The organism is Variovorax sp. ISS6, assembly GCF_056523145.1.
Window position 1 is genome coordinate 5684984 of the sequence record NZ_JAWRZC010000001.1, and the last position, 108603, is coordinate 5793586.

General features: G+C 70.1%; 110 protein-coding genes (2 of these 110 only partly in view). 59 read left to right on the forward strand and 51 right to left on the reverse strand.

Annotation, left to right across the window (positions count from 1 at the left end; all coding sequences use genetic code 11):
• The 3 genes from AC1HIL_RS26255 to AC1HIL_RS26265 all read right to left on the reverse strand — a co-directional run.
• Nucleotides 1–2427, reverse strand: the 5' portion of a protein-coding gene (locus tag AC1HIL_RS26255; RefSeq protein ID WP_261212460.1) for an efflux RND transporter permease subunit. 888 nt of this gene lie to the left of the window's left edge; the window shows 2427 of its 3315 coding nt (coding positions 1–2427); the start codon lies at nt 2425–2427; its stop codon lies off the left edge, out of view.
• A 703-nt stretch (nt 2428–3130) separates the two neighbouring features.
• Nucleotides 3131–6259 (reverse strand): efflux RND transporter permease subunit, encoded by a 3129-nt coding sequence (locus tag AC1HIL_RS26260; protein WP_479670390.1) that lies wholly within the window; start codon nt 6257–6259, stop codon nt 3131–3133.
• Nucleotides 6260–6328: 69 nt separating this feature from the next.
• A complete protein-coding gene (locus AC1HIL_RS26265) occupies nt 6329–8020 on the reverse strand; it encodes an efflux RND transporter periplasmic adaptor subunit (protein WP_479670391.1) in 1692 nt (563 codons plus the stop codon).
• A 327-nt stretch (nt 8021–8347) separates the two neighbouring features.
• On the opposite strand from AC1HIL_RS26265, the gene AC1HIL_RS26270 reads away from it, so the two are divergent.
• From AC1HIL_RS26270 to AC1HIL_RS26290, 5 genes are read left to right on the forward strand one after another with little or no spacing between them, the layout of a single operon-like run.
• Nucleotides 8348–8869: a DUF6622 family protein gene (locus AC1HIL_RS26270; RefSeq protein ID WP_479670392.1), complete on the forward strand. Its 522-nt coding sequence runs from the start codon at nt 8348–8350 to the stop codon at nt 8867–8869.
• 45 nt (nt 8870–8914) lie between these two features.
• On the forward strand, nt 8915–9862 hold the full coding sequence (locus AC1HIL_RS26275; protein WP_479670393.1) for a sterol desaturase family protein: 948 nt from the start codon (nt 8915–8917) through the stop codon (nt 9860–9862).
• Entirely contained in the window at nt 9859–10152 is a 294-nt protein-coding gene (locus AC1HIL_RS26280; protein WP_057592849.1) for a 2TM domain-containing protein, read from the forward strand. The genes AC1HIL_RS26275 and AC1HIL_RS26280 overlap by 4 nt, the downstream gene beginning before the upstream one ends.
• The gene (locus AC1HIL_RS26285; protein ID WP_261217393.1) at nt 10149–11267 is read left to right on the forward strand and encodes a sensor histidine kinase; all 1119 of its coding nucleotides are present in this window, start codon (nt 10149–10151) and stop codon (nt 11265–11267) included. Before AC1HIL_RS26280 ends, AC1HIL_RS26285 begins: the two co-directional genes overlap by 4 nt.
• Nucleotides 11264–12109 carry a LytR/AlgR family response regulator transcription factor gene (locus AC1HIL_RS26290; protein ID WP_057592851.1) on the forward strand — a complete coding sequence of 282 codons (846 nt, stop codon included), beginning with the start codon at nt 11264–11266 and terminating at the stop codon, nt 12107–12109. Before AC1HIL_RS26285 ends, AC1HIL_RS26290 begins: the two co-directional genes overlap by 4 nt.
• Nucleotides 12110–12191: 82 nt before the next feature.
• Here AC1HIL_RS26290 and AC1HIL_RS26295 read toward each other — a convergent pair whose 3' ends face one another.
• A complete protein-coding gene (locus tag AC1HIL_RS26295) occupies nt 12192–12533 on the reverse strand; it encodes a hypothetical protein (protein WP_261217399.1) in 342 nt (113 codons plus the stop codon).
• 137 nt (nt 12534–12670) lie between these two features.
• Here AC1HIL_RS26295 and AC1HIL_RS26300 point away from each other — a divergent pair, with 137 nt between their 5' ends.
• The 3 genes from AC1HIL_RS26300 to AC1HIL_RS26310 all read left to right on the forward strand — a co-directional run bounded on the left by AC1HIL_RS26300 (nt 12671) and on the right by AC1HIL_RS26310 (nt 17385).
• A complete protein-coding gene (locus AC1HIL_RS26300; protein WP_479670394.1) occupies nt 12671–14485 on the forward strand; it encodes a glutamine--tRNA ligase/YqeY domain fusion protein in 1815 nt (604 codons plus the stop codon).
• A gap of 102 nt (nt 14486–14587) precedes the next feature.
• Nucleotides 14588–15487: a M23 family metallopeptidase gene (locus tag AC1HIL_RS26305; protein ID WP_261217404.1), complete on the forward strand. Its 900-nt coding sequence runs from the start codon at nt 14588–14590 to the stop codon at nt 15485–15487.
• Between the two features lie 149 nt (nt 15488–15636).
• The gene (locus AC1HIL_RS26310) at nt 15637–17385 is read left to right on the forward strand and encodes an ORC-CDC6 family AAA ATPase (RefSeq protein WP_479670395.1); all 1749 of its coding nucleotides are present in this window, start codon (nt 15637–15639) and stop codon (nt 17383–17385) included.
• A gap of 12 nt (nt 17386–17397) precedes the next feature.
• Here the strand turns inward: AC1HIL_RS26310 and AC1HIL_RS26315 are convergent, their stop codons facing one another.
• Both AC1HIL_RS26315 and AC1HIL_RS26320 read right to left on the reverse strand, forming a co-directional pair.
• A complete protein-coding gene (locus AC1HIL_RS26315; protein WP_208512177.1) occupies nt 17398–18333 on the reverse strand; it encodes a M14 family metallopeptidase in 936 nt (311 codons plus the stop codon).
• A gap of 125 nt (nt 18334–18458) precedes the next feature.
• The gene (locus AC1HIL_RS26320; protein WP_479670396.1) at nt 18459–19523 is read right to left on the reverse strand and encodes a GNAT family N-acetyltransferase; all 1065 of its coding nucleotides are present in this window, start codon (nt 19521–19523) and stop codon (nt 18459–18461) included.
• Nucleotides 19524–19667: 144 nt separating this feature from the next.
• Between AC1HIL_RS26320 and AC1HIL_RS26325 the strand changes: the two genes are divergently transcribed.
• A complete protein-coding gene (locus tag AC1HIL_RS26325; RefSeq protein WP_413762861.1) occupies nt 19668–20009 on the forward strand; it encodes a hypothetical protein in 342 nt (113 codons plus the stop codon).
• Nucleotides 20010–20030: 21 nt separating this feature from the next.
• Here the strand turns inward: AC1HIL_RS26325 and AC1HIL_RS26330 are convergent, their stop codons facing one another.
• Together AC1HIL_RS26330 and AC1HIL_RS26335 are read right to left on the reverse strand one after the other, a co-directional pair.
• Complete coding sequence (locus AC1HIL_RS26330; RefSeq protein ID WP_422096431.1) at nt 20031–21233, reverse strand: ammonium transporter; 1203 nt, start codon at nt 21231–21233, stop codon at nt 20031–20033.
• A 204-nt stretch (nt 21234–21437) separates the two neighbouring features.
• Nucleotides 21438–22379, reverse strand: a complete 942-nt coding sequence (locus tag AC1HIL_RS26335; RefSeq protein WP_479670397.1) for a LytTR family DNA-binding domain-containing protein — start codon at nt 22377–22379, stop codon at nt 21438–21440.
• A gap of 185 nt (nt 22380–22564) precedes the next feature.
• On the opposite strand from AC1HIL_RS26335, the gene AC1HIL_RS26340 reads away from it, so the two are divergent.
• Nucleotides 22565–23773: an acyltransferase family protein gene (locus tag AC1HIL_RS26340; RefSeq protein WP_479670398.1), complete on the forward strand. Its 1209-nt coding sequence runs from the start codon at nt 22565–22567 to the stop codon at nt 23771–23773.
• 5 nt (nt 23774–23778) lie between these two features.
• On the opposite strand, the gene AC1HIL_RS26345 is transcribed toward AC1HIL_RS26340, so the two are convergent.
• Together AC1HIL_RS26345 and ylqF are read right to left on the reverse strand one after the other, a co-directional pair.
• Nucleotides 23779–24189 carry a PaaI family thioesterase gene (locus AC1HIL_RS26345; RefSeq protein ID WP_261217414.1) on the reverse strand — a complete coding sequence of 137 codons (411 nt, stop codon included), beginning with the start codon at nt 24187–24189 and terminating at the stop codon, nt 23779–23781.
• Nucleotides 24190–24366: 177 nt separating this feature from the next.
• Entirely contained in the window at nt 24367–25341 is a 975-nt protein-coding gene (ylqF, locus tag AC1HIL_RS26350; RefSeq protein WP_057595660.1) for a ribosome biogenesis GTPase YlqF, read from the reverse strand.
• Nucleotides 25342–25609: 268 nt separating this feature from the next.
• Between ylqF and AC1HIL_RS26355 the strand changes: the two genes are divergently transcribed.
• The 3 genes from AC1HIL_RS26355 to AC1HIL_RS26365 all read left to right on the forward strand — a co-directional run bounded on the left by AC1HIL_RS26355 (nt 25610) and on the right by AC1HIL_RS26365 (nt 28670).
• Nucleotides 25610–26038: a CBS domain-containing protein gene (locus AC1HIL_RS26355; RefSeq protein WP_057595659.1), complete on the forward strand. Its 429-nt coding sequence runs from the start codon at nt 25610–25612 to the stop codon at nt 26036–26038.
• A gap of 139 nt (nt 26039–26177) precedes the next feature.
• Complete coding sequence (locus AC1HIL_RS26360) at nt 26178–28163, forward strand: O-linked N-acetylglucosamine transferase, SPINDLY family protein (protein WP_479670399.1); 1986 nt, start codon at nt 26178–26180, stop codon at nt 28161–28163.
• A 141-nt stretch (nt 28164–28304) separates the two neighbouring features.
• The gene (locus tag AC1HIL_RS26365; protein ID WP_057595657.1) at nt 28305–28670 is read left to right on the forward strand and encodes an HPF/RaiA family ribosome-associated protein; all 366 of its coding nucleotides are present in this window, start codon (nt 28305–28307) and stop codon (nt 28668–28670) included.
• Nucleotides 28671–28676: 6 nt separating this feature from the next.
• On the opposite strand, the gene AC1HIL_RS26370 is transcribed toward AC1HIL_RS26365, so the two are convergent.
• The 7 genes from AC1HIL_RS26370 to AC1HIL_RS26400 form a co-directional block, all read right to left on the reverse strand.
• Entirely contained in the window at nt 28677–29177 is a 501-nt protein-coding gene (locus AC1HIL_RS26370; protein ID WP_479670400.1) for a MerR family transcriptional regulator, read from the reverse strand.
• The gene (locus AC1HIL_RS26375) at nt 29164–29604 is read right to left on the reverse strand and encodes a nuclear transport factor 2 family protein (RefSeq protein ID WP_479670401.1); all 441 of its coding nucleotides are present in this window, start codon (nt 29602–29604) and stop codon (nt 29164–29166) included. Before AC1HIL_RS26375 ends, AC1HIL_RS26370 begins: the two co-directional genes overlap by 14 nt.
• 108 nt (nt 29605–29712) lie before the next feature.
• Nucleotides 29713–30636, reverse strand: coding sequence for an SDR family NAD(P)-dependent oxidoreductase (locus AC1HIL_RS26380; RefSeq protein WP_203202048.1), 924 nt, complete (start codon nt 30634–30636; stop codon nt 29713–29715).
• A gap of 110 nt (nt 30637–30746) precedes the next feature.
• Nucleotides 30747–31133 carry a response regulator gene (locus AC1HIL_RS26385; RefSeq protein ID WP_261217431.1) on the reverse strand — a complete coding sequence of 129 codons (387 nt, stop codon included), beginning with the start codon at nt 31131–31133 and terminating at the stop codon, nt 30747–30749.
• Between the two features lie 199 nt (nt 31134–31332).
• Nucleotides 31333–32892 carry a glutamate--cysteine ligase gene (gene gshA, locus AC1HIL_RS26390; protein WP_413762854.1) on the reverse strand — a complete coding sequence of 520 codons (1560 nt, stop codon included), beginning with the start codon at nt 32890–32892 and terminating at the stop codon, nt 31333–31335.
• A 141-nt stretch (nt 32893–33033) separates the two neighbouring features.
• Nucleotides 33034–33381, reverse strand: a complete 348-nt coding sequence (locus AC1HIL_RS26395) for a putative quinol monooxygenase (RefSeq protein ID WP_261217435.1) — start codon at nt 33379–33381, stop codon at nt 33034–33036.
• Nucleotides 33382–33425: 44 nt separating this feature from the next.
• Nucleotides 33426–34091, reverse strand: a complete 666-nt coding sequence (locus AC1HIL_RS26400) for an alpha/beta hydrolase (protein WP_479670402.1) — start codon at nt 34089–34091, stop codon at nt 33426–33428.
• A 194-nt stretch (nt 34092–34285) separates the two neighbouring features.
• On the opposite strand from AC1HIL_RS26400, the gene AC1HIL_RS26405 reads away from it, so the two are divergent.
• Nucleotides 34286–34594, forward strand: a complete 309-nt coding sequence (locus tag AC1HIL_RS26405) for a hypothetical protein (RefSeq protein ID WP_261217440.1) — start codon at nt 34286–34288, stop codon at nt 34592–34594.
• A 7-nt stretch (nt 34595–34601) separates the two neighbouring features.
• Here AC1HIL_RS26405 and AC1HIL_RS26410 read toward each other — a convergent pair whose 3' ends face one another.
• The 5 genes from AC1HIL_RS26410 to AC1HIL_RS26430 all read right to left on the reverse strand — a co-directional run bounded on the left by AC1HIL_RS26410 (nt 34602) and on the right by AC1HIL_RS26430 (nt 40123).
• Nucleotides 34602–35588, reverse strand: coding sequence for a Bug family tripartite tricarboxylate transporter substrate binding protein (locus AC1HIL_RS26410; RefSeq protein WP_479670403.1), 987 nt, complete (start codon nt 35586–35588; stop codon nt 34602–34604).
• Nucleotides 35589–35701: 113 nt separating this feature from the next.
• Entirely contained in the window at nt 35702–36862 is a 1161-nt protein-coding gene (locus AC1HIL_RS26415) for an FAD-dependent oxidoreductase (RefSeq protein WP_479670404.1), read from the reverse strand.
• Complete coding sequence (locus AC1HIL_RS26420) at nt 36859–38034, reverse strand: amino acid aminotransferase (protein ID WP_479670405.1); 1176 nt, start codon at nt 38032–38034, stop codon at nt 36859–36861. Before AC1HIL_RS26420 ends, AC1HIL_RS26415 begins: the two co-directional genes overlap by 4 nt.
• 33 nt (nt 38035–38067) lie before the next feature.
• Nucleotides 38068–39018: a tryptophan 2,3-dioxygenase gene (locus tag AC1HIL_RS26425; RefSeq protein WP_479670406.1), complete on the reverse strand. Its 951-nt coding sequence runs from the start codon at nt 39016–39018 to the stop codon at nt 38068–38070.
• A 136-nt stretch (nt 39019–39154) separates the two neighbouring features.
• On the reverse strand, nt 39155–40123 hold the full coding sequence (locus AC1HIL_RS26430) for an AraC family transcriptional regulator (protein WP_479670407.1): 969 nt from the start codon (nt 40121–40123) through the stop codon (nt 39155–39157).
• A gap of 152 nt (nt 40124–40275) precedes the next feature.
• Here AC1HIL_RS26430 and AC1HIL_RS26435 point away from each other — a divergent pair, with 152 nt between their 5' ends.
• Nucleotides 40276–40830, forward strand: a complete 555-nt coding sequence (locus tag AC1HIL_RS26435; RefSeq protein ID WP_256222257.1) for a Fur family transcriptional regulator — start codon at nt 40276–40278, stop codon at nt 40828–40830.
• Here the strand turns inward: AC1HIL_RS26435 and zigA are convergent.
• Nucleotides 40754–41947 (reverse strand): zinc metallochaperone GTPase ZigA, encoded by a 1194-nt coding sequence (gene zigA / locus AC1HIL_RS26440; protein WP_479670408.1) that lies wholly within the window; start codon nt 41945–41947, stop codon nt 40754–40756. The two genes, AC1HIL_RS26435 and zigA, sit on opposite strands and share 77 nt — an antisense overlap.
• A gap of 142 nt (nt 41948–42089) precedes the next feature.
• On the opposite strand from zigA, the gene AC1HIL_RS26445 reads away from it, so the two are divergent.
• The 5 genes from AC1HIL_RS26445 to AC1HIL_RS26465 all read left to right on the forward strand — a co-directional run bounded on the left by AC1HIL_RS26445 (nt 42090) and on the right by AC1HIL_RS26465 (nt 46716).
• Entirely contained in the window at nt 42090–42719 is a 630-nt protein-coding gene (locus tag AC1HIL_RS26445) for a glutathione S-transferase (protein WP_479670409.1), read from the forward strand.
• Complete coding sequence (locus AC1HIL_RS26450) at nt 42716–43639, forward strand: LysR family transcriptional regulator (protein ID WP_057595642.1); 924 nt, start codon at nt 42716–42718, stop codon at nt 43637–43639. Before AC1HIL_RS26445 ends, AC1HIL_RS26450 begins: the two co-directional genes overlap by 4 nt.
• Nucleotides 43640–43706: 67 nt before the next feature.
• The gene (locus AC1HIL_RS26455; RefSeq protein ID WP_479670410.1) at nt 43707–44687 is read left to right on the forward strand and encodes a tripartite tricarboxylate transporter substrate binding protein; all 981 of its coding nucleotides are present in this window, start codon (nt 43707–43709) and stop codon (nt 44685–44687) included.
• A 35-nt stretch (nt 44688–44722) separates the two neighbouring features.
• Nucleotides 44723–45940, forward strand: a complete 1218-nt coding sequence (locus AC1HIL_RS26460) for a CaiB/BaiF CoA transferase family protein (protein ID WP_057595640.1) — start codon at nt 44723–44725, stop codon at nt 45938–45940.
• On the forward strand, nt 45937–46716 hold the full coding sequence (locus AC1HIL_RS26465) for an enoyl-CoA hydratase/isomerase family protein (protein ID WP_479670411.1): 780 nt from the start codon (nt 45937–45939) through the stop codon (nt 46714–46716). Before AC1HIL_RS26460 ends, AC1HIL_RS26465 begins: the two co-directional genes overlap by 4 nt.
• Here the strand turns inward: AC1HIL_RS26465 and AC1HIL_RS26470 are convergent, their stop codons facing one another.
• Nucleotides 46717–47619 (reverse strand): LysR family transcriptional regulator, encoded by a 903-nt coding sequence (locus tag AC1HIL_RS26470; RefSeq protein ID WP_261217476.1) that lies wholly within the window; start codon nt 47617–47619, stop codon nt 46717–46719. It lies immediately after the preceding gene.
• Between the two features lie 152 nt (nt 47620–47771).
• On the opposite strand from AC1HIL_RS26470, the gene AC1HIL_RS26475 reads away from it, so the two are divergent.
• Both AC1HIL_RS26475 and AC1HIL_RS26480 read left to right on the forward strand, forming a co-directional pair.
• Nucleotides 47772–49082 (forward strand): MFS transporter, encoded by a 1311-nt coding sequence (locus AC1HIL_RS26475; RefSeq protein WP_057595637.1) that lies wholly within the window; start codon nt 47772–47774, stop codon nt 49080–49082.
• A 38-nt stretch (nt 49083–49120) separates the two neighbouring features.
• Nucleotides 49121–50230 carry a M14 family metallopeptidase gene (locus AC1HIL_RS26480; protein ID WP_479670412.1) on the forward strand — a complete coding sequence of 370 codons (1110 nt, stop codon included), beginning with the start codon at nt 49121–49123 and terminating at the stop codon, nt 50228–50230.
• Nucleotides 50231–50242: 12 nt separating this feature from the next.
• Here the strand turns inward: AC1HIL_RS26480 and AC1HIL_RS26485 are convergent, their stop codons facing one another.
• From AC1HIL_RS26485 to AC1HIL_RS26495, 3 genes are all read right to left on the reverse strand, one after another.
• Entirely contained in the window at nt 50243–51040 is a 798-nt protein-coding gene (locus AC1HIL_RS26485) for an enoyl-CoA hydratase/isomerase family protein (protein ID WP_479670413.1), read from the reverse strand.
• A gap of 49 nt (nt 51041–51089) precedes the next feature.
• Nucleotides 51090–51515 (reverse strand): hypothetical protein, encoded by a 426-nt coding sequence (locus AC1HIL_RS26490; protein WP_057597819.1) that lies wholly within the window; start codon nt 51513–51515, stop codon nt 51090–51092.
• Between the two features lie 71 nt (nt 51516–51586).
• Nucleotides 51587–51859 carry a DUF2164 domain-containing protein gene (locus tag AC1HIL_RS26495; protein ID WP_413762839.1) on the reverse strand — a complete coding sequence of 91 codons (273 nt, stop codon included), beginning with the start codon at nt 51857–51859 and terminating at the stop codon, nt 51587–51589.
• Nucleotides 51860–51976: 117 nt separating this feature from the next.
• Here AC1HIL_RS26495 and AC1HIL_RS26500 point away from each other — a divergent pair, with 117 nt between their 5' ends.
• A complete protein-coding gene (locus AC1HIL_RS26500) occupies nt 51977–52195 on the forward strand; it encodes a hypothetical protein (RefSeq protein WP_057597821.1) in 219 nt (72 codons plus the stop codon).
• Nucleotides 52196–52207: 12 nt separating this feature from the next.
• Here AC1HIL_RS26500 and AC1HIL_RS26505 read toward each other — a convergent pair whose 3' ends face one another.
• The 3 genes from AC1HIL_RS26505 to AC1HIL_RS26515 all read right to left on the reverse strand — a co-directional run bounded on the left by AC1HIL_RS26505 (nt 52208) and on the right by AC1HIL_RS26515 (nt 54451).
• On the reverse strand, nt 52208–53104 hold the full coding sequence (locus AC1HIL_RS26505; protein WP_479670414.1) for a DUF808 domain-containing protein: 897 nt from the start codon (nt 53102–53104) through the stop codon (nt 52208–52210).
• 143 nt (nt 53105–53247) lie between these two features.
• On the reverse strand, nt 53248–53931 hold the full coding sequence (locus AC1HIL_RS26510; RefSeq protein WP_057597823.1) for a PepSY-associated TM helix domain-containing protein: 684 nt from the start codon (nt 53929–53931) through the stop codon (nt 53248–53250).
• A 1-nt stretch (nt 53932) separates the two neighbouring features.
• A complete protein-coding gene (locus AC1HIL_RS26515; protein WP_057597824.1) occupies nt 53933–54451 on the reverse strand; it encodes a GNAT family N-acetyltransferase in 519 nt (172 codons plus the stop codon).
• Between the two features lie 87 nt (nt 54452–54538).
• Between AC1HIL_RS26515 and AC1HIL_RS26520 the strand changes: the two genes are divergently transcribed.
• The 3 genes from AC1HIL_RS26520 to AC1HIL_RS26530 are packed head-to-tail and all read left to right on the forward strand — an operon-like array spanning nt 54539 to nt 55276.
• Nucleotides 54539–54688 carry a hypothetical protein gene (locus tag AC1HIL_RS26520; RefSeq protein WP_261217866.1) on the forward strand — a complete coding sequence of 50 codons (150 nt, stop codon included), beginning with the start codon at nt 54539–54541 and terminating at the stop codon, nt 54686–54688.
• 10 nt (nt 54689–54698) lie between these two features.
• Nucleotides 54699–54989, forward strand: coding sequence for a VF530 family protein (locus AC1HIL_RS26525; RefSeq protein ID WP_413762836.1), 291 nt, complete (start codon nt 54699–54701; stop codon nt 54987–54989).
• The gene (locus AC1HIL_RS26530; protein ID WP_296740244.1) at nt 54986–55276 is read left to right on the forward strand and encodes a 2Fe-2S iron-sulfur cluster-binding protein; all 291 of its coding nucleotides are present in this window, start codon (nt 54986–54988) and stop codon (nt 55274–55276) included. Before AC1HIL_RS26525 ends, AC1HIL_RS26530 begins: the two co-directional genes overlap by 4 nt.
• A 1-nt stretch (nt 55277) precedes the next feature.
• Here AC1HIL_RS26530 and AC1HIL_RS26535 read toward each other — a convergent pair whose 3' ends face one another.
• Nucleotides 55278–56585: an MFS transporter gene (locus AC1HIL_RS26535; protein ID WP_479670415.1), complete on the reverse strand. Its 1308-nt coding sequence runs from the start codon at nt 56583–56585 to the stop codon at nt 55278–55280.
• A gap of 76 nt (nt 56586–56661) precedes the next feature.
• Between AC1HIL_RS26535 and AC1HIL_RS26540 the strand changes: the two genes are divergently transcribed.
• Nucleotides 56662–57354: an RluA family pseudouridine synthase gene (locus tag AC1HIL_RS26540; protein ID WP_479670416.1), complete on the forward strand. Its 693-nt coding sequence runs from the start codon at nt 56662–56664 to the stop codon at nt 57352–57354.
• A gap of 45 nt (nt 57355–57399) precedes the next feature.
• Here the strand turns inward: AC1HIL_RS26540 and AC1HIL_RS26545 are convergent, their stop codons facing one another.
• The 6 genes from AC1HIL_RS26545 to egtB form a co-directional block, all read right to left on the reverse strand.
• Nucleotides 57400–57840: a universal stress protein gene (locus AC1HIL_RS26545; protein WP_057597897.1), complete on the reverse strand. Its 441-nt coding sequence runs from the start codon at nt 57838–57840 to the stop codon at nt 57400–57402.
• Nucleotides 57841–58036: 196 nt separating this feature from the next.
• Entirely contained in the window at nt 58037–58780 is a 744-nt protein-coding gene (locus AC1HIL_RS26550; RefSeq protein ID WP_296789287.1) for a 2OG-Fe dioxygenase family protein, read from the reverse strand.
• Nucleotides 58777–59061: a DUF427 domain-containing protein gene (locus AC1HIL_RS26555; RefSeq protein WP_261217855.1), complete on the reverse strand. Its 285-nt coding sequence runs from the start codon at nt 59059–59061 to the stop codon at nt 58777–58779. Before AC1HIL_RS26555 ends, AC1HIL_RS26550 begins: the two co-directional genes overlap by 4 nt.
• Before the next feature lie 677 nt (nt 59062–59738).
• Complete coding sequence (locus AC1HIL_RS26560) at nt 59739–60890, reverse strand: IS481 family transposase (RefSeq protein ID WP_479670417.1); 1152 nt, start codon at nt 60888–60890, stop codon at nt 59739–59741.
• A 166-nt stretch (nt 60891–61056) separates the two neighbouring features.
• The gene (gene egtD / locus AC1HIL_RS26565) at nt 61057–61953 is read right to left on the reverse strand and encodes an L-histidine N(alpha)-methyltransferase (protein ID WP_261217884.1); all 897 of its coding nucleotides are present in this window, start codon (nt 61951–61953) and stop codon (nt 61057–61059) included.
• A gap of 146 nt (nt 61954–62099) precedes the next feature.
• Entirely contained in the window at nt 62100–63353 is a 1254-nt protein-coding gene (gene egtB / locus AC1HIL_RS26570) for an ergothioneine biosynthesis protein EgtB (RefSeq protein WP_057596495.1), read from the reverse strand.
• A gap of 173 nt (nt 63354–63526) precedes the next feature.
• Here egtB and AC1HIL_RS26575 point away from each other — a divergent pair, with 173 nt between their 5' ends.
• Both AC1HIL_RS26575 and AC1HIL_RS26580 read left to right on the forward strand, forming a co-directional pair.
• Nucleotides 63527–64873, forward strand: coding sequence for an NAD(P)/FAD-dependent oxidoreductase (locus AC1HIL_RS26575; RefSeq protein WP_479670418.1), 1347 nt, complete (start codon nt 63527–63529; stop codon nt 64871–64873).
• Nucleotides 64874–64898: 25 nt separating this feature from the next.
• The gene (locus tag AC1HIL_RS26580; protein ID WP_057596493.1) at nt 64899–65150 is read left to right on the forward strand and encodes a hypothetical protein; all 252 of its coding nucleotides are present in this window, start codon (nt 64899–64901) and stop codon (nt 65148–65150) included.
• 30 nt (nt 65151–65180) lie between these two features.
• Here AC1HIL_RS26580 and AC1HIL_RS26585 read toward each other — a convergent pair whose 3' ends face one another.
• The 3 genes from AC1HIL_RS26585 to AC1HIL_RS26595 form a co-directional block, all read right to left on the reverse strand.
• Nucleotides 65181–67103: a PhoX family protein gene (locus AC1HIL_RS26585; protein ID WP_261217848.1), complete on the reverse strand. Its 1923-nt coding sequence runs from the start codon at nt 67101–67103 to the stop codon at nt 65181–65183.
• Between the two features lie 98 nt (nt 67104–67201).
• On the reverse strand, nt 67202–67729 hold the full coding sequence (locus AC1HIL_RS26590; RefSeq protein ID WP_261217846.1) for a thermonuclease family protein: 528 nt from the start codon (nt 67727–67729) through the stop codon (nt 67202–67204).
• Nucleotides 67730–67866: 137 nt separating this feature from the next.
• Nucleotides 67867–69564, reverse strand: coding sequence for a long-chain fatty acid--CoA ligase (locus tag AC1HIL_RS26595; RefSeq protein ID WP_172705684.1), 1698 nt, complete (start codon nt 69562–69564; stop codon nt 67867–67869).
• A gap of 287 nt (nt 69565–69851) precedes the next feature.
• Between AC1HIL_RS26595 and AC1HIL_RS26600 the strand changes: the two genes are divergently transcribed.
• Both AC1HIL_RS26600 and AC1HIL_RS26605 read left to right on the forward strand, forming a co-directional pair.
• Nucleotides 69852–70292: an OsmC family protein gene (locus tag AC1HIL_RS26600; RefSeq protein WP_479670419.1), complete on the forward strand. Its 441-nt coding sequence runs from the start codon at nt 69852–69854 to the stop codon at nt 70290–70292.
• Nucleotides 70293–70339: 47 nt separating this feature from the next.
• The gene (locus AC1HIL_RS26605; RefSeq protein ID WP_057596489.1) at nt 70340–71305 is read left to right on the forward strand and encodes a Bug family tripartite tricarboxylate transporter substrate binding protein; all 966 of its coding nucleotides are present in this window, start codon (nt 70340–70342) and stop codon (nt 71303–71305) included.
• A 24-nt stretch (nt 71306–71329) separates the two neighbouring features.
• Here the strand turns inward: AC1HIL_RS26605 and AC1HIL_RS26610 are convergent, their stop codons facing one another.
• Nucleotides 71330–72034, reverse strand: coding sequence for a Crp/Fnr family transcriptional regulator (locus AC1HIL_RS26610; protein WP_479670420.1), 705 nt, complete (start codon nt 72032–72034; stop codon nt 71330–71332).
• Nucleotides 72035–72173: 139 nt separating this feature from the next.
• Between AC1HIL_RS26610 and AC1HIL_RS26615 the strand changes: the two genes are divergently transcribed.
• The 8 genes from AC1HIL_RS26615 to AC1HIL_RS26650 all read left to right on the forward strand — a co-directional run bounded on the left by AC1HIL_RS26615 (nt 72174) and on the right by AC1HIL_RS26650 (nt 78319).
• Nucleotides 72174–72680: an ester cyclase gene (locus AC1HIL_RS26615; RefSeq protein ID WP_479670421.1), complete on the forward strand. Its 507-nt coding sequence runs from the start codon at nt 72174–72176 to the stop codon at nt 72678–72680.
• A 295-nt stretch (nt 72681–72975) separates the two neighbouring features.
• Nucleotides 72976–74025 (forward strand): MBL fold metallo-hydrolase, encoded by a 1050-nt coding sequence (locus AC1HIL_RS26620; RefSeq protein WP_479670422.1) that lies wholly within the window; start codon nt 72976–72978, stop codon nt 74023–74025.
• A 91-nt stretch (nt 74026–74116) separates the two neighbouring features.
• Nucleotides 74117–74893: a GntR family transcriptional regulator gene (locus tag AC1HIL_RS26625; RefSeq protein WP_479670423.1), complete on the forward strand. Its 777-nt coding sequence runs from the start codon at nt 74117–74119 to the stop codon at nt 74891–74893.
• Entirely contained in the window at nt 74890–75690 is an 801-nt protein-coding gene (locus tag AC1HIL_RS26630) for a transporter substrate-binding domain-containing protein (RefSeq protein WP_479670424.1), read from the forward strand. Before AC1HIL_RS26625 ends, AC1HIL_RS26630 begins: the two co-directional genes overlap by 4 nt.
• 15 nt (nt 75691–75705) lie before the next feature.
• Complete coding sequence (locus AC1HIL_RS26635; RefSeq protein WP_479670425.1) at nt 75706–76368, forward strand: amino acid ABC transporter permease; 663 nt, start codon at nt 75706–75708, stop codon at nt 76366–76368.
• A gap of 7 nt (nt 76369–76375) precedes the next feature.
• Nucleotides 76376–77029, forward strand: coding sequence for an amino acid ABC transporter permease (locus tag AC1HIL_RS26640; protein WP_413762824.1), 654 nt, complete (start codon nt 76376–76378; stop codon nt 77027–77029).
• Complete coding sequence (locus AC1HIL_RS26645; RefSeq protein WP_057596481.1) at nt 77013–77795, forward strand: amino acid ABC transporter ATP-binding protein; 783 nt, start codon at nt 77013–77015, stop codon at nt 77793–77795. Before AC1HIL_RS26640 ends, AC1HIL_RS26645 begins: the two co-directional genes overlap by 17 nt.
• A gap of 38 nt (nt 77796–77833) precedes the next feature.
• Nucleotides 77834–78319 carry an N-acetyltransferase family protein gene (locus tag AC1HIL_RS26650; RefSeq protein ID WP_479670426.1) on the forward strand — a complete coding sequence of 162 codons (486 nt, stop codon included), beginning with the start codon at nt 77834–77836 and terminating at the stop codon, nt 78317–78319.
• Nucleotides 78320–78322: 3 nt separating this feature from the next.
• Here AC1HIL_RS26650 and AC1HIL_RS26655 read toward each other — a convergent pair whose 3' ends face one another.
• Genes AC1HIL_RS26655 through AC1HIL_RS26665 form a run of 3 tightly spaced genes read right to left on the reverse strand, consistent with a single transcriptional unit; the run spans nt 78323 to nt 81315 of the window.
• Nucleotides 78323–79546, reverse strand: coding sequence for a CaiB/BaiF CoA transferase family protein (locus AC1HIL_RS26655; RefSeq protein ID WP_479670427.1), 1224 nt, complete (start codon nt 79544–79546; stop codon nt 78323–78325).
• A gap of 14 nt (nt 79547–79560) precedes the next feature.
• Nucleotides 79561–80352, reverse strand: coding sequence for an enoyl-CoA hydratase/isomerase family protein (locus AC1HIL_RS26660; RefSeq protein ID WP_261214503.1), 792 nt, complete (start codon nt 80350–80352; stop codon nt 79561–79563).
• 48 nt (nt 80353–80400) lie between these two features.
• A complete protein-coding gene (locus AC1HIL_RS26665; RefSeq protein WP_479670428.1) occupies nt 80401–81315 on the reverse strand; it encodes a tripartite tricarboxylate transporter substrate-binding protein in 915 nt (304 codons plus the stop codon).
• A 128-nt stretch (nt 81316–81443) separates the two neighbouring features.
• On the opposite strand from AC1HIL_RS26665, the gene AC1HIL_RS26670 reads away from it, so the two are divergent.
• The 10 genes from AC1HIL_RS26670 to AC1HIL_RS26715 all read left to right on the forward strand — a co-directional run bounded on the left by AC1HIL_RS26670 (nt 81444) and on the right by AC1HIL_RS26715 (nt 88827).
• Nucleotides 81444–82130, forward strand: coding sequence for a GntR family transcriptional regulator (locus AC1HIL_RS26670; protein WP_057596476.1), 687 nt, complete (start codon nt 81444–81446; stop codon nt 82128–82130).
• A gap of 97 nt (nt 82131–82227) precedes the next feature.
• Nucleotides 82228–82794: a DUF1439 domain-containing protein gene (locus AC1HIL_RS26675; protein WP_479670429.1), complete on the forward strand. Its 567-nt coding sequence runs from the start codon at nt 82228–82230 to the stop codon at nt 82792–82794.
• On the forward strand, nt 82791–83813 hold the full coding sequence (locus AC1HIL_RS26680) for a glycerophosphodiester phosphodiesterase (RefSeq protein WP_413762817.1): 1023 nt from the start codon (nt 82791–82793) through the stop codon (nt 83811–83813). Before AC1HIL_RS26675 ends, AC1HIL_RS26680 begins: the two co-directional genes overlap by 4 nt.
• A 26-nt stretch (nt 83814–83839) precedes the next feature.
• A complete protein-coding gene (locus AC1HIL_RS26685) occupies nt 83840–84091 on the forward strand; it encodes a hypothetical protein (protein ID WP_371268778.1) in 252 nt (83 codons plus the stop codon).
• A gap of 26 nt (nt 84092–84117) precedes the next feature.
• Nucleotides 84118–84537, forward strand: coding sequence for a hypothetical protein (locus tag AC1HIL_RS26690; protein ID WP_479670430.1), 420 nt, complete (start codon nt 84118–84120; stop codon nt 84535–84537).
• Nucleotides 84538–84614: 77 nt separating this feature from the next.
• A complete protein-coding gene (locus AC1HIL_RS26695) occupies nt 84615–86096 on the forward strand; it encodes a TolC family protein (protein WP_479670431.1) in 1482 nt (493 codons plus the stop codon).
• A gap of 1 nt (nt 86097) precedes the next feature.
• Nucleotides 86098–87483: a multicopper oxidase family protein gene (locus AC1HIL_RS26700; RefSeq protein WP_479670432.1), complete on the forward strand. Its 1386-nt coding sequence runs from the start codon at nt 86098–86100 to the stop codon at nt 87481–87483.
• A 37-nt stretch (nt 87484–87520) separates the two neighbouring features.
• Nucleotides 87521–88027, forward strand: a complete 507-nt coding sequence (locus AC1HIL_RS26705; RefSeq protein WP_479670433.1) for a cupredoxin domain-containing protein — start codon at nt 87521–87523, stop codon at nt 88025–88027.
• A gap of 24 nt (nt 88028–88051) precedes the next feature.
• Nucleotides 88052–88501 (forward strand): DUF411 domain-containing protein, encoded by a 450-nt coding sequence (locus tag AC1HIL_RS26710; RefSeq protein WP_057597374.1) that lies wholly within the window; start codon nt 88052–88054, stop codon nt 88499–88501.
• A gap of 35 nt (nt 88502–88536) precedes the next feature.
• A complete protein-coding gene (locus AC1HIL_RS26715) occupies nt 88537–88827 on the forward strand; it encodes a copper-binding protein (RefSeq protein WP_057597373.1) in 291 nt (96 codons plus the stop codon).
• Here AC1HIL_RS26715 and AC1HIL_RS26720 read toward each other — a convergent pair.
• Complete coding sequence (locus tag AC1HIL_RS26720) at nt 88824–90122, reverse strand: NAD(P)/FAD-dependent oxidoreductase (protein WP_479670434.1); 1299 nt, start codon at nt 90120–90122, stop codon at nt 88824–88826. The two genes, AC1HIL_RS26715 and AC1HIL_RS26720, sit on opposite strands and share 4 nt — an antisense overlap.
• Before the next feature lie 47 nt (nt 90123–90169).
• On the opposite strand from AC1HIL_RS26720, the gene AC1HIL_RS26725 reads away from it, so the two are divergent.
• From AC1HIL_RS26725 to AC1HIL_RS26745, 5 genes are read left to right on the forward strand one after another with little or no spacing between them, the layout of a single operon-like run.
• Nucleotides 90170–91204, forward strand: a complete 1035-nt coding sequence (locus AC1HIL_RS26725) for a P1 family peptidase (protein WP_057597371.1) — start codon at nt 90170–90172, stop codon at nt 91202–91204.
• 18 nt (nt 91205–91222) lie between these two features.
• Nucleotides 91223–92737, forward strand: coding sequence for a TAXI family TRAP transporter solute-binding subunit (locus AC1HIL_RS26730; RefSeq protein WP_261214472.1), 1515 nt, complete (start codon nt 91223–91225; stop codon nt 92735–92737).
• 49 nt (nt 92738–92786) lie between these two features.
• Entirely contained in the window at nt 92787–94535 is a 1749-nt protein-coding gene (gene pabB / locus AC1HIL_RS26735; RefSeq protein WP_479670435.1) for an aminodeoxychorismate synthase component I, read from the forward strand.
• 60 nt (nt 94536–94595) lie between these two features.
• Nucleotides 94596–95102: a MerR family transcriptional regulator gene (locus AC1HIL_RS26740; RefSeq protein WP_413762809.1), complete on the forward strand. Its 507-nt coding sequence runs from the start codon at nt 94596–94598 to the stop codon at nt 95100–95102.
• On the forward strand, nt 95011–95472 hold the full coding sequence (locus tag AC1HIL_RS26745; protein ID WP_057597367.1) for a carboxymuconolactone decarboxylase family protein: 462 nt from the start codon (nt 95011–95013) through the stop codon (nt 95470–95472). The genes AC1HIL_RS26740 and AC1HIL_RS26745 overlap by 92 nt, the downstream gene beginning before the upstream one ends.
• A gap of 15 nt (nt 95473–95487) precedes the next feature.
• Here the strand turns inward: AC1HIL_RS26745 and ettA are convergent, their stop codons facing one another.
• Complete coding sequence (gene ettA / locus AC1HIL_RS26750) at nt 95488–97149, reverse strand: energy-dependent translational throttle protein EttA (RefSeq protein WP_057597366.1); 1662 nt, start codon at nt 97147–97149, stop codon at nt 95488–95490.
• Nucleotides 97150–97503: 354 nt separating this feature from the next.
• Between ettA and AC1HIL_RS26755 the strand changes: the two genes are divergently transcribed.
• Nucleotides 97504–99276 carry a DEAD/DEAH box helicase gene (locus AC1HIL_RS26755; RefSeq protein ID WP_479670436.1) on the forward strand — a complete coding sequence of 591 codons (1773 nt, stop codon included), beginning with the start codon at nt 97504–97506 and terminating at the stop codon, nt 99274–99276.
• 89 nt (nt 99277–99365) lie between these two features.
• Nucleotides 99366–100397 (forward strand): endonuclease/exonuclease/phosphatase family protein, encoded by a 1032-nt coding sequence (locus AC1HIL_RS26760; RefSeq protein ID WP_479670437.1) that lies wholly within the window; start codon nt 99366–99368, stop codon nt 100395–100397.
• On the opposite strand, the gene AC1HIL_RS26765 is transcribed toward AC1HIL_RS26760, so the two are convergent.
• The 5 genes from AC1HIL_RS26765 to AC1HIL_RS26785 form a co-directional block, all read right to left on the reverse strand.
• Nucleotides 100312–101607 carry a mandelate racemase/muconate lactonizing enzyme family protein gene (locus AC1HIL_RS26765; RefSeq protein ID WP_479672785.1) on the reverse strand — a complete coding sequence of 432 codons (1296 nt, stop codon included), beginning with the start codon at nt 101605–101607 and terminating at the stop codon, nt 100312–100314. The genes AC1HIL_RS26760 and AC1HIL_RS26765 overlap by 86 nt on opposite strands.
• 65 nt (nt 101608–101672) lie before the next feature.
• Nucleotides 101673–102680 (reverse strand): TRAP transporter substrate-binding protein, encoded by a 1008-nt coding sequence (locus tag AC1HIL_RS26770; protein ID WP_479670439.1) that lies wholly within the window; start codon nt 102678–102680, stop codon nt 101673–101675.
• Between the two features lie 61 nt (nt 102681–102741).
• Nucleotides 102742–104043: a TRAP transporter large permease gene (locus tag AC1HIL_RS26775; protein WP_057595632.1), complete on the reverse strand. Its 1302-nt coding sequence runs from the start codon at nt 104041–104043 to the stop codon at nt 102742–102744.
• Nucleotides 104040–104600 (reverse strand): TRAP transporter small permease, encoded by a 561-nt coding sequence (locus AC1HIL_RS26780; RefSeq protein ID WP_057595631.1) that lies wholly within the window; start codon nt 104598–104600, stop codon nt 104040–104042. The genes AC1HIL_RS26775 and AC1HIL_RS26780 overlap by 4 nt, the downstream gene beginning before the upstream one ends.
• Before the next feature lie 85 nt (nt 104601–104685).
• Nucleotides 104686–105435 carry a FadR/GntR family transcriptional regulator gene (locus tag AC1HIL_RS26785; RefSeq protein ID WP_057595630.1) on the reverse strand — a complete coding sequence of 250 codons (750 nt, stop codon included), beginning with the start codon at nt 105433–105435 and terminating at the stop codon, nt 104686–104688.
• Between the two features lie 171 nt (nt 105436–105606).
• Between AC1HIL_RS26785 and AC1HIL_RS26790 the strand changes: the two genes are divergently transcribed.
• The 3 genes in view from AC1HIL_RS26790 to AC1HIL_RS26800 are tightly spaced (at most 8 nt apart) and all read left to right on the forward strand, a layout consistent with a single transcriptional unit that may run on beyond the window.
• Nucleotides 105607–107346 carry an IlvD/Edd family dehydratase gene (locus tag AC1HIL_RS26790; protein ID WP_057595629.1) on the forward strand — a complete coding sequence of 580 codons (1740 nt, stop codon included), beginning with the start codon at nt 105607–105609 and terminating at the stop codon, nt 107344–107346.
• An 8-nt stretch (nt 107347–107354) separates the two neighbouring features.
• Nucleotides 107355–108266 carry a 2-dehydro-3-deoxygalactonokinase gene (locus tag AC1HIL_RS26795; RefSeq protein WP_479670440.1) on the forward strand — a complete coding sequence of 304 codons (912 nt, stop codon included), beginning with the start codon at nt 107355–107357 and terminating at the stop codon, nt 108264–108266.
• Nucleotides 108263–108603, forward strand: the 5' portion of a protein-coding gene (locus AC1HIL_RS26800) for a 2-dehydro-3-deoxy-6-phosphogalactonate aldolase (protein ID WP_479670441.1). It continues 301 nt past the right edge of the window; 341 of the gene's 642 nt are visible here — the first part of the coding sequence; it begins with the start codon at nt 108263–108265; its stop codon lies beyond the right edge, outside the window. The genes AC1HIL_RS26795 and AC1HIL_RS26800 overlap by 4 nt, the downstream gene beginning before the upstream one ends.

A 108603-nucleotide genomic window follows, 5' to 3' on the forward strand; every position in this document is an offset into this window, starting at 1 on the left:
CGTGGCCGTGTTGGTGGTGGCCACCGAGGTCGACTGGTTGGTCGTGCCGTTGGCCGCCACCTGCGTGGTCACGGTCTGGCCCGCCACCACCGAGGTGCGCGTGGCCGGCACGTAGATGTCGCGCAGCGCGTTCGGGCTGCGCGTGTAGCGCGGCGCCCATTCCATCACCACGTGGTACTGGTTGAGCTCGGTGTAGATGGTCGCCACCTGGCGCTGGCCGAAGGCGTTGTAGAGCGCGTTGTCCACCGCCTGAGAGGTCAGGCCGAGCCGGCGCGCGCTGTCGGGGTCGACCTCGGCCACCGTTTCCACGCCGTTCTGGTCCTGGTCGGTGTCGATGTCCGTGAGGTTCGGCTGCAGCCGCAGCTCGTCGGCCAGCTTGCCGGCCCAGGTGCGCAGGTCGGCCAGGTTGTCGCTCTTGAGCGTGTACTGGTAGGTGGAGTTGCTCGAGCGCCCGCCCGAGCGCACGTCCTGCACCGTGTTGAGGAACACGCGCAGGCCGGTCACCTGGTTGAGCTGCGGCCGCAGCCGCGCGATCACGGCCATCCCGCTCTCCGTGCGCTGGTCCACGGGCTTGAGGTTGACGAACATGAAGCCGCCGCCCGCGCGCGAGCCGCCGATGAAGCCCGTGACCGTGTCGACCGCCGGGTCGCGCCGGATGATGTCGACCACCTCGCGCAGCTTGGCCGCGAGCGCCTGCGAGGAGATGCTCTGGTCGGCGCGCAGGCCGCCGTTGAGCTGGCCGCTGTCCTGCTGCGGGAAGAAGCCCTTGGGCGCCGCGCTGAACAGGTAGACGTTGAGCCCGATCACCGCCAGCAGGATCAGCGTCACCAGCGCCTTGCTGTCGAGCGCCCAGTCGAGGCTGACCTCGTAGCGCTTGAGCACCCATTCGTAGCTGCGCTCCGACCAGCGCGCGAGCCGGCCGCGCGGCTTGCTCTTCTCGGCCTCGCCGCCGCGCTTGAGCAGCCAGGCGCACATCATCGGCGTGGTGGTCAGCGAGATGACCAGCGAGATCATCACCGCCGCCGACAGCGTGACCGCGAACTCGCGGAACAGCCGCCCGACCTGGCCGCCCATGAACAGCAGCGGGATGAACACCGCCACCAGCGACACGCTGATCGACAGCACCGTGAAGCCCACCTCCTTGGCGCCGAGCAGCGCGGCCTTCATGCGCGTCATGCCGGCCTCGATGTGGCGGCTGGTGTTCTCGAGCACCACGATCGCGTCGTCGACCACGAAGCCCGTGGCCACCGTGAGCGCCATCAGGCTCAGGTTGTTGAGGCTGAAGCCCAGCAGGTACATCACGCCGAAGGTGCCGAGCAGCGCGACCACCGTGGCCACGGCGGGCACCACCGTGGCGCGCGCGCTGCGCAGGAACAGGCTGACCACCAGCACCACCAGCAGCACCGAGGCCACCAGCGTGAACTCGACCTCGTGCAGCGAGGCACGGATCGAGCTGGTGCTGTCGGAGGCCACGCGCAGCTCGACGTCGGGCGGCAGCTGAGACTGCAGTTCGGGCAGCAGCGCGCGCACGCCGTCGACCGTCTCGATGATGTTGGCCGAGGGCTGGCGCGTGATCAGCACGATCACCGCCGGCTCGCCGTTGAACAGGCCCAGCGTGCGCGTGTCCTCGACGCCGTCGTAGACCTCGGCCACATCGGCCAGCCGCACCGCCGCGCCGTTGCGCCAGGCCACCAGCATGGTGGCGTAGTCGCTCGCGCGCAGCGCCGGCGTCTGGGTATAGACCTGCAGCTTGCGCCCTTCGCCCTGCACCATGCCCTTGGGCCGGTTGGCGTTCGAGGCCTGGATCGCGGCACGCACGTCCTCGGTGCTGATGCCGTAGCGGTTGAGCGCGAACGGCAGCAGCTCGATGCGCACGGCCGGCAGCGAGCCGCCGCCGATCTCCACGTCGCCCACGCCGTCGACCTGCGACAGCCGCTGGCTCACGATGTTCGACACGGCGTCGTAGATCTGGCCCGGGGTCTTGGTCTTGGAGGTCAGCGCCAGGATGATGACCGGCGACGAGGCGGGGTTGGCCTTGCGGTAGGTCGGGTTGCTGCGCAGGGTGGCGGGCAGGTCGACACGGCTCGCGTTGATCGCGGCCTGCACCTCGCGCGCGGCGCCGTCGATGTTGCGGCTGAGGTCGAACTGCAAGGTGACGCGGGTGGAGCCGACCGAGCTGGTCGAGGTCATCTCGTTGACGCCGGCGATGGTACCCAAATGGCGTTCGAGGGGCGTGGCGACGCTCGTGGCCATGGTCTCGGGGCTGGCGCCCGGGATGGAGGCGCGGACCGAGATGACGGGGTAGTCGACTTGCGGTAGCGGGGAGACCGGGAGGACGAAGAAGGCTGCGATGCCTGCCAGGGCCACGCCTATGGTCAGGAGGACTGTGCCTATGGGGCGGCGGACGAAGGGGCGGGAGAGGTTCATCTCTTGCCTCCTTCTTTGATTCCCTGCTTGGGCGTGTTGGCTTGCTGCCGGTCTGCCTCTTGCAGAGGGCGTAGGCCGGGTCTCGCCCCGGCGGGCGACTCACTTTCTTTGTCTCGCCAAAGAAAGTAAGCAAAGAAAGGCGACCCCACTGTCTGCGACCCTGCGCTTCGCTCCGGGCAACCTGCGGTGCTCGCGTTTCGCGGGGTCTCGCAGAACTCGCTTCGCTCAAACAACTGCGAGCCCTGATCCGCGAAACGCTGCGCTCCTCGGCGCAGCCAGAGGGGATGAGAGTCAACGCGCCATGGCGCGTCCTTGTGTGGGGTGTAGGAACGGGCAGGCCCTGGATCTTTCACCACGGCCGAGCGAAGCGAAGGCCCGAAGGGCATGCCGGGCCGAGCGCAGCGATGGCCCGGATCGCTCCCCTCTGGCTGTGCCGAGGAGCGCAGGGGAAAGCGGGATAAGGGCCGCAGCTGTCTGAGCGGAGCGCAGCGCAGCGAGTTCTGCGGACCCCCGCTTTCCCCGAGCATCGCAGGTTGCCCGTAGCGAAGCGGAGGGACACAGACAGTGGGGTCGCCTTTTCTTTGGTTACTTTCTTTTGGCGAGACAAAAGAAAGTGACTCGCCTGCCGGGGCGAAATCCCGGCCAACGGCGCCCACAGGGAAAGCAACCGAAGAACACACAGCAGCCTGACGAGAAAGAAGCCTCAAACCGCCTCCTCCTCAACCACCCCCGACCGCCGCGCCCCACCCAACCGATCAAACGCCAAATAAATAACAGGCGTAGTGAACAAAGTCAGCAACTGACTAACGATCAACCCCCCAAAAATAGCCAACCCCAAAGGACGCCGCAACTCAGCGCCATCCCCAAAGCTGAACATCAAAGGCACGGCAGCAAACAAGGCAGCCAGCGTAGTCATCAAGATTGGCCGAAACCGCAACAACGCTGCCTGATGAATCGCTTCCCGGGGCGACTTGCCCTCCGTGCGCTCCGCATCGATCGCGAAGTCGATCATCATGATCGCGTTCTTCTTCACGATCCCGATCAGCAGGATGATCCCGATGATCCCGATCACCCCCAGGTCGTTGCCCGTCACCATCAACGCCAGCAGCGCCCCCACCCCAGCGGATGGCAAGGTCGACAGAATCGTCAGCGGATGCACGTAGCTCTCGTACAGCACCCCCAGCACGATGTACACGCACACCACCGCCGCCAGGATCAGCCACAGCTGGTTCGACAACGACTTCTCGTAAGCCCCCGAAGCCCCGAGGAAGGTCATCGTGATGCTCTTCGGCAACCCGATCTCCTTCGCCGTCGCGCGGATCGTGTCGACCGCCGACCCCAGCGCCACCCCCGGCGCGGTATCGAAGTTCAGCGTGCTCGCCGGGTACTGCGCCACGTGCGTGATCTGCAGCGGCGCCTGCTGCTCGCTGATGTCCGCGATGGCCGACAGCGGCGTCGCGCTGCCCGAGCCGGCGATCAGGCTCAGCTGCCCCAGCGTCTGCGGCGTGTTCACCATGCCGGGCTGCGCCTCGAGGATCACGCGGTACTGGTTGGTCTCGGTGAAGATCGTCGAGACGATGCGCTGGCCGAAGGCGCTGTAGAGCGCGTCGTCGACCGTGCTCGCGGTGATCGACAGCCGCGCCGCGGTGTCGCGGTTCACGTTGACGAAGGCCGCCAGCCCCTGCGCGCCCGCATCGCTGCTGACGTTGCGCACCTTGTCGCCATGCTCGGCCTGCAGCTTCGCCACCAGCTGCTGCATCCAGCCGGTGATGGCGGCGCTGTCCACGCCCTCGAGTGAGGCGCGGTACTGCGTGGGGCCGGTCTCGGCGTCGATGGTCAGGTCCTGCGTGGGCTGCAGGTAGAGCGTCACGCCGGCCACGCCGCGCACGCGCTCGCGCAGGCGGTCCATCACCGCCTGCTGGTTGTCGTGGCCGCGGCGCAGGTTGATCAGCATGCTGCCGGTGTGCAGCATGGTGTTGTTGGCGGCGTCGACGCCGACGAAGGAACTGAGGTTCTCGACGTCGGGGTCGGCCAGCACGGCGCGCGCGGCCTGCTGCTGCAGCTGCGACATGCGGTCGAACGAGACGTCCTGCGCGGCCTCGATGCGCGCCTGCAGCTGGCCCGTGTCCTGGGTCGGGAACAGGCCCTTGGGAATCGAGAGGTAGAGCGCCACGGTCAGCAGCAGCGTGAGCAGCGCGACCAGCAGCGTGAGCGCCTGGTGGTCGATGACCCAGTGCAGCGAGCGGTCGTAGCGCGTCATCACGCCGTCGAAGAAACGCTGCGCGCGCGCGGCGATGCCGTGGTTGGCGGGATCCTTCTTCGCTTCGTGCCTGAGCCAGCGCGCCGACATCATCGGCACCAGCGTGAGCGACACCACGGCCGAGATCAGGATCGTGATCGCCAGGGTGACCGCGAACTCGCGGAACAGCCGGCCGACCACGTCGCCCATGAACAAGAGCGGGATCAGCACCGCGATCAGCGACACCGTCAGCGAGATGATGGTGAAGCCGATCTGGGTGGCGCCCTTGAACGCGGCCTGCAGCGGCTTCTCGCCCTCCTCGATGTAGCGCGCGATGTTCTCGATCATCACGATCGCGTCGTCCACCACGAAGCCGGTGGCGATGGTCAGCGCCATCAGGCTCAGGTTGTTGAGGCTGTAGCCCAGCAGGTACATCAGGCCGAAGGTGCCGATCAGCGAGATCGGCACCGCGATGCTGGCGATGACGGTGGCGCGCAGGCTGCCGAGGAAGGCGAAGATCACCAGCACCACCAGCACGACGGCGAGCACCAGCTCCATCTGCACGTGCTCGACCGAGGCGCGGATGCCGGCCGTGCGGTCGCTCAGCACCTCGACCTTCAGGCCCGCGGGCATGCCCGCCTGCAGCTCGGGCAGTTGCGCCTTGATGGCGTTGACGGTGGCGATCACGTTGGCGCCGGGCTGGCGCTGCACGTTGAGGATGATCGCGGGCGTGAGCGTGCCCTCGGCATCGCCGTTCGTCTTGGTGCCGGCCCAGGCGCCGAGCTGGTTGTTCTCGGCGCTGTTGACCACGCGCGCCACGTCGACCATGCGGATCGGCGCGCCGTTCTTGTACGAGACGATCAGGTTCTTGTAGTCGTCGACCGTGAGCAGTTGGTCGTTCGAGTTGATGGTGTAGGCGCGCTTGGGGCCGTCGAAGCTGCCCTTGGCGCCATTGGAGTTGGCCGCGCTGATCGCGGTGCGCAGCGCGTCGAGGCCGATGCCGTTGGCCGCCAGTGCCTGGGTGTTGGCCTGGATGCGCACCGCGGGCCGCTGGCCGCCGCTGAGCGACACCAGCCCCACGCCCGAGACCTGGCTGATCTTCTGCGCCAGTCGCGTGTTGACGAGGTTCTGCACCTCGGTCAGCGGCAGGGTGTCGGAGGTGATCGCCAGCGTGAGCACCGGCGCGTCGGCCGGGTTGACCTTGGCGTAGACCGGCGGCGCCGGCAGGTCGGCCGGCAGCAGCGAGCCGCCGGCGTTGATCGCGGCCTGCACTTCTTGCTCGGCGACGTCGAGCGTCTGGCCCAGCGTGAACTGCAGCGTGATGATCGACACGCCCGCCGCGCTGGTGGAGCTCATGCGGTCGAGCCCCGACATCTGGCCGAACTGGCGTTCGAGCGGCGCGGTGACGGTGTTGCTCATCACCTCGGGGCTGGCGCCCGGGTAGAGCGTCTGGACCTGGATCGTCGGGTAGTCGACCTGCGGCAGCGCCGACAGCGGCAGGAAGCGGAACGCCACCAGGCCGGCCAGCACGATGGCGACCATCAGCAGCGAGGTCGCCACCGGCCGCAGGATGAACGGGCGTGAAGGGCTCATGGATTCAATTCGTCGTCGAGGGCGCTGCGGGCGGCGCGGCGGGAGATGCCGAGGCGGAGGGCCGGTGCGTCATTGGCCTTGCGGCGCCTGGCGGCGGCCCTCGCCCTGGCCGCCCTGGCCCTGGCGCTCGGCCATGCGCTGCCAGCGCTCGAGCGCGGCCGGGTCGCCGCGGTCGAGCTGCTCGAGGAAGCGCTTGCGGCGCTCGAGCTGCTCGGGGTCGTCCTTGGCCGCGTCGAGCATGCGCTGGCGCTGCTCGGCGGTGGGGAGCTTGGGGGCCGCGGCGGTCGGTGCGCCGGCGGGTGCGGCCGGCTGGGCGCCGGTGGTGGGTGCGGCCGCGGGGGCCGTTGCCGGTGCCGCCGCTGGCGCAGCGGGTGCCGTGCCCGGCGCGGGCGCGGCGGACGACGCGGCGCCGCCGGCCGGGGCCTGTCCACCTTGCCCGCCCTGCGCGCCGTCGCGCTGGCGCCGTCCGCCACGGTGCTGGCCATTGGCGGCGGCACCGGGCGCGACCGCGGGCCGGTCGGCCTGGGTCTGCACGCGCGCGCCGTCCTTCAGGCGGTCGCCACCCTCGGTCACGACCACCTCGCCGGCATTCAGGCCGGCGGTCACGGCGATGTTGTCGACGCTCGATTCGCCACGCGTCACCACGCGCTGCGACACCGTGTTGTCGGCGTTCAGCACATAGACATAGTCGCCGTTCGGGCCGTTGCGCATCGCCGTCACCGGCACCACCACGGCGCTGGTCACGGTGCGCAGCAGCAGGCGCAGGTTGACGAACTGGTTCGGGAACAGCGCGCCGTCGGCATTGGCGAAGCGCGCCTTGGCCTTGACGGTGCCGGTCTGGGTGTCGACCAGGTTGTCGAGCGTGGAGAAACTGCCGGTGGCGAGCTGCTTGACGCGCGCGCGGTCGAAGGCGGTGGCGGGCAGCCTGGCGCCGGCGGCCAGTCGCTGCTGGACCTCGGGCACGCGGTCCTGCGGCACCGAGAACACCACGTCGATCGGCGCCATCTGGGTGATGACGGCCACGCCGCCGCTGGTGCCGGTCGAGACGTAGTTGCCCACATCCACCGGCCGCAGGCCGATGCGGCCGCCGACCGGCGCCGCGATGCGGGTCCAGGCCAGGTTCAGCCGCGCGCTGTTCTCGTTGGCGCGGTCGATCGCGACCGTGCCCTCGAGCTGCTTGACCAGCGCGCTCTGGGTGTCGACGTCCTGGCGCGCGATCGAGTCCTGGCCCAGCAGGGTCTGGTAGCGCTGCAGGGTGACGCGCGCCGCGGCGAGCTGCGCCTCGTCGCGCTGGCGCGCGCCGGTGGCCTGGGCCAGCGCGTTCTGGTAGGGCTGCGGGTCGATGGTGGCGAGCACGTCGCCCTTCTTGACCATCTGCCCTTCCTGGAACAGCACCTGCGTGAGCACGCCCGAGACCTGCGGCTGCACCGTGACGTTGGCCAGCGGCGTGACGGTGCCGAGCGCCTCGAGCTGGATCGGGATGTCGGCCTGCCGCGCGGTCGCGATGCCGACGGTGCTGGAGGCGGCACCGCCGCCTCGCCCGCCTCCGGGCCGCCCGCCCGGGCCACCCGGCCCGCCAGGCCCGGCGCCGGGACCGGCCGCCGGCGTCTTCGAGCGCTGCACCAGGTACCAGGCGCCACCGCCCAGCGCCACGAGCAGGATCAGCGCGATCAGGCTGCCGAACCAGCGGCGGCGACGGACCTGGGGATGCGTGGGCGACACGGTGGCCGGCAGGGGTTCGGGAGGCGTTTGGGGATCCATGGGAGAGAGAAGAGAGCCTGATCGGGTGCGGCCTAGAGTACAGCGCCAAAAGGTGTATGCAGAGTTTGCTGTGCCGTAAACGGGCGGTAAAGCTCGCGGACCCCCCGCTTGCCGCAGGACGGCGTGCCGTTCCGGCGTCGCTCGAAGCCGCGCGCATTTCGCGCCGCCGGCAGGCACTTCGCGCCGCCGGCCCCGCATTTCATCGCAACACCGTGGCAGTCCCGCGAGCGGGCCGGCACAGTCCGCTCCGACGCCACCGGGCCTCCATCCTTTCTCCCGAACCCTTCGTCCGCCTTTCAACCCTTCAACCGATCCAGGAGTCTTTCCATGCTGATCCAGATCCTCCTCCATACGCCCAAGTGGGTGTTCGCCGTCTTCGCGCTGCTGGTCTGGTTCGGCAGCAAGCAGCTGCTGTCGGGCAGCGTGGGCCTGACGCGCATCACGCTGATGCCGATCGCGATGGGCGCGCTGTCGCTGATGGGCGTGGCCTCGGCCTTCGGCGATTCGCTCGGCGCCCTGCTCGGCTGGGCCGCCGCCGCGGCCGTGATGATCGCGCTGGTGCTGCGGCGCCCGCTGCCCGCGAGCACCCGCTACGACGCCGCCGCGCGCCGCTTCCACCTGGCCGGCAGCGCGGTGCCGCTGGCGCTGATGATGGGCATCTTCTTCACCAAGTACGTGGTGGGCGTGGCGCTGGCCATGCACCCCGAGCTGCGCCACGACAGCGTCTTCGCGGTCGCGATCCCCGTGCTCTACGGCGCCTTCAGCGGCGTCTTCGCGGCCCGCGCCCTGCGCCTGTGGAAGCTGGCGATCGCCACCGACGCCATGGCCAGCCGGGCCGGCGCCGCCTAAGATCGCCGCCGTCCATTCCCTCCCCATCCGCCTGCAGGAAGCGCCATGTCCGTCCTCGTGCTGATCCTCAAGATCTCGGTGTCCGTGGTGCTGATCGCCTCGCTGGCCGAAGCGCTCGTGCTCTCGTGGCGCAACGGCTGGCGCGGCTACGACTGGAAGGCGGCCGGCATCTCGGTGTTCGACTTCCTGGTGCGCGAGTACCCGCTGCGCTGGCTGCTGCCGCTGGCCTTCTGGGTCGGCGCCATGGACTGGCTCTACGCGCACCGCCTCATCACCCTGCCGATGGACCACTGGACCGGCTGGGCCGCCTGCTTCATCGGCCAGGAGTTCTGCTACTACTGGTACCACCGCGCCGCGCACCGGGTGCGCTGGTTCTGGTGCACCCATGCGATCCACCATTCGCCCAACGAGCTCAACCTGTCGGCCGCCTACCGCTTCGGCTGGACCGGCAAGCTCACCGGCACGCTGGCCTTCTTCATGCTGGCGCCGCTGCTGGGCATGCCGCCGCGCGTGGTGCTGATCATGCTGACCCTGAACCTGCTCTACCAGTTCTGGATCCACGCCGCCTGGATCCCGAAGCTCGGGCCGCTCGAATGGGTGCTCAACACGCCCTCGGCGCACCGGGTGCACCATGCCTCGAACCTCGAGTACCTGGACGGCAACTACGGCGGCGTGCTGATCGTGTTCGACCGCCTGTTCGGCACCTACATCCCCGAACGCGCCGACCTGCCCTGCCGCTACGGCCTCGTGAAGCCGATCACCTCGTACAACCTGCTCGAGATCGAGTTCGGCCAATGGCGCGCGCTGTTCGAGGACCTGGCCTCGGCCCGCTCGGTGCGCGCCTTCGTCGGCTACCTCGTGAAGCCGCCGGGCTGGAACCCCGACGGGCCCGGCGAGACCACCGAGGAGCTGCGCCGGCGCGCGGCCGTGCAAGCCCCGGCGCCCGTCCCCGCCCCCGATTTCATTCCCGTCCAGATCAAGGAGCCGTCATGAACATGTCCTCGTCCCCCTCTCCCGCGGAGCTCGAGAAGCGCGCCCGCCGCCGCGCCGGCGCCAAGATGGGCTGGTACATCCATGCCTTCGTCTACGTGCTGGTCAACCTCGGGCTGGTCGTGCTGTCGGCCTCGAAGGGCCACACCTGGGCCGTCTATCCGCTGATGGGCTGGGGCCTGGGGCTGCTGGTGCACGGCGCCGTGATCTGGTTCATCGCGCCGGGCGGCGACTTCTACGAGCGCCTGGTCGAACGCGAGCGCCGCGCGCTGGCCGCCGGGGAGCGCCGTTGAGCCAGGCCCCTGCCGCCGCCCGCCCCAGGTTCGGCACCGAGAACCTGCGCGACCTGCTGCGGCACGGGCTGATCACCGCCGTCTTCTGCTGCCTGATCGCGGCCGCGCTCAGCATCTCGAGCGGCCGCAGCTGGGTCAACCACATGGTCTATTCGATGTCGATCGGCCTGATCAGCTGGCTGTGCATCGACGGCGGCCGGCTGCTGATGAGCGGCCACCGCGAAGTGCTCTGGCCGCATGGCCCGCAGAGCATCGCGCTGATCGGCTTCGGCGTGACCGCCGGCTTCCTGCTCGGCAACCTGATCGGCGACGCCTGGAGCGGCGCCCCCTTGCTCGACTTCCTCGACTACCGCGGCCACAAGCTGGCGACCACGCTCACCATCACGCTGGTCGCCACCGCCGGCGCCTGCTTCTTCTTCTACAGCCTCGGCAAGAGCAAGCACCTGCAGGGCCAGATCGAAAAAGCCAGGCGCGATGCGACCGAGGCACGGCTCAAGCTGCTCGAAACCCAGCTCGAGCCGCACATGCTGTTCAACACGCTGGCCAACCTGCGGGTGCTGATCACGCTCGATCCGCCGCGCGCCGTGGCCATGCTCGACCGGCTCAACAGCTACCTGCGCGTCACCCTCAGCGGCTCGCGCACGCTCGCGCACCCGCTGGGGGCCGAGTTCGACCGGCTGGCCGACTACCTCGAGCTGATGTCGGTGCGCATGGGCGAGCGGTTGCGCTACACGCTCGAGCTGCCGGCCGAGCTGCGCGAGGTGCCGGTGCCGCCGCTGCTGCTGCAGCCGCTGGTGGAGAACAGCATCCGCCACGGCCTCGAGCCCAAGGTCGAGGGCGGCGAGATCGCGGTGCGCGCGCGCCGCGAGGGCGAGCTGCTGGTGATCGAACTCAGCGACACCGGCGTCGGGCTCGATGCCGCGTCGCCGTCGACGTCGCGGGACGGCGGCGGCTTCGGCCTCGAACAGGTGCGCGAACGGCTGACCACGGTCTATGGGCCGCGCGCCGCCCTGACGCTCGCGCCCGGCGAGCACACGGGCACCCGCGCCACCTTGCGCTTTCCGCTGCAGGCTTCCTCCACCGGCGATGCGCCGGCCGCTTCCCCCACGCCATGAACACTGCCACCTCCCCCACCGCGCTGATCGCCGAGGACGAACCGCTGCTCGCGCAGGCGCTGAAGGCCGAACTGGCCGCCGCCTGGCCCGAGCTGAAGATCGCCGCCATCGCGGGCGACGGCCGCAGCGCCGTGCGCGAGGCGCTGCGGCTGCTGCCGCAGGTGCTGTTCTTCGACATCCGCATGCCGGGCCTCGACGGCCTGGGCGCCGCCACCGAGCTGGCCGATGCCTGGCCCGCGGACGAGGCACCGATGCCGCAGCTGGTCTTCGTGACCGCCTACGACGAGTACGCGGCCCGCGCCTTCGAAGCCCAGGCGATCGACTATGTGCTGAAGCCGGTGCAGCCCGATCGGTTGCGCAAGACGGTGGCGCGGCTCAAGCAGGCGCTGGCCGCGCGGCCGACGGCCGAAGCGCCGCCCGACGAGGCGTTGGACCGCACGCTCGCGCGCTGGCGCGAGGTGCTGGCGGCGGCGGGTGGCGCCGGCGCGCCGCTGCCCGAACCCTCGGCCGCGCCGCTGCGCATGATCGCCGCCAGCGATGCCGGCGGCAGCACCGTGCGCATGGTGCCGATCGACGAGGTGCTGTATTTCGAGGCCGCCGACAAGTACCTGCGGGTGCTGACCGCGGACCATGAATACCTGATCCGCACGCCGCTCAAGCAGTTGCTGCCGCAGCTCGATGCGCAGACCTTCTGGCAGGTGCACCGCGCGGTCGTCGTGCGCGCCTCGGCCATCGAGGCGGTGCACCGCGACGAGGCCGGCAAGCTCGCCCTCGACCTGCGCGGGCGGCCCGAGCGGATTCCGGTCAGCAGGCTCTACGCCCATCTTTTTCGCGCCATGTGAAATCCGGGCCGGTGCGTCGCCCAAAGAAAAAGCCGGCTCCGAGGAACCGGCTTTTTCATTTGCTCACGTCTACGGTGGCATTTCAGCGCCAGTGGCCATGGCCGCGGTAGTAACCGCGACCGTAGTAGCGCGGGCCGTAGTAGGCCGGCGGCGCGTAGTACACCGGGGCCGGACGGTAGTAGACCGGCGGCGGGCGGTAGTACACCGGCGGGGGCGGCGCGTAGTAGACCGGGGCCGGCGGCGCGTAGACCGGCGCCGGGTAATAGGCCGGGGCGCCCACGCCCACCGACACGCCGGGAACGCCGACGCCGATGGACCAGCTCACGTCGCCGCGAGCGCTGGCCGAGGTGGCCGCGAACAGGGCACCGGCGGCGACGACGCCTGCGGCGGCCCACTTGAAGAAGGTAGAACGGGTGACGCTCATGATGTTGGACTCCTTGTAGGGTGGGCATTCGCTGCCCATGTACGTATTGAACGCGCCAAATGCAAAGTGGTTGCCCGCCACATTGTGAAGAGCGTTGCCAAAGGTAACCTGAAGAGTCCCCTAATTAGAATGCGTCGATGACCTCCCCGACCGACAAAGACGTCGCAAAAACACCCGCCGCACCCAGCAATTTCCTGCGCCACGTGATCGAAAACGACCTCGCCCAGGGCGCCTACGCCGGCCGCCGCTGGGGCGGGGCCCCGGGCGATGCCGAGCACCACGCCCATGGCATGAGCGATCCGGCCCGGGTCCGCCTGCGCTTTCCGCCCGAGCCCAACGGCTACCTGCACATCGGCCACGCCAAGAGCATCTGGCTGAATTTCGAGCTCGCGCGCGAGTACGGCGGCGTCTGCCACCTGCGCTTCGACGACACCAACCCCGAGAAGGAAGAGCAGGAGTACGTCGACTCGATCCGCGACGCCGTGGAATGGCTCGGCTACGAGACCTACCTGGCCGACCGCCCCAGCGCGCCCGGCGTGATGCAGCCGCACGAGTACTTCGCGAGCGACTACTTCGACTTCATGTACCGCGCGGCCGAGTACCTGATCGGCGCCGGCCTGGCCTACGTCGACGAGCAGTCGGCCGACGAGGTGCGCGCCAACCGCGGCGACTTCGGCAAGCCCGGCACCGACAGCCCGTACCGCAGCCGCAGCCCCGAGGAGAACCTGGCGCGCTTTCGCGAGATGCGCGACGGCCAGCTCGCCGACGGCGCCGCCACCCTGCGCGCCAAGATCGACATGGCGAGCCCCAACATCAACATGCGCGACCCGGCGCTCTACCGCATCCGCCGGGCCACGCACCACAACACCGGCGACAAGTGGTGCATCTACCCGATGTACACCTACGCGCACCCGATCGAGGACGCGCTCGAGCAGATCACCCACAGCATCTGCACGCTCGAGTTCGAGGACCAGCGCCCGTTCTACGACTGGCTGCTCGACCGCCTCGCCGAGGGCGGCCTGATCGCCAGCCCGCATCCGCGCCAGTACGAATTCGCGCGCCTCAACGTGACGCACGTGCTCACCAGCAAGCGCAAGCTGCGCCAGCTGGTGGAGGAAAAGCACGTCGACGGCTGGGACGACCCGCGCATGCCCACGCTGGCCGGCCTGCGCCGCCGCGGCTACACGCCCGAGGCGTTGCGCCTGTTCTGCGAACGCAGCGGCACCACCAAGTCGGGCGGCTGGATCGACTACGCCGCGCTCGAGGCCGCGCTGCGCGACACCCTCGACCCCGTGGCGCCGCGCGCGATGGCCGTGCTCGACCCGGTCAAGCTGGTGATCACCAACTGGGGCGAACTCATGGGCGGCGACGCTTCGCTCGACGACTGCTCGGCGCCGATCCATCCGCACCATCCCGAACTCGGCAAGCGCGCCTTCAAGCTGGGCCGCGAGGTCTGGATCGAGCGCACCGACTACGAGGACGTCCAGCCCAAGGGCTTCTTCCGCCTGTTCCCCGGCAACAAGGTACGGCTCAAGTACGGCCACGTCATCGAGTGCACCGGCGCCACGCGCGATGCCGAGGGCAAGCTCATCGAGGTGCAGGCGAAGCTGGTGCCCGACACCAAGAGCGGCACCCCGGGCGCCGACGCGATCAAGGTCAAGGGCAACATCACCTGGGTGGCCGTGGCCGACGCGGTGCAAGCCGAGGTGCGGCTCTACGAGCGGCTGTTCGCCGAAGCCAACCCGGGCGGCGGCGAGCTGCTCGAGGAGCTCAACCGCCACAGCCTCGAGGTCTGCGCGGCCTATGTCGAGCCTTCGCTCGCCGACGCAAAGCCCGAGGCGGCGTTCCAGTTCGAGCGCCACGGCTACTTCGTGCTCGACGCCAAGGCGGCCGCCGCCGGGCAGCGCGTGTTCAACCGCGCGGCGGGCATGCGCGACAGCTGGGGCAAGTAGGCCCCGGCGCTCTCGCCGCATCACGAACCGGGGCCGCGTGCCCCGGTTTTTCATGGTGCTTTCCGACAACCGGGCGCGGGCCATGCCGCCACAATGCGGCCCATGTCACGCATCCTTCACGCTCCGCTCTCCACCCGCCGCACGCTCCTGATCGGCACCGCCGCCCTGCTCGCCCTGCCCGCCACGGCGGCGACCAAGAAGGCCGGTGGCGCCAAGCCCCAGCCCCCCGAAGTCTGGCCCCGCGCCTCCCAGGTCCCGGGCGGCATCGCGCGCCTCTCGCTCGGCCCCGCGGCCGCGCGCCCGCTGGCCACCACTGGCGGCGACGGCAACCAGCCCGTGCTGGTACTCGGCGACGCCATCGAATGGACCGCCCTCGTCGGCATTCCGCTCGCGGCCGAACCCGGCGAGGCCAGCATCTCGGTGCAGGCCCGCCCCGATGCCGCGCCGCGCCAGCTCGGCTACAGCATCGCGCCCAAGCAGTACCGCGAGCAACGCCTGAACGTGGCGCCGCGCACCGTCGACCTCTCGCCCGAGGACCAGGCGCGCTACGAGCGCGAGCGCGACCACCTCGCCACCGTGACCGCCACCCGCACCGAACTGCGCCCCGATGCCGCGCTGCAGATGCGCGTGCCGGTGCCCGGCCGCCGCTCCAGCTCCTTCGGCCTGCGCCGCGTCTTCAACGGCCAGTCGCGCAATCCCCACAGCGGCATGGACATCGCGGCCGGCACCGGCACCCCGGTGCTCGCGCCGCTGCCGGGCAAGGTCATCGACACCGGCGACTACTTCTTCAATGGCGGCACCGTCTGGCTCGACCACGGCGGCGGCCTGCTGACCATGTACTGCCACCTGAGCCGTGTCGACGTGAAGGTCGGCGACGTGCTCCAGACCGGCGACAAGCTCGCCGCGGTCGGCGCCACCGGTCGCGTGACCGGCCCGCACCTGCACTGGTCGGTGATGCTCAACCGCGCGATGGTCGATCCGGCGCTGTTCATTTCCGCCTGAACGTTGCGCCGGCACCTCGCCGGCGGTCCGGGCCGGGGCGCCTCTGTTGGCAAGGCGCTCGACGCAAGTAACAATTCGTTTTCAGACCGCGCGCCGGGAGGCCCCATCTCGGGGACGCGCGCCGGTCCGTTTCACTTGCACCAGCCCTCATGCAGAAGAACACGACCAGCGCGCCCCGGACCGGCAATGCCATGCCCATCAGCGACGTCCAGATCCAGAAGGCCGTCGCGACGCTCTCGAACGCGCTGCGCGCCGAGAACATCCAGGACCAGAGCTACCTCGGCCTGTACGTGGGCGAGGACGCGCTGCACGACATCCACAACCTCAACAATCAGGTCATCTATGGCCGGCGTGGCTCGGGCAAGACCCATCTGCTGAAGGCGCTGCAGGAGAAGATCAACAACGACTTCGCGGCCTCGCGCCGGATCGCGGTCTACATCGATGCGCGGACCATCCTGCCGCATGCCGAGGCCGACGGCCTGAGCTGGGAGCAGTACGCGGTCATCCTGTTCAAGAACATCATCCGCAGCCTGGTGAATGCGTTCTCGAGCAACCTGCGCGCCATCCACGGCCGGGACGACATCATCCCGCTGCGCCGCGATCCGCTCGACGCCGAAGCCGAGCGCCAGCTGCAGCAGCGGCTCGAGGCCATCCAGCGCGAGCTCGACGGCAGCTCTCTCAACAAGCTCAAGGAAACGGCCCTCGCCGTCGAGTCGATCGCGCAGGCCGGCGCCTCGCTCAAGCTCTCGAAGGCGCCCGAGCTGCAGGCCTCGGGCAGCCTGCAGACCAAGTCGCAGGAGTCGAGGCTCAAGGACCAGTTCATCAGCGTCTTCGACATCGCGAACCTGCTGCAGGAGCTGAGCGAGGAACTGCAACTGAACCGCGTCTTCTGCCTGATCGACGAATGGTCCGAGATCCCGAACTCGGCCCAGAAGCACTTGGCCGAACTGGTCAAGAAGTCCTTCATCGCGAGCCGCTTCAGCTTCAAGATCGCCGCGATCCCGAACCGCACCGACCTCGGCCACAAGACCGACGAGAAGTTCTACGGCCTGGAGGACGGCGGCGACATCTTCGGCTACCAGCTCGACAACCGCTACGTGTTCGAGATCGACAAGGCCAAGACCCGCAACTTCTTCAACCAGCTGCTGTGCAAGCACCTCGAGCAGCACAGCCCCAGCCTCTCGGACGAACTGCTGCTGCCCTCGCGCAAGAACAACGACGCCTTCATCAACGCCTTCCTCACCAACAAGGCGCTGGGCGAACTGCTGATCGCGAGCGCGGGCATCCCGCGCGACTTCATCAACCTCTTCATCCACTCGTACGCGCAGTTCAAGAGCTCGGGCTCCAAGCACATCTCGATCAAGAACGTGCGCGCCGCCACCTCGGGCTGGTACGAGACCGACAAGAAGAAGCAGGTCGACGAGCACTCGGTCGAGAAGAACCTGCTCGAGAAGATCGTGCAGGAGATCGTGGTCGGCAAGAACTCGAGCCACTTCATGATCAGCGAGAAGTACTCGGCCAATCCGCACATCCTTGGGCTGGTGGATTTCCGCGTGCTGCACCTGCGCAAGAAGGGCTACTCGCACAAGGACATGGCGGGCGAGACCTTCAACGTCTACTCGATCGACTACGGCTGCTACAACCACCTGAACATCACGCGCACCGCGCTCGACAACAACACGCTCGAGAACCTCAAGGTGCGCGACGACATCCGCGACATCCGCCGCATCCACCTGAGCGACGCCTTCTTCCAGAAATTCCAGCTCGCGGTCGGCGAGGCCTTCATGTGCGAGCACTGCAAGAAGCCTGTCGACACCACGCACGCGGCCTTCGTGAAGCAGTCGCTGTGCAACCACTGCTTCGAGAAGATTCCGGCGCGCAGTGCGCTGGCGGCCTGAGCGGCGCCCGTCTCAGATCGGCTGGGTCAGGTAGAGCGCCTCGCGCCCCACGATCACGCGCTGCGCGGGCATGAACACGGTGCAGTCGTCGACCGGCGCGCGGATCTCGTCGGGGCCGTTGGTGGCGATCAGCTCGCCCTTGGCGAAGGTCTCGAAGCCGATCAGCGGGCGCACGAAGGCGAAGTCCTCGCTCTGGATCACGTGCGTCTGCAGCAGCTTGAAGCGGCGCTGCGGCTCGGGCGCGGGGGCGGCCGGGTCCTTGTCGACCAGGCCGAAGTAGGCGAGGAAGTCGTAGGTGACGGCGGTGGCGAGGTCGGAGGCGGAGCGCAGGAAATGCTGGCCGCACTCGACCACCATCGCCACGCCCTTCCCGTCGGGCCCGCCATGGCTGCCGTACTGGATCAGCGGCGTGCCCGAGCCCAGGCCGTCGGGCATCACGAGGTGCACGGGCGGCCGGCCGATGGCCATCGCCACCTTGGCATTGCGCTCGAAGGACGGATAGACCCAGAACGGCACCACCGGCTGGCTGGTGGAATGGATGTCGAGGATGTGATCGGCCGCATCGACCACGGGTCGCAGGATGCGCGCGCGGCGCAGCTCGGGGCTGTCCTCGCTGCCATCGAGCCACTCGGGCGACCAGATGCGGTTGAGGTTGTGGACGATCTGGCGGCTGTCGTAGGGCGCGGCCTCGGTGAAGGACTCGTAGGCGTCGATGTTCGCGAAGCTCACGGTGAGCGTGCCGATCTTCGGCCGCACGCCGTGGTCGAGCAGGTGCGTGGCGGCCGTCATGCCGCAGATCTCGTTGCCGTGGGTCAGGGCATTGATCAGCACGTGCGGGCCGGGCTTGCCCGACTCGAAGCGGTGCACGTAGTCGACGCCGACATTGCCCTGGCGGTAGGCGGAGAGATCGCGCGGGAGGACTTCGAGGGCGGGTGGGGATTGGGTCATGGTGGGTGTGGCGGCTCGTGCGGGATCGGGGTCGCGCGAGTTTGCTACAGGCGGCGCGTTCTTGCTGGGCACCAGTTCCGGCCCGATACGCTTCAAATTTGAAGCGCATCGGCGCAATTTGCGCTTCAGGCGGCCGATTCCCCGCGCCGCGCCAGGCACTCAGCCAGCGCCTCCACCCCCAGCTGATAGATCCCCTGCCGCCGATGCACCTCGAACCCCAGTCGGCGGTTGATCGCGAGGATCGGCGCGTTGGCCTCGGCGTTGTAGGTCACGACGATGCGCAGTTCGGGATGCAGCGCGCGCACGCTGTCGAGCATCGCGGCCTTCACCGCCTTGGCCAGCGAGCGGCCGCGCCAGGCGCGCGCCACGCCCGTCAGGCGCTGGTGCAGGCGCTCGGGGGTGCGCGGGTCCCAGTGCGCTTCGCACATCGCGGCCAGCGTGCCGTCGGCATCGACCAGCAGCACCAGGTGGTGCTCGCCGCCGCTGCGGTCGAGTTCGCGGTACCAGTTGGCATAACCGTCGAGCTCGTAGCGCGCGGGCGGTAGCTCGAGTTCGCCGAGCGGCATGTCGTTGAACAGGTCCGAGAACGGCGCCAGCAGCTGCGCCAGGCGCTCCATTGGCGTGCGGCCGGGATGGATTTCGAAGCGCAGCGCACCGCCGGCCGTGCCCTGCGCCTTCCAGCGCGCGAGCTCGTCCGCGTCGAGGCCATCGATGCGCATGCGGTTCTCGACCACGCGATGCTTGAGGACCGCGCCCGAGGCTTCGAGGAAGGCATGGCCCGGCGGGTAGAAGGTGTTCATCGTGGCGACGGTCTTGCCGTGCTCGCGCATGAAGGCCAGCAGCGGCACGAGCAGCCGGCTGCCGATGCCGCGGCGCCGGTGCGCGCCCAACACGCCGAGCCAGGCCTCCGCGTGCAACGCGAAGGGCTCGCTGTTCGGTGCATCGGGCCGGCGCCGCCAGAGAATGATGTTGCCGACCAGTTCGTCGCCCTCGCGCGCGACGAAGCGCTCGGCCTCGAAGAAGGGCATGCGGCGCCGCGCGTCGTGCTCGAAGTCGGCATCGGCGGCCTGCGGCTCGCCGGGGTGCAGCTCCTCGTCGCGGATGCGCCGGTATCTGTGGAAGCGCGCCCATTCGGACGCGTCGTCCGCATGGACATCGAAGCGCCGGATCTCGATCGTGTCGTTCGCCATCTCCCGTCCTCCGTGTTCTTGCCGGGGGCGCGATTGTGCCGAAGCGCGGTCGCGTGGCGCGCGCGGGCGAACGCATCTTTGGCTTGGCCGAAGGTTGGCGCTTCGACAATGGCGTTTCCGCCACCTTCGACGAAGAGTTCGCACATGCCCTTCCCGCCGCTGTCCCGCCTGGCCCTGGCCGCCGCGGCCCTGCTCGCACTCGCGGGCGCCGCCGCGCAGGAAACGAAGACCGACCCCGTCTACACGCGCGCGCGCCTGATGTCCTCGCACGAGGAGCCCGGCGGCAAGCTGTACCTGCACCTGAAGATCCCGCCGCGCTCGAAGATCCCGTTCACCACCCAGACCTTCAGGCTGGCCGACCGCAGGCTCGCGGCCGACATCGCCGACGGCACGCCGGTCGAATTCCTCTCGCGCCGGCTCGACGGCGAGAACACGGTGGTGGCGATCCGCGCGGTGGCCGAGTGCCCGCGCTTCCAGAAGTGCTGAGCCGCCCCCACCGCGAACCGTTCACCAGTTGACTTCGCGCTCCGGCGTCGCCGAGATGTGGTGGATCGAGAGGTCGGCGCCGTCGAATTCCTCTTCCTGCGACAGCCGCAGCCCGACGGTCTTCTTGAGCACGCCGTAGACCACGGCGCCGCCGAGCAGCGCCCAGACCACGCCCATGACGGTGCCGATGAGTTGCGCGCCGAGGTTCACGCCACCGATGCCGCCCAGCGCCTGGGTGCCGAAGATGCCGGCCGCGATGCCGCCCCAGGTGCCGCACAGGCCGTGCAGCGGCCAGACGCCGAGCACGTCGTCGATCTTCCACTTGTTCTGCGTCAGCGTGAACATCGCGACGAAGATGGCACCGGCCACGCCGCCCACCACCAGCGCGCCGATCGGGTGCATCAGGTCGGAGCCCGCGCACACCGCCACCAGGCCGGCCAGCGGGCCGTTGTAGACGAAGCCGGGGTCGTTCCTGCCCATGGCCAGCGCCACCAGCGTGCCGCCGACCATCGCCATCACGGAGTTGACCGCGACCAGGCCCGAGATCTTGTCGATGGTCTGCGCACTCATCACGTTGAAGCCGAACCAGCCCACGCACAGCACCCAGGCGCCGAGCGCGAGGAACGGGATGTTCGACGGCGGATGCGCGGCCAGCGAGCCGTCGCCGCGGTAGCGGTTGCGCCGCGCGCCCAGCAGCAGCACCGCCGGCAGCGCGAGCCAGCCGCCCACGGCATGCACCACCACGGAGCCCGCGAAGTCGTGGAATTCATGGCCCGTGACCGAGGCGATCCAGTCCTGGATGCCGAAGTGCTTGTTCCAGGCGATGCCCTCGAAGAAGGGATAGACGAAGCCGACGATGACCGCGGTGGCGATCAGCTGCGGCCAGAATTTGGCGCGCTCGGCGATGCCGCCCGAGATGATGGCCGGGATGGCGGCCGCGAAGGTCAGCAGGAAGAAGAACTTCATCAAGTCGTAGCCGCTCCTGGCCGACAGCTCGGTGGCGCTGACGAAGAAATGGGTGCCGTAGGCCACGCCGTAGCCGACGAGGAAGTAGACGATGGTCGAGACCGAGAAGTCGACCAGGATCTTCACGAGCGCATTGACCTGGTTCTTCTTGCGGACCGTGCCGAGTTCGAGAAAAGCGAACCCCGCATGCATGGCCAACACCATGATCGCGCCTAGAAGGATGAACAGCGCGTCTGCGCCCTGTTTGAGTGCGTCCATTGGAGCTTCTTGCTGGTTTTTGGATTGATTTGGTGCGCCGCACCTGAATTCAGCAGGACGGCGGGCCAATGAAGCAAAAATGGCGCCTGCAAGCCCGTCAGTGGTGCGTAACGGGCCGAGATGGGGCTCAACGAACCCGGTGGGCAGGCACGACGCACCGGAACGGATGCCGCCTGACGGTGCATGGCGGCACCCCGCGGCGATTCAGGAGGCCGTCGCGTCGCGCAGGGCCTCGCGGTAGCGCCGGCTGCACGGCACGGTGCTGCCGTCGTGCATGTGCAGCCGGGCATCGCCGCCGTCGAGCGGCTCGATCTCGCGCAGCCGCGAAAGATTGACCGCATGGCTGCGGTGCACGCGCACGAACAGCGCCGGGTCGAGCTGGGTCAGGAAGTCGGTCAGGGTGGCGCGCAGCAGGTAGTCGTGGCCATTGACGTGCAGGCCGACGTAGTTGCCCTCGGCCTGCAGCCAGTCGATGTCGCCGGCGGCGATCAGGAATTCGCGCCGCAGCTTGCGCACCAGGAAGCGCTCGGGGCGCACGGGCGCCGGGGGCGGTGAGGGTTCGGCGGGCGGCGGCGCGGGCGCGGCATCCGCCGGCTGCGGCGACGCTTCCGGTGCCTCGTCCGGCGCGTCGAGCACCCGCGCCTCGCCCTGCCAGCGCAGCATGAACATCCGGTAGGCCCAGATCCCGAACACGATCGAGACGTAGGCGCGCACGTCCTTCAGGTATTCGTAGCCCCACTGCGCGGCCCAGCCGCCGAAGGCGTAGTGCTCGCCGGCTACTGCATAGGCCAGCGAACGCAGCGCGAACATCGCCATCACGTGGACCCCGCTGAACACCACGCTGGCCGCCAGGTGCCATGCCAGGTAGCGCGCCAGCCTGCCGGGCGCCAGCGAGGCCAGCGGCGAGAGCCGGCGCTCCAGCGCCACGATGGCCGGCACCAGCAGCAGCAGGACCAGGTGGCTCGAGCCCTCCCAGACCACGATCTCCCAGGTCTCGCGCGGCACGGCGCGCGAGCGCGCGTCGACCATCGCCACCATGGTGTTGAACAGCGCCTGCAGCGCCATCACGACGATCCAGAAGCCGACCTCGACATAGCGGCGGATCGGCTCGTAGCGGTGGTAGAGGTCTTTGCGCGGGCCGGCCATGGCCGGCGATTGTCGCGATCCGCGTGGCGAATGGGGCGACAGGGGCGGCCCCGGGGGCGGTTTTCTCCCCTGGTTTCGTCCCAGCGGGCTCACCGCTCGTCACAAAGTGCCGGCGATCCGTCCCCGGGGCGCGCCGCGGCGGCATCGCGCCTCGACCATGGCCGCCTTTGCAGTCAGGAGCCCCCATGCCCGCCACCCCACCGCCCGCCGTCGAGCGCCGGCACGACATCGACGCCCTGCGCGCCCTCGCCTTCCTGCTCGTCATCGTCTACCACGTGGCGATGTACTACGTGGCCGACTGGCCCTGGCACCTCAAGAGCCCGCATGCGGCCGAGTGGCTGCAGTGGCCGATGCGGCTGCTGAACCTGTGGCGCATGGACCTGGTGTTCCTGATCTCGGGCGTCTCGCTGGCCTTCCTGAGCCGCCACCAGGGCACGGCGGCGCTGCTGCGCGGCCGCGGGCTGCGTCTGATGCTGCCGCTGGCCTTCGGCATGGCGGTGGTCGTGCCGTACCAGGCCTATGCCGAGGGCGTCGCCAACGGCCTGGTGGCGCCGGGCTTCGGCGCCTTCCTCGCGCGCTACCTGCCGATGAGCCAGCCCTGGCCGAAAGGCGCCTTCGCGGGCGCCGAGTTCGGTATCACCTGGAACCACCTCTGGTACCTGCCGTACCTGTTCGTCTACACGGCCGCGGTGGCGCTCACGCTGCCGCTGTGGCGCTCGGCCGCGGGCCAGGCGCTGCGCCGGGCCTTCAACGGGCTGCGCGGCGGCTGGCTGCTGCTGGTGCCGGCGCTGCCGCTCGCGGCCTTCACGCTGCTGCTGGCGCCGCACTATCCGCCGACCCACGACCTGGTGCGCGACCCCTTCCTGCACAGCATCTACTTCACCGTCTTCCTCTACGGCTACTGGATGGGCGCGGACAGCGGCATCTGGCACGAGCTCGAGCGGCTGCGCCGCGTGTCGCTGGCGCTGGCCGTGGCGGTGGTCGCCGCCTACATCGCGGCGCGCACGCTGGGGGCCGGCCGGGTGCCCGACGAGGTCAACGCCGTGCTGCGCTCGCTCTACCTCTGGGCCGCGGTCGCCACCCTCCTCGGCCATGGCCACCGCCACCTGAACCGCCCCTGGCCCTGGCTGCGCTGGGCCAATGCCTCGGTCTATCCCTGGTACATGCTGCACCAGACGCTGATCGTGCTGGCGATCGTCTGGCTGGCGCCGCTGGCGCTGGGCCCGGTGCTCGAGCCGGCGCTGATCCTCGCGGCCACGCTGGGCGGCTGCTGGCTGCTCAACGACGCGCTGATCCGCCGCGTGCGCTGGCTGCGGCCGCTGTTCGGCCTGCCGATGCGGGAAAAGCGGGCGCCGCGGCCGGCGCCCGCGGCGGCCCTGACGGCCGCGCGCTGAAGGCCTCAGCCCTTGTCCTCGACCGGCACCAGGATCGTGCTGCCCGTGGCCACCAGTTTCAGCGTGCCGTCCTCGGCCTCGCCGAACAGCTCGGCGGCGGTGAAGACCTGCTTGCGCCCGGCCTTCACGACGCGCCCGCGCGCCACGAAGGCGCGGCCCAGCGCGGGCGCGATGCAGTCGACCGAGAAGTGCGAGGCCAGCACGCGGCCCGCCACGGTGGCGGCCGCGAAGCCGCAGACGGTGTCGAGCAGCGCGCCGATCATGCCGGCATGGAGGAAGCCGGCGTACTGGCCCATGTCGGCCTCGCGCCATGCCATGCGCAGCTCGGCCTCGCCCTGTTCCGCGCGCACGACTTCGAAGCCGGCCCAGCGGTTGAATGCGGCCGATCGGTTCACGGCCTGGATGGTGTCTAGCATCGGATGCTCCTTCGAGAGGGGGACTCTCCTTGTCGACCGGAATGGGTCGAGTCCACTCTACGAAGCGGCCCCCGGCCGGCCCGTCGCGCCCGCGACCGGAACGCGCGCGGCAGTTGCGTCGGCGACAGCGCGCACCGCGGCCGCGCCAAGGGATGGCCGGGCGCCCGGGAAGGCGCCTCAGGCGGCCGCGTCGTCCTCGGCGGCCGCGGCCTTGCCGCCCTTGCGCTGCTGCTTGCGCGCGGCCTTCTTCGCCTCGCGCTCGGCATCGGCGCGCTGGCCCTCGGCCAGCCACTGGGCGAACTCCTCGGGCGTCTCGAGCGTGATGCGCCCGAGGTTGCCGGCGCGGAACTCGTGCATCACGATCTCGGCCGCCTTCTGCAGGTTCACGCGCCCCTTGCCGAGCAGCGCGCCGCGCTTGCGGCCGATGGTGTCGAGCAGCGCCTCGTCGCGCATCTCGGCGAGCTCCGCGGGTTCATGTTCGTGCTCGACCAGCTTGAAGCGCGCGACCAGCCCCGCCGCGTAGTGCTGCTTGAGGTAGCCGAGCAGCTCGAGCGCCACCTCCTCCTCGTCGAAGGCGTTGCGCCCGACCGCGCCGCTGGCCGCGAGGTTGTAGCCGCTCTTGGGCACCACGATGCGCGGCCACAGCATGCCGGGCGTGTCCCAGAGGTAGAAGTCGTCGGCCAGCGTGATGCGCTGCTCGAGCTTGGTGATGCCGGCCTCGTCGCCGGTCTTGGCCTTGCGACCGCCGGTCAGGGTGTTGATCAGGGTGGACTTGCCCACGTTCGGGATGCCGCAGATCAGCACCCGCATCGGCTTGGCCAGGCCGCCGCGGTTGGGCGACAGCGCATGGCAGGCGCGCACGATCTGCTGCGCGGGGGTGGAGAGGCTCGCGTCGAGCGGGATCGCGCGCGTGGCCGGCAGGGCGTTGTAGTGCGCGAGCCAGCGCTCGGTGCGCTCGGGGTCGGCCAAGTCCTGCTTGTTGAGCACCTTGAGCGCCGGCCGGTTGGCGGTCAGCCGCGCGAGCATCGGGTTGGCGCTCGAGCCGGGCAGCCGCGCGTCGAGCAGCTCGATCACCACGTCGATGTCCTTCACGCGTTCGGTGATCGCCTTCTGCGTGAGATGCATGTGACCGGGGAACCACTGGATCGCCATCGGTGCGTGTTCTTTCTTGTGTCTGTGGCTGCGGGAGGGGGCCGGGAGACGGTGCGTGCACCGGTCCGGGGTGCGCATTGTGAACCGCGAACCTGAATGGATCGATACGCCCCGGCCGCGCGGGGATACCGGGGTCTTTGCCGCGCGGGGCATGGCCGCCACGCTTGCAAAGTCTTGCGCCGTTCGCGCGCGCCAGCCCCTATGATTTGTCCGAGAGCGCGCCTTCCGGCGTCGGTCGAATCCAGACTTTTTTCCAGGAGTTGCCGCGATGAAACCCGTCTCCGAACTGCTCAAACGCCACGATTCCTCGGCCTGGCGCACATCGCCGGACACCACGGTGTTCGACGCGCTGGCCACGCTGGCCCGCTTCGAGGTCGGCGCCCTGATGGTGATGGAGGGCGACCGGCTGGTCGGCTTCCTCTCCGAGCGCGACTACACGCGCAAGGTGGCGCTGCAGGGCAAGAACTCCAAGGAGGTCAAGGTCTCGGAGATCATGACGCCCGACGTGATGACCGTGAACCCGCAGACCCCCACCCACACCTGCATGGCGCTGATGAGCCAGCGCAAGTTCCGCCACCTGCCGGTGGTCGACGGCGACAGGGTGGTGGGCATGATCTCGATCCAGGACCTGATGGACGACATCATTGCCGACCACGAGCAGACCATCGAGCAGCTCACCCACTACATCCAGAGTTGAGCGAAGGGGCGCCGCCGCGCCCTAATTCCCGCGTCAGGCAGACGCAACACGGCGACGCTAGACTGCGCGCGCCCGCCCTCGCGGCCGGGCGCCACTTCCTGGGTCCTCTCCCCAGATCATCGAACAACAAGGGCCTGCAATGAGCCTGCAGTCGGCCGAGCTGCTTTTCCGGCAGGGCCAGTATTCCGCTGCGCAGAAAGTGCTGCTGCAGCTGCTGAAGAAGGGCCAGCACATGGCCGCCGCGAACCGGCTGCTGGGCTTCATCGCGGGCCAGACGCAGGACTTCCCGCAAGCCATCGAGCGGCTGCGCGCCTCGCTGCGCTACGACCCGAATTCCCTCGAGAGCTGGTACTACCTCGGCATGGCCTGCCAGAAGTCGGGCCAGCACCGCGCCGCGGCCGAGGCCTTCGGCACGCTGCTGCAGCGCCAGCCGAACCTGTTCGAGGCCGAGCACGACCTGGGCCTCGCGCTGCTCGCGCTCGGCAAGGCCGCCGAGGCGCTGGCCCACTTCGACCGCGCGGTGCAATTGCGCCCGGGCGCCTTCGAGGCCCACATGAACCGCGGCGCGGCCTGCGGCAAGCTGCGCCTGCATGCACAGGAACTTCAGTGCTACGAAAGCGCGCTGGCGCTGCAGCCCGCGCATCCCACGCTGATCGAGAACTACGGCACCGCGCTGTGCCAGGCGCGGCGCTTCGCGGACGCGGCACAGCTGTACGACCGGACCCTGCGCGAGCATCCCGGCGACGCCGACTACGCCTTCGCGCGCGGCGGCCTGCTCTATGCGCGCGCGGCCATCGCCGACTGGCAGGACTTCGACGCCCAGATGGCGCTGCTGCGCGAGGACATCCGCGCGCAGCGCGAATGCATCGAGCCCTTCGCGCTGCTGATCCTGCCCTCCACGCCGCAGGAACAGCTGCAGGTGGCGCGGCTGCATGCGCAGCGCCACTACCCGATGGCGGCCGAACCGCTGCACGCGCCGGTGCGCGCCGAGGGCGAGCGCCTGCGCGTCGGCTACATCTCGGCCGACTTCGGGCGCCACGCCACCTCCTTCCTGGTGGCCGAGGTGTTCGAGCGCCACGACCGCGAACGCTTCGAGGTCACGGCGATCTCGCTGCGCCAGAGCGACGGCAGCGCGATGCGCGAGCGGCTCGAGCGGGCCTTCGACCGCTTCGTCGACGCGCACGAGCTGTCGGACAGCGAGACCGCGCAGGCCATCGCCGACCTCGGCATCGACATCCTGGTGGACCTCGGCGGCTACACCATCGATGCGCGGCCCTCGGTGCTGGCGCTGCGGCCGGCGCCGCTGCAGCTCAGCTACCTGTGCTTCCCGGGCACGCTGGGCGCGCCCTTCATCGACTACCTGGTGGCCGACCCCTTCCTGATTCCCGAGGCCGCGCGCGCGGACTACAGCGAGAAGATCCTCTACCTGCCCGACGCCTACCAGCCCAACGATTCGCGCCGCGAGACGGCGACCGGGCCGCTGTCGCGTGCCGATGCCGGCCTGCCGGAAGGGGCTTTCGTCTTCTGCAACTTCAACAACGGCCAGAAGCTCACGGCCGCGTTCTTCGACATCTGGCTGCGGCTGCTCGCGCGCGTCGAGGGCAGCGTGCTGTGGCTCAAGGGCGGCACCGAGGCCTACGAACGGAACCTGCGCGAGCGCGCCAGCGCCCACGGCATCGCGCCCGAGCGGCTGGTGTTCGCGCCCTGGGCCAAGCAGTCGGCCCACCTGCAGCGCCTGGCGCTGGCCGACCTGTGCCTGGACAACCTGCCCTACAACGCCCACACGACCGCCAGCGACGCGCTGTGGGCCGGGCTGCCGCTCGTGAGCTGCGTGGGCCAGACCTTCGCCGGCCGCGTGGCGGGCAGCCTGCTGGGCGCGGCCGGTTTCCCGCAGCTCGCGACCGATTCGCCGGCCGCCTACGAGGCGCTGGCCCTGGCGCTCGCGACCGACCCGCCGCGCCTCGCGGCCCTGCGCGCCGAGCTGGCCGCCGCGCGCGGGCACTGCGCGCTGTTCGACACCGCGGCCTACACGCGCCACCTCGAAGCGGGCTTCGCCGCGGCCTGGGAGCGCCACCGCGCGCAGTTGCCGCCCGATCACATCGTGGTGTCGCGCCTGGGCGCGTAGGCCGGTCTCTTCATCGCCGCATCGCCAACCCTGCCCGGCCCGCCGGCAGGGCCTTGGCCTACGCTCGCCGCCATTTCAGCGTTCAGAGTGGAGTCTCATTTCGATCCTCCAACCTGACATCCAAGAAGGGAGACATTGGGCATGCAGATCCAGGTCAACACGAGCAACGGCATCGACAACAAGGAAGCGCTCGAGCGCTGGGCCGACACCGAGATCCAGCAGCAGCTGCAGCGCTTTCGCGACGACGTGACGCGGGTGGAAGTGCACCTGAGCGACGAGAACCACGAGAAGGCCGGCGAACGCGACAAGTGCTGCGTGATGGAGGCGCGGCTCGCGCACCACCAGCCGCTGGCCGTGAAGCAGCACGCTTCCAGCATGGACGAAGCCTTCCGCGGTGCGTCCGACAAGCTCAAGCGCCTGCTCGACAGCACGCTGGGCCGGCTGCACAACCACCGCGACCGCGAGTCGATCCGCCGCGACGGCGGCGCGGGGCTGGTGGCCGAATAGCCTTCTTCAGCGCCGGCGCGCGCGGCGCGAGGGCGCGGGCTCGTCCGGCTGGCGCGGTGGGAGCGCCGGCTCGGGCTCCGCGGTGGGAATGAGCGGCGGGCGCTGCCCGCTCTCGATCCAGGCGTCGTAGAAATCGATCTTGCGGTCGACCAGCGACAGCGCGCGCTTCCATTCGGCGATGGTCCGGTTCACGCGCTCGCGGTGCGCCGCGAGCAGCGCGCGCCGCTCGGCCAGGGTGGTGCGGCCGCGCAGCGCGAGCGCGGTGTACTCGCGCATCTCGGCGATCGACATGCCGGTGCGGCGCAGCCGGTCCATCAGGTCGAGCCAGCCGATGTGGGGCTCGCCGTAGAGGCGCCGCCCGCCCGCGTCGCGCACCACGCCGGGCACCAGCCCCTGGGACTCGTACCAGCGGATCGCGTGCACGCTGCGGCCGGTGCGCTGCGCCAGCTCGCCGATCAGGAACGGCGTGCCCTGCGCGACGCCGCGCCGGGCCTCAGGCGCCGGCATCGGCCGGGGCCGGGACCGCCGGCGCTTCCAGCGCCGAGGCCACCAGGCCGGTGTCGAAATATTCGATCAGCTCCTTCACCAGGCCTCCCTCGAGTCGGTAGACGTAGCAATAGCGGTTGTTGTAGCGGCGCCCGGCATGGGTCAGCACGTCGCCGCTGAATTGCACCACCACCCGGTCCTCGTCGGCCAGGACGTGCTCGGTGCGGCTGGTGTAGGGGGTGGCGAACTGGGCGAACAGCGGGTTCAGCAGCTCCTCGCGGATCGCCTTCCTGCCGCGGTAGGTGCGCGACCAGGCGGTGCTGCCCTCGAGCTTCCAGGTCGCGTCTTCGGCGAAGCCCTCGAGGAAGGGCCGGCTGTTGCCCTGGTCAAGCTGGGCGTGGATGTGCTGGATGAACGCCTTGTTGCTGGCGGTGGTGGTGGTGGTCATGGCGATGTCCTCTTGAGCGTCGATGGAAAGCACCGGAAGGCCCGGTGAATTCCATTGGAAGTGCTCGTGTGCACTCGAGGTCAAGCGCCCTGAACGCCCGGCCGGAATTCAGCCGCGCGCCGCCTTCGCCTTCGCGACCTCGTTCGCGCCCTGCGCGGTGCCGCTCTGGGGCACCTGCTCGCCCTCGCGCGCGCGCACCTCGTCGAGCCGGGCGGCCAACTGCTCGGGCGTGTCGCCGCCGATGCCGATCCACGCGCCCTGCGTGAGCGTGATGTGCGCGGCCTCGAAGGTGCCCGCACCCGCGCACAGGATGGCGCGCGTGGGCGCGTTCTCGGCCGCCAGCACCAGCATCGCGGGCACCACGGCCTCGGGCTGGAAGGCCTCGAGCATGTCGGGCGGGAACAGGTCCTCGGTCATGCGCGTGGCCGCGGTGGGCGCCAGGCAGTTGACGCGGATGTCGTTCTTCGCACCCTCGATGCTCAGGGTCTGCATCAGCCCCACCAGCGCCAGCTTGGCGGCGCCGTAGTTGCTCTGGCCGAAGTTGCCGTACAGGCCGCTCGAGGAGGTGGTCATCACGATGCGGCCGTACTTCTGCGCGTTCATCAGGGCCCAGACGGCCTTGGTGCAATTCACGGCGCCCATCAGGTGCACGTCGACCACCAGTTTGAAGTCGGCCAGTTCCATCTTGGCGAAGCTCTTGTCGCGCAGGATGCCGGCGTTGTTCACGAGGATGTCGACCCGGCCCCAGGCATCGACCGCCTGCTGCACCATGGCCTGCACGGCCTCGAAGTCGGTGACCGAGGCGCCGTTGGCGATCGCCTCGCCGCCCGCGGCCTTGATCTCGTCGACCACCGCCTGCGCCGCGCTCACCGAGCCGCCCGAGCCGTCGCGCGCGCCGCCGAGGTCGTTGACCACCACCTTGGCGCCGCGCGCCGCGAGGGCCAGCGCATGCTGGCGGCCCAGGCCGCCGCCGGCGCCGGTCACGATGGCCACGCGGCCCTGGAAGTCGATGCTGCTGCTGTCGTTGCTCATGTCGTCTGGGTCTCTCGGAGGATGGATGGAAGGCGCGTCCGAACCGCACGCGCCGCGGCGCGTTTTACCTCAGAAAGCCCCGGAGGCCCGCGACCGGGCCGCCTTGCCAGTCACCCGTGCGACGAGGTTTCGTGCAGGGTTTCGCAGTAGGCGACGAGCTGGTCGAGCTCGGCCGACTTGTCGAAGAAGGCGTCGGCGCCCAGCAGGCGCGAGCGGTCGCGCATCTCGGCGGTGGCGTAGTTGCTGAGCACCACCACCTTCTGGTGCGGCGCGCGCTGGCGGCAGGCATCGAGCACGCCCAGGCCGTTGCCGCGTTCGAGGAACAGGTCGACGATGGTCAGGTCCCAGTCGTCGCGGTGGCGCTTGAGCCATGCCACCGCCTCGTCCTCGCTGCCGGCCACGGCCAGCACCTCGGTCTCGGTCACGTCCTCGAGGAAACCCACGAGGTTCTCGCGGATCACGGGGCTGTCTTCGACGAGGTAGGCCTTGAGACTCATGATCGCCCGCCCCGCGCGGCGCCTCCCTGCGGATCGGCCAGGGAGCGAAGCGGTGCGGGAGGGAACGGCGGGCTGACGACGGCTTGCATGAGGCCATCCTCTCAGCCATGCGGCGGTGCAGCGTGAGCCAGCGGCACCGACCGCCTGTAGGCCACGGGCCAAGACGGCTGTCGTCAGCCGGAGGCCCGGCGGCCGGGCTTCAGGCCGCGACGGCCACCCGCTGGCCCCGGCCCACGCCCAGGCGCGCGGGCGAGACGTACTGCTCGCGGTAGATCTCGAACGGCAGGGTGTCGGCCATCTCGATGCGCTTCTGCTCCTGGATCGAGTCCTCGGTCATGCGCGCGAACTCGGCACGCTGCGCCTCGGAGAAGGGCAGCGCCATGAGCGCGGCGCGGGTCTGCTCGGAGCGCGCGCGAACGAAGCCGACGAAGGAGTTGGCATGCTCGCGCTCGATCGCCGCGAGCACCCGCGCCGAGGGCAGGCTGTCGGGGTTGCCGAGCGCCTCGCGCGCCGCGCGCACCGCCTCGGCATGGGCCGTGCCGCCGTGCGCGGCATCGAGCCGCTCGGCGATCGGCGCGCACTGCTCGATCAGCTCCAGGCCCCAGTCGACCAGCGTCACCGGCTGGCCGCCGCGGCGCAGCGCCAGGCCCGGCTCGCGGCCGCGCGCGGCCGTCAGGTGCTGGTTGTGCGCGAGGTCGGCGATCTCCTGCGGCGTGTCGTCGGGACTGTCGCTCAGCAGGCAGTGCAGCAGGAACACGTCGAGGAAGCGCATCGTCTGGGCGTTGATGCCCACGGTCTCGAAGGGATCGAGGTCCATGAGCCGGACCTCGACGTACTCCACGCCGCGCTCGCGCAGCGCATGCAGCGGGCGCTCGCCGGGGTTGATCACGCGCTTGGGGCGGATCGTGCCGTAGAACTCGTTCTCGATCTGCAGCAGGCTGGTGCCGAGCTGGTTGTAGTCGCCGCCGAGGTTGCGGATGCCGATGGCCTCGTAGGCCGGCCACGGGCGCGTGAGCGCATCCTGCAGCGAGGCGCCGTAGCCCTCGAGGCTGTTGTAGCTCACGGCCAGCGAGGCCTGCGCGTCGCTCTGGTAGCCCAGGCGGCCCATGCGCAGCGAGGTGCCGTGCGGCATGAACATGCTGCCGTCGCCCAGCGGCTGCAGCTCGTGCGGGCGGCCCGCGACGAAACTCGAGCACAGCGCCGGCGAGGCGCCGAACAGGTACAGCAGCAGGAAGGCGTGGCGGCGGAAGTTGCGGATCAGCGCGAAGTACTCCTCGCTCGAGACCTCGGGCAGCGACCAGTTGTAGTGGATGCCCGAGATGGTCTGCATGCGGCGGCCGTAGCGATGGCTCAGGCCCATGCGGTAGACGCTCTTGGCGCGGCCCACGTTCGAGGAGCCGTAGCGGCCGATCGGAATGGTCTCGTCGGTCGGCAGGCCGCAGGGCATGCTCGAGACCCACATGCGCTCGTCGCCGAGCTGGTCGAGCACGCGGTAGGTGAACTGGTGGACGCGGGTCAGCTCGTCGAGCGCGGCCTCGGCATCGCCGTGCACGCCGGTGATCAACTCGAGCTGCGACTCGCTGAAGTCGGTCGTGATGTGCGGATGGGTCAGCGCCGAGCCGAGCGCGAGCGGATGGGGCGTCAGCGCGAGCTTGCCGTCGGGCAGCGCGCGCAGGCTTTCCTTCTCGATGCCGCGCCGCATGCCCTTCAACCGCCCGGCCGAGAGCGAACCCAGCCTCTCCTGCAATCTGTTGCTCATATTGTTATGACCCATCAATCTTCTGAGGGGCTGGAAGGTAGCACGGCGGCGCGGGCGCTGCTCGTGCAGGGAAACCCGCTGCCGGCTATGCTGCGGCTCGCTATTTTTTCCATAGCATCACCTTTCGATTCGGTGGGGCGATCAGCTCTTTTCGGGGGGCCGTGAAGCAGCGCCCGAACGGCCCGCGAGGCCGGCCAGGTCGATCTCCTCGGACTGGTAGACATGGATCTGCGGCGGCCCGTCGGCCATCGCGGCCAGCGCCTTGCCGAAGGCGCGCGAGGCCTCGACGCGGAAATGCACCTGCAGCGCCGCCATGTCGCTCCAGCGCTCGACGAAGGTGAGGCGCAGCGGCTGCATCGCGTCGGTCGAGACCTCGTGCGAGAGGCAGCCGGGCTCGGCGCGCGAGCGCTGCACGTGCTCGACGCTGATCGCGAGCATGGCCTGCAGGGTGTCGGGCTTGGCGGTGGCATGGCCGATGACGAGGATCATGGGGTGTCTCCTTTTTCGGGTCGCGGGCGCCTCGGCCCGCCGGTTCAGGGGGCGAGCACGCGCAGCAGGAAGGCGTTGAGGTCGCCGATCTCCTCGAGGCAGACCGAGTGCGCCATCGCGTACTCGCGCCATTCGACGGCGTAGCCCAGCGCCGCGAGCGCGTCGCGCGACTGCTGGGCGCGCGCGATCGGCACCACCGGGTCCTGCCGGCCATGGGCCAGGAACACCGGCGTGTCGTGGTTGGACGCATGGCGCTCGGCCGCGGTGGTGGCCGCGATCGGCAGGTAGCCCGAGAGGCCGACGATGCCCGCGAGCCGCTCGCCATGGCGCAGCCCGGTCATCAGCGCCATCGCGCAGCCCTGCGAGAAGCCGGCCACCACGATGCGCCCGGCCGCGATGCCGCGCGCCTTCTCGTTGGCGATCAGCGCCTCGATCGTGGCCTGCGAGCGGCGCAGGCCGGTCTCGTCCTCGCGCGCCACCAGGTCGGCCACCGCGATGTCGTACCAGGCCGGCATCTGGTAGCCGCCGTTGATGGTGACCGGGATCACGGGCGCGTTCGGGAACACGAAGCGCACCGGCCCCACGCTCGAGAGGTCGAGCTCGTTGGCGATGGGCACGAAGTCGTTGCCGTCGGCGCCCAGGCCATGCATCACGATCACCGTGGCGGTGGGATGGGGGGCGGTTTCGATCTCGATGGGGGGACGGGACATGGTCGGTGAAAGTCGTGAAAAAGTACGCCAAACAGGCGCGGATGGCCGGACCTTAGCGCATTCGGGCCGGCGGGGGCATTGATCCGGCACAGGGATTCGCCCCATCCCGCGCACCCGGACGGCCGCTTGGCCGACTTGCGCGGCGCGGCCTCGCCCCCAAGATGGTCCGCAAGAACCCCAGCGAAGGACCCCGCGTGAGCCATTCCCCACCCCTGGTCGATACCAAGCTGGCCGGCCTCGTGCTGGTCTGCGGCGAGTGCGAGGCGCGCAAGGACGGTCCCGCGAAGCTGCAGGCCAGGCCGGTGCGCAAGGAACTGAAGCACGAACTGCGCGATGTGCCGCTGCGGCTGCGCGTGGTGCAGTCCAGCTGCCTGGGCCTGTGCCCGAAGAAGGCGATGGCCCTGGCGGCCGTGGCGCAGGGCCATGCGCCGCTGGTGGCGGAAGTCTGCCGCGACGAGGATGTCGCGGCCTTCGCCCGGGCGCTGGCCAAGTCGGTGCGTTGACCGGCTTCTATTCCGCCTTGATGCCGTTCGCCTTCACGATCTGCGCATAGCGCTCGTACTCGGCCGCCACCTGCCCCTGGAACTGGCGCTGCGCGAAACCGGTGGCCTCGATGCCCTGGGCCGCGAGGTCGGCGCGCGCGGCCGGCGTGCGCACGATGCGGCCGGCCTCCTGCGCGATCGCGTCGACCACCGGCTGCGGCGTGCCCGCGGGCGCGAACAGCCCGAACCAGGTGCCCGCGCGGTAGCCGGGGTAGCTCTCGGCCAGGGTCGGCACCTCGGGCAGCAGCGGATGGCGCTTCTCGCCGCCCGTGCCCAGCGCCACCAGCCGGCCGCTGCGGATGTGCGGCAGCGCCGGGCCCACGGCGATCAGCATCACGTCGACCTGGCCCGCGATCACGTCCTGCATGCCCAGCGGGCCGCCGCGGTAGGGGATGTGGGTCACATAGATGCCGGCCTTCTGCTTGAACAGCTCCATGCCCAACTGCTGCGGACTGCCGTTGCCGGCCGAGGCGTAGTTGATGCGGCCCGGCTGCGCCTTGGCGGCGCGCACGAAGTCGGCCACGCTGCGGAAGCCGGTCTTGGGATTGGCCACCAGCACGAAGTCGATCTGGCCCAACGACACCACCGGCAGCAGGTCGCGCCGCGCGTCGTAGGGCAGGCTGGCCTGCAGATTCGGCAGGATGGTGATCGGGCCGTCGGCGCCCACCAGCAGCGCATAGCCGTCGGGCTGCGCCTTGGCGAGCCCGTCGGCCGCGAGGATGCCGGCCGCGCCGGCCTTGTTGTCGACCACCACCGGCTGCTTCCATTGCTCCGACAGCCGCGTCGAAAGGTAACGCGCGAGCACGTCGGGCGAGCTGCCGGGCGTGTTGGCGACGGTGATGTGGACCGCCTTGGCCGGATAGGAAGCGGCGGGGGTTTGCGCCTGCGCGCCCAGGGCGATCGACGCGCCGGCCCACAACAGGAGGGCCGTCTTGAACAGGGAGGGAACGCGCATGGAGAACTTTCGGGTACGGACTGGGGAACGCGCGCGATTCTGTCGCGCCCTCGTCCGGACGCGAACGACCCATTCGTCAGATGCTTAGGGCGATTCGGACATAAGGGCCCTCGCTACCCCGCGCGCAGCGCGTCCAGCTGGCCGTAGAACGCGTCGACCTGCCGCTGCGCGCCCTCGCGCATCGCCGCGTTGCGCAAGGCGCAGCCCGCGGCGTCCTCCACCGCCCCGGCCTCGCCCACCCGGCGCGAGGCGTCCTGCACGAAGCGGCACATCGGATAGCGGCGCTCGCCGAAGGCGCCCAAGCTGGCGTCCGAAATGCCGTGCTCGGCCAGCATCTCGGCCAGCACCACCGCGTCCTCCACCGCCATCGCGCCGCCCTGCCCCATGAACGGCGTCGAGGCATGGGCCGCGTCGCCGATCAGCAGCAGGCGCCCTGCATGCCAGGGCAGCGGCGCCTGCACCTCCTCGACCGCGGTGTAGAGCAGTTCCGAGTCCGCGCCGAGCTGGTCGAGGAAGGGCCGCGCCGGTCCGCCGAACTCGGCGAAGCGCTCGCGCATGCGCGCGGGCCAGTCCTCCTTCGGATACCAGCGACCGGCCGGCTCGGCGACGGTGCCGAACAGGTAGAGCCGGTCGTCGGCGATCGGCATGATGCCCAGCCGCTTGCCGATGCCCATCATCATGATCTTGGCCACCAGCGCGCGCGGCCGCTCGTGCACGCTGCGCCAGACGCCGAAGCCGGTGTAGCGCGGCGCGAGCGCGCCCGCCACTTGTTCGCGCAGCTGCGAGCGGATGCCGTCGGCGCCGACGACCAGGTCGAAGCGCTCCGTGCGGCCGTCGGACAGCGTGACCTGCGCGCGCTCGCCTCCGGCGTCGACCCGTTCCACCGTGGTCGCGAGCCGTATCTCCACGCCCAGCGCCGACAGCCGGTCCGCGAGCACGCGGTGCATCTCCGCGCGCTTGATGCCCACGATCGGCGCCGCGCCGCCCTGCGAGCGTGGATAGAACACGTCGACGATCGGCGCGCCGAGGTGGTCGAGGTAGACGTTGCGCCCGTCCTCGATCGCGAAGCCGGCCTCGAGGATGCGCGGCAGCACGCCCACCGCGCGCAGCGCCTCGAGCCCGTTGCCGTAGATGAAGATGCCCGAGCTCTGGAAGCGCCATTCGGCCTGCTTCTCGACCAGCGTGACGCCGAAGCCCCGGCTCGCCAGCGCGATCGCCGCCGAACAGCCCGCGATGCCGGCGCCCACGACGAGGATGCGTTCGGGCCGCGTCATGCGCGCACCGCCGCGAGCGCGGCGCTCACCCGTTCGATGTTCGAGGCATTGAGCCCCGCGACGCACAGCCGCCCCGAGCCCACGAGGTAGACGCCGAAGCGTTCGCGCAGCGCATCGATCCGCGCGGGCGCCAGTCCCGTGTAGCTGAACATGCCGTGCTGCGCCACCAGGTAGTCGGAGCCCGGCCCTAGCGCCCGATGCAACGCGCGATGCAGCGCCGTGCGCATCGCCCGCATGCGCAGCCGCATCGCCTCGAGCTCGGCGCGCCATTGCGATTCGAGCGCGCTGTCCGACAGGATCGCCTGCACCAGTGCCGCGCCCCGCCCCGGCGGGCACGAATAGCTGCGCCGGATGCCGAGCTTGAGCCGGCCCAGCAGCCGCGCCGCGTCGGCGCCCGGCGCATGCACGGCGAGCGCGCCCACGCGTTCGCCATAGAGCGAGAAGATCTTCGAGAACGAGCTCGCCACCAGGCAGGCGATGCCGCGCCGCACGCATTCGCGCACCGCCCAGGCATCCTCGTCCACGCCCTGCGCGAAGCCCTGGTAGGCCATGTCGAAGAAGGGCAGCAGGCCGCGCTGCGCGATGGTGTCGAACAGCGCTCGCCATTCGTCGTGCGAGGGATCCACGCCGGTCGGGTTGTGGCAACAGGGATGCAGCAGCACGATGTCGCCGGCCGGAAGCTTGCCGAGCGTGGCGATGGCGCCGTCGAGATCGAAGCCGCCGGTGCTGCCGTCGTAGTAGGGATAGTGATCGACGCGCAGCCCCGCGCCCTCGAAGATCGCCGCATGGTTGGCCCAGGTCGGGTCGGGCATCCACACCGTGGCCTCGGGCGACAGGTCCTTGAGCAGGTCCGCGCCGGTCTTGAGCGCGCCGGTGCCGGCCACGGTCTGCACCACCACGAGCGGCGCCGTTGCCACCTCGCCGAACACCAGCTGCCGCACCGCGTCCCGGTAGGGCTGCGCCCCCTCGGTCGGCGCATAGACGCTGGGCGCATCGGCCTCGGCCAGCAGCGCGCGCGCCGCGCGCACCGAAGCCAGCACCGGCACCCGGCCCTGCTCGTCGCAATAGATGCCGATGCCGAGGTTGACCTTGTGCGGCCGCGGGTCGGCCTTGTAGGCCTCGAACAGGCCGAGGATGGGATCGTCGGCATGGGCCGGCAGTTGATCGAACACGCGTGCTCCAGAAAGAAAAACGAAAGAAAAGGCTCAGAGCCGCGTACGCACCGACCACAGCTCGGGAAAGAAGCGGTGGTCGACCACGCTGCGCAGCCAGCCCACGCCGGCCGAGCCACCGGTGCCGGGCTTGAAGCCCAGGATGCGTTCGACCGAGACGAAATGGCGCCAGCGGTACTGCGAGAACACGTCGGCGATGTCCATCAGCGCCTCGCCGAGCCGGTAGAGATCGTTCTCGGGTGCCGGATCGCCGTAGACCTGCAGCCACGCGGCCTCCACGCCCGCGTTCGGCGCATAGCTGGCCGACCAGTCGCGCGCCAGCGCCTCGGCCGGCACCGGCATGCCGCGCCGGTGCAGCAGCGCGAGCACGTCGTCGTAGAGGCTCGGCGCATTCAGCGCGCGTTCCATGTGGGGCCACACGTCGGGGTTGTTGGCATGCGCGCGCGCCAGCGGAATCGACTTGTTGCCGAGGATGAATTCCACGTGCCGGTACATGTAGGACTGCTGGCCCGAGGCGATGCCCAGCGTGTTGCGGAACTGGTTGAACTCGTGCGGCGTGATGGTCGAGAGCACGTCCCAGGTCTTGGCCAGGAACTCGAGCAGCGCGCACACCCGCGGCGCGAGCTGCAGCGCGCCGACCACGTCGTCGGCGCGCACGCGCAGCTGCATGTTCGAGAGTTCGTAGTGGATCGCCTTGAAGCTCAGTTCCTTGCAGTGGGTGATGCACATGAACACCATCTCGTCATGGCCTTCGCTGCGCATGTGCTGAAGGCTCAGCAGCAGGTCGTTGCGCTGGTGCACGAGGTAGGGGTTGCTGCGGCCCTCGAACTGCAGCAGCGGCTCGCCCTCGGTGTCCTGCACCGTGGCCGCGCGCTGGTGGTTGTCGCCGGTCGCGATCGGCTTGACCAGCGAAAGCTCGAGCGCGGGATCGCGCACCGTGGGGATCGCGCGCTGCCGCCGGGGGCGCGAAGGGGAAGCCGTCATGTCGTCGTCTCTCTGGCCCGCGTGCTGCGCGGGCCGTGATGGGAATGCGGCGATTCTTCGGCCCCGGGGCCGGCGGCTCAACCTCCGGCGCGCCGGATTTGGTCACCGTTCGTCCGTGACCGGACGATGACGGCGTTCAGACGGCGCCGTGGCGCCGGGCGTAGGCGCTGGGCGTGAGCCCGGTCCAGCGCTGGAAGGCGCGCGAGAACGCCTTCTCCGACGCGTAGCCCACCGCCTCGGCCACCTGGTGCAGGCTCAGCTGCCGGTTCTTGAGCTTCTCGGCCGCCAGCGTCATGCGGTAGGAGCCCAGGTAGTGCATCGGCGTCACGCCCACCAGCGTGCGGAAGCGCTCGCTGAAGATGGTGCGCGACAGGTAGCTGGCCTGCGCCAGCGTCGCCACCGACCACGGATGCGCGGGCCGCTCGTGCATCAGCGCCATGGCGCGCGCGATGCTCTCGTCGTCGAGCCCGCGCAGGGTGCCCAGGCGCTCGGCCGGCGCCGCGGCCGGCTGCGCGTACAGGTGCTCGCAGAGGATGTGGACCAGCAGCAGGTCGGCCATGCGCGCGGCCGAGAGCTGCCAGCCCGGGCGCTGCGCCACGGTCTCGTTGACCAGCGTCTCCATCGCCAGCGCGAGCGAGGCCGTGGTGGGAATCTGCGCCTGGCGCAGCACGATCAGCGGCGGCAGGCTCGCGATGATCGAACCCAGCCCCTGGGCCGGCAGCCACAGGTGCAGCGAGAACAGTTCGGTGACCGGACCGCCGCCGCCGTGCGAGAACACGATCGGGTGGTCGCCGTGGCGGCCGGTGGAATGCGCGGCGATCAGCTCGCGGAACGGCCGCGCCTCGAGCCCCGGCGCCGACGACACCGTGTGCGCGCCGCCCTGCGGCAGCATCGCGATGTCGTGCGGCGCCACCTGCACCGGTTCGGCATCGCCCACCGAAATCCAGTAGGGCGCGCCGGTGCACAGGCGGATCAGCGGGCCGTCCACGCCGGTCGAGTGCAGCGCCCAGGGCGCCGAGAGCGAGAAGCGCGCCGTGACGGCGCGCTCGGACTTGTAGCCCGCGAGCAGGTGGCTCAGTGCGTCGCCGTCGCGTCCCGTGTCCATGCTGTCGTGTCGTGGCGTCCGTGGTCTGTCCGATTCGCGCGGATTATCTGGCATGGAAGCCGGGCGATTCACCGCGGCGCGCCCACGACGACGCGGGATGCAACACAATGGCGGCTCGCATGAAGACAACGACCTCGCAACCGAAGCCCCGAATGGCCCACGCAACCTTCGACAGCGAAAGCCAGCTGCGCGACCGCGGACTGCGCGTCACGCGCGCCGCCCAGACCGTGCTCGAGCTGCTCGAGCACACCTCCCAACCGCTCACGCACGACGAAGTCGCCGCGGCCTACACCACCGCCACCGGGGAGGAACCCGACCGGGTCACGATCTACCGCGTGCTCGACCGGCTGGTCGAGGTCGGCCTGTGCGACCGCCGCGTCGGCGCCGACCGCGTGAACCGCTTCGCGCGCCACGTCGAGGCCGCCTCGGGCAACACCTTCGAGTGCGACCAGTGCCACAAGGTGCTGGCCCTGCCCTCCGACCCCGAACTGCCGAAGGTCATGGGCCGGCTCGGCCGCGCGCTGCGCAAGCAGGGCATCGACACCCGCCGCACCGCGCTCACCCTGCACGGCACCTGCGGCGACTGCGTGCCCGCCGAAGCCGCTCCCGCGGCCCGGCCCGCCGCCCGCCCTACGCGTTCCAGGACGGGAAAGGGTCCGGCAGGTTCTGCCACCACGAGGCGCCGTAGCGCATCTCTTCCTCGGTGAGCAGGCAGGCATCGAGCCGCGCGCGCAGCGCGGCCTCGTCCATGCCGATGCCGATCAGCACCAGTTCCTGCCGCGCATCGCCCGTGGCCGGGTCCCAGTGGCTCTGGATCAGCGCCAGTCCCTCGGGATCGCCGGGCCAGTGCTCGCGCGGCACCGCCGCCCACCAGAAACCCGCCGCGCCATAGCGGCAGGCGCCGCCGGCCTGCGACCAGCTGCCCGCGCGCGTGGGCCGGCTCGCGAGCCAGAAGAAGCCTTTGGAGCGCACCACGCCCTCCCACTCCTCCTGCACCAGGTCCCAGAAGCGCTGCGGATTGAACGGCAGCCGCGCGCGGTAGACGAAGCTGCGGATGCCGTAGGCCTCGCTCTCGGGCAGGTGCTCGCCGCGCAGCTCGGCCAGCCAGCCCGGCGCCTGCTCGGCCTGCGCGAAATCGAACAGGCCGGTGTCGAGCACCCGGTCGAGCGAAACGCGGCCGAACTCCGACAGCTCGATGCGCGCGCGCGGATTCAGGCTCTTGAGGATCGCCATCAGCCGCTCGCGCTCGGCCGCGCTCACCAGGTCGGTCTTGTTGAGCACCAGCACGTCGCAGAACTCGATCTGCTCGATCAGCAGGTCGACCACGGTGCGCGCGTCCTCGTCGCCCAGCGACTGGCCGCGCTGCCGCAGGCTGTCGGCCGAGCCGTAGTCGCGCAGGAAATTGAAGGCATCGACCACCGTGACCATGGTGTCGAGCCGCGCCACGTCCGCCAGGCTCTTGCCGTCCTCGCCCGCGAAGGTGAAGGTCTCGGCCACCGGCAGCGGCTCGGAGATGCCGGTCGACTCGATCACCAACTGGTCGAAGCGGCCCTCCTTCGCGAGCCGCCCGACCTCGATCAGCAGGTCCTCGCGCAAGGTGCAGCAGATGCAGCCGTTGCTCATCTCGACCAGCCGCTCGTCGGTGCGCGACAGCTCGGCCCCGCCCTCGCGCACCAGCGCGGCGTCGATGTTGACCTCGCTCATGTCGTTGACGATCACCGCCACGCGCCGGCCCTCGCGGTTGTGCAGGATGTGGTTGAGCAGCGTGGTCTTGCCGGCGCCGAGGAAGCCGGACAGCACGGTGACGGGAAGGCGTTGGGGCATGGCGTGGGTCTAGTTGATATGCAACTGCATTGCATTATATGAATGACGCAACACGGTTGCATGTAAAGCGCAAAAGCGCCCGCCGCCCCCGCCTCCGGCCGCGCCGATAGACTCGGGGCCCGCCTCCGCCTTCCCGCCGCCGATGACCCCGCCCGTGCTCTACAGCTTCCGCCGCTGCCCCTATGCGATGCGCGCCCGCCTCGCGCTGGCGGCGAGCGGCCAGCGCTGCGAGCTGCGCGAGGTCGAGCTCAAGCGCAAGCCGCCCGAGATGCTGGCCGCCTCGCCCAAGGGCACGGTGCCGGTGCTCGTGCTGGCCGACGGCACGGTGATCGACCAGAGCCTGGACATCATGCGCTGGGCGCTCGCGGCGGCCGATCCGCTGCGCTGGCTGCAGCCCGGCGACACCGAGGCGCTGGTCGCCGCCTGCGACGACCGCTTCAAGCCGCAGCTCGACCGCTACAAGTACCCGGGCCGCTTCGCCGATGCGGTGCAGGCCGAGGCCCGCGAACAGGGCGCGCGCTTCCTGCGCGAGCTCGAGGCGCGGCTGGCCGCCTCGGCCTTCCTGCTCGGCGCCCACGCCACCCTGGCCGATGCCGCGCTGATGCCCTTCGTGCGCCAGTACGCGATGGTCGAGCCGGCCTGGTTCGAGGCCCAGCCCTGGCCGCGGCTGCGCGCCTGGCTCGCGGACTGGATCGCCTCGCCGCTGTTCGACAGCGTCATGCGCAAGAACCCGCCCTGGCGCAGCGGCGAGGCCGGCATCGCCTTCCCATGAGCACGCGCCTGCATTTCGACCTCACGACGGTCCAGCTCTTCATCGCCACCGCCGAGCTCGGCGGCGTCACGCGCGGCGCCGAGCGCATGCACATGGCGCCGGCCGCGGCCTCGCGCCGCATCCTCGAGCTCGAGTCGCAATTCGGCGTGGCGCTGTTCGAGCGCCGCCCGCACGGCATGGTGCTGACCGATGCCGGGCGCGCGATGCTCGCGCATGCGCGCAACATCACCCACACCGTGCTGCGCATGCAGGACGACGCGGCCTCCTATCTCGGCGGCGAGCAGGGCGTGGTGCGCGTGGCGGCGCCGAAGTCGGCCGTGATCCAGTTCATGCCGCGCGACATCGAGCGCTGCGCCGCCGCCTGCCCCGGCGTGCGCATCGACCTGCAGGAGATGAACAGCCAGGTGGTGCAGCAGGCGCTGCGCCGCGGCACGGTCGACATCGGCATCTACGAGGCCAGCCTCGGTGCCATCGACCTGCCGATGCTGCCCTACCGCGGCGATGAGCTGGTGGCCGTCACCGCGCGCGGCCATGCGCTGGCCGGCCGGCGCGAGGTGGTGCTCGAGGACATCCTGGCCTGCGACCTGATCGTGCTCAACGAGGGCTCGGCGATCTCGCTCATGCTCGCGCGGCTGGCCGACGAGACCGGCCAGCTGCTGCGCATGCGCATGCGCGTGGGCGGCTTCGACAGCATCGCGGCGCTGGTGGCGCAGGACCTGGGCATCGGCGTCATGCCGGCGGCCATCGCGCGCCATGTGGCCGCGGGCAGCCGCTTCGCGCGATTGCCGATCCGCGGCGACTGGGCGCGGCGCCAGTTCGTGCTGTGCCATCGCGCCGGGGATTCGCTGTCGCGCGCCGCGGCCAGCGTGGCGCGCGTGCTCGCGGATACGCAAAACGCGAATCCAGCCTCGCCCAAATAGCGATGGCGCCCGGTGCGGGCCTTGCGCACCATCCGTCGACCCTAAAGAACGACGGAGACATCGCAGCATGCAACGCAGAAGCTTCACCCTGGCGGCCGCGGCCGCCCTCGCCGCACCGGGACTGGTGCGCGCCGCGAACGAGGCGGCGCCACCGGCCGGCCCCGTGAAGATCGTGGTGGGCTTCGCGCCCGGCGGCGGCACCGACGTGCTGGCGCGCGTCATCGGCCAGAAGCTGGGCGCGATGTGGAACGCATCGGTGGTGGTCGAGAACAAGCCCGGCGCCACCGGCGCGATCGCGGCCGACTACGTGAGCAAGCAGCCGCCCGACGGCAACACCCTGCTGATGGCGCACGTCAACAGCCACGCGATCGCGCCGGCGCTGCTGACCGGCGTGCGCTACGACCCGCGGCGCGACTTCACGCCGCTGACCCTGGTGGGCGTGACGCCGAACATGCTGACCTGCGCGCCGGCGCAGAAGGCGCGCACCCTGCCCGAGGTCGTGGCGCTGTGCCGCGAGCGGCCGGGCCGCGTGTCCTTCGGCTCCTCGGGCATCGGCTCGGCGCAGCACCTGGCCTTCGAGATGTTCAAGCTGCAGGCCAAGGTCGATGCGGTGCATGTGCCCTACAAGGGCTCGAGCGCCCTGATCGTCGACCTGCTCGGTGGGCAGATCGACTATGCCTTCGACACCATGACTGCCGCCACGCCCTTCGTGAAGCAGGGCAAGGTGATCGCGATCGCGCAGACGCGGCTGCAGCGCGCGCGCAGCCATCCCACCGTGCCCACGCTCGCCGAGTCGGGCTTTCCGGGGCTGGACGCGGCCTCGTGGTACGGCCTGGTCGGCCCGCGCGGCATGGCCGCGCCGATGGTGCAGCGCATGAGCGAGGACATCAACCGCGTGCTGGCCCTGCCCGACATCGCGCAGCGGCTCGACGAGTTCGGCGCCGAGGACGCGGGCGGCAGCCCCGAGAAGTTCGGCGCCTTCATCGCGAGCGAATACACCAAGTGGGGCCGCATCGTGAAAGAAGCCGGCGTGCGCGCCGACGCCTGAGACCATTTTCCTTTCCGCCTGAAAGACGCCAACCGATGAGCGACACCTCCTCCTCCCGTCCCCTCCCTTTGGCCGGCGTGCGCGTGCTCGACGTGAGCCAGGTCATGGCCGGCCCCTATGCCTGCATGCTGCTGGCCGACCTCGGCGCCGACGTCATCAAGATCGAGCCGCCGCAGGGCGGCGACCAGACGCGCGGCGCCATGGGCTTCAAGCTCAAGGGCACGGACAGCATGGGCTTCCTCAACATGAACCGCAACAAGCGCTCGATCGCGCTCGACCTCAAGTCCGACAGCGGCCGCGAGGTGCTCTACAAGCTGGTGGCGCAGGCCGACATCCTGGTGGAGAACTACCGCCCCGGCGTGATGAAGCGGCTGCGCACCGACTACGAGACGCTCAGCGCGATCAACCCGCGGCTGGTCTACGTCAGCATCTCGGGCTTCGGCCAGACCGGGCCCTGGGCCGGTCGGCCGGGCTTCGACCTGATGGCGCAGGCGATGTCGGGAATCATGAGCGTGACCGGCCATCCCGACGGCCCGCCCGCCAAGGCCGGCGTGCCGGTGGCCGACATCGGCTGCGCGCTGTTCGCCACCTACGGCATGCTGTCGGCCTACATCGGCGCCAAGGCCACGGGACGCGGCCAGTACGTCGATGCCTCGCTGTTCGATTCCGCGCTGGCCTTCTCGATCTGGGACATCAGCGAGTACTGGGGCACGGGCCGCGAACCCGAGCAGCTCGGCACCGCCAACCGCATGAGCGCGCCCTACCAGGCGATGAAGGCGGCCGATGGCCACTTCGTGATGGGCGCCACCAACCAGAAGCTGTGGCAGACGCTGTGCGCCACGCTGGAGCGGCCCGACCTGCTCGATGACGCACGCTTCGCGACGGTGTCGCTGCGCCTCGCGAACCGGCATGCGCTGGTCGAGAGCCTCGAGCGCAGCTTCGCGCAACAAGGTTGCGAGCACTGGATCGACCGGCTGCTGGCCGTGGGCATTCCCGCCGGGCCGATCCTCAGCTACCCCGAGGCCTTCGAGAGCGAGCATGGCCGGCACCGCCGCATGCGCATCGAGATCGACCATCCGGTGGAGGGCAAGGTGCCCAACATCGGCTTCGCCGTGAAGATGGGCGGCACGCCGCAGCAGGTGCGGCGCGCGCCGCCGCTGCTCGGGCAGCACACGGCCGAGGTGCTGGCCGAGCTCGGCATCGATGCGCCGGCGCAGCGCGAGCTGGCCGCGGCCGGAGCCTTCGGGTCATGAGCGAAGGCAGCGTACATCTCTCCGTGACGGAGGGCATCGCCACGCTGGTGTTCGACCGCCCGGCCGCGCGCAATGCCATGACCTGGGCCATGTACCAGTCGCTCGCCGCGCACTGCGAATCGCTGGCCGCGCGCGCCGGCGAGGTGCGCGTGGCGGTGCTGCGCGGCGCGGGCGGCCAGGCCTTCGTGGCCGGCACCGACATCGCGCAGTTCCGCGACTTCGCGGGCGGCGACGACGGCGTGGCCTACGAGCGGCGCATCGATGCCGGCATCGGCCTGATCGAGGCGCTGCCGATGCCGACCGTGGCGGTGGTCGAGGGCTGGGCCGTGGGCGGCGGACTCGCGATCGCGACCGCCTGCGACTTCCGGCTCGCGACGCCGGGCGCGCGCTTCGGCGTGCCGATCGCGCGCACGCTGGGCAACACGCTGTCGTCGCTGAACTTCGCGCGGCTGCGCGCGGCCTGGGGCCTGCAGCCGGTGCGGCGCATGCTGCTGCTGGCGCAGGTCCTCGATGCGAGCGAGGCGCTGGCCTGCGGTTTCCTAGAGCAGGTCTGCGCGGCCGAAGCACTCGACGGCGCGCTGCATTCGCTGTGCGCGCGGCTGGCCGCGCTGGCGCCCGTGACGCAGGCGGCCGCCAAGGAAGCGCTGCGCCGCGGCACGGCGCAGGGCGCGCCCGACACCGACGACCTGGTGCGTCGCTGCTACGGCAGCGCCGATTTCGCCGAGGGCGTGGCGGCCTTCACCGAGGGACGGCCGCCGGCCTGGCGCGGCCGCTGATCAGGTCGCGACCGCGCGCGCCGAGGCGCGCTGGATGCATTCGACGAAGTGCTGCGCGGCCGGCGTCAGCAACTGGCCGCGGCGCTTGACCACGCAGACGTTGAGCGTCGGCAGCGTCTCGACCACGTCCACGCGCCGGATGCCGTGGCGCTTGAAGCTCAGCGCGGCCAGCGGCTCGACGAACAGGCCGATCAGGTCCATCTGCCCGACCAGCGACAGCGCGACCGTGACCGAATGGCCCTGGATCACGCGCTGCGGCGCCGGCAGGCCCAGCGGCAGCAGCGCCGAGATCGATTCACGGCCGCTGAAGTGATCGTCGCCCGGCAGGATCCACTCGGCGGTCGCGAGCTCGGCCATCGAGCGGCTCGCGCGCAGCGGATGGCGCTCGCGCAGCCCCACCACCAGCTTCACCGGGAACAGCTCGATGGCCTCGAACTGCGGATCGAGCCGGCCCGGCACCACGTGCGCCACCGCGAAGTCCAGCGAACCCTCGCGCAGGCGCGCCAGCATCCAGGGCAGCACCGCCTCGCTGAACTGCACGTCGACGGCCGGCAACCGCCCGTGGAAGTCCTTGAAGGCCGCGGGCAGGATGGTCTGCGCGAACGAGGTGCTGACGGCCAGCGCGACCCGGCCCGTGAGCCCGTCGCGGATCTGCGCGATCTCCTCGCGCGCGCGCTGCATGTCGGCCAGCAGCATGCGCGCGCGCGGCGCGAAGGCCTCGCCGAAAGGCGTGAGCCGCACGCCCTTGACGCTGCGCTCGACCAGCGGCGCGTCGACCTCGCGCTCGAGCTCGCGCACGATCTTGGTCACCGCGGGCTGCGAGATGCCGAGCACGCGCGCCGCGGCGCGGATGCTCATCTGCTCGACCACCGCGACGAAGGCGTGCAACTGGTTGGGTTTCATGGAGGACGGGTGCCGGACGAGCGACAACCAAAAGTTATCGTACTGGCCCAATTATTGTCTTTTCAGCGAGCAACCGACTCTCTAGCATCCGTCGCGGCCGAAGACCTTCGACCTACCCGCATTCCCACAGAACCACACCAACACCCCGAGACATGAGCCCCACCCGTCCCGCGCACAGCGCCGCCAGCCGGCGCCAGACCATCGTCGCCACCACCATCGGCAACGGCCTCGAGTTCTTCGACTTCACCGTCTACGGTTTCCTCGCGCTGGTGATCGGCAAGCTGTTCTTTCCCACCTTCAGCGGCTACGGCCAGCTGCTGCTCACCGTCGCGACCTTCGGTGTCGGCTTCATCATGCGGCCGCTGGGCGGCATCGTGATCGGCGCCTATGCCGACCGCGCGGGCCGCAAGAAGGCCATGACCTTGACCATCTTCCTGATGGCGCTGGGCTGCGCGGTGATCGCCTTCACGCCCACCTACGCGAGCATCGGCGTCGCGGCGCCGGTGCTGATCGTGCTGGCGCGGCTGATCCAGGGCTTCTCGGCCGGCGGCGAGGTCGGTGCCTCGACCACGCTGCTGGTCGAACATGCGACGCCGCAGAACCGCGGCTACATGGCGAGCTGGCAGTTCGCGAGCCAGGGCCTGGGCGTGATGCTCGGCGCGGTGGTGGTAGGCGCGCTCACCTTCACGCTGTCGCCCGAGAACATGCAGAGCTGGGGCTGGCGCGTGCCCTTCGTCATCGGCATGCTGATCGCGCCGGTGGGCATGTACATCCGCCGCCATCTCGAGGAATCGCTGCAGATCGCGCCCGAATCGGCCACCGCGCCGCGCCGCGAGAGCAGCCTCAGGATCGTCTGCTCGCAGCACGGCAAGACCGTGCTGGCCGCCATCCTCGCGCTGGTCGGCGGCACCACCGCGGCCTACGTCGTCACCTTCTACATGCCGACCTACGCGGTGCGCGAACTCGGCCTCACGCCCTCGGTGGCGCTGTTCGGTGCCGCGCTCACGGGCCTGATCTCGTTCGCCTTCGCGCCCTTCGTGGGCCTGCTGTCGGACCGCGTGGGCCGCAAGCCGCTGATCCTCTGGAGCCGCGTGTTCCTCGTGGTGCTGATCTACCCGGGCTTCCTCTGGCTCAATGCCTCGCCCACGCCCGCCGTGCTGTTCATCGTGCTCGGCGTGCTGAGCCTGGGCCTGGTGGGCCAGACCGTGCCCGGCATCACGATGCTGCCCGAGATGTTCCCGAAGCCGGTGCGCGCCAGCGGCATGTCGCTGGTCTACAGCGTGGGCGTGGCGCTGTTCGGCGGCTTCGCGCCCTTCATCAGCACCTGGCTGCTCAACGCCACCGGCAGCAAGCTCGCGCCGGCCTGGTACCTGGTCGTCATGACCCTGGTCTCGCTGCTGGGCCTGCTCTGGCTGCGCGACCACACGGGCCGCGACATCGACGCGGCCGGCGCGCACGCCTGATCTCCATCGTCTCGAACATTCCTCCCCACGATCCCTCCATGACCGCTCTCACCCACAGCACCGCCGCCACGCGGCATTTCTCGGGCACCTACGTCGAGGCCCGCGCCAAGTTCCTCGAGGCCGCGCGCGCTCGCGGCGCGGCTATCGAGTCCTTCGTCAATGAAGCGCATCGCGGCGCGCTCGGCGAGGAACTCGCGACCGACGTCGCGCTGCTCGGTGCCATCGACGCGAAGAAACTGCTGCTCGTGACCTCGGGCACGCATGGCCCCGAAGGCTTCTGCGGTTCGGGCGCGCAGGTCGCGACCCTGCACGACGAGGACCTGCTCGCGCGGCTGCAGCAGGCCGGCGTCGCGCTGCTGCTGGTGCATGCCGTCAATCCGCACGGCTTCTCGCACCTGCACCGCACCAACGAGGACAACATCGACCTCAACCGCAACCACATCGACTTCGGCGCGCCGCTGCCGGTGAACGCCGAGTACGCCGACGTCGAACCGCTGGTGCTGCCCGCGAGCTGGCCGCCCACGCCGGACGACGAAGCGGCCGTGGCCGCCTACATCGACAAGCACGGCATGCGCGCCTTCCGCGCCGCCGTCACCAAGGGCCAGTACGTCTCGCCCGACGGCCTGTTCTACGGCGGCACCGCGCCTTCGTGGAGCAACAGGACCATCCGCGCGATCCTGCGCAAGTACGCGGCCTCCGCCACGCACATCGGCTGGATCGACGTGCACACGGGCCTGGGCCCCTACGGCCACGGCGAGAAGATCTACCCGGGCCGCAACACGCCCGAGGACCTGGCCATGGCCCATGCCTGGTGGGGCGCCGACGTGTTCGCGCCCTTCGCGGGCGACTCGGCCTCGGCCGACGTCTCGGGCCCGGTGATCTCGACCGCCTACGACGAATGCCCGAACGCGCGCATCGCGCCCATGGGCCTGGAGTTCGGCACCCTGCCCGACAACGAGGTGCTCACGCGCCTGCGCGCCGACACCTGGCTGCGCCGCCATCCCGAAGCCTCCGACGCGCAGAAGCGCGAGATCCGCCGCCAGCTGCGCGATGCCTTCTACTGCGACAACGACGAGTGGAAGGGCATGGTGCTGGGGCAGACGCGCGTGGTGCTGCTGCAGACGCTGCAGGGCCTGCGCAAGGCCTGAAGACGGGGCGCGTCAGCCGAAGTTCGGCGCGCGCTTCTCGCGCAGCGAGGCCACGCCCTCGCGCACGTCGGCGCCCGCGAAGCCCATGAATTCGAGCGCCAGCGAGGCGTCGAAGGTGGGCCCGGCCTGGCGCAGCCAGTTGTTGAGCGCGTACTTGGTCAGGCGGATCGCGCTCTGGCTGCCGGCCGCGAGGCGGTCGGCCACCTCGTAGGCGCGCGGCAGCAGTTCCGCGTCTTCGACCGCCAGCGACACCAGGCCGATGCGCTCGGCCTCCTCGCCGCTGACCGGCTCGCACAGCAGCAGGTGGTACTTGGCCTTCGCCATGCCGCACAGGAGCGGCCAGACGATCGCCGCATGGTCGCCGGCCGCCACGCCCAGGCGGGTGTGGCCGTCGACGATCTTCGCGCCGCGCGTGGCGATCGAGATGTCGGCCAGCAGGCCGGCCACCAGCCCCGCGCCCACGGCCGGGCCGTGCATCGCGCTCACGATCGGCTTGTCGCAGTTGATGATGTTGTAGACCAGGTCGCGCGCCTCGCGCCACACGCGCTGGCGGATCGCGTCGTCGGTCGTCATGTCCTGCACCATGCCGAGGTCGCCGCCGCCCGAGAAGCCCATGCCCTCGCCGCGCAGCACGGCGCAGCGCACCGAGTCGTCGGCCGAGACGTCGCGCCAGATCTCGGCCAGTTCGCGATGGCCGTCGTGGCCGGCCGTGGGCAGCTTGCCGTTGGTCGCGCGCATCTGGATGTCGAGCACGGTGCCGTTGGCGCCGCGGCGCGTGATGGCGAGGGTCTGGTAGCGGGCGTAGTCCATGGTCTTTCCTGTCTCCGGTGCGCGCCGGTCGCGCACGCTCGTTGTTCTTTCAGCGCTGCGCCGCCACCTCGCGGCAGCGCTTCACGTTGGCATCGAGCCGCGGCGCGAGCCCGGGCTCGCAGACATCGCCCGCGGGATCGAGCCGGCACAGGCCGACCACCACGTAGTCCATCACGGCGTCGGTGCACATCGGGTACTTGGCGAGCTGCGGGTTGGCCCTGGACTTGAAGCCCCAGCGCTCCGAGAACTCGATGGTGCGCGCCATCGCGCCATGGAAGAACTCGCGGTTCCTCGAGGCGACGGCGGCCTCCATGCGCGGCAGCTCCTCGTTGAGGTAGCCGACCGATTCGAGCGGGAAGTCGGCCGGGTTCTGCGACTGCGCGCAGGCGAGCGAGGCGCCCAGCAGCAGCGGCAGCAGGCAGGCGGCGCGCGGCAGGCGCGGATGCGTCGTCGAGGAAGGTGCGGTGCGTGGCATGGCCGTCGATTCTGCAACGTTTGCTGACAGCTTTGCTTTTGTCCGATGCGCCGGCGCCACGCGGGAAGCCCCTAACGCCCCTTCTTCTGCTTGTCGAACTTGCGCCAGTACTGGAACTCGTCCTCGTGCACCTCGAGGTCGACCTCCGACACGCGCGCCTGCAGCCGCTCTTGCACGTCGGCCACGGCCTTGTTGTAGATCGTGGGGCCGATCTCCTCGAGGAGGAAGCCGAGCAGCGCGCCCGCCGCGACGTTGCCGATCGGCTCCTCCATGTTCTCGCGGAAATAGCGCTCGATCGAGGTGATGGCCTGCTGGCGCAGCTCGCGCGAAATCTCGATGGTCATGCGGCGGGGTCCTTGCTGGATGCTCGAAAAGGGCATTGTGCCGATGCGTGGAGAATCGGGCCCCGGCCGCGGCACGAACGCGGCGGCCGCTCCCCCCAACCGAACCGATCGATCTCCATGGCCCGTCCCTCCCGCCAGCCCCGCATGCTCGAACGCGGCATCCTCTGCCTGCTCATCGGCGCCGCCGTGCTGCTGGGCCCGCACTTCCTGCAGGGCACGCGCTGGTTCGAGATGGTGGCGGGCGCCTCGGTGGTGGGCTGGTTCGCGCTCGCGCTGGGCGCGGCGCTGGTGGTGGTCGAGCTGGTGAAGCGCGGCAAGGATTCGCAACGGCGCTGAGCCGCGCGCGGCTCAGCGCCGCAGCTTCTTGACCAGCTCGACGACCGCGAGCACCACGGCGCCCGCGACGATGCCGACGCCGGCATTGACCAGCATCGAACCCAGCGTGCCGAACACGCCCGAGGTCGCGGCCCAGGCCTCGACCGCATGGCCGAGCGCGGGCACGCCGTGCACCAGGATGCCGCCGCCGACCAGGAACATCGCGGCGGTGCCGGCGATCGACAGGCCCTTCATGAGCCAGGGCGCGCCCGCCAGGAGCGCGCGGCCCACGCCGCGCGCGGCGGCGCTGCCGCGCTGGCTCAGGTAGAGGCCCGCGTCGTCGAGCTTCACGATGCCGGCCACCAGGCCGTAGACGCCGATCGTCATGATCAGCGCGATGCCCACCAGCACGCTGAGCTGGGTGGTGAAGGGCTGGCCCTGCACGGTGCCCAGCGTGATCGCGATGATTTCGGCCGAGAGGATGAAGTCGGTGCGCACCGCGCCCTTGATCTTGTCCTTCTCGACCGCCACCACGTCGACCGCGGCATCGGCCACGGCCTGCTCGTGGCGCGCGGTGTCGGCCGCGTGTTCCTCCTTGTGCAGGAACTTGTGGGCCAGCTTCTCGCAGCCCTCGAAGCACAGGAAGGCGCCGCCCACCATCAGCAGCGGCGTGACCAGCCAGGGCAGCCAGGTGCCGATGGCCAGCGCGGCCGGCACCAGGATCGCCTTGTTGACCAGCGAGCCCTTGCAAACGGCCCAGACCACGGGCAGTTCGCGATCGGCCTTGACGCCGGTGACCTGCTGCGCGTTGAGCGCGAGGTCGTCGCCGAGCACCCCGGCCGTCTTCTTGGCGGCGACCTTGGTGAGGACCGAGACGTCGTCGAGCACGGTCGCGATGTCGTCGAGCAGCAGGAGCAGGCTGGAGGCCATGGATGGGCGAAAGGAAAATGAAAGGCGCGAGCTTAGCCGCAGCCGTGTGCAGGGCCCGTGAATATCCGCACGTACAGCGCCCGCGCCCTGGGGCACGGCCACCGTATGTACGCCGAAAGCAGTCGGCCGGGGCCGCTATGCCGTCAAAGCGCGCTCAGCGCAATGGCCAGCATGGTGGCCAGCGAGACGCCGAACACCGCGAGGCCGACGACGCGGCGGCGGTGCGTGAGCAGCCACAGCGCCACGCCCGAGAGCGACAGGAAGATCAGGCTGCCGGCCAGCGTGTCGACCAGCAGGATCCACGCGAGCGGCATGCCGCCGCCCTTGTGCATGTTGGTGAGGGTGGCGACGAGGCCGTTGCGCGTGGTGGCGACGCCCACCGAGCGGTTGCCCTGCCAGTAGTCGGCCTGCACGATCTCGTTCGGGCCGCCGAAGTTGAAGGTCCAGTGCGCGGGCTGGGTCAGCGCGGGCGCCTCGGGATCGGCCTTGCGGTCGACCCAGGCCACCGGCTTCGCGGGCTCGATGCGCGTGGAGCGCGGCGGGCCGTCGGTGCGCAAGGCCTGCTGCAGCCAGGCTGCCATGGCCTCGGGCGTGGCCGGTGCCGGTTCAGGCAGCGCGAGCTGGGCCCGGCTGCGTTCCTGCGATTGCGGCAGCTTCAGCACGTTGCGGTGGTTGAGCCAGATGCCGCTGAAGCCGAACAGCAGCCCGAGCACCGCGCCCCAGAGGCCGAACCAGCCATGGGTGCGGCGGATCCACTGCACGGCGAGCGTGCGGCGCTGGTGCGATTGCACCCGGCGGGCGTGGCCCGGGGCGTGTCCGGCGTCCATGTCAGGCGACGTCGCGCTTGAGGCGGATCTCCTCGATCCGCACGCTGCCGAGCTGCGTGGTCTTGGCGGTCTTCATCTCGCGCTTGAAGCCGGCCAGCTCATGGAAGCGCATGGCGCGGTCGTTGCGGATCGGCACCCAGATGGTGACGGTGGTGCAGCCTTCTTCCTCGAGGCCTTCGCGCGCGGCGTCCCAGAGGGCGACGCCGATACCCTTGTCCCAATGCTCGGGACGCACGTAGAGGGCCCAGATCTCGCCCGCGGTGGACGGCGTCTTGGGGTCGCGCGAGCGGTCGAAGCCGACGAAGCCGACGACCTTGCCGTCGAGCTCGGCCACATGGACCTGCGGTTCGCTGAACTCGATGGCTTCGCGCCACTTGGCCTCGCGCGAGGCGAGCGCCAGCGCGCGCAGTTCCTCTTCGGGCAGGATGCCTTCGTAGGCGGCCTTGGCGGCGGCGGCGTGGACTTCTGCGATGGCCTTGGCATCGCGCATCGTGGCGGGGCGAACTTCGTGGTCGGACATGAATGCGGGAAAAACGGATGGAACCGCCTATTGTCGCCGCACCGCTAAACTCCCAGCCCATCACCGCAGCAGCTCAGGAGAAACCTCATGGCCAAGGGTCAGCAACGTTCCAACAAGGAAACCAAGAAACCGAAGAAGGACACCTCCCCGCCGAAGGCCCCGGCACTCGGCGGCGAGCCGGTGCGCGCGGTCGTCACCACGGCGGTGATCCCGCGCGGCAAGCTCAAGAACAAGTGATCCGCCACCCGTGAGCGACGCGCCGGCCTCGCCGCCCTCCCCCACCGCGCCCCCGGCCCAGCCGCGCAATCCGCTGCACGGGCTGACGCTCGAGGCCATCGTGACGGCGCTGCATGCGCACTACGGCTGGCAGCAGCTAGGCGAGCTGGTGCCGGTGCGCTGCTTCACGCACGAACCCAGCGTGGGTTCGAGCCTGCGCTTCCTGCGCAAGACGCCGTGGGCGCGCGAGAAGGTCGAGAGCCTCTACCTCTTCATGCTGCGCGAGCAGCGCCGCCAGGGCACCTCGACGCCGCGGCCATGAAGGTCCGCCTCGAGCCCTCGGGCCTGGTCTTCGAGACCGAGGCCGGCACCAGCGTGCTGAAGGCGGCCGAGGCAGCCGGCATCGAGATGCCGAGCTCGTGCCGCAACGGCACCTGCCGCACCTGCATCTGCCGATTGCTCGAGGGCGAGGCGCGCCACACCATCGAATGGCCCGGCCTGAGCGCCGAGGAAAAGGCCGAGCGCTGGATCCTGCCCTGCGTGGCCGAGGCACTCGGCGACATCGCGATCGACGCGCCGCAGGCCTTCTCGCTGTTCGACGACGCCTGACTCAGCCGCGCACGGCCGGCGCCGCCACCACCAGCCGGTCGCGCCGCGCCAGCGAGGGGAAGAGCCTGAACCAGGTCAGCGCGACCAGCATCGTGCCGACGCCGCCCACCACCACCGAGCCCACCGGCCCGAGCAGCGCCGCGGTGGCGCCCGACTCGAATTCGCCGAGCTGGTTGCTCGCACCGATGAAGATCGAGTTGACCGCGCTGACCCGCCCGCGCATGGCATCGGGCGTCTCGAGCTGCACCAGCGTCTGGCGGATCACCACGTTGACCATGTCGGCGCCGCCCGAGACCGCGAGCGCGACCAGCGAGACGATGAAGCTGCGCGAGAGGCCGAACACCACCATGCACAGGCCGAACAGCGCGATCGCCATCAGCAGCGCGCGGCCCACGCGGCGCTCGATCGGCCGGCGCGTGAGCGCGATCGACATCACGAGCGCGCCCACTGCCGGCGCGCCGCGCAACAGGCCCAGGCCCCAGGGGCCGGTGTGCAGGATGTCCTTGGCATAGATCGGCAGCAGCGCCACCGCGCCGCCCAGCAGCACCGCGAACAGGTCGAGCGAGACCGCGCCGAGCACCGGCTTGCGGTTCCAGATGAAGTTGACGCCCGCGAACACCGTGCCGAGCGTGACCGGCTCGCGCGCCTTGGGCACGTAGGCATAGCGCAGCCGCAGCACCAGCGCGCAGGCCACCACGAAGAACAGCACGCTCGCGCCGTAGACCACCGCCATGCCCGCCACGAACAGCAACCCGCCGAGCGCCGGCCCGCCGATGATCGCGCCCTGCATGCCGGCCGAGCTGAAGGCCATGGCGCGCGCCAGCATGGCCGGCGGCACCAGCATCGGCGTCAGCGCCTGCTGGGCCGGCATCTGGAACGCGCGCACCGCGCCCAGCACCAGCGACAGGCCCAGCAGCAGCGCACGGCTGTCCTGGCCGCGCAGCACCGCGAGCAGCAGCGCCAGCGCCACCAGCCCCTGCACCGCGAAGCAGGCCGCGACGATGCGCCCGCGGTGGTGGCGGTCCACCACGTGGCCCGCCAGCAGCGCCAGCAGCAGCGCCGGCACGAACTGGTAGAGCCCGACCAGGCCCAGGTCCCAGGCGCTGCCCGTCAGGTCGTACATGTGCCAGCCGATGGCCACCAGCAGCATCTGCGAGGCGGCGGTGCCGAACAGGCGTGCCACCCACATCTGCATGAACGGGCGTTCGCGCGTGAGGTCGGAAAAACTCGGTGGGGACGGCACCGCGACGGCGGCGGCATCGAGGGGAGAGGAAGCGGAGGCTGGGGAGCCAGTGGCGGGGCCGGACATCCGTCCGAGGATAGCCCACCCACCATGAGCCGCGCATGAGGGCCCGCGCGGCGCGCTTCTACACTCGGGCCCTCCCATGGTCCCCCCGCCCCCGCTGCAACCCGTTCACGAAGACGCCCGCCTGCTGGTGCTCGACAAGCCCGCCGGCCTGCTGTGCGTGCCCGGCCGCGGCGAGGACAAGCAGGACTGCCTGAGCGCGCGCGCCCAGCGCCAGTGGCCCGATGCACTGATCGTGCACCGGCTCGACATGGCGACCAGCGGCCTGGTGCTGATGGCGCGCGGCCTCGAGATGCAGCGCGCGTTGAGCGACGCCTTCGCCACGCGCCAGGTCGACAAGCGTTATGAAGCTGTCGTCGACGGCCTGCTGCCCACGGCACGAGAGTGGGCCAGCATCGACGCCCCGCTGATGGCCGACTGGCCGCGCCGCCCGCTGCAGAAGATCGACCCCGCCGGCAAGCCCAGCCTCACGCGCTGGCGCGCCCTGGGCGGCATCGACGGCGAGGCGCCCTGCAGCTACCTGCTGCTGGAGCCGCTCACCGGTCGCTCGCACCAGCTGCGCGTGCACCTCGCGTCGATCGGCCATCCGATCCTCGGCGATGCGCTCTACGGCAGTCCCGAGGTGCAGGCGCGCGCGCCGCGCCTGCTGCTGCATGCGAGCGCGCTGGGCTTCGAGCACCCGGCCACGCGCGAGCGCATGCGCTTCGCGAGCCGGCCCGATTTCGGGCCGCGCTTCGAGGCGTTGCGGGAGGCGGGAGAAGGCTCGGAGTGAGTGTCGGGAATCGGCGGGATTCGAAGCGGTGGCGCGGCGTTCTTCTCAGCCGCCCTTGACCACCAGCACCGGCACCATCGAGTCCTGCAGCACGCGCTGCGTCACGCTGCCGAGCAGCAGCTTCTCGATGCCGCTGCGGCCGTGCGAGCCCATCACGATCAGGTCGGCCGCGATGGCGATGGCCGTGTCCACGATGCCTTCGTGCACCACGTGGCCGTCGATCACGCGCTGGTCGCTGTGCAGGCCTTCGGCCGCCAGCGCGGCCACGCCGCGCGCGAGTGCCGCATTGGCGCTCGAGGTGGCCGCGGCGAGGTACTCGTTCTGGCCGAGCGCATAGTCCGCGCCCACGCCGATGAAGGGGTAGTTGTCGATCACGTGGATCAGGGTGATGCGGCTTCCGAAGGCCAGCGCCAATCCGCTGGCCTTGCTGACCGCGAGCATGGAAGTTTCGGAGCCGTCGATGGGGACCAGGATGTGATTGAACATGGCGGACCTCGCTTTCTTCGTTCGCAGGCAGACAGGGTCCAGTCCACGGGCCGTATGAGATGGCCGAAGACCGGGCCCCGAATTTAACCGCAAGGCCGCGACACAACTGTAGGACGCCTCCCAGCCAGGGAAATCGCGGATACCGCGCTCGCGCGGCCCGCGTCCGCAGGCCGCGCGGTGCCTCGCGGCGCGGGTTTCAGTCGCCCTGAAAACCCTGGGCGCGGCAGGTGATCACCAGCGTATCGCGCCAGCCCGTGCCGTTCTCCTCGAGCGGCTGGATCGGCGTCGATTCGTGGATCACGCGCGCATCGTCGAGCAGCAGCAGCGTCCACGGCTCGGTCATGGTGAAGCGCTCGCCGCGCCGCCCGTTGGCCTCGAACACGCGCGTCTCGCCGCCCTTGATGTCGTGGCGGCCCACCAGCGCCACCGCCACCAGGTCCACGCCGTCGCGGTGCGCGCCCTCGGGCGTGGGCCGGCCGATGCCGCCCGCGGTGTCGATGCGGAACTGGTGCGCCTCCACGTACCAGCGCTGCGCGCCGCGCAGCTGGCTCGCCGCTTCGCCGAGTCGCACGATCAACCGCTGCCAGGCCGGCTGCGCGATCGTGGCCGCGAGCATCGGCGCGAACCAGCGCTGCATGCCGCCATGCAGCGCGTTGTATTCGACCGGCTGCCAGTGCGCGCGGCGCGGCACCTGCTGCATCGCCTCGCCGTCGACGGTGAAGCATTCGTGGCGCCGCGTGCGGTAGCGGCCGCCGTCCTTCAGGTATTCGTCGGGCGGAAGATCGTTCCAGTCGGCATGCAGCGCCTCGAGCTGCGCGACCGGCAGGCCGAGCCAGTCGCCCACGGCCTGGGGACCGAGCACCGCGTAGCCCTGGTCGCGCAATGCGGCCGGCAGTTCCGCGGGGTGGATGAAGGGTGGATCGAAGGCCGGGGTGGTCACGACGCCGTGACCTTCACGTCTTTCCAGAACGCGACGCGGTCGCGGACCATGTCGGCCTCGGGCTTGGGGTCGGCGTAGTACCAGGCGGCGTCGGTGTTGAGTTCGCCGTTGACCAGCAGCGAGTAGTAGCTCGCGGTGCCCTTCCAGGGACAGGTGGTCTTGTGGTTGCTGAAGGTCACGACGTCGCGGTTGAGCGACGAGATGGGGAAATAGTGGTTGCCCTCGACGAGGACGGTGTCGTCGCTTTCGGCGATGGTGGCGCCGTTCCAGGTGGCTTTCATTTGGGTTTGGGTCTCCGACTGAAGGGATTTGTTTGGCCGGAGGGGTATTGTGACTGTTTGGTTTCTGGTGTTTTGTTGGGGTGGTTTTTGGGTTGCTCTTCTTGCTGAGGCTGTTGGCCGGGTCTCGCCCCGGCGGGCGAGTCACTTTCTCTTGTCTCGCCAAGAGAAAGTAACCAAAGAGAAGGCGACCCCACTGTCTGTGTCCCTCCGCTTCGCTACGGGCAACCTGCGGTGCTCGGAGAAAGCGGGGGTCCGCAGAACTCGCTGCGCTGCGCTCCGCTCAGACAGCTGCGGCCCTGATCCCGCTTTCCCCTGCGCTCCTCGGCACAGCCAGAGGGGATGAGGGTCAACGCGCCATGGCGCGTCCTTGTGTGGGGCGGTGAGGGTGCAAAGGCCCTGGGTCTTCTTCCACCTGGGCCGAGCGCAGCGATGGCCCGACCCACCCCCTCTGGCTGCGCCGAGGAGCGCAGCGTTTCGCGGATAAGGGCTCGCAGCTGTTTGAGCGAAGCGAGTTCTGCGAGACCCCGCGAAACGCGAGCACCGCAGGTTGCCCGTAGCGAAGCGGAGGGTCGCAGACAGTGGGGTCGCCTTTTCTTTGGTTACTTTCTTTTGGCGAAGTGTATGGACCGGGGACCTGGGTAACAGGTGTGCGCGGACATGGGAAACACGTTGTCAGGTTAAGGCTTCGTGGGGATCGATTTCAAGTCGATCTGCATGAATGGGTGGTGGCAGAACAGCACGTTGAAGCGCCCGTCGTGCGCGGGATCTGCCCGGAACGCGATGGGCAGCTTGAGCAGGCAGTTGGGTACCTTGAGCCTGTGGCCTCGGAAGTTGGCTTCCCCGTTGTGCTTGACGGCGACCACCGTGTCGCCGCGCTCGTACTCGATGGGCGGCAAGTGCTTCGGATAGGGTCTTGGGCTGACCGTATAGCGCTTGGCCGGGGTGAGCAGACCCAGCGCATCGTGCGGGCGCTCATGGTTGTAGATGCCGCGCCAGCGCTCGAAGGCTGCCTGGGCCTGGTTCAGATCGCTGAAGCTGCGTCCTGCGAGCAGTTCGGCCTTCAACGAGCGATGGAAGCGCTCGATCTTGCCGTTGGTCTGTGGGTGGTACGGCGCGCTGTGGCTGACGCGGATGCCCAGCCTGATGAGCCACACGCTCAGCTCGGACAGGCCGTGCTCGGGCTGGCGCGGAGCGCCCCAAGGCGCACCGTTGTCGGAGTTGATGCGAACCGGCAGCCCATAGCGGCTGAAGGCCTGCACCAGGTGGGGGCGAACGCTATCTATGCCCACGCTCGCACAGGCCTTCAGGGCCAGGTTGAAGCGGGAATGGTCGTCCAGCAGGGTCAGGGGATAGCAACGAGCCGTGGCCATGCCGAAGTCGCCCTTGAAGTCGATCTGCCACAAGGCGTTGGGGTGTTCGTGCTCGAAGCGATGCCAGTGTTCGCTGGCCAAGCTGGCCTCGGGCGTGATGAGCCCGTGGCGATGCAGGATGTTGGTCACGGTGCTGGGGGCGGGAACGTCGCTCATGCCCAAGTCGGCCAGTCGGCGGGCGATCTTGCGCCCGCCCCAGGTGGGGTGTGCGTGGCGCAGTTCGATGACGGCCTGCTCGAGGTCGTGAGGGCTGCGCGTGGGCGAGTTCAGCGGCCGCGTGCTGCGAGGCGTACATGCCTGGGCGATACCCTGCTGCGCATAGCGCTTGAGCAGCGCATAGCCGGTCTTGGGGCTGATGCCGAATCGCCGGCACAGCTCACGCCGATTGGCGCCGTCTTGCAGGGCCAGCTCTACGAACTCTCGCTTGGTGTCCATCAGGTCTCTCGGCTGCCAGGGCATAGGGCACTTCCTCGGGCGTATCGACCCAGAAAGTGTTTCCTATGTCCGCGCACACCTGTTACCCAGGTCCCCGGTCCATACAGCGAAGCAAAAGAAAGTGACTCGCCCGCCGGGGCGAAATCCCGGCCCCTGCCTCAGCAAGAAAAGGACCTTCAAAAAGGGACCGTCAAGCCCCCAACCAATGCACGCTGAACAACCTCTCCGAATCCACCCAAACCGCCCCCGGCCGAAACCCCGCCTTCACAGCCAAGGCACGAAACCCATCCACAGTGAACTTGTGCGAGTACTCCGTATGAATGGTCTCCCCTTCCTCGAACCCAAACGACTCCCCATTCACTGAAACGCTCTGAGCCCGCCGACTCACCAGATGCATCTCGATCCGTCGCAAAGGCGCATTGAAGAACGCCGCATGCGTGAACCCATCGAGATCGAAGTCCGCATCCAGTTCAGCATTGGCCCGCCGCAGCAGATTGAGATTGAACGCCGCAGTCACCCCTTGCGCATCGTTGTAGGCCGCATGCAACCGCGCCGGATCCTTCACCAGATCCACCCCGATCAGCATCCCCCCACCACGCAACATGCGGGCCGCCAACTGCAAGAAAGCCAGCGCCTCGTCAGGCTCGAAGTTCCCCAACGTAGACCCCGGAAAGAACCCCACCCGTCGCCCCGCCCCGGGCATCGGCGCAGGCAACACCAGCGGCATCGTGTAGTCGGCTGCAATCGGCTGCACGGCCAACTCCGGATAGTCCGCACGCAACCGCGCGGCAGCCCCTTCCAGATACTCGCCCGAGATATCGATAGGCAGATAACGCTTCGGCGACTCGAGCGCATCGAGCAGCAAGCGTATCTTGGTCAACGACCCCGCCCCGAACTCCACGATCTCCGCATTCGGCCCGATCTGCTTCGCGATCTCCCCCGCGCATTCGCCGAGGATGCGCAGCTCGGTGCGCGTCGGGTAGTACTCGGGCAGATCGCAGATCTGATCGAACAGCTGCGACCCGACGACGTCATAGAAGAATTTCGGCGAGATGCTGCGCGGCGTGCGCGCCAGCCCCGCCTGCATCTCGCGCGCGAACTCGGACAGCGGAGCAGAAGCAGCGGGCGCCACGACGGCAGGACGCTTCTTCGCCGAGAACGGCAACGAAGAAGACGAGGAAGAAGCAGCAGCAGTCGAAGCTGCCGCGGGAATGGGAGCGAATGGGCGCATGGTCAGAGATCCTTCGCGAGCCGCAGGCCGGTGAATTGCCAGCGCGCGGCCGGCGGGAAGAAGTTGCGATAGCTGGGGCGCGCATGGCCTTCGGGCGTGGCCACGCTGCCGCCGCGCAGCACGAGCTGGCCCACCATGAACTTGCCGTTGTATTCGGCCGCGACGCCGGGCAGCGGCTTGAAGCCCGGATAGGGGTCGTACGAGGAACGCGTCCATTGCCACACATGGCCGGTCATCTGCGAGATGCCCTCGGCGCCGAACGCAGCCTCCCACTCGAACTCGGTCGGCAACCGCGCGCCGGCCCACTCGGCATACGCGGCGGCCTCGTAGAAACTCAGTTGCGATACCGGCGCCTCGGGCTCGATCGGCCGCACGCCGTGCAGGCCGAACACATGCCAGCCGCCGGCATTGGCCGACGAGGCGCCCAGGCGCGGATCGTCGGGCGCGAGCCAGTAGGCCGGATGGCACCAGCCCTGCGACTGCACCGCGGCCCAGCCGTCGGACAGCCACAGCTCGGGCCGCCGATAGCCGCCATCGGCGATGAACTGGGCATAGTCGCCGCAGCTCACGAGCCGGTCGGCGATCGCATGCGGCTGCAGCAGCGCGCGATGGCGCGGGGTCTCGTTGTCGAACGAGAAGCCCGCGCCGTCATGGCCGATGTCGACCAGGCCGCCCTCGTGCGGCAGCCAGCGCACGGCGGGCGGCACCGCGGCCAGCCGCAGCGCGGGGCCGCCGGCGGGCTTGTAGGCGGGCAGCAATGGGTTGCACGACAGCGCATGCAGGATGTCGGTGAGCAACAGCTCCTGGTGCTGCTGCTCGTGGTTCAGGCCCAGCGTGACGATGGGCTCGAGCGCGGCCCATGCGGCCCCGGCTTCGTCGCTGTCGAGGAAGGCCAGCACGGCCGCGTCGACATGACGGCGGTAGGCATGCACCTCGTCGAGCGAAGGCCGCGTGAGCAGGCCGCGCTGCGGGCGCGGATGACGCGGGCCCAGGGCCTCGTAGTAGGAATTGAAAAGGTAATGTAAACGCCTGTCGAAGGGCTGGTAGCCGCTGGCATGCGGCTGCAGCAGCACGGTTTCGAAGAACCAGGTGGTGTGCGCGAGATGCCACTTGGTCGGGCTCGCGTCGGGCATCGACTGGATGCACTGGTCTTCGGCGGAAAGCGGTGCGGCAAGCGCGAGGCTGGCGGCGCGCACGGAGCGGAACTGCTCTCGCACGGTGCCGGCTGCCGGCGTGATCGGCCGGGAAAGCGTCATGGGATCTCCAGTCGCGGGTCAACGAAGTTTGTAGCCGATGCTTCCGCCGGCGGCGCGTAGGACAAGGGCCCGCCCCCTGGCGCAGGCTGTCCCTCCTCGCGCCATCCGACGGCGGGTCGGCCACTTTGGCACAAGATGGCTTCGCGTGCAGGGCGCTGCGTATCATCCGTTCGATGCAAACGACCAACTCCCCAGGCCGCCCGCGCGTCGTCATCGTCGGCTGCGGTTTCGGCGGGCTCGAAGCGGCTCGCAAGCTGCAAGGCGCCGATGTCGACGTGACGGTGATCGACCGCACCAACCACCACCTGTTCCAGCCGCTGCTCTACCAGGTGGCGACCGCCGGGCTGGCGGCGCCGTCGATCGCGGCGCCGGTGCGCGGGCTGTTCCGCGGCCAGGCCAACATCACCTCCCTGCTCGGCGAGGTCACGGCCATCGATCCGGCCGCGCGCACGGTGCGCATGGCCGACGGCAACCCCGTGCCCTACGACCACCTGATCGTCGCGGCCGGTGCCACCCACAGCTATTTCGGGCACGACGAGTGGTCGGCCAATGCGCCGGGCCTCAAGACCCTGGCCGATGCCTTCGAGATCCGCCGCCGCGTGCTGCTGTCCTTCGAGACCGCCGAGCTCACGACCGACGAACAGCACCGCCGCGCGCTGCTGACCTTCGTGGTGATCGGCGCCGGGCCCACGGGCGTGGAGATGGCGGGCACGCTGGCCGAGATCGCCAAGCACACGCTGGCGGGCGAGTTCCGCCACATCGATCCGGCGAGCGCGCAGGTGCTGCTGGTGGAAGGCGGGCCGCGCGTGCTGCAGGCGATGCCCGAGGGCCTGAGCCAGAAGGCGCTCGAGCAGCTCGAGAAGCTCGGCGTCGAGGTACGGCTCAACGCGCGCGTGACCGCGATCGACGAAACCGGCCTCGAGGTGCAGACCGGCGGCGGCGCCGACGGCACGCCCGCGCAGAGCTATCGCATCGACAGCAGTTGCGTGGTGTGGGCCGCGGGCGTGGCGGCCTCGCCGCTCGGGCGCATGCTCGGCAGCGCCACCGGCGTCGAATGCGATCGCGCGGGCCGCATCAAGGTCGAGCCCGACCTGAGCCTCGCGGGCCATCCCGAGATCAGCGTGGTCGGCGACCTCGCGGCCGCGATGAGCCATGCGCCCGGCAAGGCGCCGCGGCCGGTGCCCGGCGTGTCGCCCGGCGCCAAGCAGGCCGGGCGCGCCGCGGCCGCCAACATCCTGCGCCGCATCGCGGGCCAGCCCACGCAGGCCTTCCGCTACCGCGACTACGGCAACCTCGCGACCATCGGCCGCAACTCGGCCGTGGTCGACCTGGGCACGCCCTTCGGCGCGCTGCGCTTCAGCGGCCGCCTCGCGTGGCTGTTCTGGCTGTTCGCGCACGCGTACTTCCTGATCGGCTTTCGCAACCGCATCGTGGTGATGATGGACTGGGCCAGCGCCTACTGGAGCTTCCAGCGCAATGCGCGCGTGGTGGCCGACGTGAACGGCCGCAGCGAATCCTGAGCCGCGCCGCCACCGGAGGTCCCGCATGTCGCTGCTGTCCTGGATCGCGCTGCACGCCCTCATGGCACTGTTCTGGCTCTGGATCCTGCGCTGGGGCGGCGCGCACTGGCTCGAGGGCAGCTTCGCCTCCGGCTTCCTCGTGAGCATCTTCGCGCCGCGCTGGAGCGAGGAAGGCCTGCGCATGTTCGCGCTGCTGATGCTGATCGTGTGCGGCATCAGCTTCGTGCTCGGGCTGTTCATGCCCGGGCTGCGCTGCTGGTACGGCGGCGCCTGCTGAGCGCCGCCGTCCGCTCTCGGCTGCGGGCGCTCAGGTCCCGACCACGCCGCCGTCGTTCTTCGTGATCGCCACCGTCGCCGAGCGCGGCCGGCCCGCGCCGTCGGGCCACTTCGACACCGCGAGCGGACGCTCGGGATCGCTGCGCTCGTTGGCCGGCTCGCCCGGATGCTGGATGTTGATGAACAGCGTGCGCAGGTCGGGCGTGGCCGTGAGGCCGGTGATCTCGCAGCCGGCCGGGCCGAGCAGGAAGCGGCGGATCTCGCCCTGGGTCGGATCGCAGGCCAGCATCTGGTTGTTCGGCAGGTTGGCGTACTCGCCCTTGCCGAGCGTGGAGGTCGAGACGTCGGTCTGGATCCACAGCACGCCGCGCGCATCGACCATCAGGCCGTCGGGGCTGCCGAAGGCGTCGCCCTTGACGTTGCCCTGCGCTTCCCAGCGCGACTGCTTCGGGTCGCCCGCGAGCACCAGGTGGTTCCACGCGAACCTGGTGCCGTCGAGGTCGCCCTGCTCCTTCCAGCGGATGATCTGGCCCATGGTGTTGTTGGAGCGCGGATTGGCCGCATCCATGAACGGCTGGCCGGCACCGCCGCGGTTGCTGTTGTTGGTCAGCGTGCAGTAGACCTCCTTGGTCAGCGGATCGACGGTGGTCCACTCCGGGCGGTCCATCCTGGTCGCGCCCAGCAGGTCGCTGGCCTGGCGCGACTTGATCAGCACGTCGCCCTGGCTCGCGAAGCCCTTGTCGGCCACGAGCCCGTTCTTGCCCTGCACCAGCGGCAGCCATTCGCCGCTGCCGTCGACGTCGAAGCGCGCCACGTAGAGCGTGCCGTGGTCGAGCAGCTCGCGGTTGGCGGCCGCGCCGCCGGGCTTCACCGCGTCGCGGCTCACGAACTTGTAGATGTACTCGAAGCGCGAGTCCTCGCCCATGTAGATGACGGCGCGGCCGTCGGCGGTCAGCGCGGTGGCCGCGCCCTCGTGCGCGGCGCGACCCAGCGCGGTGCGCTTGCGCGGCGTGGAAGCCGGGTCCCGCGGATCGATCTCCACCACCCAGCCGTAGCGATTGGGCTCGTTCGGGTTCTTCGCCACGTCGAAGCGCGGCTCGTGCTCGTGCCAGCGGTACTTGGCGCCGTTGCCCTTGCGGATGCCCCAGCGCTTCTGGTGCGCGTCGGGCGACTCGGGGCCCTCGAAGTAGTCGGCGAAGTTCTCCTCGCAGGTCAGGTAGGTGCCCCAGGGCGTCTGGCCGTTCGCACAGTTGTTGAAGGTGCCGAGCACCTGCGTGCCGCCGGGGTCGGCCGCCGTGCGCAGCATCGGATGGCCGGCGGCCGGGCCGCTCAGCGTCATCGGCGTGAGCGCGGTCACGCGGCGCGCGAAGCGCGAGGGCAGCAGCTGCGACCACTTCGCGCCGTCGCGCTGCAGCTCGATCACCGACACGCCATGCGCGTTCATCGACTTGCGCACCTTCTCGCGGGTCCAGGTCTTCATGCCGTCGGTGTGCAGCAGGCCGTCGTCGACGTACTCGTGGTTCAGCACCAGCAGGCCGCGGTTCGAGCCCTCGAGCGGGAAGAAGGCCATGCCGTCATGGTGCATGCCGGCCTGCAGCGCCTGGTCGTCGGCCGAGTTGGAGCCGTCGGTCCTGAAGGCGGGCATGCTGCCCGCGACGCCGGTCGGATCGCCCCAGCGGTAGAGCACCTGCGCGCTGTAGCCCTCGGGCACCACCACCTGGTCGACCGCGGCCATCGCGATGCCCTTGAAGCCGATCGCGCGGCCCAGGCCGGCAACCGCGCCACCGCCGCCGGCGGCGGTCGAGGCACAGCCCGCGAGCGGGCCGAACAGCCCCGCCACCGCGGCCGCGAGGCCGCCGCGCACGAGCACGCGGCGCGCCGGATCGGACACCTCGTGGATCGTGGGGTTGGCGCTGGGGTTGGAGTCCTCCATCCGGTCGAAATTCTTGGCCATGTCGTCGTTCTCTGCGCTGCGTCGGTTGCAAGAACCCCGGATGCTCTGCGCGCCGCATGAATCTCGCGTGACATGGGCCGCGCCCGACCCGAAGGCACTCAGAACGACGAGAAGAAGTTGTCGCTCCAATGCGATTCGCGTCGCTGCCGGCGCCACTCCCAGGGCGGCGTGGGCTTGGTGTCTGCCCACAGCCCGGCGCGCTGCGCGCGGGCGCCGTCCTGCAGCCGGAACAGGTCGCCGCCGCGCTTGCTCGCGATGCCGTGGTAGTCGTAGACCCAGGCCCAGCCCTCCGACACCATGCGCCGGCCCGCGTCCTCGCCGTTGCACGACACGTCGGCCACGGTGCGGCCGTAGCGGTCGGTGTCGCGCGCGGTGATCTGCGCCTTCTCCGCATAGCACAGCCGGCTCAGCGCCTGGCGGCTGCGCTGGCCGTAGGGCTGCGCCTTCTCGGGCGCGTCGATGGCGGCGATGCGCACCTTGACCTGTTCGTAGGCGCCGCTGCGGCCGCAGCGCGCGGTCAGCGTGTCGCCGTCGCTGACGCCGACGACGAGGCAATTGCGGGAGGAAGCGGCCGAGGCCAGCAGGGGAAAGGCGAGGAGGACGGGAAGGAGTGCGCGCGGGTGCATGAAGAAGGAAGACGGGTCGCAAGCGGCGACGACGCATCGAGGCTAAGGGATTCCCGCGCCGCCCGCGCCCGGTACACAGACTTTTTCCTTCCCGTGCCCGCCCGCCGCCCGCACCGCGGGGCGCGGGCCCCGAAGGCTCAGGCGTTCTCGGCTTCCTGCAACAGGCGCCACATGACCTTGCCGCTGCCGCTCTTGGGCAGTGCGTCGACGAACTGCACCTGGCGCGGGATCTTGTAGACCGCCATGTTCTCGCGGCACCAGTCGATGATCTGCTGCGCGGTCGTGTCCTTGTGGGTGGGTCGCAGCACCACCACGGCCTTGACCGATTCGCCGCGGTAGGCGTCCTTGGTCGAGATCACGCAGGCTTCCTGGATCGCCGGGTGGCGGAACATCAGCAGTTCGACCTCGGCCGGCCAGACCTTGAAGCCGCTGGCGTTGATCATGCGCTTCAAGCGGTCGGTGATGAAGAAGTAGCCCTCCTCGTCCATGCGGCCCATGTCGCCCGAGCGGAAGAAGCGCTTGCCCTCGAACTCGACGAAGGCCGCGGCCGTGGCCTCGGGCCGCTTCCAGTAGCCCTGGAACACCTCGGGGCCATGGATGATGATCTCGCCCGATTCGCCCGGCGGCAGTTCCTTCAGCGTGTCGGGGTCGACCACGCGCGCATCGGTGCTCATGAACGGGATGCCCAGGCACTGCTGCTTGGGATGGTCGGCCGGGTTCGAGTGCGAGGGCGCGGCCGTCTCGGTGAGGCCGTAGCCTTCCTGGTACTTGAGGCCGAACTGGTCCTGCAGCCGCTGCGCCACCGCCTGCGGCATGGCCGCGCCGCCGCCGCCGATGTAGCTGAGGCTCGAGAGGTCGTAGCTCGCGAAGTGCGGGCTCGCCATGAGGTCGATCACCATGGTCGGGATGTTGGTCCAGCTCGAGACCTTCCAGCGCGAGATCAGGCGCCCGGCCACGTCGCGGTCCCAGCGCGGCATGATGACCAGCGTGGCGGCCGCGAGGATCGCGGTGTGCATCATGCTGACCACGCCGGTGATGTGGAACATCGGCACCACGGCCAGCACCACCACCTCGGAATGCGCGCAGCCCCACAGCACGCCCGACAGGGCGTTGTGCATCAGGCTCGAATGGTGGTGGATGCAGCCCTTGGGCAGGCCGGTGGTGCCGCTGGTGTAGGGCAGCAGCGCCATGTCGTTGGCGCCCACCACGTGCTCGGGCACCGGGTGGCTGCTCTCGAGCGCCTCGGTCCAGGCCATGACCTCGCCGCCGGCCAGCGCGGGCAGCGGATGGCGGGTGCCGAGCCAGTCGACCCAGGCGGGCGCGGGCGCGTCGTCGCCGGTCACGCCGGGATCGAAGGCGTCGGTGAACTGGGTCACGATCAGCCTCGACAGGCGTTCGCCCTCGGGCAGCGCGTCGCTGGCCTTGGCCAGCTCGGCGGCCAGGTCGCCGGTGGTGATCGCCACCTTGGCATCGGCGTCGGTGATGTAGTGCTTGAGCTCCTCGGCCCGGTTCATCGGGTTGACCGGCACCACCACGGCATTGGCGCGCAGGATCGCGAAATGCGCGATCACCAGCTGCGGGCAGTTCTGCATGTCGAGCAGCACGCGGTCGCCGCGCTTCACGCCCAGCGCGTGCAAGGTGCCGGCCAGGCGCTCGACCTGGCTCGCCAGCTCGCGGTAGCTGGTGACGCGGCCGAAGAACACCAGGGCGTTGTTGTCGGGGTAGCGCTCGGCGGCGGTCTTGAGGTTGTGCCAGAGCGACACCGCGGGCACGGTGATCGAATGCGGCAGGCGTTTGGGCCAGAACTTGTGATGCGGGCGTTGTTCCAGGGTCATGGCAGGCGGGCGGAAGGGAATGGGAAATCCGGGGCGGGGCGCCTCCGGCCGGAATGCCGGGCGCGCGGGCCGCACGCCAGCCTAAGCCGAGCGCGGCGCCGCTCCCATCGGGGAAGCCCCCGGAGCGTCACCTTGGCGACGCCCTTTTTTCTACGTCGCCCGATCGCGGCCCGTCGAAACGGCCGGGGCGACAGCGCCCGCGACTACAGACGCTGCGCCCGGTTTCGGCGATACCCGGGGCTTCGCATCCCGTTCACCCATCCACCGACCACCGAAGGAGCATCTCCATGGCAGCAGAAAAGCACGCGAGCGTTCACTGGGAAGGCGCCGGCAAGACCGGCAAGGGCCAGGTCAGCACCGAGACCGGCGCGCTCAAGGACTACCCCTATGGCTTCGCCAGCCGTTTCGAGGACGACCGGCGCGGCACCAACCCCGAGGAGATCGTCGGCGCCGCGCACGCGGCCTGCTTCACGATGGCCTTCGCTTTCGCGCTCGAGAAGGAAGGCCTGGCCGCCACCAGGATCGACACCCGCGCGGCCGTGCGCCTGGCCAAGGATGGCGAGGGCTTCAAGATCGACCGCATCGCGCTCGAGCTCGACGCCGCCGTGCCCAACCTCGACGAGGCGAAGTTCCAGCAGATCGCTGCAGCCGCCAAGGCCGGCTGCCCGCTGTCGAAGGCGCTCGCGAGCGTGCCCGAGATCACGCTGAAGGCGACGCTGGCCGGCTGAGCGCCTTGCCTATGATCGCCTCCTCACCAAGAACGAGGAGACGGATCATGAACAACACCCTGCGGACCGCGCTCGCGGTCCTGTCGCTGGCCGTGGGCACGGCCGCCACGGCCGCCTTTCCCGACAAGCCGATCAAGGTCGTGATCGGCTTCCCGGCCGGCGGCCCGCTCGACCAGCATGCGCGCCTGCTGACCGACAAGCTGCAGGCGGCGCTGGGCCAGCCGCTGATCGTGGACTACAAGCCCGGCGCGGGCGGCTCGGTGGGCGCCGACGCGGTCGCCAAGAGCCCGGCCGACGGCTACACGCTGATGCTCGCGAACACCGGCGTGGCCGTGATCAATGGCGCGCTCTACAGCAAGCTGCCCTACGACACGCAGCGCGACTTCGTGCCGATCGCGCGCACCGCGATGCAGCCGCTGGCGCTGCTGGTCACGCCCAAGCTGCCGGTGCAGAACCTCAGGCAGTTCATCGACTACGCGAAGGCGCGTCCGGGCCAGGTCAACTACGGCTCGGCCGGCAACGGCGGCATCAGCCACCTGGTGCCCGAGATGTTCAAGACCGCGACCGGCATCTTCATGGTGCACATCCCCTACCGCGGCAGCGCGCCGGCCTTCACCGACCTGATGGGCGGGCAGGTGCAGTTCATGGCCGAATCGATCCCGCAGGCCGCCAACTACCACAAGCAGGGCAAGGTGCGCGCGCTGGCCGTGACCAGCCGCGAGCGCAACCCCGCGCTGCCTGACATCCCGACCGTGGCCGAGTCGGGCGTGAAGGGTTTCGAGGTGGTGGGCTTCTACGGCTTCTTCGCGCCCAAGGACACGCCGAAGGACGTGGTGGCCAAGCTCAGCGAGGCCTTCAAGCAGGTGCTGACCAGCGCCGAGGTGCGCGAGCGCATGGTGAGCCAGGGCGCCGACCCGGCCTTCCTGGGCAGCGAGGAGTTCGCGCGTTTCCTGGCGACCGAGACGCCGCGCTGGCGCGAGGCGGTGAAGGCTTCGGGCGCGCGGATGGATTGAGCCGACGCACGCGGTCCCGGCGGCTCAGGGCGGCGTGGCCGCATGCCGCTCGAGCCGCGCGCGGTCGAGCAGCTCGATGCCGCGGTAGCGCACGCGCAGCGTGCCGTCCTCCTCCCACAGCTTGAGCTGGCGGTTCACGCTCTGGCGCGACACGCCGAGCATGAAGGACAGGTCTTCCTGCGACACGCCCAGCAGCACGGGGCCTTCGCCGGCGCCCTCGCGCGCGTCGAGCGCGAGCAGCCGGTGCGCGAGCCGCACGGGCAGCGGCATCAGGATCACGTCGTCGATCCAGGCCAGCGCCTGGCGCAGCCGCAGGCACACGAGCCGCGTGAACGCCATGTGGACCTCGGGCTGCGCGGCCACCAGGCGGTGGAAGTCGGCGGCGGCCACCACCGCCATCTCGGTGGGCTCGACCGCGCAGGTGTCGTAGACGCGCTCGCGCCCGACCAGCAGCGAGACCTCGCCGAACCAGTGGCCCGGTTCGAGCATCGCGATCACGGCCTCGCGCCCGCCGGGCGCCACCACGCTCACGCGCAGCGATCCCGCGACCACGCCGAACAGCGCATCGGGCGAGGAGCCCTTGTGGAACAGCGACTCGCCGCGCGCGAGCGTGCGCCGGTGCGCGACCGCCAGCAATTGCTGCTGCACGCCGGCATCGAGGCGCATGTCGCCGTTGTGCACGGGCGAAGGTGGTGCGCCGGGTTCTTCGGTACGCGAGAAGGTCGACATCTGGGGTTTGTACGGAGCGGCGATTGCCAACACCGGACAGTCTTGTTGGAGGGGCCTGCCGATAGTACGCAGCGCCCCCGGGACCGCGCATTCGCGCCAACCCGGGCCACCCACGATCCCTGTCGCATGGAGCCCCCCGATGACCCCCCTCACCGACCTGCAAGCCCGCCGCGAGCGCCTCGTGCTCGACCACTTCGCCGACGAGACGCGGCAGGACTTCGACGCGGTGCTCGGTACCTTTCCCCACCCTCACTACGAGCTGATCCCCAGCGGCGAGGTGCACGACGGCATCGCGGACGTGCGCCAGTACTACATCGACACGCGCCGCGCCTTTCCGGACCAGCGGCACGAGATCATCCAGCTGCGCCATGCCGACGATTCGGTGATCGTGGAGTTCTGGCTGCTGGGCACGCACCGCGGTCCGCTCAAGGGACTGCCGCCGACGGGCAACAGCTTTCGCTGCCGCATGAATGCGTTCTTCATCTTCGAGGGCGATCGGCTGGTGTGCGAACGGGTCTACTTCGACACGCTGACGATGTTGCGTCAATTGCTGGCTGGTGTTCCTGCCGAGATGGTGGGGGCGCTGGTGGGTGGGTTGTTGGGGCAGCCTGCTGCTGCTTCGAAGAGTGAGGTGATGGAAGCCTGAGATACGCCAGGGGCGCGTGCACAGGACAGCGGGTACTTCCCTCCGCGAATGTCCCCCGCCCTTCGGGCTCCTCCTTGATTTCGCTGCGGGAAGCACCCACTGCCCTGTGCACGAGAAGCGCAGCGGTGGTGCGGCCGGTTCGACCAGCGTGTCCAGGCTCACGTCGATGGGGTACTCCCCGCAGCGAAATAAAGGAGGAGGCCGCAGGCCGGGGGACATTCGCGGAGGGGAGTACCCCGTCGGCGTGAGCCCGTCCCCGGCCTCGACAAGCAAGCAAACAAGGGCCAGAAAAACCATGACCGACGAATTCGCCTCGTTGAACCACTTCAACGGCGCCCGCGACACCCCCATGCCCCAAGACCGCCTGCGCGCCATTCGCCACGGCGCCGAGGCATTGCGCGAGCAATTGCTGGACGACCCACCGGTTCACTTCGCCCGCAGCTTCGACCTGCTGCGCATCCCCTACCCCGCATGGTTCGCGTTCACCGGCGTGTATTCGCAGCAATTGCTCAAGCCGCACATGGTCCATCTGCTGGCGCGCATGGTGGTGGTCCAGTACGACGACTTCCAAGGCCGGCTGCGCACGCTGCTGTTCACGCCGGCCGACTTCGAGGCCGGCAACGAGACGCCCTACTTCAAGCGCCTGGCCGAGAAGACCCCGAAGTTCCTGCACAAGGCGATCGCCCCGGTCTACAACACGGTGCCGCAGGCGCTCGCGCGCTGCGGCATTTCGCCGGCGCAGGTCGACTACATCACCTACGACCACCTCCACACCCAGGACCTGCGGCGCTGGCTCGGCACCTCGGGCCTGCTGCCGAACGCCAGGCTGCTGGTGCACCGCCAGGAACTCGCGAGCGTGCGGGGCCTGCTGCCGGTGCAGGCCGAGTGGTACTGCCCGCACGGACTCGACGGCATCGCGGCCGAACGCATCGTGCCCTTCGACGGCAGCATCCAGCTGGGGCGTGGCCTCGCGCTCGTGCACACGCCGGGCCATACCGAAGGCAACCACTCGCTGGTCTACCGCACCGGCGACGGCCTGCGCGTGAGCAGCGAGAACGGCGTGTCGGCCGACAGCTGGGCGCCGCTCTCCTCGCGGCACGACGGCATCCGCCGCTATGCGAAGGCCACCGGTGCCGAGGTGATCCTCAACGGCAACACGCAGGAAGGCAGCACCGACCAGTACCTGTCGATGGTGCTCGAGAAGACCCTGGCCGGCACCTCGTCGTCACACGGCTTCAGCAACGTCGTGCCCTCGGCCGAATGCTCGCCGCACTGGCTGTTTCCGGGCGCGCCCACCAGCCACCTCTGGGGCGAAACCAGCTTCGGCACCCCGGTGCACGCCTGAGGCACCCGCACCACCGGCGCACGCCGCCGGCCCATTTCGGTGCACACATCTTGCATACCAGTTGGCACGGAAGCTGCTGGTATGCAGGCACATGGCCACCTCCGCTTCCGAAATCAGTGCGCGCATCGTCGAGGCGGTGATGGCGCAGAAGCTCGCGCCGGGTTCGCGCCTGGGCGAACAGCAGCTCGCGATGCTGTTCGACTGCAGCCGCACCATCGTGCGCGAGGCGCTCACGCGGCTGGCGGCGCGCGGCATCGTCACCGTGAGCGCGCGGCGCGGCTGGTTCGTGATCGAGCCCTCGCAGGACGAGGCGCGCGAGGCCTTCGAGGCGCGGCGCGTGATCGAGCTCGGCCTCATTCGCAGCGCCGGCAGCGCGGGCAAGCTCCAGAAGAGCGCGCTGCGCCAGCTGAAGACGCACCTGCAGCGCGAGAAGGCCGCGCTCAAGGAAAGCGACGTCGGCAATCGCAGCTTCCTGCTCGGCGACTTCCACGTCTGCCTGGCCGAATGCCTGGGCAACACGCTGCTGGCCGACACCCTGCGCGACTACACGGCGCGCACCACCTTGATCGCCATGCTCTACCAGTCCACGCACGACGCGGCGCAGTCCTGCGAGGACCACGTGCAGATCGTCGCGGCGCTCGAGCGCGGCGACCATGCCGCCGCCGAGGCCCTGATGGCCGAGCACATCGGCACGGTGCAGTCGGCCCTGCGCGTGCAGGCGCCCGCCGATCCGCTGGCCCAGCTGCGCGATGCGCTGGCGCCGCTGCAGAACACGGCCACCGCCCCACTTGCCAAGGGCAGCAAACGCGGCAAGCGCGGCGCCACCCCCGATTCCGATTCTTCGACTTACCTAGGAGCCCTGCTATGACCTTCTCTGCTTCCAAACGCCGCGTCGCCCTCGCGCTCGCTTCCGCCGCCCTGCTGGCCTCGGCCGGTGCCGCGCAGGCCCAGAACGCGCTCGACAACGTGCTCAAGGCGAAGACCATCAAGATCGCCGTGCCCACCGACTACCCGCCCTACGGCTCGGTCGACAAGAACATGAAGCCGCAGGGCCTCGACGTGGAGATGGCCGAGCTCATCGCCGCCAAGCTCGGCGTCAAGGCCGAGCTGGTGCCCGTGACCAGCGCCAACCGCATCCCGTACCTGCAGACGAAGAAGGCCGATCTCGTGATCTCCACGCTCGGCAAGAACGCGGAGCGCGAGAAGGTGATCGACTTCTCCTCGGCCTATGCGCCCTTCTTCCAGGCCGTGTACGCCGCCAAGAGCATGAAGCTCGCCAGCTTCGCCGACATGGCCGGCAAGACCGTGGCCGTCACGCGCGGCGCGATGGAGGACCAGGAGCTCAACAAGGTGGCGCCGCCGAACGTCGACTACCGCCGCTTCGAGGACAACAACGCGACCATCGCGGCCTTCGTCGCGGGCCAGACCCAGACCCTCGCGACCAGCGCGGCCGTCGCCGGCGACATGCTGGCCAAGAACCCGAAGGTCAGCGCCGAGTTCAAGCTGCTGCTCAAGGACAGCCCCTGCTTCGTCGGCATCGCCAAGGGCGAGACCGCGCTCAAGACCAAGGTGAACGAGATCATCGCCACGGCCAAGAAGGACGGCACGCTCGACGCCCTGTCGAAGAAGTGGCTCGGCAAGGCCGCCGGCGACCTGCCGGTCTGATCGAACGGCGCGGCCATGGGCATCGAATTCGACTTTGGCGCCGTGCTCGCCGAATGGCCGCTGCTGCTGCGCGGCGTCGCGTGGACCATCGGCCTCACGGCCGTGGGCACCGTGCTGGGCATGATCGTCGGCACCTTCTGCGCCTGGGCGCGCGCCGACGGCCCGCGCTGGCTGCGCGCCGTGGTGGGCACCTACGTGGAGCTGATCCGCAACACGCCCTTCATCGTGCAGCTGTTCTTCATCTTCTTCGGCCTGCCGGCCGCGGGCGTCAAGCTCTCGCCCGAAGTCGCCTCGGTGATCGCGATGGTGCTGAACCTCGGCGCCTATTCCACCGAGATCATCCGCGCCGGCATCGAGGCCACGCCCAAGGGCCAGATCGAGGCCGCCGTGAGCCTGGCGCTGAGCCGCTCGCAGGTGTTCCTGCGCGTGGTGCTGCCGCCGGCGCTCAAGAAGGTGTGGCCCGCGATGGTGAGCCAGATCGTCATCGTGATGCTGGGCTCGGCCGTGTGCGGCCAGATCTCGACCGAGGAGCTGAGCTACGCGGCCAACCTGATCCAGAGCCGCAACTTCCGCGCCTTCGAGGCCTTCATCGTCGCCACGCTGATCTACCTCGCGCTCTCGGTGGCGCTGCGGCGGCTGCTCGACTGGGCCGGCCCCCGCTTCTTCTTCGGCCGCTGAAACCGCCATGACCGATTTCTCCCTCTGGGACATCCTGCGCAACCTGCTGCTGGCGCTGCGCTGGACCGTCGTGCTATCGCTCATCGCCTTCGTCGGCGGCGGCATCGTGGGCGCGCTGCTGCTGTTCCTGCGCCTGCGCGGCGGCCGGGCCGTCGGCAAGGCCGTGGGCCTCTACGTGCAGCTGTTCCAGGGCACGCCGCTGCTGATGCAGCTGTTCCTGGCCTACTTCGGCATCGCCCTGTTCGGCATCGACGTGTCGGCATGGACCGCGGCCAGCGTTGCACTCACGCTCTACACCAGCGCCTTCCTCGCCGAGATCTGGCGCGGCTGCGTGGCCTCGATCCCGAAGGGGCAGTGGGAAGCCTCGGGCAGCCTCGCCCTGAGCTTCGGCGAACAGCTGCGCCACGTGATCCTGCCGCAGGCCGTGAGGATCGCGATCGCGCCCACCGTGGGCTTCCTGGTGCAGGTCATCAAGGGCACGGCGCTGGCGTCGGTCATCGGCTTCGTCGAACTCACCAAGGCCGGCAGCATGATCTCCAACGCCACCTTCCAGCCCTTCGTGGTGTTCAGCTGCGTGGCCCTGCTCTATTTCGTGCTGTGCTTTCCCGTGAGCCTGTACGCCAAGACCCTCGAGAGGAAAACCCATGGCCGCCGTGCTTGAACCGCAACAACAACCCGCCGTCGCGGTGGGCTCGCCGATCGTGCGCATCACCGCGCTGCGCAAGTCCTACGGCAGCAACGAGGTGCTCAAAGGCATCGACCTCGACGTCAAGCGCGGCGAGGTGATCGCCATCATCGGCAAGAGCGGCTCGGGCAAGAGCACGCTGCTGCGCTGCATCAACGGCCTCGAGGTGTTCCAGGAAGGCTCGCTCACCGTCGACGGCAAGCCGCTGCTGCACGAGAGCGCGATGGCGATGCGCGAGCTGCGCCAGCGCGTGGGCATGATCTTCCAGGGCTTCAACCTGTTCCCGCACCTCACGGTCGGCAAGAACGTGATGCTCGCGCCCACGCTGGTGAAGAAGCGCGCGTCGCTCGAGGCCGCCTCGCAGGCGCGCAAGCTGCTCACGCGCGTGGGCCTGGCCGAGAAGTTCGACGCCATGCCCGACCAGCTCTCGGGCGGCCAGCAGCAGCGCGTGGCGATCGCGCGCGCGCTGGCCATGGAACCGGGCGTGCTGCTGTGCGACGAGATCACCTCGGCGCTCGACCCCGAACTCGTCGGCGAGGTGCTGCGCGTGGTGGAGTCGCTGGCCGACGAGGGCATGACCCTGCTGATGGTCACGCACGAGATGAACTTCGCGCGCAAGGTGGCCGACCGCGTGATCTTCATGCACCAGGGCCGCGTGCACGAGATGGGTCCGCCCGCCGAGCTGTTCGCGAATCCACAGACGCCGGAGCTGCGGCAGTTCCTGTCGTCGCTGCACGACTGACGAGGTGTGAGCCGGCGGGCCGCTATGCTCGGCCCCCCATGCAGATCGACCAAGCCCGCCCCGAGGAAGCCCCCACCGTCGTCGCCGTGCTGCACGAGGCCGCGCAGTGGCTGGTCGACGCAGGCCGCACCCTGTGGTCGGGCCCGGAGATCGCGCCCGCACGAATCGAGCGCGACTGCGCGGCGAGCGGCTACTTCATCGCGCGCATCGATGGCCAGGTGGCCGGCGTGGTCCGGCTCGACCTCGAGGATCCGTATTTCTGGCCCGAGATCGAGGCCGGCAGCTCGCTCTACGTGCACAAGCTCGCGGTGCGCCGCGGCTTCGCGGGGCAAGGCGTGTCGAACGCCTTGCTGGTGTTCGCGCGCGAACGGGCGACGGCGCTCGGCAAGCGTTACCTGCGGCTCGACTGCGTGGCCGACCGCGCGCCGCTGCGCCGCCTCTACGAGCGCTTCGGCTTCGCGCTGCACAGCGAGATCCGCAAGGACTTCGGCCTCTTCGCGCGCTACGAGTTGCCGCTGGGCTGAGCCTCAGGCCGCGGCGTGCTGTGCGATGACCCGCGCGCGCTGCAGCCGCTCGATCTCCTCCTCGCCGAAATCGAATTCGCGCAGCACCTCGTGGGTCTGCTCGCCCACGCGCGGCGCGGCCGAGCGCGCATGCGGCGACACGCCGTCGAAGTGCAGCGGCAGCCCGAGCGAGCGCGTGGTGCCGCCCTCGGCATGGTCGACCTCCACCACCATCGACACCGCGCTCGACTGCGGATGCTCGAGCGCCTGCTTCACGTCGTGCACCGGTCCCACCGGCACGCCGGCGCGGTCGAGGCGCTCGATCCAGTGGTCCGCGCCGTGCGGCGCCAGCGCCTGCGTGATCAGCGCCTCGAGCGCGGCCTGGTGCGCGAGCCGGTCGCGGCCCGTGCGAAAGCGCGGGTCGTCCACCCATTCGGGATGGCCCAGCACCTCGGCGATACGCTGCCAGTTGGCCTGGTTGCCGCCGCCGATCGCGATCGCGCCCTCGGCGCAGCGGAAGGTCTGGTACGGCGCGATCAGCGGATGGGCGGTGCCCATCGGCCGCGCGATCGCGCCGCTCGAGAAGTAGGCCGCGGCGAACCAGTACATCTGCTGCAGCGAAGCCTGCAGCAGCGAGGTCTCGACCTTGCTGCCGATGCCGGTGCGCAGCCGCCGCACATAGGCCGAGAGGCTGCCGAGCGCGGCCAGGATGCCGGCATTGATGTCGGCGACCGAGTTGCCGGGCTTGGCCTGCTCGCCGCCGAGGCTGCCGGTGACGCTGATCAGGCCCGAGAAGGCCTGCAGCACCAGGTCGAAGCCGCCCTTGTCGCTCAGCGGGCCGTTGGGGCCGTAGCCGCTGATCGAGCAGTAGACGAGGCCGGGGTTCGCGGCGCGCAGCTGCTCGTAGCCGAGGCCGAGCGCATCGAGCTTTCCGCGCCGGAAATTCTCGGTGACGATGTCGCAGCGCGCCGCGAGCCGGCGGATCACCTCCTGCCCGGCCGGCTGGCGGATGTCGACCGCCACCGAGCGCTTGCCGCGGTTGAGCATCACGAACGATGGCGCGAGCCCCGGGTCGTTGGGCCGTGCATAGCCGCGCGCATCGTCGCCGGCCGGAAACTTCTCGATCTTGATGACCTCGGCGCCCATGTCGGCCAGCATCAGGCCGCAGATCGGGCCGGCCATGATCTGCGACAGCTCGAGCACGCGCACGCCGGCCAGCGGCAGCGCGGCGGGGTCCGGTGGCGGCATTCCGTGCGCCACGCTCAATGGCCCTCGAAGCGCGGCGCGCGGTTCTCGGCGAAGGCCGCCAGGGCCTCGTGCAGGTCGCGCGTGCGCAGGCTGGCGACATGCGCCTGCTGCGCGGTGGCCTCGTCGTACTGCTGGCGCGCGGTCTCGTTGAGCGTGCGCTTCATCGTGACCAGCGGGATCGGCGCCACCGCGAGCAGCTCGTCGAGCCAGGTGCGCAGCTCGGCATCGAGCGCCTCGGGCGCGACCAGCGCATCGAGATAGCCCACGCGCAGCATCTCCTCGGCCTGGATCGCGCGCGAGGTCAGGAACAGCTTCTTGGCCGCGCCGAGCCCCAGCCGCGAGACCCAGCGGCGGATGCCGTGGCCGTAGTAGTGCAGGCCCAGGCGCGAGGCCGGCATGAACATGCGCATGCCCTGCACGCCGAGACGGAAGTCGCAGGCCAGCGCGAGGTCGGTGGCGCCGCCGTAGACCGGCCCGTGCAGCCGCGCGATGGTGACCGCGCGCGCGTTCTCGATCTCGTCGGTGAACTGCTCGAACAGGTTCTCGCCGGTGGCCGCGGCCTTGCCCAGACGCGAGAGGTCGAAGCCCGAGCTGAAGCTCTTGCCCGTGCTCGCGAACACGATCACGCGCACCGCGGGATCGGCGTCGAGCTGGCGCAGGTAGCCGCGCAGCACCGGCAGGTCGTCGGGCTCGATGCGGTTGTGGCTGCCGGGCCGGCGCAGCGTGATGGTGGCGACGGCGCCGTCGATGGCCAGCAGCGGCGGCGCGGCGGTGTCGGCCGCGGGATCCTGGAGGGTCGTGGTCATGCGTGAAGGTCCTTGGAGATGAAAAAGAAAAAAAGGGAAAGGAGCGGGTCAATCGAAATGGAGCTGCTGCTCGCGGATCACCTGGCCCCACTTGCGGAAGTCGGTCGCGACCAGCTCGGCGGCCGCCTCGGGCGGGCCGGCCTCGATGTCGCTGCCCGTGGCCAGCAGGCGCTCGCGCACCGCGGGCGTCTGCAGGGCGGCGTTGAGCGCCGCATTGAGCCGTCGCACGACTGGCGCAGGCAGGCCCTTGGGCGCGGCGAGCACGAACCAGCCCTGCGCGTCGTAGCCGGGCAGGCCCTGCGCGGCCACGGTCTTCACGCCCGGCAGCGCCGGCACCTCGCGCGCCGAGGTCACGGCGATGGCGCGTGCCCGGCCGCCCTGCACCACCGGCACGGCGGGCGCGATGGTGGCGAACGAGACCGCGACCGCGCCGCCCATCAGGTCGTTCATGGCCGGCGCCGCGCCCTTGTAGGGCACGTGCATCAGGTCGCTGTGGCTCGCGGCCTTGAGCAGCTCGCCCGCCAGGTGGTGGATGGTGCCGTTGCCCGAGCTGGAATAGGCCAGCTGACCCGGCTGCGCGCGCGCCAGCGCCAGCAGTTCGGGCAGGGTGCGCGCGGGCACCGAGGGATTCACCAGCACCACCAGCGGCGACTTCGAGACCACGCCCAGGTAACTGAAGTCGCTGCGCGGGTCGTAGGGCACCTTGCGCGCGTTCGGGATGATGGTCAGTGGCGCGCCGTCGATCAGGCCCAGGGTGTAGCCGTCGGGCGCGGCGGTCTTGACGGCCTCGGCGCCGATCGCGCCGCCGGCGCCGGGCCGGTAGTCCACCACCACCGGCTGGCCCAGCGCCTTCTCCATCACCGGCGCGAGGTCGCGCGCCACCGCGTCGGCCGCGCCGCCGGGCGTGTAGCCGAGCACCAGCCGCAGCGGGCGGGTCGGCGACCAGCTTTCCTGCGCATGCAAAAATCCGGGCGCACCCAGCAGAAATGCAGAACCAGCCGCCACGACCTTCCAAAGCAGTCTTGAAAACACCACACGTCTCCGTTTAAATATTTATAAACGAGTTCAGTATATTTTCAGATCACATCCGTATGCAACCCGGTAGAAGCCCCGTTGCCAGCCCGACGCTGGCCGAATCGATCCGCCTGTCGATCATCGAAAGCCTGGCCAGCGGCCTGCTGCAGCCCGGCCAGCCCATCGACGAGCGCGGACTCAGCGAGCGTTTCGAGGTCTCGCGCACCCCGATCCGCGAAGCCATCCTCCAGCTCGCGGCCCAGGGTTTCGTGGTGATGGAACCGCGCAGCGGCGCCTCGGTGCCGCGGCTGTCGATCCAGCTGCTGCGCGAGCTGCTGGAGCTGCTCGGCGAGCTGGAAGGCGCGGCCGCCAAGTTCGCCGCCAAGCGCATGCGCCCGGCCGAGAAGAAGGCGCTTGAAGAGGCGCTGGCCGCCTGCGCCGAGGCCTCGGCGCGCGACGACGCGCTGGCCTACCGCGATGCCAACGACCATTTCCACGACCTGATCTACGCGGCCTGCCGCAACGAGACGCTGGTCGACCAGATCCGCGCGCTGCGCACCCGCTGCGCCGCCTACACCGCCAACCGCTTCGATTCGCCGGGCCGCATGCAGCGCTCGGCGCGCGAGCACGCGGCCATCGCCGAGGCGCTGCTGCGCAGCGATCCGGCCGAGGCGCAGGCGGCGATGCTGGTCCACATCTCGATCGGCGGCAGCGACTTCGCGGAGTTCGTGAGCGGCTTGCCGCAGAACCTGTTGCATGCCTGAGGCGGCCGGTGACGTCCTGCAACCAATCGGGCGCGAACTCCCGCGCCTGTGGCAAGCTCCCACCGCCATGCAAAGCCGCCGCTCCATGCCCCTCTCCTTGACCCGCCCTACCCGCCGCCGTGCGCTGGGCGCCCTGCTCGGCGCCGCCGCTCTCCAGGCGCCGTTCGCCGCCTTCGCGGGCTTCAACTTCTTCACCAGCGAATACACCGCCAGCCGCGACGAGCTGCAGGCGCAGATCGCGCGCCGCTTCCCGGTGGCCGAGCGCTATGCCGAGCTGTTCACGGTCGGGCTGCGCGATCCGCAGCTGGGCCTGGACGCGGCCACCAACCGCGCCGCGATCACCGCCACGCTGACCATCGCGAGCCCGCTGCTCGGCGGCGCGCCGGTGCAGGGCACGGTGGCGGTCAGCAGCGCGCTCAAGTACGACGCCGCCACGCGCGCGCTGCGGCTCGACCAGCCCAAGGCCGAGCGCATCGAGCTGCAGGGCCTGGGCGGGCGCGATGGCGAGCGGCTGCAGCGCGTGGGCGCGCTGGTGGCGCAGGAACTGCTGCAGGGCCAGCCGCTGCGCACCTTCAAGCCCGAGGAACTCACCGTCGGGCGCAAGACCTACGAGATCGGCGACATCACGGTGCTCGCCGACGGCATCAAGGTGCAACTCAAATGACACATCGCAGACGCACGCTCCTGCTCGCCCTGGGCGCCACGGCCGCGCTCGCCGCGGGCTGCGCCGGCTTCACGCCCACGCCGCGCACGCGCTTCGACCTCGAGGCCCACCGCGGCGGCCGCGGCCTCGCGCCCGAGAACACGCTGGCGGCCTTCTCCAACGCCATCGACCTCGGCGTGACCACGCTCGAGCTCGACATCGGCCTGAGCGCCGACGGCGTGGTGGTGGTGTCGCACGACACGGCCCTCAACCCCGACCACACGCGCGACGCCGCCGGCCAGTGGCTCGCACCCGCCAACGGCCGCAGCGGGCCCACGATCCGCTCGCTCACGCTGGCGCAGCTGCAAAGCTACGACGTGGGCCGGCTCAATCCCTCGAGCAGCTACGGCCGCCAGTTCGCGCTGCAACTGCCGCGCGACGGCGAACGCATCCCGACGCTCGAGGCGGTGTTCGACCTGGTGCGCGCGCGCGGCCCGGCCGCGGCCACCGTGCGCTTCAACATCGAGACCAAGATCGATCCGACAAAACCCGACGAGACCGCCGCGCCCGAGCCCATGGTGCGCGCGCTGCTCGCGGTCATCGACAAGGCGCAAATGGCCGATCGCGTGACCGTGCAGAGCTTCGACTGGCGCACGCTGGCGCTGGTGGGCCAGCTGGCGCCCACGATGTCGCGCGCCTACCTGAGCACGCCGCGCACGCTGAAGGACAAGCGCTGGACCGCCGGGCTCGATGCCGCGAGCTTCGGCTCCACGCCGCGGCTCGTGAAGGCCGCGGCCGGCACCAGTGGCGGTCCGCTCGTCTGGTCGCCGGCCTTCGCCGACCTCGACGCGGCGCAGGTGAAGGAGGCACAGGGCCTCGGCATGAAGGTGCTGCCCTGGACCGTGAACCAGCGCGCCGACATGATCCGGCTGATGGACCTGGGCGTGGACGGCATCATCACCGACTACCCCGACGTGCTGCGCGACCTGGTACGCGAACGCGGGCTGCCGCTGCCGCCCTCGGGAAGGAGTGCCTCGTGAGCGCCGCGCTGCAACAGCTCGACACCATCGCCGGGCACATCGACGCGCTGCGCCGCCAGGGCGGCGGCCCCGCCGGCCTGCTGTCGGACCAGGCACGCGGCAGCGCCGCGCTGCTGGCCGCCCTGCCGCCGCGCTACGGCGAGGTGCTGCTGAACCTGCTCGACCGGCTCGAATCGAGCGCGCTGTTCAGTGAGGAAAGCTGCTCGTTCAGCCAGAAAGATTTGCTCGACAACCTGTCGCTGTGGGTGGACAAGGCCCGCGCGCAGCTCGGCGGCTGAGGCACGCGGTTTATCATCGGCCCTCCATGCGCACCCTGTTCCTCGCCCTCATGATCGCCTTGCTGCCAGTTCGCGGCTGGCTCGGCGACGCGATGGCGATCGAGATGGTGCGGCATTCGATGCCCGCGGCCGAGGCCGTCGCCGGCGCGGCACAGGCGGCCACCGAGGCGCACTGCCACGAGGCGGGCGACATGGCCATGAGCGCCATGGACGGCGCATCGCACGAAGACCACGCGATGTCCGATGACCATGGTGACGACGGCGACCACGCCAGCCACCAGGGTTGCGGCACCTGCACCGCCTGCCAGGTCTGCCACTCGGTGGCACTCGGCGGCACCGAACTCCCGGGCATCGCGCACGATGCCCCCCAGGCCGCCCCCGCGGCCCCGGCGGCTCGCTTCGCGAGCACCGAGCCCTTCCTGGGCCTGAAGCCGCCCATTTCCTGATCTCCCTGCCCGTAGTCCGTCCGCGGTGAGCCCTTGCCGGCTCGCGGCGTCGATCGTATTGCTCATGGAGATCGAGCGTGAACCCCATCGTTCGCCGGCACCTGGCCGGCCCCTTTCCCTTTCGCTGTCGAACAGCTGACGCGCTGCCCCGGCGCGCCCTCGCATTCGCCAGTGCCCTGTTTCTGGCCGGCTGCGCCAGCCTCTCGCCCGACGGCGGCACGGCCGACGTGCAGGCCCTGCTCGCGGGCAATCCCCTGATGGCGGGCCAGCCGGCCCAGCGCATGCCCGACGAGGCTTCGCGCAAAAGCGTCGATGCGCTGCTCGCCAGGCCGCTCGACGCCGAGGCCGCCGTGCGCATCGCGCTGGTCAACGGCCCGCGCGTGCAGGACGCCTTCGCCACCCTGCAACTGAGCGACGCCGACCGCGTGCAGGCCGCGAGCCTGCCGAACCCGGTGCTCTCGTTCAGCCGGCTGGCGCAGGGCCGCGAGCGCGAATTCGAGCGCATGCAGAGCTTCAACGTGATCGGCCTGGTCACGCTGCCATGGCAGGCGCGCTGGGCCGGCCAGCGCCACGAGGCCGCCAAGCTGCAGGCCGCGCAGAGCGTGCTGCTGCTGGCCGCCGACACGCGCCGCGCCTGGGTGCGCGCGGTGGCGGCGCAGCAGAGCGTGGCCTACCTGCGCGATGCCAGGGAGGCGGCCGAGGCCGGCGCCGAGCTCGCGCACCGCATGGCCCAGGTCGGCAACTGGAGCGCGCTGCAGCGCACGCGCGAACAGCTGCTGCTGGCCGATGCCGCGGCCCAGCTCGCGCGTGCCGAGCAGGCCGCCGTGGCCTCGCGCGAACAGCTCACGCGGCTGCTGGGCCTGGCGGGCGAACGCACCGCCTACACCCTGCCCGACCGCCTGCCGGCGCTGCCCCAGGCCGCGCCCGAGCTCGGCGACGTGCAGGCGCGCGCGCTGCGCGACCGGCTCGACGTGCGCTCGGCGCAGGCGCAGAACACGGCCGTGGCCGGCTCGCTCGGCCTCACGCACGCCACCAGCGTGATCAACGCGATGGAGCTGGGCGTGGTGCGCAACACCACCTTCGACAACGACGCCGACCGCACGCAGAAAACCAAGCGAGGCTTCGAGATCGACCTGCCCATTCCGATCTTCGACTGGGGCCAGTCGCGCAACGGCCGTGCCGAGGCGCAGTACCTGCAGTCGGCCGCCCGCGTGCGCGACGTGGGCGTGCTCGCCGCGAGCGAGGCGCGCGAGGCATGGCAGGGCTGGAACACCGCCTACGGCATCGCCCGCCGTTACCGCGACGAGGTACTGCCGCTGCGCAAGAAGGTCACCGAAGAGATGGTCCTTCGCTACAACGGCATGCTCGCCAGCGTCTGGGAACTGCTCGGCGAAACCCGCGCCAGCATGCTCGCGGTGAACGCGGGCATCGAGGCGCAGCGCGATTTCTGGCTGGCCGACACCGACCTGCAGCTGGTGCTCACGGGCAGCTCGCCCGGCGGCATGACGGCGCTGCAGACCGCGGCCGCCACGGACGCCCCCGCGGTGGGAGGCCACTGAAATGAACCGTCGAAACTTCTTCGCTGGCGCGGCAACCGCCGTCGCCGCCACCACCGTCAGCCGCGTATCGATGGCCGCGCTGCCCGAGCCCGTCTCGCAGGGCTCCACCGCCACCGCGCCGCCGCTGGTGCCACCGAACGGCCGGCCCTACAACCCCGTCGTCACGCTCAACGGCTGGACCCTGCCCTGGCGCATGAACGCCGGCGTCAAGGAATTCCACCTCGTCGCCGAGCCCGTGGTGCGCGAGATGGCACCGGGCTTCAAGGTCAACATGTGGGGCTACAACGGCCAGTCGCCCGGCCCGACCATCGAGGTGGTGGAAGGCGACAGGGTCCGCATCTTCGTGACCAACCGGCTGCCCGAGCACACCACGGTGCACTGGCACGGCCAGCGCCTGCCCAATGGCATGGACGGCGTGGGCGGCATCACGCAGCCGCACATTCCGCCAGGCAAGACCTTCGTCTACGAGTTCACGGCGCGCCGCCCCGGCACCTTCATGTACCACCCGCATGCCGACGAGATGGTGCAGATGGCGATGGGGATGATGGGTTTCTGGGTCACGCACCCGAAGGCCGATCACCCGCTGATCGAGAAGGTCGATCGCGACTTCTGCTTCCTGCTCGGCAGCTTCGACGTGGAGCCCGGCAGCGCCACGCCCAAGGTCAACACCATGACCGACTTCAACATCTGGAGCTTCAACAGCCGCGTGTTCCCGGCCATCGACACGCTCAACGTGCGCCGCGGAGATCGCGTGCGCATCCGCGCGGGCAACCTCACGATGACCAACCACCCGATCCACATCCACGGCCACGAGTTCGAGGTGACCGGCACCGACGGCGGGCCCGTGCCGCGCACCGCGCGCTGGCCCGAGGTGTCGGTCGACGTGGCGGTGGGCCAGATGCGGCAGATGGAGTTCATCGCCGACGAGGAAGGCGACTGGGCGCTGCACTGCCACAAGGCGCACCACACCATGGGGCCGATGGGCCACGAGGTGCCGACCATGATCGGCGTGGACCACAAGGGCGTGGCCGAGAAGATCAGGAAGCTGGTGCCCGACTACATGGTGATGGGCGACAAGGGCATGGCCGACATGGGCGAGATGGAGATGCCCATTCCCGACAACACGGTGCCGATGATGACCGGCACCGGCCCCTTCGGCTCGGCCGAGATGGGCGGCATGTTCACGCTGCTCAAGGTGCGCCGCGATCAGAAGCCCGGCGACTACCGCGACCCGGGCTGGTTCAAGCATCCGCCGGGCACGGTCGCGCGCGAAGTGCCCAACGCCAACGTGCCGCCGGCCCCGCGCGCGAAGGCACCGGCGCCATCGACCGCCGAGCCCGATGCCAGCGTGCGCAAGCCCTCGGGCCATGGCGCGCACCAGCACTGAACCCGCTCATCCCCTTTCATTTTTTGGAGTTCCATCCATGAACAAGACACTCGCACTGGTTACCGCCGGCCTCGCGCTCGCGGCCTTCGCCACCACCGCGCCGGCCCACGAGAACCACGTCGCCAGGCCCAAGGGCGCGGCCGAACTCGCGCCCGAGCAGAAGCCCTGGGGCATCGTCGGCAAGCCCGGCGCCGTGAAGCGCACCATCGACATCGCGATGGCCGACGACATGACGTTCACGCCCTCGGTGATCGAGGTGCGCGAAGGCGACACGCTGCGCCTGCGCCTGAAGAACAAAGGCAAGGATCTGCACGAGCTCGTGCTCGGCACCACGGCCGAGATCGAGGCCCACGCGGCCATGATGAAGAAATTCCCCGGCATGGAGCACGACGAGCCCTGGATGGCGCACGTGCTGCCGGGCCGGACCGGCGAGCTGGTCTGGACCTTCAACCGCGCCGGCGACTTCGACTTCGCCTGCCTGGTGAAGGACCACTACGAACTCGGCATGGCCGGCCGCGTGCGCGTGCTGCCCGCCGCCGGCTAATCCTGACAACCCAAAGGAGCTCCCATGCAAAGAAGACGACTGATGCTGGCCCTGGCGTCCACCGCCGCCCTGCCGTTCGCGGCGCGCGCCGCGGCGCCGATGGTCGAGATCTGGAAGGACCCGAACTGCGGCTGCTGCCAGGACTGGGTCAAGCACCTCAACAGGAACGGCTTCGCCACGCGCGTGCACGACGAAGGCAACGCGGCCGCGCGCAAGCGCCTGGGCCTGCCCGAGAAGCTGGGCTCGTGCCACACGGGCCAGGTCGGCGGCTACGCCATCGAGGGCCATGTGCCCGCGCGCGAGATCCAGCGCCTGCTCAAGGAGAAGCCCAGGGCCGTGGGCCTCGCCGTGCCCGGCATGCCGGTCGGCTCGCCGGGCATGGACGGTCCGGCCTATGGCGACCAGCGCGATCCCTACGACGTGCTGCTGGTGCTGGCCGATGGCGGCACGCGCGTGTTCCAGAGCTATCGATGAATCCTCCGATCCCCTTGCAAGAAAGACCGACCGCCATGAAGAAGCTGTTCACCGCCCTGTGCGCCACCCTGTTCGCCGCTGTTGCCTTCGCGCAGGCGGCCCTGCCGCCCGTCGAGGGCGAGGTCCGCAAGATCGACACCGAGGCGAACAAGATCACCTTGCGCCACGGCGACATCCCCAACCTCGAGATGACCGGCATGACCATGGTCTTCCGCGTGAAGGACCCGGCGCTGCTCACGCAGGTGAAGCCCGGCGACAAGGTGCGGTTCACGGCCGACAAGGTCGATGGGGCGCTCACGGTGTTGTCGATCGCACCTGCGAACTAGGCGAAGCGCCTCGGATCGAACGGCGCCAGCGCGATCTCCGGCGCCAACCCTGCCATCGCCTGCGCCGCCAGCCGCCCGGTGCGCGCCGAGCCGCACAGCCCCACGTGCCCATGGCCGAAGGCCAGCACCACGTCGGCGCTGCCGGCGGCGGGGCCGATGCAGGGCAGGCCGTCGGGCAGGCTCGGGCGATGGCCGAGCCAGCGCTGCACCTCGGCCCCTTCGGGCGGCGCGTCGGCGAGCGCGGGAAACATCGAGCGCAGGTGCGCGTGCAGGATCTCGGCGCGGCGCCAGTCGGGCGCGGCCTCGAGCCCCGCGATCTCGACCTGGCCAGCGGCGCGCAGGCCGCCGTTCATCCAGTGCGCGATGAGCTTGCCGTCGGCCACCATCACCGGCGTGCGCGGGCCCACCGCGGCCTTCGGCAGCACGACGTGGTAGCCGCGCTCCGATTCCAGCGGCACCGGCGAGCCGGCCGCGGCGGCCAGGGCGCCCGAGCGCGCGCCGGCGCAGACCGCGGCGGTGTCGCAGGCGACCTCGCCGACCTCGGTGCGCACGGCGCGCAGCCGGCCGCCCTCGATGCGGAAACCGGTGGCGCGCGCGGCCACGCGATCGGCGCCGAGCGCACGCGCATGCGCGGCCAGCGCCGCCACGTAGGCGCCCGGGTCGCGGCAGTGGCCGGCCTCGCCGACGTGGATGCCCAGCGTGTAGCGCGCATCGAGGTCGGGCTCCTGCCTTCGCAGCTCGTCGGCGCCCCATTCGCTCCATCGCACGCCGGTGCGCGCACGCACGCGCCAGGCCAGCGCATCGCCCTCGAACTCGGCGCGCGAGCGGTAGGCATGCAGCAGGCCGCGCTGCTCGATCAGTTGTGGCACGCCGGCCTCCGTCGCCAGCCGCGCATGCAGCGCGGGCGCGTCGACCAGCAAGGTGCGCAACGCGTCGGCGATGCGCTGCACGCGCGCCTCGGTGGCGCCCGAGGCCAGGTAGCGCAGCAGCCAGGGCAGCGCGCGCGGCAGGTAGGGCCAGCGCACCGCCAGCGGGCCGAGCGGATCGGCCAGCCAGCCCGGCACCTTGCGCCAGGCGCCCGGCAGCGCGGGCGGCACCACCGAATGCGAGGAGAGCCAGCCCGCGTTGCCGTAGCTGGTGGCCTGCGGCGCGCCGGGCTCGCCCGGCTCGACCACGGTGACGCGCAGGCCCGCGCGCAAGGCCTCGATGGCGGTGGCGCTGCCGACGGCGCCCGCGCCGATCACCACCGCATGGCGCCGCGCGCCGGACTGGAAACCACTTCTTTCAACTGTCATAGCGCCCATCGTAGGGGCCGCGCGGCATGGTTCCATAATCGGCCGCCATGTCAGCCACGCCTTCCCACGCTTCCCCCTCCTCTTCCGACGGTGCCATCACCGACGTCGCCGGCATCGAGGTCGGCCACTTCTCCGACACCCGCCGGCCCACCGGCTGCACCGTGATCATCGCGCGCGAAGGCGCGGTGGCCGGCGTCGACGTGCGCGGCGCCGCGCCCGGCACGCGCGAGACCGACCTGCTCGCGCCCGGCAACCTGGTGCAGCAGGTGCACGCCGTGATGCTCGCGGGCGGCAGCGCCTGGGGCCTGGCCGCGGCCGAGGGCGCGATGCGCTGGCTCGAGGAGCGCGGCGTGGGCATGGACGTGCGCTTCGGCACCCTGCCGATCGTGCCCGCCGCGGTGCTGTTCGACCTGCCGATGGGCGATGCCCGCATCCGGCCCGATGCCGCGGCCGGCTATGCCGCCTGCGAGGCCGCGGGTCGCGACGCGCCGGCCGAAGGCAACGTGGGCGCCGGCACCGGCGCGCTGGTGGGCAAGCTGTTCGGCGTGCAGCGCGCGATGAAGGGCGGCATCGGCACCGCCTCGGTCACGGTCGGCGGCGTCACGGTCGGCGCGCTGATCGCGGTCAATTCGCTCGGCGACGTGATCGACCCCGATACCGCGCTGCCCGTGGCCGGCGCGCGCACCGAGGACGGCCGCGCGCTGCTCGACACGCGCCGCGCCCTGCTGCGCGGCGACCTGCCCAAGCCGCTGCTGGCCGGCACCAACACCACCATCGGCGTGATCGCCACCGACGCGGTGCTGACCAAGGTGCAGGCCAACCGGCTCGCGACCGTGGCGCACGACGGCCTGGCGCGCGCCATCAACCCCGTGCACACCATGAGCGACGGCGACACCCTGTTCGCGCTCGCCACCGGCCGCGTGCCGCTGGCGGCCGACGGCCCGGGCATGACGGTGCTCAGCACCATGGCGGCCGAGGTCGCCGCGCGCGCCACCCTGCGCGCGGTGCTGGCGGCGCGCTCGGTGACGGTCGGCGAGCTGCACATCCCCTCGGCCGCCGAGCTCGGCACCGCGCCGCGCTGACCTCACGAGCGAGACACCATGGCCTTCCCGAGAACCCTCAAGCTGATCCTGCTGTCGATCCGCGACCTGGTCGCCTCCGCCGGCCCGATCCTGTTCCTCGTGATCGGCCTGTTGATCGCCGCCTACTGGTGGCTGCAGCCGCAGCCGCCCAAGCAGGTCACGCTGGCCACCGGCCCCACGGGCAGCGCCTACGCGCAGTTCGGCAAGCGCTACGCCGAGGCGCTGAAGACGAGCGGCATCGAGGTCGTGCTCAAGCCGACCTCGGGCTCGTCGGAGAACCTCGAGCTGCTGCGCAAGGGCGAGGCCGACGTGGGCTTCGTGCGTGGCGGCAGCGCCGACCCGGTGGCCGACGACGAAGCCGGGCTCAGTTCGCTCGGCAGCCTGTTCTTCGAGCCGGTCTGGCTGTTCTATCGGCCCGACGCGATCACGCGCGCGCCCGACAGCGTGATCGCGCAGCAGGCGGCGGAGGCCGAGAAGGCGAAGAAGGCGGCCCAGGCCGCCGCCAAGGGCCGCCACGGCGCCGCACGCAAGAAGGCCGCGGCACCGCAACCCGCCGTGCCCCCCGCCCCGATCCCGCTGACCTCGCTGACCCAGTTGCGCGGCCTGCGCGTCAACGTCGACATGCCCGGCAGCGGCCTGCCCGAACTCATGGGCCGGCTGCTCGAGGCCAACCGGCTCGCGCCCGATGCGCTGCTGCTGTCGAACCTCGAGCAGTCCGCTGCCGCCGAGGCGCTGCAGGCCGGGCTGCTCGATGCGATCGTGCTGTCGTCGGCGCCGCAGTCGCCGCAGGTGCAGCGGCTGCTGCGCGCGAACGACATCCGGCTCATGGACTTCGTGCAGGCCGATGCGTACACGCGGCGCTTCCCCTTCCTCTCGGCCGTGACCCTGCCGCGCGGCGTGGTCGACCTGTCGAAGGACCTGCCGGCCGGCGACGTGTCGCTGCTCGCGGCCACCACTTCGCTGCTGTCGCGCGAGGACACCCATCCCGCGCTGCGCCAGCTGTTCGCGCAGGCCGCGCAGCACCTGCACGGCGGCGCTGGCTGGTTCAACCGGCCGCGCGACTTCCCGAACACCCGCACCAGCGAACTGCCGGTGAGCCCCGAGGGCGACCGCGCCATCAACGGCACGCCGCCGTTCTGGCAGCGCTACCTGCCGTTCTGGGCCAGCAACCTGATCGAGCGCATGTGGCTGGTGCTCGGCGGCCTGCTGGTGCTGATGCTGCCGCTGAGCCGCGTGGTGCCGCCGCTCTACCAGTTCCGCGTGCGCCGCCGCGTGTTCCGCTGGTATGCGCGGCTGCGCGACATCGAGGGCAAGGTCGACGGCCAGCGCGGCGATCCGGCCGAGCTCACGAAGGAGCTCGACGAGCTCGACCGGGTGGTGAACCGGGTGGCGGTGCCGCTGTCGTACGCCGACGAGCTCTATGCGCTGCGCAACAACATCTATGCGGTGCGCAAGCGGGCACTGGCGCGCGGCGCCGGTGCGCCGGCCGGCCCCGAGATGCCACCGCCGCCTTCGCCTTCCGCACCGCGCTGACCGGCAAACGGCGCCAGCGGGCGCCGTTGCCTTTGCCCCAAGACCCACCGTGTCCACCCTGATCGACTTCGCCGACCCGCGCACCGATGGCGCGCAACGGCTGCGCCTGGCTTTCGGCGCCCCTTCCCGCACGCTCGTGGCGCGCAGCCCGGCCGAGGTGCGGTCCGTGCTCGCGCAGGCCGAGGCGCTGGCGCGCGCGGGCCACTGGTGCGTGGGCTACCTGCGCTACGAGGCGGCCGCGGCCTTCGATGCCGCGTTCGAGACGCATGCGGGCGATGGCGGGCCACTGGCCTGGTTCGGCGTGCACGACCTGGCCCTGCCCTGGCCCGAGAAGGCCCCGCCCGCCAGTTCGCCGATCGCCTGGCGCGACAGCCTCTCGCGCGCCGACTTCGACCGGCAGATGCAAGCCATCCACGCGGCGATCGCCGCCGGCGGCCTCTACCAGATCAACCACACGGCGCCGCTGCTCGGCGAATACGCTGGCGACCCGCTGGCCCTGTTCGCCGCGCTGCGCCGCAACCAGCCCGCGGGCTACGCGGCCTTCATCGACAGCGGCGACGAGCAGGTGCTGTCGCTGTCGCCCGAGCTGTTCTTCGACTGGCAGGGCGAGCGCATCCTCGCGCGCCCGATGAAGGGCACCGCGCCGCGCGGCGCCACGCCGGCCGAGGACGAGGCCCAGGCGCAGCGGCTGCGCAGCGTGCCGAAGGAACGGGCCGAGAACGTGATGATCGTGGACCTGCTGCGCAACGACCTGTCGCGCATCGCGCAACCGTTCTCGGTGCGCGTGCCGCGGCTGTTCCACACCGAGGCGCTGCCCACCGTGTGGCAGATGACCTCGGACGTGGAAGCCATGGTGCGCCCCGGCACCTCGCTGGTCGACGTGTTCGACGCGCTGTTCCCCTGCGGCTCGGTCACGGGCGCGCCCAAGGTGGCGGCGATGCGGCTGATCCACGCGCTCGAGCAGGCGCCGCGCGGCGTGTACTGCGGCGCGGTCGGCGTGCTGCGGCCCGGCGGGCATGCGACCTTCAACGTGCCGATCCGCACCGTGACCCTGCGCGGCGGCCAGGCGCGCTGCGGCATCGGCAGCGGCATCACGGCCGATGCCACGGCCGACGCCGAATGGGCCGAGTGGGGCCACAAGCGGGCCTTCCTGGGCGCGGCCGCCGTTGCCGAGGCACCCGGCTTCGAACTGCTCGAAACGCTGGCGCTGGTCGACGGCACGCTGCGCGACGCGCCGCTGCACGTCGAACGCATGGCCGGCGCGGCCGCCCACTTCGGCTTCGCCTGGGATGCAGCACGCGTCGAGGCAGCGCTGCAATCGCTGCGCGACGCACATGCCGAAGGCACCTGGCGCGTGCGCCTGCTGCTCGATGCACGGGGCCAGCCACGCGCCGAAGCGCATGAAATGGGCTCCGCGCCCCACCGCGTGAAGCTGCAGCTGGCCGACCGCCCCTTCGACGAGGCGCACAGCGAGTTCACGCGCTTCAAGACCACGCGCCGCGCGCACTACGAGGCCTTCGCGCCGACCCTGCCCGAGGCCTTCGACACGCTGCTGTGGAACCCCGAGGGCGAGCTCACCGAATGCACGCGCGGCAACATCGCGCTGCGCCTGGACGACGGCCTCTGGGTCACGCCGCCGCTGCGCTGCGGCCTGCTGCCCGGCATCGGGCGCGCGCGGCGGCTGGCCGAGGGTTCGCTGGTCGAGGCGACGGTGCGGCGCGACCAGCTCTCGCGCGTGACCGCGCTGGCCTTCGTCAACAGCCTGCGCGGCTGGATCGAGGCCGAACTCCTGCCCTGAACGGATTTCTTCCAGATACCGCTTGACTTAGAGCGCGCTCCAACTTCGAGAATTCTCCCCATGGAAAGCAACCTGAGCATCGCGGAAGTGGCACGGCGCACCGGTCTCACGGCCCACACGCTGCGCTACTACGAACGCATCGGCCTGATCGCCGCCGTGTCGCGCGCACCGGGCGGCCAGCGCCGCTATGCCGCCGCCGACATGGAATGGCTTGCTTTCCTGTTGCGCCTGCGCGAGACCGGCATGCCCATCCAGGGCATGCAGGCCTTCGCCGGGCTTCGCAGTCAGGGGGACGCGAGCATCGGCGAACGCCGCGCGATGCTCGAATCGCATCTCGCCGAGGTTCGCTCGAAGGTGGAGGCGCTGCAGCAATCGATGCAGGCGCTGGCGCACAAGATCGAGCACTACCGCGGGATCGAGGCCCGGCGTCCCTCTTCATCGGGCAAGGCCCCGGCTTCAACGAAGAGGAAGAAACATGCAGCACCCCATCCATCCGACGACGACCAGCCAGCCGACCGGCGAGCGCTACGCGCGCGGTCTCGCGAAACTGCAGCAGATCGACGGTGAGGGCGGCATCAAGGTCGTCGAAGGCCTGGCCGACATCGCACCCGACTTCGCGCGCCTGCTGATCGAGTTCCCGTTCGGCGACGTCTATTCGCGCCCCGGCCTGGACCTGCGCTCGCGCGAGATCGCGGTGGTGGCCGCGCTCACCGCCATGGGCAATGCCGCGCCGCAGCTCAAGGTGCACATCCAGGGCGCGCTCAACGTCGGCGTGACGCGCGAGGAAGTGATCGAGGTGATCATGCAGATGGCGGTCTACGCGGGCTTTCCGGCCGCGCTCAACGGCCTGGGCGCCGCCCGCGAGGTGTTCGCGGCCGACGATGAAAAAAGCGCGCGGCCCCTTGCGGAACCGCGCGCCCTGGTCGAGCCGGCCTGAGGGCCGGCGCGGGCCTTACTTGAGGGCCTTGAAGCGCACGCGCTTGGGCTTGGCGCCTTCCTCGCCCAGGCGCTTCTTCTTGTCGGCTTCGTACTCCTGGTAGTTGCCGTCGAAGAACACCCATTGCGAATCGCCTTCGGCGGCCAGGATGTGGGTGGCGATGCGGTCGAGGAACCAGCGGTCATGGCTGATCACCAGCACGGTGCCCGCGTACTCGAGCAGCGCGTCCTCGAGCGCGCGCAGCGTTTCCACGTCCAGGTCGTTCGAGGGTTCGTCCAGCAGCAGCACGTTGCCGCCCTGGATCAGCGTCTTGGCCAGGTGCAGCCGGCCGCGTTCGCCGCCCGACAGGTTGCCGACCTTCTTCTGCTGGTCCTGGCCGTTGAAGTTGAAGCGGCCCGCGTAGGCGCGGCTGGCCATCTGGAACTTGCCGACGTTGATGATGTCCAGGCCGTTCGAGATGTCTTCCCACACGGTCTTGTCGTTGGCCAGCGCGTCGCGCGACTGGTCGACGAAGGCCATCTTCACGGTCTGGCCGATCACGACCTCGCCGCTGTCGGGCTGTTCCTTGCCGGCGATCAGCTTGAACAGCGTGGACTTGCCGGCGCCGTTCGGGCCGATGATGCCGACGATGGCACCCGCGGGGATGTTGAAGTTCAGCTTGTCGATCAGCAGGCGGTCGCCGAAGCTCTTGCTCACGTCCTTGAACTCGATCACCTGGCTGCCCAGGCGCTCGGCGACGGGAATGAAGATCTCCTGCGTTTCGTTGCGCTTCTGGTATTCGACGTCGCTCAGCTCCTCGAAGCGGGCCAGGCGCGACTTGCTCTTGGCCTGGCGTGCCTTCGGGTTCTGGCGCGACCATTCCAGTTCCTTCTTCAGGGCCTTGGCGTGGGCTTCCTCGCTCTTCTGCTCCTGCGCCAGGCGCTCGCCCTTCTGCTCGAGCCAGGTGCTGTAGTTGCCCTTCCACGGGATGCCGCGGCCGCGGTCCAGTTCGAGGATCCACTCGGCGGCGTTGTCGAGGAAGTAGCGGTCGTGGGTGATGGCCACCACGGTGCCCGTGAAGCGCTGCAGGAACACCTCGAGCCATTCCACCGATTCGGCGTCCAGGTGGTTGGTGGGTTCGTCGAGCAGCAGCATGTCGGGCTTGGACAGGAGCAGCTTGCACAGCGCCACGCGGCGCTTCTCGCCGCCCGACAGCAGGCCGATCTTGGCGTCCCAGGCCGGCAGGCGCAGCGCGTCGGCCGCGATCTCGATCTGGTGCTCGGAGTCGGTGCCCGCGGCGGCGATCACCGCCTCGAGCTCGCCCTGCTCGGCCGCCAGCGCGTCGAAGTCGGCGCCTTCCTCGGCATAGGCGGCATAGATCTCCTCGAGGCGCGCCTTGGCGGCGTTGACCTCGCCCATGGCCTCCTCGACGGCCTGGCGCACGGTGTGCTCGGGATCGAGCTTGGGCTCCTGCTCGAGGTAGCCGATCGACAGGCCGGGCATGGGCATCGCCTCGCCCTCGATCTCCTTGTCGACGCCGGCCATGATCTTGAGCAGCGAGGACTTGCCCGAGCCGTTCAGGCCGAGCACGCCGATCTTGGCGCCGGGAAAGAAGGACAACGAGATGTCTTTCAAGATCTGCCGCTTGGGCGGCACGGTCTTGGAGACTCTGTTCATGGTGTAGACGTACTGGGCCATCTTCTGTGTTGGACTGCTGATTGCTGAGGTGGCGAAAGCCGGAACAAGCCGAAATCCCCTGGGAGGAGCCCCTGGCGGAACCCCGGGGGAAGGCGGCAGGACCGGCGCGCGGAATCGCGGAAACGGAGCGCGAAAAGCAGTGATTATCGACTCATGCGACAATCGCCACCGTGCCGGGTCCAGTTGCCCGCACACCGGCTCTCTGCCGGGGACGAAGAAAACCCTTCCGCAAGTCGGTTTTTCGGGCTCCCACTCCTGACCTTCATCAGCCTTGACTGGCTCGCGTCACAAGAACGAAAGACGCCGAGCGGGCCGATGTCACCGCGCCGTGTATGGCGCTTGTTGTTTCACACAATGACTTTTGATGAACTGAAGTTGGCTCCGGCCATCTTGAAGGCCGTGCACGAGCAGGGCTACGAGACCCCCACCCCGATCCAGGCCCAGGCCATTCCGGCCGTCCTCGAGGGCCACGACCTCCTCGGCGGCGCCCAGACCGGCACCGGCAAGACCGCCGCCTTCACCCTGCCGATGCTGCACAAGCTCACCATGAGCCGCAGCGCCACCAACAAGTTCGGCGGCATCGGCATCCGCGCCCTGGTGCTCACCCCGACCCGCGAACTCGCGGCCCAGGTCGAGGAATCGGTGCGCGACTACGGCAAGTACCTGCAGCTCGGCTCGACCGTGATCTTCGGCGGCGTGGGCATGAACCCGCAGATCGACCGCCTCAAGCGCGGCGTCGACATCCTCGTGGCCACCCCCGGCCGCCTGCTCGACCTGCAGCAGCAGGGCATGCTCGACCTGTCGACCGTGCAGATCCTGGTGCTCGACGAAGCCGACCGCATGCTGGACATGGGCTTCATCCACGACGTGAAGAAGGTGCTGGCGCTGCTGCCGGCCCAGAAGCAGAGCCTGCTGTTCTCGGCCACCTTCAGCGACGAGATCCGCGAACTGGCCAACGGCCTGCTGCGCAACCCGCAGAGCATCCAGGTCACGCCGCGCAACACCACGGTGCAGCGCATCACCCAGGTGATCCACCCCGTGGGCCGCGGCAAGAAGAAGGCGCTGCTCGCGCATATCATCAACGAGCACCAGTGGAGCCAGGTGCTGGTGTTCACCCGCACCAAGTTCGGCGCCAACAGCGTGGCCGAATTCCTCACCAAGAACGGCATCGAGGCGATGGCGCTGCACGGCAACAAGAGCCAGAGCGCGCGCACCCAGGCGCTGGCCGGCTTCAAGAGCGGCGACATCCGCGCCCTGGTGGCCACCGACATCGCGGCCCGCGGCATCGACATCGACGAGCTGCCGCACGTCGTGAACTACGAGATCCCGAACGTCAGCGAAGACTACGTGCACCGCATCGGCCGCACCGGCCGCGCGGGCTCGAGCGGCGAGGCCGTGAGCTTCGTCTGCCTCGACGAGGAAGGCTTCATGCAGGAGATCGAGCGCTTCACCAAGCAGACGATCCCCGTGCAGGTCATCGAGGGCTTCGGCCCCGAGGAAGGCGAGCGCGCCGAGCCCATCGCCATGGGCCGCCAGACCATCTGGGGCGGCGCCGGCCGTCCGCCGAGCCGCGAAGTCATGCAGGCGGCCGCCAAGGCGGCGCGCAGCGAGATGATGCAGCGCATCCGCGACAACAAGGCCGGCCAGGGCGGCGGTGGTGGCAATGGCCAGCGCCGCGCCGGTGGCGGCGGCCAGGGCCAGGGCCGTGCTGCCAACGGCGGCGGCCAGCAGGGCCCGCGCGGCCAGGGCCAGGGTCCGGGCAACCGCGCGCCGCAAGGCCGCGCCCCGCAGGCCCAGCCGCGTCCGCATCACCATGCGGCGCATGCGCAGAACCACCAGCCGCACGACGAGCGCCAGCCGCGCCATCACGGCAACAGCCACAGCCCGACCCAGGCCAACCAGGTCGCGCACCTGCGCGCCGAGGCGATCGCCGGCGCGGCCGGCCAGCCCGATCCGTTGCGCACCAGCGTCGACCACATGGGCGGCGGCCGCGGACGCGGTGGCCGCTCGGGTGGCGGTGGCTACGGCGGCGGCAACCGTTCGGGCGGCGGTGGCCGTTCGGGTGGCGGCGGCTACGGCGGCGGTGGCCGCTCGGGCGGCGGCGGTGGCCGTTCGTTCGGCCGCTGAGGCACGACGCACGCAGAACAGAGGGCGCTTCGGCGCCCTTTTTCATGGCAGTTCGGGGGCCGAAACACCTTCCGGACACAATCGTTGCCATGCAGCCCATCCCGCCGAACTTCGCCACCCTCTTCGTGGCCACCTGCAACCTGCTCAATCTCGCGAACCCGCACCGCGTGTACTACGAGAACCAGGACGCCTACAACGAGCGCGAGTACGAGCGCAAGATCGACTGGCTCGGCGAGCGTTTCCATGCACTCAATGCCGACGTGCTCGCGGTGCAGGAGGTCTGGGACGAGGCGGCGCTGAAGGCCGCCATCCACCGCAGCGGCCTGCGCTACGACTTCGTGGCCGTGCCCGGCGCCGAGAACACGCCCGCGCAACCCGACCAGCCGCCGCGCCCCGGCGCGCAGGGCACGCCGCGCGTGGGCATCGCCACCCGGCTCAAGGTCGACCGCATCCAGTCCTTCGTCGACTTCCCGCCGGGCTTCGGCGTCGAGGTGCCGGGCCTCGGGCCGCACACCCGCTTCGAGCGTCCGCCGCTGCTGGCCACGCTGCGCATGAAGCATGGCCAGCCGGTGCACGTGCTGACGGTGCACCTGAAGTCGAAGCGGCCCAAGTTCCTGCAGGATGCGCAGGGCAACCACCTCGAGGACCGCGACGACCGCAAGGTGGGCGCGATGGCCTCGCTGCGCTCGCTGCTGATGCGCGGCGCCGAGGCCGCGGCCCTGCGCTGCATCGTGATCGACCTGCTGCAAGGCACCAACGTGCCGCTGGTGGTGATGGGCGACTTCAACGACAACCCGCACAGCGTGACCACGCAGCTCGTGGCCGCCACCTCCGAGGTGGCCTACGACAAGGCGGCGCGCGACGTGGCGCTGTTCAATGCCTACGAGATGCAGGGCGAGGCCGCGCTCAAGAAGGACGTGGCCTATTCGCACGTGCACCAGGGCTACCCGGAGGTGCTCGACCAGATCCTGGTGAGCGAGGAATTCATCGCCGGCAGCCGCCACAGCCTGGGCGACGTGCGGCGCGTGGACTACTTCAACGACCACCTGCACGAGGGGCGCGACCGCTCGCGCTCGGACCACGGCTTCGTGCGGGCGCTGCTGCGGTTGCGCACCGACTGAAGACGCGGCTGCTCAGGCCTTCGAGAATCCGCACCATCGCATCCGCGCGCTCGTGCAGGTCGGGCAGCAGCTCGAGCCCCAGCCCCGGTTTGTCGTTGAGGCTGATCATGCCGTTCTCGACCTTCGGCAGCTCGGTCACCAGCCCCTGGTACCAGCCCGTGAAGAAGGCGCGCACGCTCTCCTGGATCAGCGCATTGGGCGCATGCAGGCTCAGGTGGGTCGACGCGGCCCACACCACCGGGCCGGTGCAGTCGTGCGGCGCCACCGGCAGCTGCCAGGCATCGGCCATGGCCGCGATCTTGCGCGCCTCGGTGAGGCCGCCGCACCAGCTCAGGTCGAGCATCGCGACGCCGGCCACGCCGGTCTGCAGGTAGTCCTTGAAGCCCCACCTGTAGCTCAGCGTCTCGCTGGCGCAGACCAGCGCCTTGCAGTCGACGGCGTACTGCTTCAACAGGTCGAGGCTGTCCATGCGGATCGCATCCTCGTGCCAGAAGGTGTCGAACTCCTGCAGCGCGCGCGCGATCTTCTGCGCCATCGGCAGCCGCCAGAGGCTGTGGAACTCGACCATGATGTCCATGCGCTTGCCGACCGCGCCGCGGATCTTGCGGAAGGGCTCGAGCGCCGCGTCGAGGTCGGCGTTGCTGATGTACTGGCCATGGCTGCGCTCGGCCGCCGGGTCGAAGGGCCAGATCTTCATCGCCGTGATGCCCTCCGACAGCAGCGACTCGGCCAGCTCGTCGGCATGGTGCAGGAAGCCCTGCAGGTCTTCATAGGGCCCGGCCGCGTTGCCGATGCCCCAGTTGGAACTGGTCTGGTTGGCGGCGCTGCGGATGTACTGGTAGCCCGCGCAGGTGTTGTAGATGCGGATCGCGTCGCGGCTCTTGCCGCCGAGCGCGGTGTGCACCGGCATGTTCGCGGCCTTGCCGAACAGGTCCCACAGCGCGATGTCCACGGCCGAGTTGCCACGCGTCTCCACGCCCGACCCGCGCCAGCCCAGGTAGCCCGTGAGGTCGCGGTTGCGCGCCTCGATCGCCAGCGGGTCGGTGCCCAGCAGCTTGTGGGCGCCCCACTCGTGCAGGTAGGCCTCGACCGCCTCGGCGCCCATGAAGGTCTCGCCGAGGCCGACCAGGCCTTCGTCGGTGTGCAGGCGCACCCAGAGGATGTTGGGGAATTCGCCGAGGCGGATGGTTTCGAGCTGGGTGATCTTCATGGCGGTCCGGGATGCGGTGACTGGATGGCCGGCGCGCTCTCGAGCGCCGCCGGCCAGCGGAAGGCTCAGCCGCCGCGCGCCTTCTTCAGCGCGTCCATCACCACGTTGACGGCCTCGGGGCCGATCGCCGGCACGTTCTTGTCGTACACCGGCTTCACCTTGTCGAGCATGCGCTTCTGCTCGGCCGGCGAGACCTCGTTGACCGTCATCGTCTTCTTCAGGCTCGCGAGCGATTTCTCGTTGAGCGCGCGGTTGGCGGCGCGCTCCACCTTCTGGCCCTCGACCGCGGCCTCGCGCAGCACCGCCTGCTCCTCGGGCTTGAGCTGGTCCCAGAGCTTCTTGCTGTAGAGCACCAGGAACGGCGTGTAGGCATGGCGCGTCACGCTCAGGTACTTCTGCACCTCGCTGAACTTCGAGGTCTCGATGGTCACGAAGGGGTTCTCCTGGCCGTCGATGGTGCGCGTCTCGAGCGCCGTGAAGATCTCGCCGAAGGCCATCGGCACGGCGTTGGTGCCCAGCGTCTTGAACGAGTCGAGGAAGATGTTGTTCTGCATCACGCGCACCTTGATGCCCTCGAGGTCCTCGACCTTGGCCACCGGCCGCTTGCTGTTGGTGAGGTTGCGAAAGCCGTTCTCCCAGTACGCCAGGTTCACCAGCCCCGCGGCCTCGAGCTTCTTGTTGAAGTACTCGCCGGCCGGGCCGTCGAGCACCGCGTCGGCCTCCTTCTCGTTGTTGAACAGGAACGGCAGGTCGAACACGCCGAGTTCCTTCACGATGCCCACCAGCGGCGAGGACGAGGTGCACACCATCTCCTGCGTGCCCGCGCGCAGCGCCTGCGTGGCCGGCAGGTCGCCGCCGGCCGCGCCGCCCCAGAAGGCGACGATCTTCATCTTGCCGCCGGTCTTGGCGGCCAGCACCTCCTGCATCTTCTTCACGCCCAGGCCCACCGGGTGGTCCTCGTTCACGCCGTTGGTGAACTTGATGGTGCGTTCGGCGAACTGGGCGAAGGCCGGGGCCGCCGCCATCAGGGCCACGGCGGTCGCCGCCGCCACGAGGGTTCTGCGCTGGATCATGGTCTGTGTCTCCTACTTCTTGGGTGATGAACGAACGGACGGGAAACTCTGCAAGACGCCCTCAGCGCGCCAGCCACCACGACAGCGGCACGGTGACGATCTGCGGGAAGAACACCATCGCGAACAGCACGATGAGCTGCGCGATCAGGAAGGGCATCACGCCCTTGAAGGCATCGTCCATGGTGATGCGCGCCACGCCGCACACCACGTTGAGCACGGTGCCCACGGGCGGCGTGATCAGGCCGATGGCGTTGTTGATGATGAACAGCACGCCGAAGTACACCGGATCGATGCCGGCCTTGAGCACCACCGGCATCAGCACCGGCGTGAGGATCAGCACGGTGGGCGTGAAGTCGAGCGCGGTGCCCACGATCACGATGAGCACCATGATCACCAGCATCAGCAGCGTCTTGTTGCCCATGAAGGGCTCGAGCATCTTCGTGACCTCGCCCGGGATGTCGGCCACGGTGATGAGCCAGGCGCTGACCATGGCCGCGGCCACCAGGAACATCACGACCGCGGTGGTCTTGCCGGCCGCGAGCGTGAGGCGGTAGAGCATCGAGGGCTTGAGCTCGCGGTAGACGAACATGCCGACCAGCAGCGAATACACGGCCGCCACCACCGCCGCCTCGGTCGGCGTGAAGATGCCGAACTTCATGCCGCCGATGATCACCACCGGCAGCGCGAGCGCGAGGCTGCCCTTGGCCGTGATCGCCAGCCGCTCGCCCAGGGGCACGCGCGGCGCCGGCTGCACCTTGTCGCGCCGCGCCACGATCCACCACGCGATGCCGATCGCCACGCCCATCAGGATGCCGGGCACGATGCCCGCGAGGAACAGCTTGGTGATCGAGACGTTGCCCGCCACGCCGAAGACGATGAAGCCGATCGAGGGCGGGATCACCGGCGCGATGATGCCGCCCGCGGCGATCAGGCCGGCCGAGCGCTTGGTGTCGTAGCCCGCGCGGTTCATCATCGGGATCAGCAGCGCGGCGAGCGCCGCCGTGTCGGCCACGGCCGAGCCCGAGATCGAGGCCATGATGATCGCGGCCACCACCGCCACGTAGCCCAGGCCGCCGCGGAAATGGCCGACCCAGGCCATCGCCATGTCGACGATGCGCCGGCTCAGTCCGCCCGCCGTCATGAACTCGCCGGCCAGCAGGAAGAAGGGCACGGCCAGCAGCGGGAAGTTGTCGGCGCCGTCGACGAAGCGCTGCGCGATGATCTGGCTGTCGAAGGCCGGCAGGCCGCCGGTGTAGGCCAGCCAGCCCATGAGCGAGACGCCGCACACCAGCAGCGCATAGGCGATCGGCATGCCGATCGCCATGGCGGCGAGCAGCGAGACCGTGAAGATCGTGACCGTCATCGCGCGCCTCCGGCGGTGCCCGAAGCCGGGGTGGCCGCGGGCTCGTGCGCCACGTCCTCCGACTCCATCACCTGCACCAGTTCCTCGTCGGAGACGCGGCCGGTGGCCAGGCGCCACAGCTTGTGGAGGTTGATGACGCCCATCACCACCGACACCACGTAGCCGATGCCGTAGACCCAGATCATCGAGATGCCCACCACCGGCGAGACGTTGGTGCGCTGCAGCTCGTGCATCTCGAAGGTGCCCATGAAGAACAGCACGTTGCAGAACAGCATGAGCAGCTGGTTGAGCACGAAGCACAGCTTCTTGCCGAGCCGCGGCAGGTGGCGGATCAGCGTGTCGACGCCCAGGTGCGCGCCATCGCGCATCGCGACCATGGCGCCGATGTAGGTGAGCCAGATGAAGCAGTAGCGCGACATTTCCTCGGACACCGTGATGCCCGAGTTGAAGCCGTAGCGCAGCACCACGTTGCCGAACACCATGACGACCATCGCCACCATGCAGGCGACCACGAGGAATTCCAGCACCCGGAAGAATCCGTCGATCAATCTCTTCATTGCTCCTGTCTCCTTTTGTTCTGCGGTGTTGTTGTTCGTCTCTTCGTCCGACCCGCTCTTCATGGCGCCCCCGGGGCGCCGCCCGCTAGAGCGGCACGGCCTTGAGCCGCGTCGCCGGCCGGCTGATGCGCGGCAGCCTGCGGCGCGAGGCGAGCACCATCTCGATGTCGTCGCGCGCGCCGTCGATCAGCACCAGCACCGCGCGCTCGGCGCCCGCCGGGTTGCGCGCGATCACGGCGTCGAGCACCGCGCGGTGCAAAGGCAACGAACTCGCGGGACCGTTCTTGCGCGTGGTCGAGATCTCGAAGCTGGTGCGCAGCAGCGCGCCGAGCGCGCGGCTCATCTGCACCAGCATGCGGTTGTGGCTGGAGCGGATCAGCCCCTGGTGAAAGCGCAGGTCGGGCGTGATGTAGTCGCCGCCGAACTCGATGGCCTGCTTCATGCCGGCGTAGGCCTCCTCCATGTCGGCGATGTCCTCGGGCGTGGCGCGCGAGGCGGCCAGCGCCACCGCGGCCGGCTCGACCACGCGGCGCAGGTCCTGCAGGTCGCGCAGGAACTCGACCGACAGGCCGGCCTGCGTCTGCCACACGATGACATCGGCATCGAACCAGTTCCACTGGTCGGGCGGCTGCACGCGCGTGCCGACCTTGGGGCCGGTGGTGACCAGGCCCTTGGCGATCAGCGACTTGATGGATTCGCGCACCACGGTGCGGCTCACGCCGAGCTCCTCGCAGAGGATCGGCTCGGGCGGGATCGCGGCGCCGGGCGCGTAGCGCCCCGCGACGATGTCGCTGCCGATCCGGTCGACCGTGTTGCCGTGGACGTTCTTGATCATGCGAAGCCGTTGGTTGTGCAACGCGGCCAAGGCCGCCCGGCGCGCCCCGCTCGCTCGGAAACCCTGAGCGCCCCGCCAGGACAGCGCGCTTATCATATGATGATTGAAAATGCGGCTCGGCAGGACAAACCCTGACCCCGCGGCGCCTTCCCGCAACCGGAGACACCCTCGATGAGCACCCCTCCCAAGAAGAAGAATCCCGAAGAGCTGCGCAGCCAGCAGTGGTTCGGCCGACACGACCGCGACGGCTTCATCTACCGAAGCTGGATGAAGGGCAAGGGCGTGCCGCACGACCAGTTCGACGGCCGGCCGGTCATCGGCATCTGCAACACCTTCAGCGAACTCACGCCCTGCAACTCGCACTTCCGCACGCTCGCGGAGCAGGTGAAGATCGGCGTCTACGAAGCCGGCGGCTTCCCGCTCGAGTTCCCCGTGATGTCGCTCGGCGAGACCCTGCTGCGCCCCACCGCCATGCTCTATCGCAACCTCGCGAGCATGGACGTGGAGGAAAGCATCCGCGGCAATCCGCTCGACGGCGTGGTGCTGCTCATGGGCTGCGACAAGACCACGCCCGCGCTGATGATGGGCGCGGCCAGCGTCGACCTGCCGACCATCGGCGTGTCGGGCGGCCCGATGCTCTCGGGCAAGTGGCGCGGCCAGGAGCTCGGTTCGGGCACCGGCGTGTGGCAGATGAGCGAGCAGGTGCGCGCCGGCACGCTCAAGCTGCAGGACTTCTTCGAGGCCGAGAGCTGCATGCACCGCAGCCACGGCCACTGCATGACGATGGGCACCGCGAGCACCATGGCCAGCATGGTCGAGTCGCTGGGCATCGGCCTGCCGGGCAACGCGGCCTTCCCGGCCGTCGACGGCCGCCGCAACGTGCTCGCGCGCGAGGCGGGCCGACGCATCGTCGGCATGGTCCACGAGGACCTGAACATGTCGAAGATCCTCACGCGCCAGGCGATCGAGAACGCGATCAAGGTCAACGCCGCGATCGGCGGCTCGACCAACTTCGTGATCCACCTGCTGGCGATCGCCGGGCGCATCGGCGTCGAGCTCACGCTCGACGACTTCGACCGCCTGGCCTCCGAGCTGCCCTGCATCCTGAACCTGCAGCCCTCGGGCCAGTTCCTGATGGAGGACTTCTGCTATGCCGGGGGCCTGCCGGTGGTGATCAAGGAGATCGCCGACCACCTGCACAAGGACATCCTCACCGTCACCGGACGCAGCGTGTGGGAGAACGTGAAGGACGCCGAGAACTACAACCCGCAGGTGATCCGCACCCAGGCCGAGCCCTTCAAGGACAAGGCCGGCATCTGCGTACTGCGCGGCAACCTCGCGCCCAACGGCGCGATCATCAAGCCCAGCGCGGCCACGCCCGAACTGCTGGTGCACAAGGGCCGCGCGGTGGTGTTCGAGAGCGCCGACGACCTGCACCGCCGCATCGACGACGAGAGCCTCGACATCGACGAGCACTGCGTGATGGTGCTCAAGAACTGCGGCCCCAAGGGCTACCCCGGCATGGCCGAGGCCGGCAACATGCCGCTGCCGCCCAAGGTGCTGCGCAAGGGCATCACCGACATGGTCCGCATCAGCGACGCGCGCATGAGCGGCACCGCCTACGGCACCGTGGTGCTGCACACCGCGCCCGAGGCCGCGGCCGGCGGTCCGCTGGCGCTGGTGCAGGACGGCGACATCGTCGAGCTCGACGTGCCGAACCGCAAGCTGCACCTGCACGTGAGCGACGAGGAACTGGCGCGCCGGCGCGCCGCCTGGGTCGCGCCGAAGGCACCGCTCGATTCGGGCTACTGGAAGCTCTACGTCGACACCGTGCTGCAGGCCGACGAAGGCGCCGACCTCTCGTTCCTGCGCGGTCGCCGCGGCGCCTTCGTGCCGCGCGACAACCACTGATGGCGGCGATGACGGGTCCATTGGTCGCGGTCGACTGGGGCACGAGCTCGCTGCGCGGCGCGCTGATCGCGGCCGACGGCACGGTGCGCGAGGAGCGCAGCGACACGCGCGGCATCCTCACGGTGTCGGCGGGCGGCTTCCCCGCGGTGTTCGAGGCGCTGTTCGGCGACTGGATGCGCGAGAGCGGCGCGCGCTGCCTGATCTCGGGCATGGCCGGCAGCAAGCAGGGCTGGGTCGAGGCGCCCTACTGCGCCTGTCCCGCGGGCCGCGTCGAGGTCGGCCGCAGCATCATTGCCATCGACGCCATTCCCGGCCGGCGCATCGCGATGGTGCCGGGCCTGCGCGACGAGCACGACGGCGTGCCCGACGTGATGCGCGGCGAGGAGGTGCAGATCTTCGGCGCGCTGTCGCTGCTGGGCCGCGACGAGGGCCTGTTCGTGCTGCCGGGCACGCACAACAAGTGGGCCACGGTGAAGAAGGGCCGCGTGACCGGCTTTCGCACCTTCATGACCGGCGAGTTCTATGCGCTGCTGAGCCAGCACTCGATCCTCGCGCGCACGCTCGATGCGTCGGCGCCGCTCGACGAGGCCGCCTTCGTCGAGGGCGTGACCCGCGCCGACAACGGCCAGGGCCTGCTGCACAACGCCTTCGGCGCGCGCACGCTGGCGCTGTTCGAGCGCATGCCGCGCACCGAGCTCGCGAGCTATCTCTCGGGCCTGCTGATCGGCGAGGAGCTGCGCACCCAGTCGCTGCAGGCCGCGGGCGAGGTGGTGCTGATCGGCTCGCCCGCCCTCACCCAGCGCTATGCGCTCGCGCTGCGCGCGAGCGGCACCGCCACGCGCTCGCTGGGCGCCGAAGCCACCTGGGCCGGGCTGCATGCGCTCTCCGGCTTCCTCGATTCCTCCGCCACCCCATCATGACCACGCCCTTCGACAAATTCGACGCCGCCCTGCGCACGCTGCCGCTGGTGGCCATCCTGCGCGGGCTCGAGCCGCATGAAGCCGATGCCGTCGGCGACGCCATCGTCGAGCCGGGCTTCCAGCTGCTCGAGGTGCCGCTCAATTCGCCACGGCCGCTCGACAGCATCGCGCGGCTGCGCGCGCGCTTCCCGCGGGCATTGGTCGGTGCCGGCACGGTGCTCGATGCGCAACAGGTGCGCGAGGTGCAGGCGGCCGGCGGCGAGCTGATCGTGTCGCCGAACTTCGATGCCGCGGTGGTGCGCGAGGCCGCCCGCCTGGGCCTGGTGTGCCTGCCCGG

Bases quoted from the DNA above. Each gene is read 5' to 3' on its own strand.
- AC1HIL_RS26260 (WP_479670390.1), bottom strand. From the start codon at position 6,259: ATGAGCCCTTCACGCCCGTTCATCCTGCGGCCGGTGGCGACCTCGCTG.
- AC1HIL_RS26265 (WP_479670391.1), bottom strand. From the start codon at position 8,020: ATGGATCCCCAAACGCCTCCCGAACCCCTGCCGGCCACCGTGTCGCCC.
- AC1HIL_RS26270 (WP_479670392.1), top strand. From the start codon at position 8,348: ATGCTGATCCAGATCCTCCTCCATACGCCCAAGTGGGTGTTCGCCGTC.
- AC1HIL_RS26275 (WP_479670393.1), top strand. From the start codon at position 8,915: ATGTCCGTCCTCGTGCTGATCCTCAAGATCTCGGTGTCCGTGGTGCTG.
- AC1HIL_RS26280 (WP_057592849.1), top strand. From the start codon at position 9,859: ATGAACATGTCCTCGTCCCCCTCTCCCGCGGAGCTCGAGAAGCGCGCC.
- AC1HIL_RS26290 (WP_057592851.1), top strand. From the start codon at position 11,264: ATGAACACTGCCACCTCCCCCACCGCGCTGATCGCCGAGGACGAACCG.
- AC1HIL_RS26295 (WP_261217399.1), bottom strand. From the start codon at position 12,533: ATGAGCGTCACCCGTTCTACCTTCTTCAAGTGGGCCGCCGCAGGCGTC.
- AC1HIL_RS26300 (WP_479670394.1), top strand. From the start codon at position 12,671: ATGACCTCCCCGACCGACAAAGACGTCGCAAAAACACCCGCCGCACCC.
- AC1HIL_RS26305 (WP_261217404.1), top strand. From the start codon at position 14,588: ATGTCACGCATCCTTCACGCTCCGCTCTCCACCCGCCGCACGCTCCTG.
- AC1HIL_RS26310 (WP_479670395.1), top strand. From the start codon at position 15,637: ATGCAGAAGAACACGACCAGCGCGCCCCGGACCGGCAATGCCATGCCC.
- AC1HIL_RS26315 (WP_208512177.1), bottom strand. From the start codon at position 18,333: ATGACCCAATCCCCACCCGCCCTCGAAGTCCTCCCGCGCGATCTCTCC.
- AC1HIL_RS26320 (WP_479670396.1), bottom strand. From the start codon at position 19,523: ATGGCGAACGACACGATCGAGATCCGGCGCTTCGATGTCCATGCGGAC.
- AC1HIL_RS26325 (WP_413762861.1), top strand. From the start codon at position 19,668: ATGCCCTTCCCGCCGCTGTCCCGCCTGGCCCTGGCCGCCGCGGCCCTG.
- AC1HIL_RS26330 (WP_422096431.1), bottom strand. From the start codon at position 21,233: ATGGACGCACTCAAACAGGGCGCAGACGCGCTGTTCATCCTTCTAGGC.
- AC1HIL_RS26335 (WP_479670397.1), bottom strand. From the start codon at position 22,379: ATGGCCGGCCCGCGCAAAGACCTCTACCACCGCTACGAGCCGATCCGC.
- AC1HIL_RS26340 (WP_479670398.1), top strand. From the start codon at position 22,565: ATGCCCGCCACCCCACCGCCCGCCGTCGAGCGCCGGCACGACATCGAC.
- AC1HIL_RS26345 (WP_261217414.1), bottom strand. From the start codon at position 24,189: ATGCTAGACACCATCCAGGCCGTGAACCGATCGGCCGCATTCAACCGC.
- ylqF (WP_057595660.1), bottom strand. From the start codon at position 25,341: ATGGCGATCCAGTGGTTCCCCGGTCACATGCATCTCACGCAGAAGGCG.
- AC1HIL_RS26355 (WP_057595659.1), top strand. From the start codon at position 25,610: ATGAAACCCGTCTCCGAACTGCTCAAACGCCACGATTCCTCGGCCTGG.
- AC1HIL_RS26360 (WP_479670399.1), top strand. From the start codon at position 26,178: ATGAGCCTGCAGTCGGCCGAGCTGCTTTTCCGGCAGGGCCAGTATTCC.
- AC1HIL_RS26365 (WP_057595657.1), top strand. From the start codon at position 28,305: ATGCAGATCCAGGTCAACACGAGCAACGGCATCGACAACAAGGAAGCG.
- AC1HIL_RS26370 (WP_479670400.1), bottom strand. From the start codon at position 29,177: ATGCCGGCGCCTGAGGCCCGGCGCGGCGTCGCGCAGGGCACGCCGTTC.
- AC1HIL_RS26375 (WP_479670401.1), bottom strand. From the start codon at position 29,604: ATGACCACCACCACCACCGCCAGCAACAAGGCGTTCATCCAGCACATC.
- AC1HIL_RS26380 (WP_203202048.1), bottom strand. From the start codon at position 30,636: ATGAGCAACGACAGCAGCAGCATCGACTTCCAGGGCCGCGTGGCCATC.
- AC1HIL_RS26385 (WP_261217431.1), bottom strand. From the start codon at position 31,133: ATGAGTCTCAAGGCCTACCTCGTCGAAGACAGCCCCGTGATCCGCGAG.
- gshA (WP_413762854.1), bottom strand. From the start codon at position 32,892: ATGAGCAACAGATTGCAGGAGAGGCTGGGTTCGCTCTCGGCCGGGCGG.
- AC1HIL_RS26395 (WP_261217435.1), bottom strand. From the start codon at position 33,381: ATGATCCTCGTCATCGGCCATGCCACCGCCAAGCCCGACACCCTGCAG.
- AC1HIL_RS26400 (WP_479670402.1), bottom strand. From the start codon at position 34,091: ATGTCCCGTCCCCCCATCGAGATCGAAACCGCCCCCCATCCCACCGCC.
- AC1HIL_RS26410 (WP_479670403.1), bottom strand. From the start codon at position 35,588: ATGCGCGTTCCCTCCCTGTTCAAGACGGCCCTCCTGTTGTGGGCCGGC.
- AC1HIL_RS26415 (WP_479670404.1), bottom strand. From the start codon at position 36,862: ATGACGCGGCCCGAACGCATCCTCGTCGTGGGCGCCGGCATCGCGGGC.
- AC1HIL_RS26425 (WP_479670406.1), bottom strand. From the start codon at position 39,018: ATGACGGCTTCCCCTTCGCGCCCCCGGCGGCAGCGCGCGATCCCCACG.
- AC1HIL_RS26430 (WP_479670407.1), bottom strand. From the start codon at position 40,123: ATGGACACGGGACGCGACGGCGACGCACTGAGCCACCTGCTCGCGGGC.
- AC1HIL_RS26435 (WP_256222257.1), top strand. From the start codon at position 40,276: ATGGCCCACGCAACCTTCGACAGCGAAAGCCAGCTGCGCGACCGCGGA.
- zigA (WP_479670408.1), bottom strand. From the start codon at position 41,947: ATGCCCCAACGCCTTCCCGTCACCGTGCTGTCCGGCTTCCTCGGCGCC.
- AC1HIL_RS26445 (WP_479670409.1), top strand. From the start codon at position 42,090: ATGACCCCGCCCGTGCTCTACAGCTTCCGCCGCTGCCCCTATGCGATG.
- AC1HIL_RS26450 (WP_057595642.1), top strand. From the start codon at position 42,716: ATGAGCACGCGCCTGCATTTCGACCTCACGACGGTCCAGCTCTTCATC.
- AC1HIL_RS26455 (WP_479670410.1), top strand. From the start codon at position 43,707: ATGCAACGCAGAAGCTTCACCCTGGCGGCCGCGGCCGCCCTCGCCGCA.
- AC1HIL_RS26460 (WP_057595640.1), top strand. From the start codon at position 44,723: ATGAGCGACACCTCCTCCTCCCGTCCCCTCCCTTTGGCCGGCGTGCGC.
- AC1HIL_RS26465 (WP_479670411.1), top strand. From the start codon at position 45,937: ATGAGCGAAGGCAGCGTACATCTCTCCGTGACGGAGGGCATCGCCACG.
- AC1HIL_RS26470 (WP_261217476.1), bottom strand. From the start codon at position 47,619: ATGAAACCCAACCAGTTGCACGCCTTCGTCGCGGTGGTCGAGCAGATG.
- AC1HIL_RS26475 (WP_057595637.1), top strand. From the start codon at position 47,772: ATGAGCCCCACCCGTCCCGCGCACAGCGCCGCCAGCCGGCGCCAGACC.
- AC1HIL_RS26480 (WP_479670412.1), top strand. From the start codon at position 49,121: ATGACCGCTCTCACCCACAGCACCGCCGCCACGCGGCATTTCTCGGGC.
- AC1HIL_RS26485 (WP_479670413.1), bottom strand. From the start codon at position 51,040: ATGGACTACGCCCGCTACCAGACCCTCGCCATCACGCGCCGCGGCGCC.
- AC1HIL_RS26490 (WP_057597819.1), bottom strand. From the start codon at position 51,515: ATGCCACGCACCGCACCTTCCTCGACGACGCATCCGCGCCTGCCGCGC.
- AC1HIL_RS26495 (WP_413762839.1), bottom strand. From the start codon at position 51,859: ATGACCATCGAGATTTCGCGCGAGCTGCGCCAGCAGGCCATCACCTCG.
- AC1HIL_RS26500 (WP_057597821.1), top strand. From the start codon at position 51,977: ATGGCCCGTCCCTCCCGCCAGCCCCGCATGCTCGAACGCGGCATCCTC.
- AC1HIL_RS26505 (WP_479670414.1), bottom strand. From the start codon at position 53,104: ATGGCCTCCAGCCTGCTCCTGCTGCTCGACGACATCGCGACCGTGCTC.
- AC1HIL_RS26510 (WP_057597823.1), bottom strand. From the start codon at position 53,931: ATGGACGCCGGACACGCCCCGGGCCACGCCCGCCGGGTGCAATCGCAC.
- AC1HIL_RS26515 (WP_057597824.1), bottom strand. From the start codon at position 54,451: ATGTCCGACCACGAAGTTCGCCCCGCCACGATGCGCGATGCCAAGGCC.
- AC1HIL_RS26520 (WP_261217866.1), top strand. From the start codon at position 54,539: ATGGCCAAGGGTCAGCAACGTTCCAACAAGGAAACCAAGAAACCGAAG.
- AC1HIL_RS26530 (WP_296740244.1), top strand. From the start codon at position 54,986: ATGAAGGTCCGCCTCGAGCCCTCGGGCCTGGTCTTCGAGACCGAGGCC.
- AC1HIL_RS26535 (WP_479670415.1), bottom strand. From the start codon at position 56,585: ATGTCCGGCCCCGCCACTGGCTCCCCAGCCTCCGCTTCCTCTCCCCTC.
- AC1HIL_RS26540 (WP_479670416.1), top strand. From the start codon at position 56,662: ATGGTCCCCCCGCCCCCGCTGCAACCCGTTCACGAAGACGCCCGCCTG.
- AC1HIL_RS26545 (WP_057597897.1), bottom strand. From the start codon at position 57,840: ATGTTCAATCACATCCTGGTCCCCATCGACGGCTCCGAAACTTCCATG.
- AC1HIL_RS26555 (WP_261217855.1), bottom strand. From the start codon at position 59,061: ATGAAAGCCACCTGGAACGGCGCCACCATCGCCGAAAGCGACGACACC.
- AC1HIL_RS26560 (WP_479670417.1), bottom strand. From the start codon at position 60,890: ATGCCCTGGCAGCCGAGAGACCTGATGGACACCAAGCGAGAGTTCGTA.
- egtD (WP_261217884.1), bottom strand. From the start codon at position 61,953: ATGCAGGCGGGGCTGGCGCGCACGCCGCGCAGCATCTCGCCGAAATTC.
- egtB (WP_057596495.1), bottom strand. From the start codon at position 63,353: ATGACGCTTTCCCGGCCGATCACGCCGGCAGCCGGCACCGTGCGAGAG.
- AC1HIL_RS26575 (WP_479670418.1), top strand. From the start codon at position 63,527: ATGCAAACGACCAACTCCCCAGGCCGCCCGCGCGTCGTCATCGTCGGC.
- AC1HIL_RS26580 (WP_057596493.1), top strand. From the start codon at position 64,899: ATGTCGCTGCTGTCCTGGATCGCGCTGCACGCCCTCATGGCACTGTTC.
- AC1HIL_RS26585 (WP_261217848.1), bottom strand. From the start codon at position 67,103: ATGGCCAAGAATTTCGACCGGATGGAGGACTCCAACCCCAGCGCCAAC.
- AC1HIL_RS26590 (WP_261217846.1), bottom strand. From the start codon at position 67,729: ATGCACCCGCGCGCACTCCTTCCCGTCCTCCTCGCCTTTCCCCTGCTG.
- AC1HIL_RS26595 (WP_172705684.1), bottom strand. From the start codon at position 69,564: ATGACCCTGGAACAACGCCCGCATCACAAGTTCTGGCCCAAACGCCTG.
- AC1HIL_RS26600 (WP_479670419.1), top strand. From the start codon at position 69,852: ATGGCAGCAGAAAAGCACGCGAGCGTTCACTGGGAAGGCGCCGGCAAG.
- AC1HIL_RS26605 (WP_057596489.1), top strand. From the start codon at position 70,340: ATGAACAACACCCTGCGGACCGCGCTCGCGGTCCTGTCGCTGGCCGTG.
- AC1HIL_RS26610 (WP_479670420.1), bottom strand. From the start codon at position 72,034: ATGTCGACCTTCTCGCGTACCGAAGAACCCGGCGCACCACCTTCGCCC.
- AC1HIL_RS26615 (WP_479670421.1), top strand. From the start codon at position 72,174: ATGACCCCCCTCACCGACCTGCAAGCCCGCCGCGAGCGCCTCGTGCTC.
- AC1HIL_RS26620 (WP_479670422.1), top strand. From the start codon at position 72,976: ATGACCGACGAATTCGCCTCGTTGAACCACTTCAACGGCGCCCGCGAC.
- AC1HIL_RS26625 (WP_479670423.1), top strand. From the start codon at position 74,117: ATGGCCACCTCCGCTTCCGAAATCAGTGCGCGCATCGTCGAGGCGGTG.
- AC1HIL_RS26630 (WP_479670424.1), top strand. From the start codon at position 74,890: ATGACCTTCTCTGCTTCCAAACGCCGCGTCGCCCTCGCGCTCGCTTCC.
- AC1HIL_RS26635 (WP_479670425.1), top strand. From the start codon at position 75,706: ATGGGCATCGAATTCGACTTTGGCGCCGTGCTCGCCGAATGGCCGCTG.
- AC1HIL_RS26640 (WP_413762824.1), top strand. From the start codon at position 76,376: ATGACCGATTTCTCCCTCTGGGACATCCTGCGCAACCTGCTGCTGGCG.
- AC1HIL_RS26645 (WP_057596481.1), top strand. From the start codon at position 77,013: ATGGCCGCCGTGCTTGAACCGCAACAACAACCCGCCGTCGCGGTGGGC.
- AC1HIL_RS26650 (WP_479670426.1), top strand. From the start codon at position 77,834: ATGCAGATCGACCAAGCCCGCCCCGAGGAAGCCCCCACCGTCGTCGCC.
- AC1HIL_RS26655 (WP_479670427.1), bottom strand. From the start codon at position 79,546: ATGCCGCCACCGGACCCCGCCGCGCTGCCGCTGGCCGGCGTGCGCGTG.
- AC1HIL_RS26660 (WP_261214503.1), bottom strand. From the start codon at position 80,352: ATGACCACGACCCTCCAGGATCCCGCGGCCGACACCGCCGCGCCGCCG.
- AC1HIL_RS26670 (WP_057596476.1), top strand. From the start codon at position 81,444: ATGCAACCCGGTAGAAGCCCCGTTGCCAGCCCGACGCTGGCCGAATCG.
- AC1HIL_RS26680 (WP_413762817.1), top strand. From the start codon at position 82,791: ATGACACATCGCAGACGCACGCTCCTGCTCGCCCTGGGCGCCACGGCC.
- AC1HIL_RS26690 (WP_479670430.1), top strand. From the start codon at position 84,118: ATGCGCACCCTGTTCCTCGCCCTCATGATCGCCTTGCTGCCAGTTCGC.
- AC1HIL_RS26700 (WP_479670432.1), top strand. From the start codon at position 86,098: ATGAACCGTCGAAACTTCTTCGCTGGCGCGGCAACCGCCGTCGCCGCC.
- AC1HIL_RS26705 (WP_479670433.1), top strand. From the start codon at position 87,521: ATGAACAAGACACTCGCACTGGTTACCGCCGGCCTCGCGCTCGCGGCC.
- AC1HIL_RS26710 (WP_057597374.1), top strand. From the start codon at position 88,052: ATGCAAAGAAGACGACTGATGCTGGCCCTGGCGTCCACCGCCGCCCTG.
- AC1HIL_RS26715 (WP_057597373.1), top strand. From the start codon at position 88,537: ATGAAGAAGCTGTTCACCGCCCTGTGCGCCACCCTGTTCGCCGCTGTT.
- AC1HIL_RS26720 (WP_479670434.1), bottom strand. From the start codon at position 90,122: ATGACAGTTGAAAGAAGTGGTTTCCAGTCCGGCGCGCGGCGCCATGCG.
- AC1HIL_RS26725 (WP_057597371.1), top strand. From the start codon at position 90,170: ATGTCAGCCACGCCTTCCCACGCTTCCCCCTCCTCTTCCGACGGTGCC.
- AC1HIL_RS26730 (WP_261214472.1), top strand. From the start codon at position 91,223: ATGGCCTTCCCGAGAACCCTCAAGCTGATCCTGCTGTCGATCCGCGAC.
- AC1HIL_RS26740 (WP_413762809.1), top strand. From the start codon at position 94,596: ATGGAAAGCAACCTGAGCATCGCGGAAGTGGCACGGCGCACCGGTCTC.
- AC1HIL_RS26745 (WP_057597367.1), top strand. From the start codon at position 95,011: ATGCAGCACCCCATCCATCCGACGACGACCAGCCAGCCGACCGGCGAG.
- ettA (WP_057597366.1), bottom strand. From the start codon at position 97,149: ATGGCCCAGTACGTCTACACCATGAACAGAGTCTCCAAGACCGTGCCG.
- AC1HIL_RS26755 (WP_479670436.1), top strand. From the start codon at position 97,504: ATGACTTTTGATGAACTGAAGTTGGCTCCGGCCATCTTGAAGGCCGTG.
- AC1HIL_RS26760 (WP_479670437.1), top strand. From the start codon at position 99,366: ATGCAGCCCATCCCGCCGAACTTCGCCACCCTCTTCGTGGCCACCTGC.
- AC1HIL_RS26765 (WP_479672785.1), bottom strand. From the start codon at position 101,607: ATGAAGATCACCCAGCTCGAAACCATCCGCCTCGGCGAATTCCCCAAC.
- AC1HIL_RS26770 (WP_479670439.1), bottom strand. From the start codon at position 102,680: ATGATCCAGCGCAGAACCCTCGTGGCGGCGGCGACCGCCGTGGCCCTG.
- AC1HIL_RS26775 (WP_057595632.1), bottom strand. From the start codon at position 104,043: ATGACGGTCACGATCTTCACGGTCTCGCTGCTCGCCGCCATGGCGATC.
- AC1HIL_RS26780 (WP_057595631.1), bottom strand. From the start codon at position 104,600: ATGAAGAGATTGATCGACGGATTCTTCCGGGTGCTGGAATTCCTCGTG.
- AC1HIL_RS26785 (WP_057595630.1), bottom strand. From the start codon at position 105,435: ATGATCAAGAACGTCCACGGCAACACGGTCGACCGGATCGGCAGCGAC.
- AC1HIL_RS26790 (WP_057595629.1), top strand. From the start codon at position 105,607: ATGAGCACCCCTCCCAAGAAGAAGAATCCCGAAGAGCTGCGCAGCCAG.
- AC1HIL_RS26795 (WP_479670440.1), top strand. From the start codon at position 107,355: ATGACGGGTCCATTGGTCGCGGTCGACTGGGGCACGAGCTCGCTGCGC.